Origin of the sequence: Variovorax sp. WS11 (assembly GCF_010499245.1) — a bacterium.
Classification (GTDB): domain Bacteria; phylum Pseudomonadota; class Gammaproteobacteria; order Burkholderiales; family Burkholderiaceae_C; genus Variovorax.
In genome coordinates this window covers 1-109,185 of sequence record NZ_JAAGOW010000001.1, presented here as the reverse complement: position 1 = coordinate 109,185, position 109,185 = coordinate 1, and the positions used below count along the sequence as shown (strand labels likewise).

Sequence of the window (109,185 nt, the reverse complement as noted above, 5' to 3'; positions counted from 1 at the left end):
CTATGGCAGCAAGCCTTACCCGATCTTCAAGAACTTCTACGCCGGCGGCCTGGGTTCGGTGCGCGGCTTCGAGCAGAACTCGCTCGGCCCGCGCGACGTGCCGCTGTTCGGGCAGACCGAGGGCGCTGCGCTCGGCGGCACCAAGAAGGCGATCTTCAACATGGAGCTCAGCACACCCTTCCCGGGTGCCGGCAACGACCGCACGCTGCGCCTCTACGGCTTCTTCGACGTCGGCAACGTATTCGCGAACTCCCGCGCCCCGACCCTGACGGACGCGCAATGGAAGGCGCAGAAGAAGCTGCGCGCCTCGGTCGGCCTGGGCATCAGCTGGATCTCGCCGCTGGGCCCCCTGCGCCTGGCGTACGCCATCCCGGTGAAGCAGCAGAAGGAAGACCTGAGCGACCCGTTGAATCCGATCCCGAAGGATAGAATCCAACGCCTGCAATTCCAGATCGGAACCTCCTTCTAATGACTCCTTTGCTTCGTGCCGCCGGTGCGCTGCTCATCCCCGTTTTCGCGCTCGTGGGTACGCCCGCGCAGGCGCAGGAAACCTTCCGCATCGGTTTCGTCAATCCCGATCGCGTGCTGCGCGAGGCGCAGCCTGCCAAGGCCGCACAAGCAAAACTCGAGTCGGAATTCCTGAAGCGCGAGAAAGACCTGCAGGGGCAGGGCGAAGCGCTCAAGGCCGCCTCCGAGAAGTTCGAGCGCGAGGCGCCGACCCTGTCCGAGAGCCAGCGCACCACGCGCCAGCGCTCCCTGGTCGACCAGGACCGCGACTTCCAGCGCCGCCGCCGCGAGTTCCAGGAAGACCTCAACGCCCGCAAGAACGAAGAGCTGCAGCAGGTCTACGAGCGCGCCAACCGCGTGGTCAAGCAGGTGGCCGAGGCCGAGAAGTACGACGCGATCCTGCAGGAAGCGATCTACATCAATCCCAAGCACGACATCACCGAGAAGGTGATCAAGGCGCTGAACGCGTCCGTTGCCGGCGGCAAGTGACGCCAGTGAACTCGTGTGGCACTGCGGCTAGGCGCGATCGTTGAAGCCCTCGGGGGCGAACTGCAGGGCGATCCTGCGCTGTCGATCGAGCGCCTCGCGCCGCTGGCGACCGCGCAGGCCGATGCGCTCAGCTTCCTGAGCCACCCCAAGTACCAGAAAGAGCTCGCGGTCTCGAAGGCCGGCTGCGTCATCGTGTCGCCGGCAATGCGCGCTGCGGCGGCGGGGCGCGGCGCGTTCATCGCGACGCCCGATCCCTACCTGTACTTTGCCCGGCTGACCCAGCTCTGGAAGCAATCCCATGCGAAGCCGGAAGGCGCGCGCATCCATCCGAGCGCGGTGATCGACCCCGACGCGCAGATCGACCCGACGGCCCGCATCGGCGCACTGTGCGTGATCGAGCGCGGCGCGCGCATCGGCGCGCAGACCGTGCTCAAGTCCAGGGTGACCGTGAGCGAGGACTGCATCATCGGCGCGCGCTGCCTGCTGCATCCCGGCGTGGTGATCGGGGCCGACGGCTTCGGGCTCGCACCGCACCAGGGCGCCTGGGTGAAGATCGAGCAACTCGGCGCGGTGCGTATCGGCGACGACGTGGAGATCGGCGCCAACACCTGCATCGACCGCGGCGCGCTCGAAGACACGGTGATCGAGGACGGCGTCAAGCTCGACAACCTGATCCAGATCGGCCACAACGTGCGCGTGGGCAAGAACACCGCCATGGCCGGCTGCGTCGGCGTGGCGGGCAGCGCCGACATCGGCGCGAACTGCACCATCGGCGGCGGTGCGATCGTGTTGGGCCACCTGAAGATGGCGGACGGGGTGCACATCTCGGCCGCGACGGTGGTCACGCGCTCCATCCTCAAGCCGGGCCAGTACACCGGCATGTTTCCCATCGACGACAATGCCGCCTGGGAGAGAAACGCCGCGACCCTCAAACAACTGCACGCCCTGCGGGAGCGCCTCAAGGCGCTGGAAAAATCGGCGATGCAGGACAAGCCATCATGAAGCTCGACATCCATCAGATCCTCAAACTACTGCCCCACCGCTACCCCTTCCTTCTGGTGGACCGCGTGCTCGAGATGGAAAAGGGCAAGCGCATCAAGGCGCTCAAGAACGTGACCATGAACGAGCCGTTCTTCAACGGCCACTTCCCGCACCGCCCGGTGATGCCTGGCGTGCTGATGCTGGAGGCGATGGCGCAGGCCGCGGCGCTGCTGTCCTTCCATTCGCTGGACATCGTCCCGGACGACAACACCGTGTACTACTTCGCGGCCATCGACGGCGCGCGTTTCAAGCGCCCGGTGGAGCCGGGCGACCAGCTCACGCTGGAGGTCGAGATCGAGCGCATGAAGGCCGGCATTTCCAAGTTCAAGGGGCGGGCGCTGGTCGGCAGCGAGCTGGCCTGCGAGGCCACCCTGATGTGCGCGATGCGCCAGATCAGCTGATGCTGCTCGAAAAGGCATGACCCAGGTTCATTCGACGGCCATCGTCGACCCCCAGGCCCAGCTCGACCCGACGGTCAGCGTCGGTCCGTATTCCGTGATCGGCCCGCACGTGCGGGTCGGCGCCGGCACCACGATCGGATCGCATTGCGTGATCGAGGGCCGCACCACCATCGGCCGCGACAACCGGATCTTCCAGTTCGCCTCGCTGGGGGCGATCCCGCAGGACAAGAAGTACGCGGGCGAGCCCACCGAGCTGGTCATCGGCGACCGCAACACCATCCGCGAGTTCTGCACCTTCAACATCGGCGTGCCGGGAGCGGGCGGCGTCACGCGCGTGGGCAGCGACAACTGGGTCATGGCCTACACGCATATCGCGCACGATTGCCGGGTCGACAACCACACCACGCTGGCCAACAACACGACGCTGGCCGGCCACGTGCACTTGGCCGACTGGGTGACGGTGGGGGGGCTGACCGGCATCCACCAGTTCGTCTCGGTCGGCGCCCACGCCATGATCGGTTTCGCCAGCGCGGTGGCGCAGGACGTGCCGCCCTTCATGCTGGTCGACGGGAATCCGCTCGCAGTGCGCGGCTTCAACGTCGTCGGCCTGCGCAGGCGCGATTTCTCGGCTGCGCGCATCGCGGCCGTCAAGCAGATGCACCGGCTGCTCTACCGCCAGGGCAAGACCCTGGAGGAAGCCCGCGCCGCCATCGAGGCCCTGGCCGCGGAGGTGCCCGAAGCGGCGGCCGACGTTGACCTGATGAAAGCCTTCCTGGCCAGCGCCACGCGCGGCATCGCGCGCTGAGGTCTGCATGGCACAGGAGACACAGCGGCGCTTTGCGCTGGTCGCAGGCGAGGCCTCGGGCGACCTGCTCGCCGGGCTGCTGCTGGATGGCCTGAAAACCCGCTGGCCGCAGATGCAGGCCGTCGGCATCGGCGGTCCGCAGATGCTGAGGCGCGGCTTCGAGACCTGGTGGCCGCAGGAGAAGCTGGCCGTGCGCGGCTATGTCGAGGTGCTGCGCCACTACGCCGAGATCGCCGGCATCCGGCGCCAGCTCAAAGCGCGGCTGCTGCGCGAAGGGGCTGGCCTCTTCATCGGCGTCGATGCGCCGGACTTCAACCTCGATCTCGAAGCGGGCTTGCGCGAACGCGGCATGAAGACCGCCCATTTCGTCTGCCCCTCGATCTGGGCCTGGCGGCCGGAGCGCGTGCAAAAGCTGCGCGCAGCCGTCGACCACGTGCTGTGCATCTTCCCCTTCGAGCCCGCCCTGCTGGCGAAGCAGGGCATCGCCGCCAGCTACGTCGGCCATCCGCTCGCCAATGTGATCCCGATGGCGCCGGACCGGGCCGCCGCGCGCGCCGCGCTCGGCCTGGACGCCGAGGCGCCGGTGGTGGCCCTGCTGCCGGGTAGCCGGCGATCCGAGCTGCGCTACCTGGCCGATCGCTTCTTCGCGGCAGCGGCGCTGATGCAGCAGGCACGGCCCGAGCTGCGCTTCGTCCTGCCCGCGCTGCCGAGCCTGCGCGGGGAGATCGAGCAACTGCTCGTGGCGAGCGCGATGAAGGGCCGGGTGCAGTTGATCGACGGCCGCTCGCACGCCGCGCTCACCGCCTGCGACGTCACGCTGATCGCCAGCGGCACCGCCACCCTCGAGGCTGCGCTTCTTAAGCGGCCGATGGTGATCGCCTACAACATGAACGCGATGTCCTGGGCTCTGATGCGCCGCAAGCAGCTGCAGCCCTGGGTCGGCCTGCCCAACATCCTGTGCGGCGAATTCGTCGTGCCGGAGCTGATCCAGGAGGCGGCCACGCCCCAGGGCCTGGCCGAAGCGACGCTGGCCTGGTTCGCCTCGCCGGACAAGGTTCACGCCTTGCAACAACGTTTTTGCGCGCTGCACGCCGAATTGCAGCGAGATACGCCGACACTGTGCGCCGATGCGATCCAGAAAGTTCTTGAAGGCTGAACAGGCCAAGCTCGCATGGGATGCGCCGGGCCTGGTGGCCGGCGTCGACGAGGCCGGGCGCGGCCCGCTGGCCGGGCCGGTGGTGGCCGCGGCCGTGATCCTGGACGACCAGCGGCCGATCCGCGGCCTGGCCGATTCGAAAGTGCTCACGCCCCTGCAACGCGAGCGGCTCAACGACCAGATCCTGGCCAAGGCCCTGTGCTGCTCGGTGGCCCAGGCCAGCGTCGAGGAGATCGACGAGCACAACATCCTCGGCGCCACCATGCTGGCGATGAAGCGGGCGGTCGAGGGCCTGCGGCTGAAGCCGGCCAAGGTGCTGGTCGACGGCAACCGGCTGCCCCGGCTGGACGTGCTGGCCGAGGCCGTCGTCGGCGGCGACGCCATCGTCAAATCGATCTCGGCCGCCTCGATCCTGGCCAAGGTGCATCGCGACCGGCTGTGCGAGCAGTTGCACGCCGAGTTTCCGCACTACGGCTTCGCCGCGCACAAGGGCTACAGCACGCCCGAGCATCTGGAGGCGCTGCTGCGCCATGGCGCCTGCGTGCACCACCGCCGCTCTTTCAGCCCGGTGGCCGCGGCGCTGGCGCGTGCGGCCGGCGAGGAGATCCCGCTCGCTCTCGTCGCGGGCGAGCTGCTCGTCGAGACGCTGCACGTCGAGACGGTGCAGGTCGAGCTGCGCCCCGCGCCATGACTGCGGCCGAGCCGAGCCACATCAGCTCGCGGGACAACCCGCTCCTCAAGGAACTGCGCAAGCTGGCGCACGACCCGGGCGCCTACCGCAGGGCGGGCCGCGTCTGGCTTGAAGGCGACCACCTGTGCCGGGCGGCGCGCGAGCGCGGGGTGCGCGCGGCGATCGCCGTCTTCTCCGAGTCCGCCTGGCCGACGGCACGCCACGAATGGGCCGGCGCGGCGGACAAGACCGTGGTGGTCGACGACGCGCTGCTGGCGGGCGTGAGCGGCCTGGAATCGCCCCCGGCGATGGGCTTCGTTCTCGACCTGTCTGCACCGCCGCCGATCGCCGCCGATGCGGCCACGGTGGTGCTCGACCGGCTGCAGGACGCCGGCAACGTCGGCTCCATCCTGCGCAGCGCGGCGGCCTTCGGCTTCGCCCAGGTGATCGCGCTCAAGGGCACGGCGGCGCTGTGGTCGCCCAAGGTGCTGCGCGCCGGCATGGGCGCGCACTTCGGGTTGCGGCTGGTCGAAGGCGCCGAGCCCGAGGCGCTCGAGGCGCTGGCCGTCCCCTGCATCGCGACCAGCTCGCACCACGGCGAATGGCTGCACCGGGCCCGGCTGCCCCATCCCTGCGCCTGGCTGATGGGCCACGAAGGGCAGGGCCTTTCGGCCGCTCTGGGAGCCCGCGCGAGCCTGCAGGTGCGCATCGCGCAGCCGGGCGGCGAGGAGTCGCTCAACGTCGCCGCCGCGGCCGCGATCTGCCTGCACGCAAGCGCCGCCGCGGCCGAGGGATAAGGCGGCCCGGGCTATAATCAAGGGCTTTCCCGCTCACACCTCGCCCATAGCGCACGCAAGCCAACTCCTCGACGAAAGTCGCGACCAAGAGCCGCATCTTGGGTCCGCCGTGGGCGTCATCCATTCGGAGATCCCAGTGCTTTTGTCTCTCAAGGGAAATTTCCCGCCCGCCATCCTGGCGCTTGCAGACGGCACGGTCTTTCTCGGCAACTCGATCGGCGCCCAAGGCGCCACCACCGGCGAAGTGGTGTTCAACACCGCCATGACCGGCTACCAGGAAATCCTGACCGACCCCAGCTATTGCCAGCAGATCGTGACGCTCACGTATCCGCACATCGGCAACTACGGCGTCAACGAGGAAGACATCGAGGCCGACAAGATCCATGCCGCTGGCCTGATCATCAAGGACCTGCCGCTCCTGGCATCCAACTTCCGCAAGACCGCCACGCTGACCGAGTACCTGGTGCGCGGCAAGACGGTCGCCATCGCGAACATCGACACCCGCAAGCTCACGCGCCACCTGCGCACGCATGGCGCGCAGAACGGCAGCATCCTGGGCCTGGCGCCGGGCGAGAGCGTCACGCAGGCGCTGATCGACAAGGCGATCGCCGCCGCCAAGGCAGCACCCAGCATGTCCGGCCTCGACCTCGCCAAGGTGGTGTCGGTCAAGGAAACCTACGAGTGGACGCAGACCGAGTGGAAGCTCGTCCACGTCGATGGCAAGCCTGGCTACGGCGTGCAGATCACGCCGAAGTTCCACGTCGTGGCCTACGACTACGGCGTCAAGAAGAACATCCTGCGCATGATCGCGCAGCGCGGCGCGCGCATCACCGTCGTGCCGGCGCAGACGCCCGCGGCCGACGTGCTCAAGCTGCGCCCCGACGGCATCTTCCTGGCCAACGGCCCCGGCGACCCCGAGCCCTGCGACTACGCGATCGCGGCCACGCGCGAGCTGATCGAGACCGGCATCCCGGTCTTCGGCATCTGCCTGGGCCACCAGATCATGGCGCTGGCCTCCGGCGCGAAGACCTTCAAGATGAAGTTCGGCCACCACGGCGCCAACCATCCGGTGAAGGACCTGGACAACAACCGCGTGAGCATTACCAGCCAGAACCACGGCTTCGCGGTCGACGAAAAGACGCTGCCCGCCAATCTGCGGCCCACCCACGTCAGCCTGTTCGACGGCACGCTGCAAGGCCTGGCGCGCACCGACAAGCCCGCCTTCTGCTTCCAGGGCCACCCGGAAGCCTCGCCGGGCCCGCACGACATCGGCTACCTGTTCGACCGCTTCACCGCGCTCATGCAAAGTCACAAAGAAGGGCAGAAGAATGCCTAAGCGCAACGACCTCAAGAGCATCCTCATCATCGGCGCCGGCCCGATCATCATCGGCCAGGCCTGCGAGTTCGATTATTCCGGCGTGCAGGCCTGCAAGGCGCTGCGCGAGGAGGGCTACAAGGTCATCCTGATCAACAGCAATCCCGCGACGATCATGACCGACCCGGCCACGGCCGACGTGACCTACATCGAGCCCATCACCTGGCCCACGGTCGAGAAAATCATCGCCAAGGAGCGGCCCGACGCCATCCTGCCGACCATGGGCGGCCAGACCGCGCTGAACTGCGCGCTGGACCTCTGGCGCAACGGCGTGCTCGACAAGTACAAGGTCGAGCTGATCGGCGCCACCCCCGAGGCCATCGACAAGGCCGAGGACCGCCTGAAGTTCAAGGACGCGATGACCAAGATCGGCCTGGGCTCGGCGCGCTCGGGCATCGCCCACTCGCTCGACGAAGCCTGGGCGGTGCAGAAGACCGTGGGCTTCCCGGTCGTGATCCGCCCCAGCTTCACGCTCGGCGGCACCGGCGGCGGCATCGCCTACAACCCGGAAGAGTTCGAGACCATCTGCAAGCGCGGCCTGGAAGCCTCGCCGACCAACGAGCTGCTGATCGAGGAATCATTGCTCGGCTGGAAGGAATACGAGATGGAAGTGGTGCGCGACAAGGCGGACAACTGCATCATCGTCTGCTCGATCGAGAACCTCGACCCGATGGGCGTGCACACCGGCGACTCGATCACCGTCGCCCCGGCGCAAACGCTTTCGGACAAGGAATACCAGATCCTGCGCAACGCCTCGCTGGCCGTGCTGCGCGAGATCGGCGTCGACACCGGCGGCTCCAACGTGCAGTTCTCGATCAACCCGAAGGACGGGCGCATGGTCGTGATCGAGATGAACCCGCGCGTCTCGCGTTCCTCGGCGCTGGCCTCCAAGGCCACCGGCTTCCCGATCGCCAAGGTCGCGGCCAAGCTGGCCGTCGGCTACACGCTCGACGAGCTGCGCAACGAGATCACCGGCGGCGCCACGCCGGCGAGCTTCGAGCCCAGCATCGACTACGTGGTCACCAAGATCCCGCGCTTCGCCTTCGAGAAATTCCCGCAGGCCGACTCGCGCCTGACCACCCAGATGAAGTCGGTGGGCGAGGTGATGGCCATGGGCCGCACCTTCCAGGAATCGTTCCAGAAGGCGCTGCGCGGGCTCGAGGTCGGCGTGGATGGCCTCAACGAGAAGACGCAGGACCGCGAAGTGCTCGAGAAGGAGCTGGGCGAGCCCGGCCCCGACCGCATCTGGTACGTGGGCGATGCCTTCGCCATGGGCCTGACGGTCGACGAAGTGCATGCGCTGACCAAGATCGACCCCTGGTTCCTCGTGCAGATCGAGGAGATCGTGAAGATCGAGCTCGAGCTGGAAACCAAGTCGCTCGACGACATCGACCGCGACACGCTGCTCGCGCTCAAGAAGAAGGGCTTCTCCGACCGCCGCCTGGCGCGCCAGCTGAAGACCACCGACACCGCGATCCGCGAGAAGCGCCGCGCGCTCGGCGTACGCCCGGTCTACAAGCGGGTCGATACCTGCGCGGCCGAGTTCGCGACCAACACCGCCTACATGTACTCGACCTACGAGGACGAGTGCGAGGCCGACCCGAGCAGCAAGAAAAAGATCATGGTGCTCGGCGGCGGCCCGAACCGCATCGGCCAGGGCATCGAGTTCGACTACTGTTGCGTGCATGCCGCGCTCGCGATGCGCGAGGACGGCTACGAGACCATCATGGTCAACTGCAACCCCGAGACGGTCTCGACCGACTACGACACCAGCGACCGCCTCTACTTCGAGCCGCTCACGCTGGAGGACGTGCTCGAGATCGTCGACAAGGAAAAGCCCACCGGCGTGATCGTGCAGTACGGCGGCCAGACGCCGCTGAAGCTCGCGCTCGACCTGGAGGCCAACGGCGTGCCGATCATCGGCACCAGCCCCGACATGATCGATGCGGCCGAGGACCGCGAGCGCTTCCAGAAGCTGCTCAACGAGCTGAAGCTGCGCCAGCCGCCGAACGCCACCGCACGCACCGAGCCCGAGGCGCTGGAGAAGGCCGCGCAACTGGGCTATCCGCTGGTGGTGCGCCCGAGCTACGTGCTGGGCGGGCGCGCGATGGAGATCGTGCACGAGCAGCGCGACCTCGAGCGCTACATGCGCGAGGCGGTCAAGGTCAGCAACGATTCGCCGGTGCTGCTCGACCGCTTCCTCAACGACGCCGTCGAATGCGACGTCGACTGCCTGCGCGATGCCGACGGCGCCACCCTGATCGGCGGCGTGATGGAACACATCGAGCAGGCCGGCGTGCACTCGGGCGACTCCGCCTGCTCGCTGCCGCCCTATAGCCTCAAGGCCGAGACGATCGCCGAGCTCAAGCGGCAGAGCGCGGCCATGGCGAAGGCGCTCAACGTGGTCGGCCTGATGAACGTGCAGTTCGCGATCCAGGAGAAGGACGGCCAGGACGTGATCTACGTGCTGGAAGTGAATCCGCGCGCCTCGCGCACCGTGCCCTACGTGAGCAAGGCCACCGGCATCCAGCTGGCCAAGGTGGCGGCGCGCTGCATGGCCGGCCAGACGCTGGCGGCGCAGGGCGTGACGAAGGAAGTCACGCCGCCTTACTTCAGCGTGAAGGAAGCGGTGTTCCCCTTCGTCAAGTTCCCGGGCGTGGACACCATCCTCGGCCCCGAGATGAAGTCCACCGGCGAGGTGATGGGCGTGGGCAAGACCTTCGGCGAGGCCTTCGTGAAGTCGCAGCTGGGCGCCGGCACGCACCTGCCCAAGTCGGGCCGCGTCTTCGTCTCGGTCAAGAACAACGACAAGCCGCGTGCGGTCGAGGTCGCGCGCGGGCTGGCCGCGCTGGGCTTCGAGCTGATCGCGACCAAGGGCACGGCCGCCGCCATCAACGCGGCGGGCATCGCCTGCGCCGTGGTCAACAAGGTGACCGAAGGCCGCCCGCACATCGTGGACATGATCAAGAACAACGAGATCGCCCTCGTCATCAACACGGTGGAAGAGCGCCGCAACGCGATCACCGATTCGCGCCAGATCCGCACCTCGGCCCTGCTGGCGCGCGTGACCACCTTCACCACCATCTTCGGTGCCGAGGCGGCGGTGGAAGGCATGCGCTACATGAAGGACCTCGACGTGATCTCGGTCCAGGAGATGCACGCGCAGCTCGCGTCGGCCTGAAGAGCCTGAGGGCCATGGACACGCAGCTCGTCGAACTCGACCTGGCCGACTGGGCCGGCGCCGCGCCCAACGAGGCGTGGATCGCCGCGCTCGAGGCCGGCAAGGTGCTGTACTTCCCGCGGCTGAGCTTCGAGCTGCGGCCGCAGGAGCGCGAGCTGCTGACGCCCTCGGTGCTGTCGCCCGACGTGCGCAACATCAGCCTGGACTCCAACGGCCGCATCAAGGGCGTGGCCGGCGATGAGGCCCGGCAGCAGGCCGTGAGCGCGATGGTGGGGCGATTCCGCGCCCAGGCAACGCAGCTGATCCACGGCCTGCTGCCGCACTACACGTCCGCGCTGCGCCTGGCGCCGACCAGCTACCGGCCGGCGCAGGTGGAGACGCGCGTGCAGTCCTGGCGCGCCGACGACCGCCGGCTGCACATCGACTCCTTCCCCTCGCGACCCAACTACGGCGAACGCATCCTGCGCGTCTTCACCAACGTCAACCCGGAGGGCGCGCCGCGCGTCTGGCGGGTGGGCGAGCCCTTCGAGACCGTGGCGAAGCGCTTCCTGCCCCGCGCGAAGCCCTATTCGCGCTGGCAAGCCCGGCTGTTGCAGACCCTGCACGTGACCAAGTCTTTCCGCAGCGAATACGACCACCTGATGCTGCAGCTGCACGACGGCATGAAGTCGGACCTCGACTACCAGAAGAACGCACAGCAGCAAACCGTGCCCTTCCCGGCTGGATCGGTATGGGTGTGCTTCTCGGACCAGACCTCGCACGCCGTCATGTCCGGCCAGTACATGCTGGAGCAGACCCTGCACCTGCCCGCCGCAAGGCAATACAATCCCGATTCGAGCCCGCTCGCCATCCTGAGCCGGCTGACCGGACGCACGCTCGTCTGATCATTTTTTCTTCCATGAACCGCCGAACGGCAGCGTTCGGCGGTTTCGCTTTCTGGAGACGCAAAACATGGCCAACACCACGATTCCGATCACCAAGCGCGGCGCCGAGAAGCTGCGCGACGAACTGCAGCGGCTGAAGACCGTCGACCGGCCCGCGATCATCACCGCGATCGCCGATGCGCGCGCCCAGGGCGACCTCAGCGAGAACGCCGACTACGACGCTGCCAAGGAGCGCCAGGGCTGGATCGAAGGCCGCATCAAGCAGATCGAGGGCATGCTGTCGAACGCGCAGGTCATCGATCCGTCCGAGCTCGACGCGGAGGGCAAGGTCGTCTTCGGCTCGACGGTGGAACTCGAGGACGAGCACACCGGCGAGGCGCTCAAGTACCAGATCGTGGGCGAGGACGAGGCCGACCTGAAGCTGGGCCTGATCAACGTCTCCAGCCCGATCGCCCGCGCGCTGATCGGCAAGGAGGAGGGCGACACCGCCGAGGTGCAGGCCCCGGGTGGCGTGAAGCGCTACGAGATCGTGGGCGTCAGCTACCTCTGAAGCCGCCCGAGTGCTGAAGGACCGCGTCGCGCTGCTGGTGGCCGCCCTCTGGTGGGGCAGCCTGACGACCATCGGGTTCCTGATCGTGCCGATGCTCTTCGCCCACCTCGGCAACCCCGCCATGGCCGGCAACTTCGCCGGTCGGCTGTTCTCGGCCCAGAGCTGGGTGGCCCTGGCCTGCGGGCTGGTGCTGCTGACCTATTTCAGGTCGAAGGTCCTGGATCGCGTGGACGCACGGACCCGCATGTCGATCGCATGGATCCTCGCGGCCCTGCTGCTGGCCCTGCTGCAGGAATACGCCGTCGCGCCGCGCATCCTGGCGCGCGAGAACCTTCGGCTCTGGCACTCGCTAGGCAGCGCCATGTACCTGGGCCAATGGCTGTGCACCGGCGTGCTGCTGTGGCGTATGGGGCGCCGCGAAGGCTGATCAGGCGTTCCAGAACTGCGTGATCCAGCGCGCCGGCCGGATGAAGCGAAAGCGCCGGTTGCGCCGGCCGGCCAGTGCATCGGGCGGATTGCATTCCCCGTGGAAGACCATGATGCGCGCCCCCTCCGGCACGAAGGGCTCGCGCCAGTAGTTGGTCGGCCAGGCCGGGATGCCGTGGTACTTGAAGCTCGGGCACCACTCGGCCGGCCAGTAGGCCAGCGTGCCCTTGCGGTGCATGAAGGCCGACAGGTAGGTCTGCTCGTTGCGGTACTTGGCCTGCACCGCGTCCATGTTCTGGCGGAAATGCGCCAGCACGTCCGGATGGGCGCCGATCTCGAAACGGTAGACCGAGGAGTTGCCCGTGATGCGCCGGCGCCGCCAGGGGCGGGCGTAGTCGTGGATGATGAGGAATTCGCCCGGGTACTCGAAGAAGGCATCGAGGCTGCCGACGATGACCACGTCGAGGTCGATGAACAACGCCCGGCCGTGCAGGCCGTAGAGCTTCTCCTCGAAGGTGGTCAGCTTCTTCCAGGCCCGGTCCACCTGGCCCGGCGCCAGCTCCAGGGCCAGCGGGGGGATCGGAAAGCACTGCACCTCGCTGCGGATGCCCTTCGGGTCGTCGGTCAGACAGACGAAGTTGAAGTCGCCCGACAAGTGCCGGCGCGCCATTGCATAGAGGCGGTTGACGTACTCGGGGCCATATTTCGTGCCCCATTTCATGCAGAGAATGTGGCGCTGTGGGAGGGCCGCCTGTTCTTGGCTCGGCATCCTTCAATCCGCCTGGCGGCGCTTCTTGACCGACAGGCTCTTCTTCGCCTTGGCGCGCTTGATGTTGCCGCCCGGGGTGAGCCGCTGGTTGCCGAGCACGCGCAGGGTCTTGATCTCCGGCCGCTGGCCGCCGCGCTTGCTGTACTTGATGACCTTGACGTCGCGCGGGCCGGGCATGCGGTCCTCGTCGATCGCGCGCTCCTTCTCGGGGATGGGGCGCCAGAGCACCAGCAGCTTGCCGATGTGCTGGATCGGCGCGGCGCTCAGCTCCTCGGCCAGCGACTGGAGCATGGCCTCACGTGCGGGGCGATCGTCGGAGAAGACGCGGATCTTGATCAGGCCGTGGGCCTTGAGGGCGGCGTCGGCCTCCTTCTTGACGGCCGGTGTCAGCCCGTCGCCGCCGACCATGACGATCGGGTCCAGATGGTGCGCTTCTGCGCGATGTACTTTGCGCTGGGCAGGGGTCAGTTGAATGGCGGGCATCCCCGTATTATCGAGTGTCGATGAACCCCAAACCCAAGAGCAGCAAGGTCAATCGTGCATGGCTGCACGACCATGTGAACGACCCCTACGTCAAACTGGCCACCAAGGAGGGCTACCGGGCGCGCGCGGCCTACAAGCTCAAGGAGATCGACGAGGCGCTGGGCCTGATCCGTCCGGGCCAGCTGGTGGTCGACCTGGGCTCGACGCCCGGCGCCTGGAGCCAGTACGTGCGCCGCAAGCTGTCGCCGGGCGGCGCCGCGGCCGGGCAGCTGGAGGGCAGCATCATCGCGCTCGACATCCTGCCGATGGAGCCGATCGAAGGCGTGACCTTTCTGCAGGGCGATTTCCGCGAGGACGAGATGCTGGCGCGGCTGGAGGAGGCCATGGCAGGCCGGCTGGCCGACGTGGTCGTATCAGACATGGCGCCCAACCTGTCGGGCATCGCCTCGGCCGACGCGGCGCGCATCAGCCACCTGATCGAGCTTGCGATCGAGTTCGCCCGCCACCACATGAAGCCGGAAGGTGCGCTGGTCGCCAAGCTTTTCCATGGCAGCGGCTATGCCGAACTGACCCAGCTTTTCAGGACGAATTTTCGAGTCGTGAAACCGATCAAGCCCAAGGCTTCGCGCGACAAATCCGCGGAGACTTTCATGGTCGGCATCGGCCTCAAGCCGGTCGATACGAATTGATACCGCACGCCGGCCCGGCATTAGGGCCCAAAACCGTGCGCGTCCTATGGCTGCTATAGGGAAATTCCGGCATTTCGCAGGTTGAAAAGCCTAAAATGGGCGCCAATTGCGTGCCCTAGCGCGTTTTTTGTTTTTGTCCCCACGCGCTTTCGACTGGAGCTTCGTTTGAACAATCAGTGGTTTTCCAAGGTCGCCGTCTGGCTGGTCATCGCGATGGTGTTGTTCACTGTGTTCAAGCAGTTCGACACCCGCGGCGTCGCCGGCGCCGGCAGTGTGGGTTACTCCGACTTCCTCGAGGAAGTCCGCAGCAACCGCATCAAGAGCGCCACCATCCAGGAAGGTCAGGGCGGCAGCGAGATCGTCGCGATCACCAACGACGACCGCAAGATCCGCACAACCGCCACCTACCTCGACCGCGGCCTGGTCGGCGACCTGATCGCCAACAACGTCAAGTTCGACGTCAAGCCCCGCGAAGAAGGCTCGCTCCTCATGACGCTGCTCGTGAGCTGGGGCCCGATGCTTCTGCTGATCGGTGTCTGGGTCTATTTCATGCGGCAGATGCAGGGCGGCGGCAAAGGCGGTGCCTTCAGCTTCGGCAAGAGCAAGGCCCGCATGCTCGACGAGAACAACAACCAGGTCACCTTCGCCGACGTCGCGGGCTGCGACGAGGCCAAGGAGGAAGTCAAGGAGGTCGTCGACTTCCTGAAGGATCCGGCCAAGTTCCAGAAGCTCGGCGGCCGCATCCCGCGCGGCCTGCTGCTGGTGGGGCCCCCTGGCACCGGCAAGACCTTGCTCGCCAAGGGCATCGCCGGCGAAGCCAAGGTCCCCTTCTTCTCGATCTCCGGCTCCGACTTCGTCGAGATGTTCGTCGGCGTGGGCGCGGCCCGTGTGCGCGACATGTTCGAGAACGCCAAGAAAAACGCCCCCTGCATCATCTTCATCGACGAAATCGATGCGGTCGGCCGCCAGCGCGGTGCCGGCCTGGGCGGCGGCAACGACGAGCGCGAGCAGACCTTGAACCAGATGCTGGTCGAGATGGACGGCTTCGAGACCAACCTCGGCGTGATCGTGGTCGCGGCCACCAACCGCCCCGACATCCTGGACGCCGCGCTGCTGCGCCCGGGCCGTTTCGACCGTCAGGTCTACGTGACGCTGCCCGACATCCGCGGCCGCGAGCAGATCCTCAACGTGCACATGCGCAAGGTCCCGCTGGGCCAGGACGTGAACCCGAGTATCATCGCGCGCGGCACGCCGGGCATGTCGGGCGCCGACCTGGCCAACCTGTGCAACGAGGCCGCGCTGATGGCCGCGCGCCGGAACGCGCGTGTCGTCGAGATGCAGGACTTCGAGAAGGCCAAGGACAAGATCTTCATGGGCCCCGAGCGCAAGAGCATGGTCATGCCCGAGGAAGAGCGCCGCAACACGGCCTACCACGAGTCCGGCCATGCGCTGATCGGCAAGCTGCTGCCCAAGTGCGACCCGGTGCACAAGGTCACCATCATCCCGCGCGGCCGTGCGCTGGGCGTGACCATGAGCCTGCCGGCGCAGGACCGCTACAGCTACGACCGCGAGTACATGCTGAATCAGATCAGCATGCTGTTCGGCGGCCGCATCGCCGAAGAGGTGTTCATGCACCAGATGACCACCGGCGCCAGCAACGACTTCGAGCGCGCCACCCAGATCGCGCGCGACATGGTGATGCGCTACGGCATGACCGAGTCGCTGGGCCCGATGGTTTACGCCGAAAACGAGGGCGAGGTCTTCCTGGGCCGCTCGGTCACCAAGACCACCAACATGAGCGAGTCGACCATGCAGAAGGTCGACGCCGAGGTGCGCCGCATCATCGACGAGCAGTACGCCCTGGCGCGTCGCCTGATCGAGGAAAACAGCGACAAGATGCACGCGATGGCCAAGGCTCTGCTCGAATGGGAAACCATCGACACCGAGCAGCTCGACGACATCATGGCCGGCCGCGAGCCGCGTCCGCCCAAGGACTGGACGCCGCGCACCCCGCCTTCGGGCAGCGGCGGCAGCGGCGGCACGCCGGCGGTGAATCCCGACCCGGCGCCCACTGCGGCCTGAGCAAGATGCTCGGGCGATCGACGGGGCCTCTGGCCCCGTTTTCTATTTCCGGAAGGCTCGCATGACGAGGACCTGGCGCACCACGCGCTTCGAGATCGATCTCGCACAGCCGCGGGTGATGGGCATCGTCAACGTCACGCCCGATTCCTTTTCCGACGGCGGCGCGCATGCCTCGACCGAAGCCGCGCTGCGCCATTGCGCCCAACTGGTGGAAGAGGGGGCCGACATCCTCGACATCGGCGGCGAGTCCACCCGGCCCGGCAGCCCGGCCGTGCCACTGGACCAGGAGCTGGCGCGCGTGGTGCCGGTGGTGCGCGAGGCGATCAAGCTGCAGGTGCCGGTCTCGGTCGACACCTACAAGCCCGAGGTCATGCGCGCGGTGCTCGAGCTCGGCGCCGACATCGTCAATGACATCTGGGCGCTGCGCCGGCCAGGCGCGCGCGAGGCGGTGGCGGCACACCCGGCTTGCGGCATCTGCCTGATGCACATGCACCGCGATCCGCAGACCATGCAGGCGGCGCCCATGGAAGGCGATGTCGTTCCCGCCGTGCGCGCATTCCTCGAACAACAGGCGCAGGCGTTACTGGCGCTGAAGGTCGCGCCCGAGCGAATCACGCTCGACCCGGGCATCGGCTTCGGCAAGACGGTGGCGCAGAATTTCGCCCTGCTGGCTCGCCAGCAGGAACTGCTCGCCGCCGGCTGGCCGTTGCTGGTCGGCTGGTCGCGCAAGTCCTCGCTCGGCGCGGTCACCGGCATCGAGGCGGCGGCTGGGCGCCTGGCGCCCAGCGTTGCGGCCGCAGTGCTGGCGGTGGAGCGCGGGGCAGCGATCGTGCGCGTGCATGATGTGCGCGAAACCGTCGCGGCGCTGGCCGTCTGGCGGACCATGCGCTCCGAACAACGGGGACAGGAGAAGCAAGCATGACAAGACAGTATTTCGGCACCGACGGCATTCGCGGCACCGTCGGCCAGGCACCGATCACGCCCGACTTCGTGCTGCGCCTCGCGCATGCGGTCGGCCGCGTGCTCAAGAAGACCGAGGCGCGCCCCTCCGTCCTGATCGGCAAGGACACCCGCATTTCGGGCTACATGCTCGAATCCGCGCTCGAATCGGGCTTTAATTCCGCCGGCGTGGACGTGGTGCTGCTGGGGCCGCTGCCGACGCCCGGCGTGGCCTACCTCACGCGCGCCCAGCGCGCCAGCCTCGGTGTGGTGATCAGCGCCAGCCACAACGCCTACCCGGACAACGGCATCAAGTTCTTCAGTGCCCACGGCACCAAGCTCAGCGACGAATGGGAGCTGGCGGTCGAGGCGGCACTCGAAGAGGCGCCGGTGTGGGCCGATTCGGCACAGCTCGGCAAGGCGCGCCGCCTCAACGACGCGCCGGGCCGCTACATCGAGTTCTGCAAGAGCACATTTGCCAACGACCTCACGCTGCGCGGCCTGAAGCTGGTGGTCGACGGCGCGCACGGCGCGGCCTACCAGGTGGCGCCGAACGTCTTCCATGAGCTCGGTGCGGACGTGATCAGCATCGGCTGTGCGCCCGACGGACTCAACATCAACAAGGGCGTGGGCGCCACGCATCCCCAGGCGCTGATCGACGCGGTGCGTGCCCACGGCGCGCACTACGGCATAGCACTCGATGGTGATGCCGACCGGCTGCAACTGATCGATGCGAGCGGCCGCCTGTTCAACGGCGACGAGCTGCTCTACCTGATGGCGATGGAGCGCATCGCGCGCGGCGAGAAGCTGGCCGGCGTGGTCGGCACGCTGATGACCAACAAGGCGGTCGAGATGGCGCTGCGCGCCCAAGGCATCGAGTTGGTGCGCGCGCGCGTGGGCGACCGCTATGTGCTGGAAGAGCTCGAGAAGCGGCATTGGCTGCTCGGCGGCGAAGGCTCGGGCCATCTGCTGGCGCTCGACCGTCACACCACCGGCGACGGCATCGTGAGCGCGCTGCAGGTGTTGCAGGCCTGCCAGCGCAGCGGCAAGAAGGTCGGCGAGCTGCTGGCCGATCTCACGCTGTTCCCGCAGACGCTCATCAATGTGCGCCTCCGCGGCGACCAGGACTGGAAGGCCAACAAGGCGCTCGCCGCCGAGATCAAGCGCAGCGAAGCGGAGCTGGGTGACGCGGGCCGCGTACTGATCCGCCCCAGTGGCACCGAGCCGCTGCTGCGCGTGATGGTGGAGGCGCGCGACGCAGCGCAGGCCGAGGCCTGCGCGCGGCGCCTGGTGGCGGCGGTGGAAACGGGTTCGGCTGCATGATCGAGGTCCTGCTCGCGGACTACCGCAATCCGGTGCACGCGCGTGCACTGGTCGATCTGCTGGACAGCTACGCGCGCGACCCAGCCGGCGGCGGCACGGCGCTGGCGCCGGAGGTGCTGGCCGAGTTGCCCGACGCGCTGGCCGCGCGACCGCAGGCCTTCAGCGTGCTGGCCTACGATGGCGCGCAGGCCGTCGGCCTCGTCAACTGCATCGAGGGCTTCTCGACCTTTGCCTGCAAGCCGCTGGTGAACGTACATGACGTGGTCGTGCTGCCGAGTCATCGCGGGCACCGCATCACGCAGCACATGTTCGCGTGCGTGGAGCAGGAGGCCCGCGCACGGGGCGCGTGCAAGCTCACGCTGGAGGTTTTGTCGGCCAACCACAGCGCGCTGCGCGCCTATGTGCGCGAAGGCTTCGCCAACTTCCAGCTCGACCCGGCCTTCGGCCAGGCGATGTTCCTGCAAAAGAAGCTCTAGCCAAGAAAAAACCGCCGGCGCATGAGGCGCACGGCGGTTTGGCACATCCGGCGCTCGATCAGAAGCGCGTCACCGGCATCTCGCCATCGCCCTTGTCGGCAGCGTACTTGCCCAGCTCCCACTTGGCGATCGCGTTGCGGTGCACCTCGTCCGGGCCGTCGGCGAAACGCAGCGTGCGCGCGCCGGCGTAGGCGTAGGCCAGCGGGAAGTCGTCGCTCATGCCGCCGCCGCCATGCACCTGCATGGCCCAGTCGATCACTTGGCAGGCCATGTTGGGCGCCACCACCTTGATCATCGCGATCTCGGTCTTGGCCACCTTGTTGCCCGCCACGTCCATCAGCCAGGCCGCCTTGAGGGTGAGCAGGCGCGCCATGTCGATCTTGCAGCGCGCCTCGGCGATGCGCTCCTGCGTCACCGTCTGCGAAGCCACGGACTTGCCGAAGGCCACGCGCGAGGAGGCGCGCTTGCACATCAGCTCGAGCGCGCGCTCGGCCAGGCCGATCAGGCGCATGCAGTGGTGGATGCGTCCCGGGCCGAGGCGGCCCTGGGCGATCTCGAAGCCGCGGCCTTCCCCCAACAGGATGTTGTTCACCGGCACGCGCACGTTCTCGAAGTACATCTCGACGTGGCCGTGCGGCGCGTCGTCGTAGCCCATCACGTTGAGCGGGCGCACGATGCGGATGCCCTTGGCATCGGCCGGCACCACCACCATGCTCTGCTGCGAGTGGCGCGGCGCATCCGGATCGGTCTTGCCCATCGTGATGTAAACCTTGCAGCGCGGATCGGCCGCACCGGAGATCCACCACTTGTGGCCGTTGATCACGTACTCGTCGCCCTGGCGATCGATGCGGGTGGCGATGTTGGTGGCGTCGCTCGAGGCCACCTCGGGCTCGGTCATCGCGAAGGCCGAGCGGATCTCGCCTTCCAGCAGCGGCTTCAGCCAGCGCGCCTTGATCTCGTCGGAGCCGTAGCGCGCGATGGTCTCCATGTTGCCGGTGTCCGGCGCTGAGCAATTGAAGGCCTCGCTGGCCCATGGCACGCGGCCCATGATCTCGGCCAGCGGCGCGTACTCCTGGTTGGTGAGGCCCGCGCCCTTGTAGCCGGAGACTTCGGCGCTGTCGACCGGCAGGAACAGGTTCCACAGGCCCTTCGCCTTGGCCTTCTGCTTGAGTTTCTCGACCGTCTGGAGCGCGGTCCAGCGCTTGCCTGCCGCGGTGTTGGCGGCCAGCTCGGCCGTGTACTCGGCCTCGGCGGGGTAGATGTGGTCTTCCATGAAGGCGGTGACGCGCTTCTGCAAGTCTTTGGTCTTGGCCGAGTATTCGAAATCCATGGAGTCTCCTGTGGGGTAAGGGGAGTGCGCTTCAGGCGCGCTGCGCGAACTGCCAGGCCATTTCGGCCATCGGCCGCGCACCGCGGCCCGAGGCGACGGCCTGCTCGCTCGATGCAGTGCCGGCCTCGACCCGCTTGGCGATGCCTTGCAGGATCGCCGCCATGCGAAACAGGTTGTAGGCCTGGTAGAAGTTCCAGTCGGGCGCCAGCGCCTCGGGCGTGGTGAGGCCGGTCCGCTCGCAGTACTTGCGGATGTATTCGCTTTCGGTCGGGATGCCCAGGCTCTTCAAATCCAGTCCGCCGATGCCGCGGAAGGCGCCCGGCGCGATGTGCCAGGACATGCAGTGGTAGCTGAAGTCGGCCAGCGGGTGGCCCAGCGTGGAGAGCTCCCAGTCGAGCACGGCGATGGCGCGCGGCTCGGTGGCGTGGAACATCAGGTTGTCCAGGCGGTAGTCGCCGTGCACGATGGACGTCATCTTCTCGTCGCGCGCGCTTTGGGGCATGTGGGCCGGCAGCCATTCCATCAACCGGTCCATCTCGGGAATGGGCTGGGTGATCGAGGCCACGTACTGCTTGCTCCAGCGCCCGATCTGGCGCTCGAAGTAGTTGCCGGGCTTGCCGTAGTCAGCCAGGCCGCGCTCGGCGAACTTCACGGTGTGCAGCGCGGCGATGACGCGGTTCATCTCGTCGTAGATCGCCGAGCGCTCCGCGTTGCTCATGGCGGGCAGGGACTGGTCCCACAGCACCCGGCCTTGCATGAACTCCATGACGTAGAAGGCGCGGCCGATGACGCTCTCGTCCTCGCACAGGCAATGCATGCGCGGCACCGGCACATCGGTGCCGGCCAGCCCGCTCATGACCTTGAACTCGCGCTCGATCGCGTGCGCCGAGGGCAGCAGCTTGGCGACCGGACCCGGCTTGGCGCGCATCACGTAGCTCTGCGTGGGCGTGAGCAGCTTGTAGGTCGGATTGGATTGGCCGCCCTTGAACATCTCGACCGTGAGCGGGCCCTTGAAGCCTCCCAGGTTCTTCTCGAGCCAGGCGGTCAGCGCGTCGACGTCGAAGAGGTGCTGCTTGGAAACGGCGCGGGTGCCGACGAAGTTGTCGAAGTCCTGGGTCATGTCTCTGGGGTCTGCTGTTATTGGTCGTCGGCTTCCGAGATGCGCATCAGCGCGGCGCGATCCAGCACCACCAGGCCGCCCGGCTCGATGCGGATCACCTCCTCGCGTTCCATGGCCTTGAGTTCCTGGTTCACGCGCTGGCGCGAGGCCCCCAGCAGCTGCGCCAGTTCTTCCTGCGCCAGGTGCAGGCCGATGCGCATCTGGCTGCCGTCCGCGAGGTTGGGCACGCCGTAGCTGCGCACCAGGTGAATCAGCTGCTTGGCGAGCCGGGCCCGCAGGGGCAGGGTGTTGAGGTCCTCGACCAGGCCGAACAGTTGCCGGATGCGCCGCGCCTGCAGCCGCATCAGCGCCTCGTAGAGCTCGACGTGGCTGGCGAGGATCTTCTGGAAATCGGCGCGCGCCACGCAGACGATCGTGGTGTCGCCATGCGCATAGGCATCGTGCGTGCGCCGGTCCCCGTCGAACATCGCGACGTCGCCGAACCAGATGCCCGGCTCCACGTAGGTCAGCGTCACCTGCTTGCCCGACACCGCAGTCGAGCTCACGCGCACCGCACCCTTGGCGCAGGCGATCCACTGCTCGGGCGGATCGCCGCGCGCGCAGATCAGGTCGCCGTCCTTGTAGCGCTTGACGAAGGTGCATCGAAGAATGTCGTGACGCAGGGATGGGGAAAGAGAAGAGAACCAGCGACCACCATTGATCGCCTCTCGTTCTTCGATGGTAAGAATGGGCTCGTCCATGAACTGTCCTGTGTGTGACTGAATTGCCCGGGCTTGTCGCCCGAGCGACGCGCTGCTATTCGTAGCGCGGCGTCTCCTTGGCGAGAAAGGCGGCGATGCCGATGCCGGCGTTGGGGTGGTGCAGATTGCGCACGAAGTGGTCGCGCTCCTGCGACAGCTGCGAGGCGAGCGTAGCGCCGCGCGCCTCGCTGAGCAGTTCCTTGATGCTGGCCAGCGAGTTCGGCGCACGCGCATTGAGGCGGTTGGCGAGCGCGAGCGCCGCCGACAGGGCCTGGCCGCTCTCGCTCAGCTCGTTGACCATGCCGAGTGCATGCAGGCGAGCTGCGTCGATGCGGCCGCCCAGCATCAGCCACTCGCTGGCGATCTGGCGCGGCAGGGACCGTCCAAGGTGCCAGCTCAGCCCGCCGTCCGGCGAGAGCGCGACACTGCTGTAGGAGGCCGCGAACACCGCATCGCGCGCCGCGACGATGAAGTCGCAGGCCGCTGCGAGCGAGAATCCGGCACCGGCCGCCGCGCCCTCGACGGCGGCGATCACCGGCTTGGGAAAGGTGCGGATCGAGTCGATCCAGTTGTGCAGCGCCTCGATGCTCTCGGCCTGCACCGCGGGCTCGCGCTCGCGGTTGGCCGACAGGCGCTGCAGCGAGCCGCCGGCGCAGAACCATGCGCCTTCGCCTACGAACACCACGCTGCGCACCTCGTCGCTGTTCTCGGCGCCGTTGAGCGCCTCGATGCCCGCGGCGTACATCTCGGGGCCCAGCGCATTGCGCTGCGAGGGGTTGGAGAGTGTGAGCACCATGGTGCCGCCCTCGGTCGTGCTTTTCAGTTCTGCTGTCATTCGAATGCCTGTCTCTTACGCTTCGGGATGGGTGAGGCTCAGGCCCAGCGCGCCACGGCGGCGCAGCCAGGGGCTCGGGCGATAGCGCGGATCGCCGTACACGGTCTGCAGATTGAACAGCACTTCCAGCACATTGGTGGGGCCGTAGAGGTCGCCCATCGCGAGCGGGCCCTGCGGATAGCCCAGGCCCAGCTTCACGGCCAGATCGAGGTCGGCAGGCGAGCAGACCTGCTGCTGGCACATGTCCGTCGCGATGTTCACGATGGTGCCGATCACGCGCTGCGTGACGAAGCCGCCGCTGTCGCGGATCACGCTCACCGCCTTGCCGTCGCGCGCGAACAGGGCATGGGCGGTGTCGCGCACGTCATTGCGCGTCGCGGGATTGGTGGCGAGCACGCGGCGTTTGGTAGCGGCGTCGTCCACCATCAGGTCGATGCCGACCGTGCGCGTGGCATCGAGCCGCTCGACTGCGGCCACGGTGGTGACGTCGAAGCCCAGCGGCGCGACCAGGATCAGCGCTGCGGAGGAGGGCGTCGCTCCGCTTTCGAGCTGAGCGCCGAGCGCGTGCACCAGCTTCAGCAGCTCCGGCCGCCGCGCCGCGCGCGGCGAGACCCAGACCGCCGGATTGCCCTCGAACGCCGGTGTGGGCGGCTCCGGCGCCTGCTGCGCGACGCCGTCGACGTAGCGGTAGAAGCCTTCGCCGGTCTTGCGCCCGAGCGCGCCGGCCGCCAGACGCTGCGCCGTGATCACGCTGGGCCGGTAACGCGGCTCCTCGTAGTACTGGCGGTAGATCGACTCCATCACCGGATGGGAGACATCGAGCGCCGTCAGGTCCAGCAGCTCGAAGGGGCCGAGGCGGAAGCCCGCCTGGTCCTTGAGGATGCGGTCGATGGTGGCGAAGTCCGCCACGCCCTCGCCGGCGATGCGCAGCGCCTCGGTGCCATAGCCCCGCCCCGCGTGGTTGACGATGAAGCCAGGGGTGTCCTTGGCCTGCACGGCGGCGTGGCCCATCTGCGTGGCGTAGGCAGCGAGTTGGCGGCACACCTCGGCATCGGTCTTGAAGCCCGCCACGACCTCGACCACCTTCATCAGGGGCACCGGGTTGAAGAAGTGGAAGCCTGCCATGCGCTGAGGCTGCGCCATGGCGGCGGCGATGGCCGTGACCGAGAGCGAGGAGGTGTTGGTCGCCAGCGTGGCCGAGGGCGCGACCACCGCTTCGAGCTCTTGAAACAGCTTGCGCTTGATCTCCAGATCCTCGACCACAGCCTCGATTACAAGATCGCAGCCGGCCAGCGCTTGCGTCGAGTCGACCGCGTGGATGCGTGCGGACAAGGCATCGTGCTGCGCTTCGTCGATCTTGCCTTTCTCTCGCAATTTCTGCCACTGGGCCACGATGGCGTCACGGCCGCGAACAGCGGCGCCCTCGAAGCTGTCGAACAGCAGCACCTGGCTGCCGGCCTGGGCCGCAATCTGGGCAATGCCGCGGCCCATCGCGCCAGCCCCGATGATCCCTACATTGGAAAACTGCACAGTCATTTGATAATTGTCTCTCGCTAAATCTGGTGTCGCCAATGAGCGTGCCAGAATGTGTCTACTTTCGATTACTTCTTAAGCTCTACCCATTTTGCAACCACCACGTTTGGCTGCGGCCCTGTTTCTACTCGGGTTCGCACTTGAATCGTCTGCCTTGACGATCGGGCGGCCTCAGGGCGCTGTCTGGATCGGCAAGCCTCTGGACTTGGTGGTTCCGCTTTCGCTGGACGAGGCCGAGACCAGCGGCGCACTGTGCCTGGAAGCCGAGGTGGTGCAGGGCGACTTGCGCATCCCGGACCGGAACGTGTCGATATCGCTCGAGCCTGGGTCCAGCCCCGCCAGCTCGCGCATGCGCATCCGCTCCAGCGCCATCATCGACGAGCCGGTGGTCAACGTGAACGTGCGCGCCGGTTGCGAAACGCGCTCCACGCGCAGCTATGTGCTGCTCGCCGACGTTCCGACGGAAGCCTCCTTGCCGAGCGTGGCCATGCCGCGCCCGGCCGCCGAGCCGCCGCGCGCGTCCTCGCGCGTGGCTGGGGCGGGCTCCTCTTCCGGCTTCGAGGGCGGGGCATCCTCACGCCGCAACGGTGCTGCTGCGTCCGGTGCAGGCACGCAAGACGCCGAGGCGCCGCCGCCGCGCCGAAGCGCGCCGGCGCCACGGCCTGCGGCGGTGCGGCCGCCGGCTGCAGCCCCGCGTGCTGCTGCGCCGCGCGCACCTGCTGCCCCTGCAGCCGCACCGGCGCCAGCGCCGGCGCCGGCACGTGCGGCCGCGCCGAGCGGATCGCGCCTGCAACTCGAGGCGATGGAACCGGTCCCGGTCGCGCAGCCGGGCCTCAAGGCCACGCCCCAGCTGACGCTGCCCGCTGCCGAGGACCCGGCCCGCCGCAGCGCTGCCGCCGCAGAATGGCGAGCCCTCAACGCCGAGCCCGAAGCAGCGCAGCGCGAAGCTCAGCGCATGCAGGCGCTGGAGGCCACGTTGAACGCGCTGCGCGAGCAGACGGCGCAGAACCAGCGCGCCCTGCTCGAACTGCGCACCGAGCTCGTGCAGGCGCGTGAGGAGCGCTACCGCAACCCGCTGGTCTACGCCTTGGTCGGCCTGCTGCTGCTCGCGCTGATCGCCATCCTGCTTCTTTGGCGCCTCGCCGCGCGCCGGGCCGAGGGGGCTTGGTGGCGCGAGCCGGCGCCCAAGGGCGACGAGGGGCCCACGCGGCCGGACAAATTGGGCGAATTGCTCGGCGATGACGAGGAAGAGATCGAGCCTCCCGCCCGACGGCGCAGCGCGAACGCCACCAGCTTCGGTGCGGCCACCTTCGCGGGCCTGGAGCCCGAGGAGGACAGCGGCTTCGGCGAGTCCCATCCGCCGCATCCCGCGCGCGCCCCCGACGGTCATCCCTTGCGGCCGGTCAATACCGAAGAGCTGTTCGACGTCCAGCAGCAGTCCGACTTCTTCCTCTCGCTGGGCCAGCACGACCAGGCGATCGCGGTGCTGCGCGAGCACATCGCCACCAATCCCGGCACCAGCGCGCTGGCTTACCTGGACCTGCTGCGCATCTACCACGGGCTCGACCGCAAGGAAGACTATGCGCGCCTGGCCGACGAATTCGAGCGGGCCTTCAATGCCTACGTGCCCGAGTTCGAGCAGTTCGATCAGACGGGCAAGGGCCTGGAGCACTACCGCAGCGCGCTCGCGCGCATCGAATCGCAATGGCCGGCGCCCGGCACCCTGGCGCTGATCGAGGAACTGATCTTCCGCAAGCCCGGGGTGAATGAAGGTGAAGACGAGGCCTTCGACCTCGCTGCCTACCAGGAACTGCTGCTTCTCTATTCGGTTGCCAAGGAGGTGATCGATCCAGACAGCGCGCCCCCTGCGCCTGTCACGCCGCATTCCTTCGTCGACACCTTCGGCCACGAGCAACTGGCCACGACGCCCGCGCCGCTCGAAGCCGAGCGTCCGCCCGAGCCGGTCGAGGACGGGCCGACGCTGCCGGCCTCGATCTACGGCGGGATCGACGACTCGCTGGAGCACGAGACCGTGCTGGTTCCGGACAGCCCCACGCCGGCGCCGGATGCCCCAAGCCGCGAGTCGGCGCGCGTCCAGCCCGGCGCCAGCCTGGACCTGGCCGACTTCGACAGGACGGCCTTCGAGACCATGCGCGCGCCGATCGACACGCCCAAGCCACCGCCGGCGCCTTCGACCGATCCGAATGTGATCGATTTCGAGCTCTTCGATCCGGACACCGAAGCCGAGATCGCGCCCAAGCCGATCAAGCGCTGAAGGCGGCGCTGCGGGCCTGGGCCCGGTCGACGGCCAGGCTCAGCAGCAGCGCGCACACCAGCATCGCGAAGCCGGCCCAGCTCATCCAGACGATCGCGTCATGGGCCAGCAGCCAGCCGCCGGCCGCGGCGCCCACGGCCTGCCCCACGTAGATGCCGGAGCTGTTGAGCGCGACCGAACCCGGCGCGAGCGCCGGCGCCATCGACACCAGGCGCGCCTGCTGCGCCGAGTTGGTGGCGAAGCAGCCCAGGCCCCAGGGCACCAGGATCAGCGCCAGCCCGGCGAGCGTGACGCCCAGCGGCCACAGCAACAGACTCAGTGCGATCAAGGAGGTGGTGACGAGCACCATGCGTGGTGCGCCGACGCGGTCGATGCTCCGGCTCACGAGCATGTTGCCCAGCAGGCCGCAGACGCCGAACCAGCCCCACACGAGGCCGAGAGAGGTGGCATCGGCGCCGACGGTCTCGCGCAACACCGGGGCGAAGTAGCTGAACAGCACGAACTGGCCCGAGCCCTGCAGCGCGGTGACGGCCACCACGCCCATCAGCAGCGGACTCCTGAGCACCTGCGCCCAGCCGGCGCGCGTCAGGGCCGGCGGGCGAATGCCGGTCGGCAACTGGCGCCAGATCCAGACGGCGCTCAGCACCGACAGCACGGCGATCGCGACGAAGGCCGTGCGCCAGCCGAAATGGCCCCCGATCAAGGTGCCCAGCGGCAGGCCGAGCACCGAAGCCATGGACCAGCCGAGGAAGACGAAGGTCACGGCGCGGCCGCGCTGCTCCAGCGGCACCAGCAGGCCGACGCAGGCCGCGGCCTGGGGCGTGAAGATGGCGGGCGAAATGACGGTCAGCATGCGCACCGCCAGCAGTCCGCCGAAGCTCGGCATCAGCGTCGCGACCAAGTGGCCGGCCGCATACCAGAGCATGGTGCAGGCCAGCAACACCCGCCGGTCCCAGCCCGCGACCACGGCGGCCAGCAGCGGTGCGCCGAAGCACACCACCGCCGCCGCGGCAGTGATCAGCTGGCCGGCCGTGGCCGCGCTGACCTGCAGCGAAGTGCTGAGCTCGTTGAGCGTGCCGGGCACCACCATGACCCCGGTGCCGATCACGAAGTTGCCTGCCAGCAGCGCCCAGAGGGACGCCGGCAGGCCGGGGCGCTTCAACGTCGCACCTGCAGCGCGCCCGGATTGACGATGTTGGTCGGATTGCCCTTGATGAAGCTGACGACGTTGTCGAAGGCCTGGCCGAAGTACATCTCGTAGCTGTCCTGCTCGACGTACCCGATGTGCGGCGTGCAGATGCAGTTCTCCAGCCGCAGCAGGGCGTGGCCCTGCAGGGGCGGCTCGCTCTCGAAGACGTCGATGGCCGCCAGGCCGGGCCGGCCGCGGTTGAGCGCGGCGAGCAGGGCGTCCTGCTCCATGAGCTCGGCGCGCGAGGTGTTGACGAAGAGCGCGGTGGGCTTCATGCGCGAGAGGTCCTCGAGCGTGACCAAGCCGCGGGTCTCCTCGGTGAGCCGCAGGTGGATCGACAGCACGTCGGCCGCGGCGAAGAAGGCTTCGCGGTTGGGCGCCACCTGGAAGCCGTCGGAGCGCGCGCGCGCGCAGCTTTCCTCGCGGCCCCAGATCACGACCTGCATGCCGAAGGCCTGTCCGTAGCGCGCCACCAGCTGCCCGATGCGGCCATAGCCCCAGATGCAGAGCGTCTTGCCCTTGAGGACGGAACCCAGCCCGAAGTTGGCCGGCATGGAAGCGGATTTGAGGCCCGACTGCTGCCAGGCGCCGTGCTTGAGGTTGCTGATGTACTGCGGCAGCCGGCGCATCGCCGCCATGATCAGCGCCCAGGTGAGTTCGGCCGGTGCAAGCGGCGAACCCGAGCCCTCGGCGACCGCCACGCCGTGCTCCGTGCAGGCATTGACGTCGATGTGCTGGCCGGCGCGCCCGGTCTGCGAGATGAGCTTGAGCTTGGGAAGCTTTTCGATCAGCTGGCGCGAGATCTGGGTGCGTTCGCGGATCAGCACGATCACGTCCGCATCCTTGAGCCGCACCGAGAGCTGCCCGATGCCCTTGACGGTGTTGGTGTAGACCTTGGCGGCATACGCGTCGAGCTTGGAGGCGCAGCGCAGCTTGCGCACTGCGTCCTGATAGTCGTCGAGGATCACGATGTTCATGGCGTGCCATTGTGCCTCGCACTATCCGCAGGGTTGCATGCCGTGCGCCAGAAGCGCAGGGCGCTTCTGGGATATGCCCGCTCAATGCCCGCGGATGCGCCCGCGGATGTGCCCGTGCCTCGGGCGCTCAGCGCGCCTGGCGGCGGGGCGCGGTGCTCAATGCAGGCGGCCGGACGACGGCATTGCGCCAGCGGCTTCCAATGCGGCCAGCCGGTCGAGCTCGGCGCAGACATCGGCCATGCGGCCGGAGATCACGACCCGGCCCGTGCCCGGGCCGTTGGGCTGCGCATCGACCATGCGCACCACGCGCAACGGACGGGCCGGCGCCGACAAGTGGGACGTTGGCGCAGCAGGACGCGCGGCGCAACTGGGCTGGATGCCGACATAGCGCAGGCCGGAGGCGCTGCGGCGGCGCGACGGCATCCAGCGGCTGGCCAGCGATTGAAGGGGCGTGAACAGGTCGACGAGGCTGAGCAGAGCGATTCCCATGTGAACTCCATGAAGGTCAGAGATTGAACACAGGCAGGATTGCTGTCATCGGCCGCGACAGGGTGATGACCCTCGGCCATACGCCCGCCACCTGTCGCAGCCGGTGGGGCACGGGCCGATTTCGCCCATGCCGCCTTGTGCGGGGCTACATCAGCATCGTGTTGCGGATCAGGCCGACAGCGAGGCCTTCGATCTCGAAAGGCTCGCCGGGCTGCACGATGATGGTGGGGTAGTCGGGGTTCTCGGCATGCAGCTCGATGACCTGCTTGTTGCGCTTGAGGCGCTTGACCGTGACCTCGTCGCCCAGCCGGGCCACGACGATCTGGCCGTTGCGGGCCTCCTTGGTGGCCTGCACGGCCAGCAGGTCGCCGTCCATGATGCCGGCGTCGCGCATGGACATGCCGCGCACCTTGAGCAGGTAGTCGGGCTGGCGCTGGAACAGCGTGTTCTCCACGTAGTAGGTCTGGTCCACGTGCTCCTGCGCCAGGATGGGCGAGCCCGCTGCCACGCGGCCGATCAGCGGCAGGGCGAGCTGTGCCATGCCGGGCAGCGACAACGAGAACTGGTTGTTGCGCGATTCGTTCAGCGAGCGCAGCGCGTCGCCCTTGAGGCGGATGCCGCGCGATGTGCCGCTCACGAGTTCGATGACGCCCTTGCGTGCCAGGGCCTGGAGGTGTTCCTCGGCCGCATTGGCGGACTTGAAGCCCAGTTCGGCGGCGATCTCGGCGCGCGTAGGCGGCGCACCGGTGCGCGCGATGGCGCTTTGGATCAGGTCCAGAATCTGTTGCTGGCGGGCGGTAAGCTTGACGGCGAACTGCATTGACGACTCCTTGCGGCACTGGCTGCATATCCAGTACCTGTATTTTTAACCAGTTTCCGGAGCTTTGGCAAGCCATGGCCGACAACAACAGCGAAATCAGGCGTCGCGTGATCGTCCTGGGCACGGGCGGCACGATCGCGGGCCGCGCCGCCAGCGCGGGCGACAACGTGGGCTACACCGCCGGTCAGGTGGGCGTGACCGAACTGCTGGAGGGCATCGCCGCGCCCCCGGGCATCGTGCTGCAGACCGAGCAGGTGGCGCAGGTCGACAGCAAGGACATGAGCTTTTCGATCTGGCGCCGGCTGGCCGAACGCTGCGCCCATTGGCTGGCCGAGCCCGATGTCGCGGGCCTGGTCGTCACCCACGGCACCGACACGCTGGAGGAGACCGCCTTCTTCCTTCAATCGGTGCTGGCGCCTTCCAAGCCGGTCGTGCTGACCTGCGCCATGCGGCCGGCCACGGCGCTGACGCCCGATGGCCCACAGAACGTTCGCGATGCCGTTGCTGTCGCGGCGAGTCCCGGTGCGCGGGGCGTCGTGGCGGCCTGCGCGGGCGCGGTACACAGTGCCTTCGATGTGCAGAAGGTGCACACCTACCGGGTCGACGCCTTCGATTCCGGCGATGCGGGACCGGTGGCCTATGTGGAGGAGGGCGCCTTGCGCGAACTCAGGAGCTGGCCCACCTCCCCGTCCGAGCCGGCTCGCCGTTGCTTCGAGCTGATGCAGCAGGCCGAGCGCTGGCCCCGCGTCGAGATCGTGCTGAGCCACGCGGAGGCGCGCGGCAGCATCGTCGATGTCTTGATCCAGGAGCGACAGCCAGGCGCTGCCGAGCCGGTCCAGGGCCTGGTGCTCGCGGCCACCGGCAACGGCACCCTGCACGAATCGCTGGAAGCAGCCGCGCTGCGGGCGCAGGCGGCGGGCATTGCGGTGGTGCGTGCTACCCGCTGCCTGCAGGGCCGCATTCTTCCGACCCCTGGCGCTGTGCTGCGCGATGCCGGGGCGCTGACGCCGGTGAAGGCGCGCATCGCGCTGGCGCTGGAACTGATGGCGACCCAGCCCGGCGGCTGAAGGCATGTTCGAGGCCCTGCGCTCGCATGCCTGGGTTTACCCGGCGCTGGAGGTGGTGCATATCGTCGGCATCGCGCTGTTGCTCGGCAACCTGGTGGCGCTCGAGATGCGGGTGTTCGGGCGCGCTGCCGCCTTGCCGATGCAGGCCATGGCCAGGCTGTCGCTTACGCTCGCCATCGGCGGCTTCGGGCTCGCGGCCGCCAGCGGTTCGCTGATGTTCGCCACCCAGCCGGCGGAACTGCTGGCCAACCGGGCCTTCCTGGTCAAGATGGGTCTGCTGCTGGCCGCCGGCTTCAACGCCGGGTGGTTCCATGCGCGCGGGTCGCTGCGCAAACTCGATGCGCTGGCGCGGGTACAGATGCTGTTGTCTACTGCGATCTGGCTGGCCGTCGTGTTCTGCGGCCGATGGATCGCGTACTGAAGAAGGAGCTTGTCCGATGAAACGTCGCCACATCGTCATCGCCGCCGCATCCTTGCCGCTGGCCACCCCGCTCGCCCTTGCGCACCATGGCTGGAGCAGCTTCGATCAGGACCGTCCGATCTACCTCGAGGGGACGGTGGCGAGCGCCCGCTGGCAGAACCCGCATGTGGAACTGTTGGTCGATATCCCGTCCGGGCTGAAGGTGCCGGCCGACCTGGCGAAGCGGACGCTGCCGGCACAGAGCGCACCGGTCGACGGGCCGGCCCTGCTCGCACGGACCACGGTGCCTCGGCGCATCGATCGCCAGTGGGAGCTCGAGCTCGCGCCACTGACGCGCATGGAGGCCTGGAAGGTCGCGGAGATCAAGCCCGGCACCACCGTCTCGGCGGTGGGGTTCACCTTCAAGGAGGAAAAGGGCGAGGCCGTGATGCGCGTCGAGTACCTGTTCGTCGACGGCAAGGTCTACGGGCTGCGCTCCAGCCCGGCCTGAGGATCGATCAGCTCGTGAGGGCGGCCAACGCGCGCTGGGTAATTTCTTCGACCGTGCCGACGCCGCTGATCGCGCGGTACTTCGGCGCGGCGGCGGGCTCGGCCTTGGCCCAGGCCGCGTAGTAGTCGACCAGCGGCCGGGTCTGCTGGCTGTAGACATCGAGCCGGTGGCGCACGGTCTCTTCCTTGTCGTCGTCGCGCTGGATCAGGTCTTCGCCCGTCACGTCGTCCTTGCCCTCGGCCTTCGGCGGGTTGAACTTGACGTGGTAGATGCGCCCGGACGCCGGGTGCGAGCGGCGGCCGCTCATGCGCTCGATGATGTCGGCGAAGGGCACATCGATCTCGAGCACGTAGTCGAGCTTGACGTTGGCCGCGCGCATGGCGTCGGCCTGCGGAATGGTGCGTGGGAAGCCGTCGAAGAGGAAGCCGTTGGCGCAGTCCGGCAGCGCGAGGCGCTCCTTGACCAGGTTGATGATCAGGTCGTCGCTCACCAGCGCACCGGAGGCCATCACCGCCTTGGCCTGCAGGCCAAGCGGCGTGCCGGCCTTGACGGCGGCGCGCAGCATGTCGCCGGTCGAGATTTGAGGAATGCCGTATTTCTGGCAGATGAAGGCAGCCTGCGTGCCCTTGCCCGCCCCGGGGGCGCCCAACAAAATCAGTCTCATGGTGTCCTCGGACGGTTCTTCGATCTTCTGTCGCGCCCCCGCATGCCGGCAAAGGCGTTGCATGGGCGGAGTTGCTTCGAGGATAGCACGCGCTCTCGGGCGAACCCGCACGATTGCGGGCGATCAGGCAGTGCCGAACAGGGCGCGGACCCGCGTGAGATCTTCGGGCGTATCGATGCCCGGGCCGGGTGCATGCGCGCTCACGTGCACGGCGATGCGGTGTCCGTGCCACTGCGCGCGCAACTGCTCCAGCGCCTCGGTGGCCTCGACCGGTGCCGGCGGGAGACTCGGGAACTGCCGCACGAAGGCCGCACGATACCCATAGATGCCGATGTGGCGCAGCGGCGCCGGGGAGGTCGGCAAGGCCGTCGGCCCGTTCTTCGCGAAGCCGTCGCGCCACCACGGGATCGGTGCCCGACTGAAGTAGAGCGCATTGCCCCGGGCGTCGAGCACGGTCTTGACGACGTTGGGATTGAGGAAGTCCTCGAGCGAGTCGATCGCATGCGCCGCCGTGCTCATCGCGGCATCGGGGTGGGAGGTGAGGGTCTCGGCCACTGCATCGATGAGCGCCGGATCGATCAGCGGCTCGTCGCCCTGGACATTGACCACGATCTCGTCGTCCGCCAGGCCGAGCTGCACGCAGGCCTCGGCGAGCCGGTCGCTGCCGCTCGGGTGGTCGGTGCGGGTCAGCAGGACCTCGACGCCGTGCGCCTCGCAGGCGCTGACGATGCGGGCGTCGTCGGCGGCCACCACGACACGCTCGGCGCCGGACTGCCGCGCACGCTGCGCGACGCGCACCACCATCGGCACGCCGGCGATGTCCGCCAGGGGCTTGTCGGGCAGCCGCGTGGAGGCGAGCCGCGCCGGGATGAGAACGGAGAAGCGCAAGCTCAGAGCCCCAGTTCTTCGTCGGACAGCGTGCGGGCCTCGGTCTCGAGCAGGACCGGGATGCCGTCGCGCACCGGGTAGGCGAGGCGGGCGCTGCGCGAGCACAGCTCCTGCTTCTCGGGGTGCCAGGTGAGCGGTCCCTTGGTCACGGGGCAGACGAGCAGTTCAAGCAGCTTGGTGTCCATCGAGCGATGATAGCTTTGCGTCGAGTGCGCGGAAGAAGGCCGGCTCGGGTTCGAACACCAGCGGCAGCGCCAGCGCATCGGGCGCGCGGCGCCACAGCTTGAGCGCGTCCTTCTCGGTGCACAGCAGCGTGTAGCCTGTGTCCGGCGGAGGCTGCCAGTCGGTGAAATCGTGGTGGTCGGGCAAGCCGATGCACTGCTGCGGCTGCAGTCCGCGCTCGCGCAGCATCTGGAAGAAGGCCTCGGGCTTCGCGATGGCGGCGACCGCCACCAGCGGCCGCTCGGCGAGCGATGCGAGCGGGACCGGCGTGCCGTCCAGCCGTAAGGCCTGCTCGGCCAGCGAGCGCCGCGCGGTGAAGCCGGCGAAGGCGGGCCGCATGCCGGTGTGGAGCACCAAGTCGCAGCGGCGCGGCCAGCGTTCGCGCAGCGGACCGGCGGGCAGCAGCCAGCCGTTGCCCGTGCCGCGGTCGTCGAAGACGCAGATCTCGACGTCGCGCGCCAGTGCCAAGTGCTGCAGGCCGTCGTCGCTCACGATGCACTGCGTGCCCGGATGGCGCGCCAGCAGCGCGCGCGCAGCCTCGATGCGGCGGCGCGCGACGAAGACGGGTGCCCCGGTCGAACGGCGGATCAGGGCCGGCTCGTCGCCGACCTCGCGCGGGTCGCTGTCCTCATGCACTTCGCGGCAGTCGTCGGTGGCCCGGCCGTAGCCCCGCGACACCACGCCCACCTTCAGCCCACGAGCCCGGAGATGGCGCACGACCGCCATCACGACCGGCGTCTTGCCCGAGCCGCCGGTGATCACGTTGCCGACCACGATCACCGGAACGCCGACGCGCTCGGTCGCCAGGATGCCGAGGCCGTAGAGCGCGCGGCGGGCAGCCGCCAGCGCGCCGTAGAGAAGGGAGAAGGGCCACAACAGCCCCGCGAGCACGCCGCGTTGCAGCCAGGCCCGCTGCAGATCCAAGACTAGCGTCCCGCCCGGGCGGCCGACTGGGTGGCGAAGGTGATTTGCATGAGGCCGGCGCGGCGCGCGGCTTCCATCACCGTGATGACCGACTGATGGGCGGTGCTGGCATCGGCGCTGATGATCACGATGCTGTCCTTGCCGCCGTTGGCCGCGGCACCCAGGGCCTCTGCCACCGCTTCCACGCTGCGCTCGGGCAGCACGGTCTTGTTGATGGAGTAGCGCCCGTCGGCCGAGACGCCGACGATCACCTCCTTGGGATAGTCGCGCTGGGCCTCCACATCGGCCACCGGCAGGCGCAGCTGCATCTCGGTGAACTTGCTGTAGGTGGTCGACAGCATCAGGAAGATGAGGACGACCAGCAGCACGTCGATGAAGGGGATCAGGTTGATCTCGGGCTCTTCCTTCGAGCCATGGGTGAAGTGCATCCGCCTCATACCCAGCCTCCGCCGGGCCGCCCCAAGGAGGCTGGAGCCTCCCTGAGGGGCAGCGCAGCACACGAAGTGGCAAGCGTGGGGGCGTTCATGACCGGAGCGTGTTCAGGTGGCGGGCGAAGCGTTCGCCGGCGAGCTCGAGATTGAGCAGGTATTCGTCGACCCGGGTGCGGAAGTAGCGCCAGAAGATCAGGGCCGGAATCGCGACCATCAAGCCGAAGGCCGTGTTGTAGAGCGCAATGGAAATGCCGTGCGCCATTTGCGCGGGATTGCCGGACCCGACCGCGCCGGTGCTGGGCGACTGCGAGCCGAAGATCTCGATCATGCCGATCACCGTGCCCAGCAGGCCGAGCAGCGGCGCCGCCGATGCGATGGTCGCCAACGCCGGCAGGTAGCGTTCGAGGCGGTGGGCGACGATGCGTCCGGCTGCTTCCATCGAGGCGCGCAGGTCGTCTTCGGTCGACTGAGGGTTGGTATTCAGGTGGCGGAAGCCGGCCGCCAGCACCTCGCCCAGCCCCGAATTCTTTTCCAGCTTGGTCACCACGTCGGGCCCCGGAATGGCGTTGCGCGAAACCGTGATGGCCTCGTCGAGCAGCTTGGGAGGCAGGATCTTGGAGGTCTTCAGGCTGGTGAATCGTTCGATGACCAGTGCGAGCCCCACCACTGAACAGGCGAGCAGCGGCCAGATCGGCCAGCCCGCAGCAACTATGATCGAAAACAAGAAGAAATCCTCCGGCCCGTGGACTGCAAATGCGCGGCGATTATCCACCGTCGGCGGCAGATGTTCCGATTTGTTTCGCCTGTCGGCCACGGCCCACAACTTCTGTGGATAACTTTGTGGCTAACCCACCGCGCAACCTGCCACCAGCCTCATTTCACCGGCCTCGCGCTGGATCGACCGAATTTTGAGCAGCACTTTTTCCAATCAAATCAACGGCTTGTACGGGAACTCGTGCATGCCGGGCCAATGCCCCGCAGGTACTGGGGGCCATCTCCCTGCTTGTGGACGACTGTCAGCTTGTGATGCTTTCGCCCTATGAGCGAATTTGACGCGCCGCAGGCCCCCGGTCCCCGTGTGTGGGCCGTGGGCGCCCTGTGCCGCGCCGTCGCGGATGCGCTCGAAGCGCGCTTCAATCCGGTCGCGGTGCGCGGCGAGATCAGCGGCTTCTCGCGCGCAGCCAGCGGCCACTGCTACTTCGCGCTGAAGGACGAAAGCGGCCAGCTGCGCTGCGCCATGTTCCGGCGCGCCGCGGGCCTGCTCGATTTCTCGCCGCGCGATGGCGACCAGGTCGAGGTTCGCGGTCGCCTGGCGGTGTACGAGCCGCGCGGCGATCTGCAGCTGGTGGTCGAGAGCCTGCGCCGGGCCGGGCAGGGCGCGCTGTTCGAGCAGTTCCTGCAGCGCAAGGCGCGCCTCGAGGCCGAAGGCCTGTTCGACTCCGCCCGCAAGCGGGCCCTGCCCGCCATGCCGAGGGCGATCGGCATCGTGACCTCGCTGGGCGCTGCCGCGCTGCATGACGTGGTCACAGCCCTGCGGCGGCGCGTGCCGCACATTCCCGTCGTGCTGGCGCCGGCCGCCGTGCAGGGCGCCGGCGCGCCGGGGGAACTGGTGCGCTCGCTGCAATCGCTCTACGCGCTGCGGCCGCAGGTGGACGTGATCCTGCTGGTGCGCGGCGGCGGCTCGATCGAGGATCTCTGGGCCTTCAACGACGAGGCGCTGGCGCGCACGATCGTGCAGAGCCCGGTGCCGGTCGTCAGCGGCATCGGCCATGAAACCGACTTCACCATCGCCGACTTCTGCGCCGATCTCCGTGCGCCGACGCCCACCGCCGCGGCCGAGCTCGTTGCCGCGCCGCGCGAGCTGTGGCTGGCCGCGCTGGCCCTGCTCGATGAGCGGCTGCGTCGAGCGCTTTCGGGGCGCCTGGATGCCATGGACCAACGCGTCGACGATGCGGCTTCCCGGCTCGCCCGCCCCTCCACGCTGGTGCTGCGCCAGCAACTGCGGCTGGCGCAGCATGCGCAGCGCCTGCGCCATGCAGCGCTGTCGCGGACCCAGCGGCTCACCCAGACGCAGCAAGCCTTGCAGGCCGAGCTGCCGCTCAAGTTCGCCCGCGCGCTGGCGCAGCGCAGGGAGCGGCTCGAACGGGCGGCGCTGCGATTGCAGCTGCTCGATCCGGCGCTGGTGCTCGAGCGTGGCTATGCATGGCTCACCGGCGCGGACGGCAAAGCGATCACCCGTGCGCAGCACCTGGCGCCCGGCGATGCCGTCCAGGCGAGGCTGGCCGACGGCACGGCCGACATGACGGTCGTCGGAACGGGCACGTCGAGACCACGTCCGACGCGAGTGCCTTGATTCCTTTCTAGAATGCCTTGTCCCACAACCAACCTGCGAGAAAAGACATGGAACACGTCCTTCCACCCCTGCCATATCCGCTGGACGCGCTGGCGCCCGAGTACTCCAAGGAGACGCTGGAGTACCACTACGGCAAGCATCACAACGCCTATGTGGTGAACCTGAACAACCTGCAGAAGGGCACCGAGTTCGAGAACATGGAACTCGAGGAGATCGTCAAGAAGTCCAGCGGCGGCATCTACAACAACGCCGCGCAGATCTGGAACCACACCTTCTTCTGGAACTGCATGAAGCCCGCCGGCGGCGGCGAGCCCACCGGGGCGCTGGCCAAGGCGATCGACGCCAAGTGGGGCAACTACGCAGCCTTCAAGGAAGCCTTCGTGAAGTCGGCGGTGGGCAACTTCGGTTCGGGCTGGACCTGGCTGGTGAAGAAGGCCGACGGCACGGTGGACATCGTCAACATGGGCGCCGCAGGCACGCCGCTGACCACGGGCGACAAGCCGCTGCTGACGGTGGACGTCTGGGAGCACGCGTACTACATCGACTACCGCAACCTGCGTCCCAAGTACGTGGAGGCCTTCCTGGCCAAGCTCGTGAACTGGGACTTCGCCGCGAAGAACTTCGGCTGAGCCGACCTGCTGCCGCAAAGAAAAAAGCCGACCCGCGGGTCGGCTTTTTTCTTGAGGCTCGCCGATGTGCCTCAGCGTCTGTTCGCGAACAACTCGCCGCCGAGCTTCGCGCCCTTCTTGATGTTCTTGCGGGCGAACCAGCCCTGGTTCATCTCGAGCACGAAGCGAACCGGCTCCTCGGAGCAGTGGGATTCGTCGGTCTGCGGTTTCATGTCCGCCAGGTTGACGATGCGCCCGTCGTCGGCGACGAAGGCGGCGGTCAGCGGCAGCAGGGTGTTGCGCATCCAGAAGCACTGGGTGGCGGGCTGCTCGAACACGAAGATCATGCCCTCGGTCTGGGGCATCTCCTTGCGGAACATGAGGCCGATCTGCCGCTGCTCCGGGGTCTGGGCGACCTGGGCATCGATCTGGTACATGCCCGCGGACAGCTTGACGCGCTGGAGATCGGTTTGGGCTTGCTGGGCGAGCGCTGATGCCATCAACGAGGCGAACAGTGCGAGCAGGACGATAGGACGCTTGAACATGGGACGGCTCTGATGCAAGGGACGGCGCAAACAAAAATGCCCGCGCAGGCGGGCATGGGTGATGGGTAGGGGAGCTTACACCTTCTTCGCGGCGTGCGGCTTGTGAGCGACGTGGCGGACCTTCTTCTTCGCCGCCTTCTGGGTGGTCTTCACCGCATGGACGGAGGCGCTGGGGACGGCCACGGGCGCCGAAGCGTCCTGGGCGGCAAAAGCGCCGACGGCAAAGAAACCGGCGACCAACGCGGCGAGCAGCTTATTCATGAAAAATCCTTTGAAATCGTAAATATGGATTGCGTTCCTCGTCGAGGGCGCCCGCGTTCAACGACTTTGGAGATGGTCAGTTGACACGGCCTGCTGCGTGCGGGCAAAAAAAAGCGTTCCGAAGAACGCTTTTTTTGATTGACTCAGTGCCGGACGGCTTACTGAGGCGTGCCGCCTTGCACGGGAACCGCCTTCTTGCCGCCGCCCTTGGCCGGACGGCGAGCATCGCGCGAATCGCGGCGGGCCTGGGCGGCCTTGTCGGCGCCGGTGGCGGTCACGCCGCCGCTGCCTTCTGCCACCTTGGACTGATCTCCACCGGGAGCCTTGACCTGGCCGGCAGGCTTGGCGGCCTTCCTGGCTTCGGCCCGGTCAGCGGCCTTACCCTGACCCTGGGGGTTGATCTCGGCGGGTTGGGTCTGCGCGAATGCGGCGGTGGCGAACAAGCCGGCCATCATGACTGCGAGAACTTTGCTCATTACAGGATCCTCTGTGGAAATGGTTTGAAAATGCCTCCCGGCCAGCAGAAGGTCCGTCAACAACGAGGGCTATATGACCGCGGTTGACAGAGCCTTCCGCTCCTCCGGTTGCGTCTAAAATTCTACGGCTATTCAGCCGGCTGGAAACATAGTGTCTTCCTGCCTTCAATTCATCCCCGGAGCCCGCTGTCATGTCCAGCTATCAGCACATCAAAGTCCCGGCCGACGGCCAGAAGATCACGGTCAATGCCGACAATTCGCTCAATGTGCCTGACCAACCCATCATTCCTTTCATCGAGGGTGACGGTACCGGGCTCGACATCACGCCGGTGATGATCAAGGTGGTCGACGCGGCGGTCGCCAAGACCTACGGCGGCAAGAAGAAGATCCAGTGGATGGAGGTCTATGCCGGTGAGAAGTCGACCAAGGTCTACGGCCCCGACGTCTGGCTCCCCGAGGAAACCCTGCACGCGGTGCGCGACTACGTGGTGTCGATCAAGGGCCCGCTGACCACCCCGGTCGGCGGCGGCATCCGCTCGCTGAATGTTGCGCTGCGCCAGGAACTCGACCTGTACGTCTGCCTGCGCCCCATTCAGTATTTCGAGGGCGTGCCCAGCCCGGTCAAGGAGCCGCACAAGACCAACATGGTGATCTTCCGCGAGAACTCGGAGGACATCTACGCCGGCATCGAATTCGAGGCCGAGAGCGAAAAAGCCAAAAAGCTCATCAAGATCCTGCAGGACGACTTCGGCGTCAAGAAGATCCGCTTCCCCAACACCTCGGGCCTGGGCATCAAGCCTGTGTCGCGCGAGGGCACCGAGCGCCTGGTGCGCAAGGCGATCCAGTACGCGATCGACAACGACAAGCCCAGCGTGACGATCGTGCACAAGGGCAACATCATGAAGTTCACCGAGGGCGGCTTCCGCGACTGGGCCTATGGCCTGGCGGCCAAGGAGTTCGGCGCCGAGCTGATCGACGGCGGCCCCTGGATGAAGTTCAAGAACCCCAAGTCCGGCAAGGAAATCACCGTCAAGGACTCGATCGCCGACGCCTTCCTGCAACAGATCCTGCTGCGTCCGGCCGAGTACAGCGTGATCGCCACCCTGAACCTGAACGGCGACTATGTGTCCGACGCGCTGGCCGCCCAGGTCGGCGGCATCGGCATCGCCCCGGGCGCCAACCTGAGCGACACGGTCGCCATGTTCGAAGCCACGCATGGCACGGCGCCGAAGTACGCCGGCAAGGACTACGTGAACCCCGGCTCCGAGATCCTTTCGGCGGAGATGATGCTGCGCCACATGGGCTGGACCGAGGCTGCCGACCTGATCATCCGCTCGATGGAAAAGTCCATTGCCAGCAAGAAGGTGACCTACGACTTCGCCCGCCTGATGGAGGGCGCGACCCAGGTGAGCTGCTCGGGCTTCGGCCAGGTCATGATTGACAACATGTAAAAGCGGCCCGCGAAGCGTCGACGGATGCCTTCCGCGCCAAGCCCCGGTTCCGCAAGGCGCCGGGGCTTTTTTCCTTGCGCCGCAGCGTGCCGGATTCGCCGGGGGAAGGCACGCCGCTTGCATACGCTTTCCGGGGCAATCCGGCCGCCCGCGTCTTGAATGTCACAAAGCTGCCACCAGTTGTGCCATCACGGGCGCTGCAAGCGCCGGTCGGCTCGATAAAATGATTTTCATGGCTACCAAAATCCCCTCGACTCCCCCAACGCCGCCGGCCGTGAAGCCGGGGCGGGACGACGGCGATGCGGTCGTGATCGAGCGGCGTCCGCAGAAGACCGCGCCGCCGCAGATGTATCAGGTAGTGATGCTCAACGACGACTACACGCCGATGGAGTTCGTGATCGTCGTGATCCAGGAGTTCTTCAACAAGGACCGGGAAACCGCCACCCAGATCATGCTCAAGATCCATCTCGACGGCCGCGGCATCTGCGGCGTCTATTCCCGCGACATGGCAGCCACCAAGGTCAATCAGGTGATGGAAGCGGCTCACCAGGCCGGGCATCCGCTGCAGTGCGTCAGTGAACCGGTTGAATAAATCGCGCTCCAACCCATCTGAGAATTCATTTACAGCAAAGCCAAAGGAAATAACATGATTGCCCAGGAACTGGAAGTCAGCTTGCACATGGCTTTTGTGGAAGCCAGGCAGCAACGCCATGAGTTCATCACGGTGGAGCATTTGCTGCTCGCTTTGCTGGACAACCCGAGCGCCGCCGAAGTTCTGCGCGCCTGCTCGGCCAACGTGGACGACCTTCGCGCGTCGCTTACCAATTTCATCAAGGACAACACCCCGCAGGTGGCAGGCACCGACGATGTGGACACCCAGCCCACGCTCGGGTTCCAGCGCGTGATCCAGCGCGCCATCATGCATGTGCAGTCCACCGGCAACGGCAAGAAGGAAGTCACCGGCGCCAACGTGCTGGTCGCGATCTTCGGCGAGAAGGACTCGCACGCCGTCTACTACCTGCACCAGCAGGGCGTGACGCGCCTGGACGTGGTGAACTTCATCGCTCACGGCATCAAGAAGAGCGACCCGCCGGAGGCCACCAAGAGCAGCGGCGAATCGTCCTCCGAGGGCGAGGAGGGCGGCGGCGAGAAGAACGAGAAGTCGTCCCCGCTCGAGCAGTTCACGCAGAACCTCAACCAGATGGCCAAGGACGGCAAGATCGATCCGCTGATCGGCCGCGAGTACGAGGTCGAGCGCGTGATCCAGATCCTGTGCCGCCGCCGCAAGAACAACCCGCTGCTGGTGGGCGAGGCCGGCGTCGGCAAGACCGCCATCGCCGAGGGTCTGGCCTGGCGCATCACGCAGGGCGACGTGCCGGAGATCCTGGGCGAGTCCCACGTGTACTCGCTCGACATGGGCGCGCTGCTGGCCGGCACCAAGTACCGCGGTGACTTCGAGCAGCGCCTGAAGGGCGTGCTCAAGTCCCTCAAGGACAAGCCCAACGCGATCCTCTTCATCGACGAGATCCACACGCTGATCGGCGCCGGCGCCGCCTCGGGCGGAACGCTGGATGCGTCGAACCTGCTGAAGCCCGCGCTGTCCAGCGGCGCGCTCAAGTGCATCGGCGCCACCACCTTCACCGAGTACCGCGGCATCTTCGAGAAGGATGCGGCCCTGTCGCGCCGCTTCCAGAAGGTCGACGTGGTCGAGCCGACCGTGCAGGAAACGGTCGACATCCTGAAGGGCCTGAAGTCCCGCTTCGAGGAGCACCATGGCGTGAAGTACGGCGTGGCCGCGCTGCAGGCCGCGGCGGAGCTGAGCGCCAAGTACATCAACGACCGCCACCTGCCCGACAAGGCCATCGACGTGATCGACGAGGCCGGCGCTTCGCAGCGCATCCTGCCGGCGAACAAGCGCAAGAAGACCATCGGCAAGACCGAGGTCGAGGAAATCGTCGCCAAGATCGCGCGCATTCCCCCGGCCAACGTCTCGAACGACGACCGCGGCAAGCTGCAGAACATCGAGCGCGACCTCAAGAGCGTGGTGTTCGGCCAGGACAAGGCGCTCGAGGTGCTCGCCTCGTCCGTCAAGATGGCACGTTCCGGCCTCGGTCGCGACGACAAGCCGATCGGCTCCTTCCTGTTCAGCGGCCCCACCGGCGTCGGCAAGACCGAGGCGGCGAAGCAGCTGGCCTACATCATGGGCATCGAGCTGATCCGCTTCGACATGTCCGAATACATGGAGCGCCATGCGGTGAGCCGGCTGATCGGCGCGCCTCCCGGCTACGTCGGTTTCGACCAGGGCGGTCTCTTGACTGAGGCGATCACGAAGAAGCCACACGCGGTGCTGCTGCTCGACGAGATCGAGAAGGCGCACCCGGACATCTTCAACGTGCTGCTGCAGGTGATGGACCATGGCACGCTGACGGACAACAACGGGCGCAAGGCCGACTTCCGCAACGTGATCATCGTGATGACCACCAACGCGGGCGCCGAGACCATGAACAAGGCGACCATCGGCTTCACCAACCCGCGCCAGGCGGGCGACGAGATGGGCGACATCAAGCGCCTGTTCACGCCGGAATTCCGTAACCGCCTGGATGCGATCGTGAGCTTCAAGTCGCTGGACGAGCAGATCATCCTGCGCGTGGTCGACAAGTTCCTGCTGCAGCTCGAAACCCAGCTGGCCGAGAAGAAGGTCGACGTCACCTTCACCGACACGCTGCGCAAGCACCTGGCGAAGAAGGGCTTCGACCCGCTGATGGGCGCGCGCCCGATGCAGCGCCTGATCCAGGACACGATCCGCCGCGCCCTGGCCGACGAGCTGCTGTTCGGACGCCTGCAGGAAGGCGGGCGTCTCACGGTGGACCTCGACGACAAGGAAGAGGTGCAGTTGGACATCCAGCCCCTGCCGAAGAAGGAAGGCCGCGCCAAGCCCGAAGCCGAAGAGGCCGCCACGGGCTGATCCGCGATCCTGGGCGACGCCAGTCCCAAGGCCGGTAGCATTCGCGCTACCGGCCTTTTTTCTTGCACGAACCTCTCTTCGCCCTTTGATCCTCCCCGAGCTCAGCCAGGAATGGAAGACCGGCCTCTCCCTCGCGTGGAGCGGCTACATCGCGGTGCTTTCCGTCTGGATCGTGATGCAGAAGCGCGCGCCGGTCTCGACGATGAGCTGGATCCTCTCGCTGGCGCTGCTGCCGTTCGCGGGATTCCTCATCTACTACTTCCTTGGGCCGCAGCGGTTGAAGAAGCAGCGCCTCAAGCGGCTGCGCAGCCGCGCCATCGCCCAGGCGCCGGCCGACGTGGCCAGCCTGCGCGCGGCGGCCGAGCGCGCGCCGCCGGCGCTGCGCCAGATGGCTGCGCTCGGCACGGCGGCCTGCGGGCTGCCGGTCTCGAGCGCCACGGCCACCGAGCTGCTGTCCGGCGGTGCCAGCACCTTCGACGCCATCTTCGAGGCGATCCGCGAGGCGCGCGACCACGTCCACCTCGAGTACTACATCTTCGAGCCCGACAGGACCGGTACGGCGCTGCGCGACCTGCTGATCGAACGCGCGCGCGAGGGCGTCACCGTGCGCCTGCTGCTCGACGCCCTGGGCTCCAAGCGCATCGGGCGCCGCTTCATGGCGCCCATGCTCGAGGCGGGCATCGAAGTCGCGCTGTTTCACGACACCCGCATCGGCCGGCGGCTGCGGCCCGTGATCAACTACCGCACCCACCGCAAGATCGTGGTGTGCGACGGGCGCGTCGGCTTCACCGGCGGCGTCAACATCACCGACGCGGAAGACCGCCGCATCCGACCCGACGCCTACCACGACGCCCACCTGCGCATCGAGGGCAGCGCGGTGCGCTGGCTGCAGACCACCTTCCTCGAGGACTGGACCTACGCGACCGGCGAGGACCCGCGCCGCATCAACAAGACGCTCGATGCCCTGCTGCCGCGGCTGCCCGGCAACGATGGCGCGGGCGATATCCCGGTGCAGATCGTCACCAGCGGGCCCGACAGCGCCCTCGAAGCCATCCACCGCATCCACGTCGCTGCCATCCACTCGGCTTCGCATCGCGCATGGCTCACCACGCCGTACTTCGTGCCCGGCGAGCCGGCGTTGATGGCACTGACCAGCGCGGCACTGCGCGGCGTGGACGTGCGCCTGCTGGTGCCGCGGCGCAGCGATTCGCTGGTCGTGAGCGCCGCCGCGCGCTCCTACTACGACGAGCTGATCGCCGCCGGCGTCAAGATCTGGGAGTACAAGGCGCGCATGCTGCACTCCAAGACGCTGGTGGTGGACGACCATTGCGCGATGATCGGCACCGCCAACTTCGACAATCGCAGCTTCCGGCTCAATTTCGAGGTGTGCGCCGTGATCTACGGCCCGGCGCTCGCCAAACCGCTCGCGGCGCAGTTCGAGACCGATCTGCACAGCGCCTCGCCGGTCCGTGCGCTGCGGCGCCAGGCTTTCGCGCGCCGGCTCGGGGATGCGACCGCGCGGCTGTTTTCACCGCTTCTCTGAAACGAGATCGGGATCGAATTGCCGGACGCGAGGCTTTCGCGAAGGGCGCAAAAGTAATAAGAGGGAGAAATCACTTTTGATGACGAAGCAGACTTTTCTTTGGCACGACTACGAGACCTTCGGCGTCGTGCCGCGGCGCGACCGGCCCGCGCAGTTCGCGGGCGTTCGCACCGACGCCGAGCTCAACGAGATCGGCGAGCCCTTGATGATCTACTGCAAGCCCGCGCCCGACTACCTGCCGAGCCCGGAGTCCTGCCTGATCACCGGCATCACGCCCCAGCTGTGCCTCGAACGCGGCCTGCCCGAGCATGAGTTCGCCGCGCAGATCGAGGCCGCGTTCTCGCAGCCCGGCACCATCGGCGTCGGCTACAACACCATCCGCTTCGACGACGAGGTGACGCGTTTCCTGTTCTGGCGCAACCTCATCGACCCCTACGCGCGCGAGTGGCAGAACGACTGCGGCCGATGGGACCTGCTCGATGTCGTGCGCCTGTGTTTTGCGCTCCGCCCCGAGGGCATCGAGTGGCCGAAGAAGGAAGACGGCTCGCAGAGCTTCAAGCTGGAAGACCTGGCGCGCGCCAACGGGCTGCTGCACGAGGCGGCCCACGATGCGCTCTCGGACGTGCGCGCCACCATCGCGCTGGCGCGCCTCATCCGCACGCGCCAGCCCAAGCTCTTCGACTTCGCGCTGGGGTTGCACAAGAAAGACCGCGTCGCCGGCGAGCTGGGCTTGCCGGCCACGCGCGAGACGGCGCGGCCCTTCCTGCACGTCTCGGGCATGTTCCCGGCCGAGCGCGGATGCCTCGCCGTGATGTGGCCGCTGGCGAGCCATCCGAGCAACAAGAACGAGCTGCTCGCCTGGGACCTCGCGCACGACCCCAGCGAGCTGCGCGACCTGGACGTCGCGACCCTGCGCCTGCGCCTCTTCACCCGCAGCGCCGATCTGCCGGAAGGCGTGCTGCGCCTGCCGCTGAAGGGCGTGCACCTCAACAAGTCGCCGATGGTGGTCGGCAACCTCAAGACCCTGGCGCCGGCCATGGCCACGCGCTGGGGCATCGACCTCGATGCGGCGATGCGCCACGCGGCACTGGCGGCGGCGCTGCCCGACATGAGCGCCATCTGGCCGCAGGTCTACGAGCGGCCGCGCGCAGAGACGCTCGATGTCGACGAGGACCTCTACGGCGGCTTCGTCGGCAACGGCGACCGCCGGCGGCTCACGCAACTGCGCGGCCTGTCGCCCGCCGAGCTGGCGCGTTCGCGCACCGGCTTCGACGACCCTCGGCTGGAGGAGCTGGTGTTCCGCTACCGCGCGCGCAACTTTCCCGATACGCTCGATGCCGAGCAGGTCGAGCGCTGGGAGGCGCATCGCGTGGCGCGCCTGCTCGAAGGCGAGGGCGGGGCGCGCAATGTCGACCAGCTCTTCGCCGCGATCGACGTGCTGGCCGAGACGGCCGACGAGCGCGGCGAGGAGATCCTCGGCGCGCTTTACGAATATGCCGAGGCCATCGCTCCCTCGGCTTGAAGAACAGGAGACGCCATGATTCTCGTGACCGGCGACATCGTCGCCAAACCCGACACCCTGGACGAAGTCCTGGCCCTCAGCCTCGAGCATGTCCGGCGCTCGCGCGCCGAGCCCGGCTGCAGCTCCCATGCGGTGCATCGCGACGAAGAGAACCCGCTGCGCCTGGTCTTCGTCGAGCAATGGGCCGATCGCGAGTCCTTGCTCGCACATTTCGCGGTGCCGGCGTCGCGCAGCTTCGCCAAGGCGGTGGGCGGCCTGGCCGCGCAGCCGCCGACGCTGCAGATCTACGAGGCCCGGCCCCTGCCGCTCTGAGAGCCTGTGAACGGATGCAGATCCGCCGCCTTGTTCCCGATGACGCGCAGGCCTACCGGGCCCTGATGCTGGAGGCCTACGAGCGTCATCCCGAGGCCTTCACCTCCACCGCCACGGAGCGTGCGGCGCTGCCGCTGTCCTGGTGGGAGACGCGGCTCGATGCATCGCCCCAGGCCGCTCAGGTCGTGCTGGGCGGCTTCGACGGCGATCGGCTCGCCGGCACCGCCGGCCTCCTGTTCGAGACGCGCGAGAAGTCGCGGCACAAGGCAAGCCTGTTCGGCATGTATGTCGCGCCGTCGTCGCGGCACGCCGGCTTCGGCCGGCAACTGGTGCTGGCTGCCCTGGCGCAGGCGGCGGCGCGTGACGGCGTCAAGCTGGTCCAACTGACCGTGACGCAAGGGAACGCGGCGGCGCAGGCGCTCTATGTGCAGTGCGGCTTCGCGTCCTTCGGTGTCGAGCCCTTTGCCGTCGCGGTCGGCGGCGTCTTCCTCGGCAAGATCCACATGTGGCGCTCGCTGGATCCGCCCGCTTGAAGCTCCGAAGCTGATAGCAACGTCATCCGGCCGAGGTGAGCTTCTCCAATCCCGGCGCCGTGTTCGCGCGTTCCGACGGCGGCGTGACCACGGTGGGCTTCAGCGTGGCGCTGGAGGGCTGATCAGGGCCTGGGAATCATCCAGCCGGTCGTGGGCGGGCGGCCGGAGAGATGCAGGGCGGCCGTGGCCGGCGGCGTCTGCGCCAGCAGGAGGCCCTTGCGATACACCTTGAGCCGCGACGCGCGCAGCCGGATCGCCTCGATGGGATCGCGCGCCTGCAGCAGCACGAAGCTCGCATCGCAACCCGCCTCCAGGCCGTAGCCTTCGAGCCCGAAGACCTTCGCGGCATTCGTCGTCACCGCGTCGAAGCACTGCCGGATGCCCTGCTGGCTGGTCATCTGCGCCACATGCAGGCCCATGTGCGCCACTTCCAGCATGTCGCCCGAGCCCATGCCGTACCACGGGTCCATCACGCAGTCGTGGCCGAAGGCGACGTTCACGCCCTGGGCCATCAGCTCGGGTACGCGCGTCATGCCGCGGCGCTTGGGGTAGCTGTCGTGCCGGCCCTGCAGCGTGATGTTGATCAGTGGATTGGCCACCACGCCGACACCGGCTTCGGCGATGAGCGGCAGCAGCTTGCTCACGTAGTAGTTGTCCATCGAATGCATGGAGGTGCAGTGCGAGCCGGTCACGCGCCCCTGCAGCCCGAGCCGCTGCGCCTCGAAGGCCAGGGTCTCGATGTGGCGCGAGAGCGGGTCGTCCGATTCGTCGCAGTGCATGTCCACCGGCAGGCCGCGCTCGGCGGCCAGCTCGCACAGCAGCTTCACGCTGGCGGCGCCGTCGGCCATGGTGCGCTCGAAGTGCGGAATGCCGCCGACCACGTCCACGCCCTTGTCGAGCGCGCGCTTCAGGTTGTCGACGCCGCCCGGCGTGCGCAAGACGCCGTCCTGCGGGAAGGCGACGAGCTGCAGGGTGAGGTAGGGCGCGACCCGCTTCTTGACCTCGAGCAGCGCATCGACGGCGAGCAGGCTCGGATCGCTGGTGTCGACATGGCTGCGGATCGCCAGCAGCCCTTTGGCCACCGCCCAGTCGCAGTAGGCCATCGCACGCTCGATCAGCGCCTCGGCGGTGAGCAGTGGCTTGAGCTCGCCCCATAGCGCGATGCCTTCGAGCAGCGTGCCGCTCTGGTTGACCCGCGGCAGGCCGTAGCTCAGCGTGGCGTCCATGTGGAAATGCGGATCGACGAAATGCGGGGCGACCAGCAGGCCTTGGGCATCGAGCTTCTCGTGCGCCGGTGCATCGAGGCCCGCCGTCACTTCGGCGATGCGGCCGTCCTGCACGGCGATGGACATGTCGGTGCGGCCGTCGGGCAGCGTGGCGTTGTGAACCAGTAGGTCGAGCATGGCGTCAGCGTTCTCCCTTGCGATAGGGCTTCATGAGGGCCTGCGGATAGCCGGCCTTGCGCGCCACCAGCACCAGCGCCACGATCGACAGCACATAGGGCAGCATCAGGTACAGCTGGTAGGGCAGCAGCGCGTCGCCCGATTGTTGCAGCCGCAGCTGCAGTGCGTCGAAGAAGGCGAACAGCAAGGCACCCAGCAGGGCCTTGCCCGGCCGCCAGGAGGCGAACACGACCAGTGCCACGCAGATCCAGCCGCGCCCGTTGACCATGTTGAAGAAGAAGGCGTTGAAGGCCGAGAGCGTGAGGAAGGAGCCCGCCACGCCCATCAGCGCCGAGCCGGCCACGATGGCGCCGGTGCGTGTGGCCGCGACCGACACGCCCTGGCCCTCGGCCGCCTGCGGGTTCTCGCCCACCATGCGCAGTGCCAGGCCCAGCGGCGTGCGGTAGAGCAAGTACGCCAGCAGCGGCACCAGCAGCAGCGCCAGCAGCGTGAGCGGCGTCTGCGCGTCGAGCACGGGGATGGGCAGCCACTCCATCGGCGCGAAGGGCGTGACCGTCGGCGGCGCGTTGACCTTCGGGAAGCTCACGCGGTAACCGTAATAGCTGAGCGCCGTCGCCAGCAGCGTGATGCCGAGGCCCGACACGTGCTGCGACAGTGCGAGGCCTACGGTGAGCAGGGCATGCAGCAAGCCGAAGACCGCACCCGTGAGCGCGGCCACCGCCACGCCCGCCCACAAGGGCGCGCCGGCATACACCGTGAGCCATCCGGTGAAAGCGCCCGCGACCATGATGCCCTCGATGCCGAGGTTCAACACGCCCGCGCGCTCGCACAGCAGCACGCCCAGCGTGCCGAAGATCAGCGGCGTGGCGATGCGCAGCACCGCCACCCAGAAGGCCTGGTTGGAGAGGATGTCGGCTATTTCCATCGCAGGCGATATTGCGTGAGCAGCGTGGCCACCAGCACTGCGATCAGCGAGGCGGCCACGATCACATCGGCGATATAGGTCGGCACGCCGATCGCCCGGCTCATCGTGTCTGCCCCCACCTGCACGCCGGCCACGAACACGCCCGCGGCCAGCACGCCCAGCGGATGCAGCCCGGCCAGCATCGCGATCACAATGCCGCTGTAGCCGTAGCCGGGCGACATGTCGAGCGTGACGTAGCTGGTGCGGCCCGCCACCTCGATGGCGCCGGCCAGCCCCGCCAGCGCGCCCGAGATCAAGGCCACCAGCACCACGGTGCGCGTGACCGGCACGCCGGCGAAGGCCGCCGCCCGCGCATTGGCGCCCAGCGCGCGGATGTCGAAGCCGATCACCGTGTACTTGAAGAGCACCCAGGCCAGCAGGGCCAGCGCGCCGGCCCACATCAGGCCGGTGTGGACGCGGGTCTGGGCAATCAACCGGCCCAGTTCCAGCTCGGACTGCAGCGACACGCTCTGCGGCCAGCCCATCGCCGTCGGGTCCTTCATCGGCCCGTCGAGCAGCGCCGAGACGCCGAGCAGCACGATGAAGTTGATCAGCAGCGTGGTCACCACCTCGTCCACGCCCAGCTTGTTCTTCATCAGCGCGGGGCCCAGCAGCAGCAGGGCGCCGACGCAGGCGGCGGCCGCCATCATCAGCGGGAAGAGCAGCCAGATCGGCAGCGCGAAGCCGGTGCCGCCATGCATGCCGCCCACCGCCACGGCAGCGAGCGCGCCGCCGTAGAACTGCCCCTCGGCGCCGATGTTGAAGAGCCGGGCCTTGAATGCGACGGTGGCGGCCAGGCCGGTGAGGATCAGCGGCGTGGCGCGCGTGAGCGTCTCGCTCCAGGCGAAGACCGAGCCGAAGCCGCCCTGCAGCAGCAGCGCATAGGTACGGCCCACCGGCGCGCCGGCCCACAGCACCAGCAGCGCGCTGACCAGCAGGGTGAAGCCGATCGCGCCGACGGGCGCCAGCAGCAGCGCGGCGCGCGAAGCTTCGTGTCGACGCTCCAGTCTCATCCTGGAGAGCCTGCCATCGCCAGCCCGATGGCTTCGCGCGTCCAAGCCGAAGCGGGGCGTGGCTCGCCCAGCCGGCCGCCGTGCATCACGGCGACCCGGTCCCCCAGCGCCAGCACCTCGTCGAGGTCATCGGAAATCAGCAGCACCGCGGCGCCGGCATCGCGTGCCGCGATCAGCTGCTGCTGCACGTAGGCGACCGCGCCGATGTCCAGGCCCCATGTGGGCTGGTGCGCGACGATCAGGCGCGCTGTCTTGTTCTTTGCCGCATCCGGCGCCAGCAGCGCACGGCCGAGGATGAGCTTTTGCATGTTGCCGCCCGAGAGCGCGCGCGCCGGCGCGTCCAGCCCGGCGCCGCGCACGTCGAAGGCCTGCTCGACGCGGCGTGCATGGGCACGCGCCGCCGCGCGCCGCACCCAGAGCCAGCGCGAGAAGCCGGCGTTGCGAAGCCGCTCGGAGACCGCGTTCTCCCACACCGGCAGGTCGCCCACCACGCCGACTGCGTGCCGGTCCTCCGGAATGCGGGCCACGCCGCGCCGGACCAGGCGAGCGGGCGAGGCGGGCAGGGCGCGTCCCATCAGCTGCACGCTGCCGCCGGTCGCGCGGCGCGTGCCGCAAAGCAGCTCCGCCAGCGCGACCTGCCCGTTGCCGGAGACGCCCGCCACGGCCGTGATCTCGCCGGCGCGCAGGGCGAGCGAGACATCGAGCAGCCGGTCGTGCCCCTCGCCGGCGGTGCGCACGTGGTCGAGCACGCACACCGCATCGCCCACCTGCCGCGCCGGCGTCCGCATCACGCCCTCCACCGCATGGCCGACCATCCACAGCGCCAGCTGCGCCTGCGTGGTCTCGCGCGTGGGCGCCTCGGCCACCAGCCTGCCGCCGCGCAGCACCGCGATGCGGTGCGAGACGCGCAGCACCTCGTCCAGCTTGTGGCTGATGAAGATGATCGAGAGCCCGCCGGCCACCATCTGCGCGAGCGTGTGGAACAGCGCCTCGCTTTCCTGCGGGGTGAGAACGGCGGTGGGCTCGTCGAGGATCAGGATGCGCGCGCCCCGGTACAACGCCTTGAGGATCTCCACCCGCTGCCGCTCGCCCACCGACAGGCTGCCGACCCGGGCCTCCGGCTGCACCGGCAGGCCGAAGCGCTGCGAGACCTCGAGCAGCCTGGCGCGCGCGGCGGCACGCCGCGAGAAGGGCTGCCACCAGGGCTCGGTGCCCATCATCACGTTGTCTAGCACGCTCAGGTTGTCGGCCAGCGTGAAGTGCTGGTGCACCATGCCGATGCCTGCGGCCAGCGCCGCCTTGGGCAGGCCGGGCGCCAGCGGCCGGCCGAAGACCTCGATCTCGCCTTCGTCGGCGGTGTAGTGGCCGAAGAGGATCGACATCAGCGTGGACTTGCCGGCGCCGTTCTCGCCCAGGAGAGCCAGCACCTCGCCGGCCTTCAGTTCGAGCGAGATCGCGTCGTTGGCGACCAAGGTGCCGAAGCGCTTGCTGATGCCGCGCAGCGAGAGGACGCTCTCTTGCTCCCTCTCCCGCTTGCGGGAGAGGGCGGGGGTGAGGGCAGCGGGCGGTTGTTGAGGCTGAGCGCTATCCACGGCCCGGTGCCCTCACCCCAACCCTCTCCCGCAAGCGGGAGAGGGAGCAGGAACCATCCATCGCGCTTACTTGGCGGTGGATTTCGGTTGGCTATCGTTGACCTTGACGGTGAATTTTCCGGAGAGGATCTCGGCCTCTCTCGCCTTGACCTTGGCCAAGATCTCCGGCGGCACCTTCTTCTCGAAAGTGCCGAGCGGCGCCAGCTCGGAGCCCTTGTGCTTCATCATCGAATAGGGGCCGTAGTCCTCGGCGGCGAACTTGCCTTCCTTCACCAGCTTGATCGCGCGGTCGGCCGAGGGCTCGAAGTTCCACAGTGCCGAGGCCACCACGGTGTCGGGGTACTTGTCCTGCGTGTCGATCACGTTGCCGATGGCGAGCTTGCCCTTTTCCTTGGCTGCGTCGCTGACGCCGAAGCGCTCGGCATACATCAGGTCGGCGCCCTTGTCGATCATCGCGAAGGCGGCCTCCTTGGCCTTGGGCGGGTCGAACCAGCTGTTGATGAAGCTCACGCTGAACTCCACCTTGGGGTTGGTTTCCTTTGCGCCGGCCATGAAGGCGTTCATCAGCCGGTTGACCTCGGGAATGGGGAAGCCGCCGACCATGCCGATCTTGTTGGTCTTGGTCATGCCGCCGGCCACCATGCCGGAGAGATAGGCCGGCTCCTGGATGTAGTTGTCGAAGACCGAGAAGTTGGGCGCCTGCGGCTTCAGCGAGGAGCCCATCAGGAAGGCCGTTTTCGGGAAGTCCTTCGCGACCTTGCGCGCCGCGGCCTCGACGCCGAAGACCTCGCCGAGGATCAGCTGGTTGCCGGCCTGCGCGTACTCGCGCATCACGCGCTCGTAGTCTGCGTTGGAGACGTTCTCGGTGGCCTTGTACTCGATCTCGCCACGCGCTTCGGCCGCCTTCAATGCCTTGTGGATACGGCCCACCCATTGCTGCTCGAAGGGCACGGTGTAGACCGCCGCCACCTTGAGCTTGGCTTGCGCGAGCGCAAGGCAGGGCGCGCCGGCCGCGAGCGCTGCGGCGATGGCGACGGAACGGACGATCAGGTGACGGCGTAGGGGCACGAACTCTCTCCTCGTTGATGGAAGCTTGTTTGTTTACTTGGTGCCGAAGATGCGGTCGCCTGCATCTCCTAGGCCAGGCAGGATGTAGCCGTGGCTGTTGAGCTCGCGGTCAATCGCGGCTGTGTAGATCGGCACATCGGGGTGCGCCGCCTGCATGTTGCGGATCCCTTCGGGACAGGTCAGCAGGCACACGAACTTGATCGACTTCGGGTTCAGCTCCTTGAGCCGCTCCACCGCCGCGACCGCCGAGTTGCCTGTGGCCAGCATCGGGTCGACCACGATGCAGTCGCGCTCGCCCATCTCGCCGGGCATCTTGAAGTAGTACTCGACCGCGGTCAGCGTCTTCGGGTCGCGGTACAGGCCGATGTGGCCCACGCGCGCGCCGGGCACCACGCTGAGCATGCCGTCGAGGATGCCGGTGCCGGCGCGCAGGATGGACACCAGCACCACCTTCTTGCCGTCGATCACCTTGGCGTTCATGGTCTCGAGCGGTGTCTCGATCTCGATGTCCTGCATCGCCATGTCGCGCGTGACCTCGTAGGCCATCAGCATGCTGATCTCGTTGAGGAGGCGCCGGAAGCTGTTGGTGCTGGCCTCCTTGCGGCGCATCAGCGTGAGCTTGTGCTGGACGAGGGGATGATCGACGAGGTGGACGTTGCTCATGAGAAAGGGCTTCCTGGCGTTTTTCGAAAGGAGGGAGTCTAGAAGACCGTGCCGTCGCTTTCGATGCGCAGAGGCGGTGTGCCGCCACGCAAGCGCTGTGCCAGCACGCGGCCCGCGGCCCAGGTGCCGCCCTCCAGCACGCGAGCCAGCGGCAGCTCTTCCTCGCTGCGGCCGAGCGCCTTGCGCACGCGCGGCGCCAGCTCGTCGAGCAGTGCGATGGTCAGCGCGCGCCATTCGACGATGAACTCGTCGCCGGTCTTCCAGGTGCGCTCCAGCAGGGCTGGGTCCCGCGGCACTATCACGCCGCTGTCGAGCAGCAGCCCGCCGTTGCGGTACTCCGGCAGGGCGGTGAGCGCCTCCAGGTGGCGCACCCTGACGCCTGCCCATTCGAAGGGCTCGATCAGCGAGTAGGTGAGCCACTGTGAGAGCTTGTGGAAGGGCATCCAGCCGTTGGTCAGCCCGGGCCCGCGCACGGCGCGGTGGCGCCAGCAGTCGCCTAGCGCCAGCGCGGGATCGCCCGAGGGGATGCCGCCCGCTGCGTCGCTGCCGTCGGCCGCGAGGCTGTCGATGAAGTTGGCGGCGGGCCAGATGCCCGACAGCGATTCGAGCAGCAGCGAAAGGATGTCGTGTGCGGTGACTTCGGCCGTCGGCGGCGCGGTGGGGCCGAGGGGGCTGACCAGCGCGTTGAAGATGCCGCCCGGGCGGCCGTCGTCGCCGAAGGTCTCGGGCTGCTCGCTCATGGCCTCGCCCAGGCGGCGCAGCAGGGTGGCGCGGCCGGAGAGCCCCACCAGCTGGTTCATGTCGCTGACCTGGAAGGCATCGCCCAGCCGGTCGGTCACCAGGCCGCGCAGCCCTGCGGCATCGGCCTGCAGCGGGCGATCGGGGTCGGAGGAGAACAGGCCGCCGGTGAAGGCATGGAAGCTCGCGACACCCAGCCCTTCGGAGCGCGTGAAGCGCTTGCCGGTGGCAGGCTCGGTGTAGTGCCAGTAGGGGCCGGCGCCGGCATCGAGCAGCACGCTCACCAGCACCAGGTCGATATGGGCGCGGGCGCGCTCCGTCGGGTTCAGATGGCCTAGCAGGCGGTCGAGCTCTTCCATCCGGTTCACGTCGCCAGCCTCGAAGTGGCGCCAGCGGCTGTGAAAGGGGATGGGGCCGGAGGGATAGCGTTCGTGCGTCACCCCCGCCACGGCGCGCGCGGTCTCCTCGAGCGCCGCCTCGTCGCCGATGGTGAACCACTCCGATTCGCCGCGCCGCGCATGCGCCAGCAGCGCGGCGGCGCGGATGCGGATCGCGCGCGTGGTGCGCAGAAAGGCCACGGCGCCGGCGGGGTGGGCGGTGTCTTCGACGAACTCGAGTGCGGGGTCGACATGGCCGTCGGCGTCGGCATGGCGAACAGCCGCATTCGAAGTGGGCCGGTCGGGGTCGAGCCCGTAGTTGTCTTTGCTCATGGATCGAGTGTCCTTCCCTTGGCCTTCTTGAGTTCCTCGGCGTCGGGCACGACGCCGGGCGTGAAGTAGCCGGCCGCCATCTTGGCGTCCATCTCGACCCGCGCGTCGGCGGGGATCAGCTCGTCGGGGATGTTCACCCGCTCGCCGATCTCGATGCCCGAGCCGGCGATGGCGTCGAACTTCATGTTGCTCATCGACACCAGGCGGTGGATCTTGCGGATGCCGAGCCAGTGGAAGACGTCGGGCATCAGCTCCTGGAAGCGCATGTCCTGCACGCCGGCCACGCACTCGGTGCGGGCGAAGTACTGGTCGGCCGTGTCGCCGCCCACCTGGCGCTTGCGCGCGTTGTAGACCAGGAACTTGGTCACCTCGCCGAGCGCACGGCCTTCCTTGCGCGAGTAGGCGATGAGGCCCACCCCGCCGCGCTGCGCGCCGCGGATGCACTCCTCGATCGCATGCGTGAGATAGGGGCGGCAGGTGCAGATGTCGGAGCCGAAGACGTCGGAGCCGTTGCACTCGTCGTGGATGCGCGCCGTGAGCTCGACCTCCGGGTTGGCCAGGTCGCGAGGGTTGCCGAAGATGTAGAGCGTCTGGCCGCCGATGGGCGGCAGGAAGACCTCGAGGTCGGAGCGGGTCACGAGCTCGGGGTACATGCCGCCGGTTTCTTCGAAGAGCACACGGCGCAGGTCGGTCTCGGAGCAGCCAAAGCGGCGGGCCACCTCAGGCAGATACCAGACCGGTTCGATCGCCGCCTTGGTGACGACGGCCGCGCCGCCGGGCGTGAGGAACTTGCCGTCGGCCACCAGCCGGCCCTTCTGCAGCCCCTCGATGACCTCGGGCAGGATCACATGCGCCTTGGTGATCGCGATGGTCGGGCGGATGTCGTAGCCGGCCGCCAGCTCGGCCGCGAAGGCATCGGCCACCACCGCGCCCCAGGGGTCGAGCGAGACGATGCGGCCCGGCTCGCCCCATTGCGGGTAAGGCCCGACCACGTCGGTGGGCGCGGTGTTGGTCAGGTCGGCCTTGTGCTCGCGCTTGAGCGCGCCGGCCGCCACGGCCAGCGCGCGATAGACGCTGTAGGAGCCGCTGTGCGTGCCGATCACGTTGCGATGCGCGCGCTTGGTGGTGGTGCCCACCACCGGCCCGCGCTCGGCGGCGTTGGCGGCGCCCCACTGGATGGGCAGCGCGCCCATGCCGCCGGCATGCGAAGTCAGGCGGATGTGCGGCCGTTGCGGGGATGCAGAGGCCGGCGTGGTGGAGGCCGGCGCGGAGGGGGAGCTCGGAAGGATTCCGGGAAAGCGTCGGCGTGGAAGGAGTCGGAACGGCGTCAACGGACATTGCAGGCCCTCAAAAACACAATGTAGCGAGGGCTTCTGCGGCTGGCAAGCCGCGCACCGTGGGCGATTAGGCGATGCGCAACACCCGGTCGAGCGAAAGCGTGCCCCCGCCGCGTCCGACGAGATAGAGCAGCAGCGCCGCCCACGACAGGTGCGAGGGCCATGCGTCGGGGTAGACGAAGAGCTGGATCACCAGCGTCATGCCCAGCAGCGCCAGGGCCGACAGGCGTGTGAAGAGGCCCAGCACCAGCAGCACCGGGAACAGGTGCTCGGCGTAGGCCGCGAGATGGGCCGCGAGCTCCGGTGGCAGCAGCGGCAGCTTGTACTCGGTGCGGAACAGCTCGTAGGCGCTCGGCGTCAGCGTGAGGAAACCTTCGACCTTGGTGCGCCCCGAGAGAAAGAAGATCGCGGCGACGCCCACGCGCGTGGCCAGCGCCAGCAGGTCGTGCGAGACGAGGCGCGTGAGCAGCCCGGCCAGCCGGTTCCAACGTGCGCGAAGGCCATGCGCGCCATCGGCTGCGAGGGGAGCGGAGGTGGCGGTGTTCGAGCTCATGGGGTGCTTTCGGTGGAAGGAGCGGTGGGGTGGGCGAAGGCGCCGGCGCGCAGCAGGGCTTCGAGCAGCGCTGCGAGGTCGCAATCGGCATCGAGGGCCAAGGCCTGCTCGGCGGCGTCGCCCAGCGGCAAGCCGTTGGCGCAGGCATCCAGGAAGGCGCAGGCCGCGCGGCTGATGGGACGCCAGGTCACGGCGTCGTCAGGGCGCGTGAGAAGTGCGCCTTCGCCGTGCCAGTCAAGCTCTTCTTCGTCGCTGCGATCGCCACGGTTGCGCGCCCAGATGCTATAGATCGGCTGCGCGTCGAACCAGGCCCAGCGCGTCGCCGGATGCGGAGGCAGCACCAGCGCCGCGAGCCGCTCGGGCGCCTGGCGCGACAGCCATGCCGTGTCGAGCAGCGGCGCGTTTTCGGCCGCATGGGCCTCGCGCCACAACGCATCGAGCCGTGCGACATCGGGCAGGTAGGGCAGCTCGGCGGCCGGCTCGAAGCCTTGCAGGAGATCGGCAAAGCCTTCGCCGTAGTGGAGCAGCCGCCCATCGCGCGGCGGGCTGGCCGCCACATGCAGCGCAGCGGCGGCGCGGAACCATTCGCTGCCCACCAGCCGCGCAACGGCCGGGAAGTTGGCTTCGAGCGCGTCGATGCAGCCCTTCATCACCGTGTTGCGATAGACCTCGAAGGCGGGCTGCGCCGCGAGCTGCCGCACGGCCGGGTCCGTCGCCGCATCGGGCGCGAAGAGGGCCTGGGCGAAGGCGTCCTGAAAGCTCATGCCAGGGTCTCCGGTGCGCCGGTCAAAACCGGCGAGGTGTTGTGAATGAAAGAGTCATACGTTGAAGGCTTAGCCAGCTACGGCGGCCCCGAGTCATGCGTACACATTCGTGAGGGTGTGGGCGAAGCGTTGACAGGGGTACGCGCGGGCCGGGTATCGAGCCGCGTAATACATGCCCCGCGGCGAGAGTTGCGGGTGGTCCGGGGTGCCGAGGTTGTCGGAGAAAGCCGAAGGCCACACCGATGCTGCCGCTTTGGCGAGGCGGCATCGGACCCCGCGCGGTCAGAGACCCGCGCACGCGCGGAAACACCTCGCACGGGAACGGAGATCCCGCGTCCTTCTGCGCAGCGCTGGGAAGCGCTGGCTGCAGAAGCGCATCGTGAAGCCAGGGCGTACGACGATGAGCCACGGGCGCGGGAAGTCGGACTGCTGCGTAGTACCGAAGAAGCTGCCGAACAAGGCTGCGGGGAGCTCCTGCGGCGGCGGAGGCGGTGGAGGGAAGGCGGCAGGCCAAGGGCAATGCCATCGCGGCGCACATGTCCCGCAGATCGGTGCGGGTCTATGACATGGGAACCGCGCTCGATGGCGATACGACAGACGGCAAAGGGCCGTCGTGGTGCAGGTTCACTGGACTGCTGCATCACATCTACGCGGTCGAGCGCCTGCGGGCGGCCTACCTTGCGCTCAAGCGCGATGCGGCCGCCGGGGTGGACGGCCAGACCTGGCGACGAACGTACGGGCAGGACCTGGGGGCAACCTCCTGGAACTGTCCGAGCGGCTGGCCCGAGGGGCTACCGGCCCCAGCCTGTCAAGAAGGGTGTACATCGACAAGGCCGACGGCAGCGAAGCGCCCGCTGGGCGTGCCGGCGCTGGAGGACAAGCTCGTCCAGCGCGCCACGGTCGAAGTGTTGAACGCCATCTACGAGCAGGACTTCCTCGGGTTCAGCTACGGCTTCAGGCCCGGCAAGAGCGCGCACAACGCGCTGGATGCCGTGGCGGTGGAATGTGGCAGCAGACGAGTGAACTGGATACTCGATGCGGACATAGCCAAGTTCTTCGACACGATCGAAAGGGACTGGCTGGTGAAGTTCATCGAACACCGCGTGGCTGACGCGCGCGTGGTGCGGCTGATCAAGAAATGGCTGCACGCGGGCGTGCTGGAAGACGGCAGGCTGACGCAAAGTGAGTTGGGTACGGTTCAGGGTGGGAGCATCAGCCCGCTGCTGGCCAACATCTACCTGCACTATGCGTTCGACCTGTGGGTCAAGCAGTGGAGGGGCGCCATGCCGAGGCGACGTGATCGTCGTGCGCTACGCCGACGATTGGGTTGCCGGGTTCCAGTTCCGCGACGATGCCGAGCGCTTCCAGCGCGCGGTGGCCGAGCAGCTGGAGCCAGTTCGGGCTGAAGCTGCACCCCGAGAAGACGCGGCTGATCGAGTTCGGCGGCTTCGCCCGCGAGAACCGACGCCGCAAGGGACAAGGCAAGCCGCAGACCTTCGACTTCCTGGGGTTCACGCATTGCTGCGGGACGACGAGGAAGGGCAAGTTCATGGTCCTGCGACTCACCAGTGCCAAACGCCTGCGCGCCAAACTGCAGGTGATCAAGCTCGAACTCAGAAGGCGCATGCACCAACCCATCCCGGAGCAGGGCCAGTACCTGCGGGCGGTGGTGACTGGGCATGCGCGCTACTTCGGCGTGCCGTGCAACGGCGCGCGGCTGAGGACATTCCGCCATCAGGTCGTCGGGCTGTGGCATCGCACGCTGTGCCGCCGCAGCCAGAGCCGCGACCTGCCCTGGCGACGCATGTATCGCTTGATGGCGCATTGGCTGCCTGTTCCGAACATCTGCCACCCGTACCCGAACCAGCGTCTGATCGTCATGACCCAAGGCAGGAGCCGTATGCGGTAGCTCCGCACGTACGGATCTGTGGAGGGGGTGCTGGGTGACTGGCATTCCTACTCTGACGTGTTGGCGTGCCCTCGCGCAGCGTGGCTTCGGCCATGCTGCGCTCATGCATCAGCGCGTCGAAGGCCGGCACGTTGCCATCGCGCTCGATCAGCGTGGGCCGCGCGCCGGCGCGCTCGATGAAGCGGCGATAGAGCGCCCAGACCTCCGGCGCGACCGGTGCATCGTGCGAGTCGATCAGCAGGGACTCGCCCAGCGCCGGGTCCTGCGAATGGCCGGCGAGATGGATCTCGCTCACCAGCGCCTGCGGAAAGCGATCGAGCCAGGCCTCGGCCGAGTAGCCCAGGTTGCGCGCCGACACATGGACGTTGTTGATGTCCAGCAGCAGCGTGCAGCCGGTGCGGCGCGCCAGCTCGGCGAGGAAATCGATCTCGTCCCAGGCGTGGCCGTCGAAGCGCAGGTAGTGGGAGGGGTTCTCGATCGCGATCGCCGTGCCCAGCGCGTCCTGCGCGCGGCCGATGTTCGCCGCGATGCGGTGCAGGGCCTCGGTGGTGCGGGCAAAGGGCAGCAGGTCGGGAAAGTAGTGGCCGTTCCAGGCCGACCACGCCAGATGTTCGGAAATCAGCGCGGGCCGGATGCGCACGGCGAGCGCTGCCAGCCGCCGCAGGTGCGCGGCATCGGGCTCGCTCTCTCCCGCAAGCGAGAGCGACACGCATATGCAGCGAGACGGGATGCTGCTCGCGCACCGCCTCGAGCCAGCCGAGCGCAGCCGCCCGCCACCATGAGTTCTCCGGTCGCACTTCGAACCACAGGCCGCAGGCCCGCGCCGACACGGCAGCGTCGTAGTGCTCGGCCTTGAGGCCGAGGCCGGCGGTGAGGCGGGGAGGGCATGGTGGCGCAGGGGCCTGTGGGATCGATCAGGACTTGATCGGCGTCAGCGAGCCCATGCCCTTGGGTGTCTTGATCGCGGCGCAGGTGCCGGCCGGCACGTTCTTCCAGGCGTTGCCCTGGTAGTCCACCTTCGAGGTGCCGGCGCAGGTGGTGCCGGGGCCGGCGGCGCAGTCGTTCTTGCCGGCCATGGAGACGCCATAGCATTTCTCCATCGTGGCCATCTTGTCGGCCATCGGCTTCGTGTCTTGGGCCATGGCGGAACCGGCGGCGAGGGCGCCGAGGGCGAGGGCGGTAATGGCGAGAGGACGAGTGATCATGGATAGTGCTCCAGTGGTTGAGTGAAGTTTGCAACCGCGCATTTGGCACGGTCGCTTCTACTTCGCGGTCCGCGGCGGCGGGGTTACAACGCACGGCACAATCCGCCGGATTTCTTTTTTTGCCCGTCGCCGTAACCGGAGCGGGCCGGCGCACGAATGATCCATGGGAGCCCGATGGCAAAGAGCGATGCGGAGACGGTGCTGCACGAGTTGTTCGTGCGCGGCCTGGACGGCGATGCCGCGGCCTACCGGGCTTTCCTGCAGAAGCTCAGCGCACACCTGCGCGCCTTTCTGGCCAGGCGCCTGTTCGGCTGGCCCGATGAAGTGGAAGACCTTGTCCAGGAATGCCTGCTCGCCATGCACAACCAGCGCCACACCTACCAGAGCGACCAGCCGTTGACGGCCTGGGTGCATGCGATCGCGCGCTACAAGATGATCGATCTGCTGCGGTCCAAGGCCGGGCGCGAGGCGCTGCACGATCCGCTCGATGACGAGCTCGCCGTGTTCGCCGATTCGGCCACCGAGGCCAGCGATGCGCGCCGCGATCTGGCCGGACTGCTCGACACCTTGCCGGACCGGCATCGATTGCCGATCGTGCACGTCAAGCTCGAGGGCCTGTCGGTGGCCGAGACGGCACGCCTGACCGGCATGTCGGAGTCGGCGGTGAAGGTGGGCATCCATCGGGGGCTCAAGGCGCTGGCACTGAAGATCGGAAAGTCCTCATCATGAAAACACACGAACTCGTGGCCTTGCTTGCGGCCCGCGCGGAGCCGGCGCCGCGGCATGCTGCCGTGCGGCGCTTTGCGTTCGCGCTTGCAGTCGGCCTTCCGCTGTCGATTGCCGTGATGGCCCTCGAGTACGGTGTGCGGCGCGACTTGGTGCAGACCCTGTTCTGGCCGATGTTCTGGGTCAAGCTGCTGTTCCCGGCCTGCATCGCCGTCGCCGGCTTCGTGATCGTGCAGCGCCTGGCGCGGCCCGGGGTGCGCGTGCGAGCAGCATGGCTCGGCCTGGCCGTGCCGGTGCTGCTGGTGTGGGCGCTGGGGTTCGTGACTTGGCTGATGGCACCGGTCGACGAGCGCGCGGCGATGGTGTGGGGGCAGACCTGGCGGACCTGCGTCTTCAACATCGCGCTGATCGCGGTGCCGGTGTTCGTGGCTTCGCTGGTGGCGCTCAAGAGTCTCGCGCCGACCCAGCCTGCGCTGGCCGGGGCTGCGGCGGGCGCAATGTCAGCGGGGGCGGGGGCCGCCGTTTATGCCTTGCACTGCCAGGAACTGGCGGCGCCGTTCCTGGCGATCTGGTATGTGATCGGGATGACGCTGCCGGTGGTGGCGGGGGCGCTCATTGGGCACCGGTTGCTGCGGTGGTGAGACAGCTGGCAGGCAGTGCGATCATGCCCAATATGGGCACGGTCATGCCCAAATTGGGTATAGTCATGCCCAATATGGGCACAAGGCATTTGGGTTCCCCTCAGCACAGCAGCCTCGCGGACGCGCTTTTTTCCGGCACGAAGCAACGGGTTCTCGGACTGCTGTTCGGCCAACCTTCGCGCAGCTTCTATGCCAACGAGTTGATCGGGTTGACCGGGAGCGGATCGGGCGCAATTCAGCGTGAACTGGCCAGTCTGGCACAGAGCGGGTTGGTCAACGTGACAGCGGTCGGCAATCAGAAGCACTATCAGGCCAACGCCGACTCGCCCCTCTTCGAGGAGCTGTGCGGGATCGTGCAGAAGACCGTCGGGCTGGCTGAGCCGCTGCGGGAAGCATTGGCGCCTTTGGTAGGGCGGATCGTCGCCGCATTCGTCTATGGTTCAGTCGCCAAGAAAGCCGACACGGCCCGCAGCGACATCGACCTCATGCTGATCAGTGATGAAGTGAGCTACGGGGACATTTTCACCGCGTTGGAAGCGGCGAGCGACAAGCTCGGCCGTGTCGTGAACCCGACGATCCTCACGCGCAGGGAACTCGCGAAACGCATGAACGCGAAAGACTCGTTCCTGACCCGGGTGCTCGAACAGCCCAAGATCTGGATCATCGGGGGCGACAGTGACCTCGCCGTTTGAGAACCTGAGTGGCCCGGGCAAGCCTTTGAAGGCAGAGCCGCCCGACGCCAAGGAATTTGCCGGCCTCAAGCGCTCGGGACGCGCCAGATTGCAGGACGCGCTCAATGTCTCTCTCTCATTGGAGAGCCGCTTCGATCTGGCCTATAACGCCGCGCGTGCGTTGTGCCTGGCGGCGCTCCGGTGGAGCGGCTATCGCTCCACCAATCGATACATCGTGTTCCAGCTGCTGCCGCACACCCTCGGACTCGGCCCCGAAGTCTGGCGCGTCCTGTCGAAGTGTCACGACATTCGCAATCTCGGCGAGTACGAGGGCGATCTGAACGTCGACGAGCGCATCGTCACTGACTTGGTTGCTGCGTGCCGGCTTGTTGCGACGCGGGTCGACACCCTGGGGCCGGTTTCACGAAAAGCGCAAGGAGAGAAGGAATAGGACATGTCGCGTGGCAACTGGCCATGTTGTCTGGGTCCTTGGGCCTTGGAACTGCTTCGCGGGCTTCTCGTAGCGTGTTGGCTTTCAGGGGCCGGTCGCGAGTCTTGTGAATTTCGCTCTTGGTAGCAGACGCTTGAAGTCGCCGTCGAAGCTGACTACATGCTCGCCTTGATGGATAGCCGCAGCAGCCAGCCAGGCGTCCGGCACATCGTTGGCGGCGAGAGTCAGGTCGGAGCACAGCTTGCGCATCTGCGGCCACTCGGGTCCGAGCGCGGGCTGCTCCACGCCTGGGGCTTCCAGCAGCGCGTCGACAAAACGCAGCGCATTGGCCATGGGTGTGGGATGGATGAAGATCTTGGGATGCGTCACCAGTCGCAGAAAGCTCGCAAGCACCATGGGCTGCAGCTTCAGGGGTGTTCCTCGATTCGCGTCGATCAGGGCCTGTTCGAGCCACGCACTGGCGGTCGCATGATGCGGATGGTCGCTTCGCGAGGCGGCGACCAGGATGTTGACATCAGGTGTCACGAATCGGCGGCGTCCAGCATGGCCTTGTTGCTGAGTCCATCCAGTCCCGAAGCCAGCCCTCCTTTGCCCCGGTAGACGGGCAAGCGCACGGCTTTGGCGGGCGCCCTCTGCGCACGCAAGCGCATCTGGAGCCCTTCCTCGATCAAGCGCGTCAGGCTCGTGTGCTGCTGGACGGCCAAAGTTTTGGCTTCCATCAAGAGCGAGTCATTCAAATCGAGGGTGGTCTTCATGATTTTTTGAGGCAATCGTACAGATTTCTGTATTCTAGGGCGCACTCACCGCCGCGACTTGGCCCCAAAGATCCCCCCAGCACCCCCCGCAGGATCTCCTTCCCACTTGCGTCCCCATCGTCCGCATCGCCGACTTCGCCATGGTCTGCGCCAGCCCATCGCGCTTGCCGCCGCGCGCCGGTCGAGCCGAACAGGATTTCGTTCAGGCTGCCCATGACGCCGCCCGATTCGGCCGGCGCTGCGCCACCCGGTTTCCCAGCAGACGCAGGCGCATCCGGCGCCGTCTCGGCCCGCCCCTTGAGCTTCTCGTAGGCCGACTCCCGGTCCACGGCCTTCTCGTACACGCCAGCCACCAGCGAATTCGCGATCAAGGCCTGCCTTTGCGCCGGCGTGATCGGCCCGATCTGGCTGCCCGGCGGCAGCACATAGACGCGCTCGGTGATGCTGGGCCGCCCCTTGGCATCGAGGAAGCTCACCAGCGCCTCACCCACCGCCAGCTCGGTGATGGCGGTCTCGATGTCCAGGCCCGGCTTCTGTCGCATGGTGGTGGCCGTGGCTTTCACTGCCTTCTGGTCGCGCGGCGTGAAGGCGCGCAGCGCGTGCTGCACACGGTTGCCGAGCTGGGCCAGCACCGTGTCGGGAATGTCCAGCGGGTTCTGCGTCACGAAGAACACGCCGACGCCCTTGGAGCGCACCAGCCGCACCACCAGCTCGATGCGCTCGACCAGCGCCTTGGGCGCCTCGTTGAAGAGCAAATGCGCCTCGTCGAAGAAGAACACCAGCTTGGGCTGCTCCGGGTCGCCGATCTCGGGCAGCTGCTCGAACAGCTCCGACAGCAGCCACAGCAGGAAAGTGGCGTAGAGCCGGGGCGAGTTCATCAGCTTGTCGGCCGCCAGGATGTTGACCACGCCCTTGCCGCCCTCGGTCTGCATGAAGTCCGAGATGTTGAGCATGGGCTCGCCGAAGAACTTGTCGCCGCCCTGGCTCTCGATCTGGAGCAGCCCGCGCTGGATCGCGCCCACGCTGGCGGCGCTGATGTTGCCGTACTCGGTGGTGAACTGGCTCGCGTTCTCGCCCACATGCTGCAGCATCGCGCGCAGGTCCTTGAGGTCGAGCAGCAGCAGGCCGTTGTCGTCGGCGATCTTGAACACGAGGTTGAGCACGCCGGCCTGGGTCTCGTTGAGGTTCAACATGCGGCCCAGCAGCAGCGGCCCCATGTCGGAGATGGTGGCGCGCACCGGGTGGCCCTGCTCGCCGAACACATCCCACAGGGTGACGGGGCAGGCCAGGGGCGGGGGCTGCTCGAGGCCGCGCTCCTTCAGGATGCCGGCCATCTTCTCGCCGATGCTGCCCGGCTGGCTGGCGCCGGTCAGGTCGCCCTTGACGTCGGCCATGAACACCGGCACGCCGATGGCCGAGAGCTTCTCGGCGATGGTCTGCAGGGTAACGGTCTTGCCGGTGCCGGTGGCACCGGTGATCAGGCCGTGGCGGTTCGCAAGCCCCGGCAGGAGGCTGCATTCGATGCCGTCGTGGCGGGCGATCAGGAGAGGGTCGGCCATGGGTGCTCCGGGTGTTTCAGTACTGAGCGCAGTCTATCCAAGCCGCCCAGGGCCGCCTCCTATAATTCCGACCCCGTGCGATAGTTCATTCAAAAGTTCTCGGAGCCCTCATTTGTCATCGACCCAGCCCCCCATTTCCGCCCTTGGCGATGCGCCCGAACAGACCGCTCTGGAGACCGAGCTGGCCGTGCTTCTGGTGGAGTCGCTGAATCTGGAGATCGCACCCTCCGAGATCGTGCCGTCGGCGCCGCTGTACGGCGAAGGGCTGGGGCTCGATTCGATCGACATCCTCGAAGTCGCGCTGGAGGTCTCGCGCAAGTACGGTTTCCAGCTGCGCTCGGACGACGAGCGCAACCAGCAGATCTTCCAGTCGCTGCGCAGCCTCGCAGCCCACGTCGCCCAGAATCGCGGCGACTCCTGACCCATGTCTCGATGGCGCATGGCGCTCCTGCTGCTCGCGGGGGTGGCCTATGCCGGCGTTTCCCATTGGATGATGCTCTTCCACGCCGCCGAGCCCTGGGCGGTGGGGGTGCTGCTCGGCCCGCTGTGGCTGACGGCGCTGGGGCTCGCGGGTAGCCGCTTCGGCAGATGGGGCCTGGCGATCGCAGGGGTGGCCGGCGTGCTGGGCTTCGCATTGGTGCTGCGCGGCGAAGCGGGCGACCCCAACCGGCTCTACATGCTGCAGCACGTGGGCATCAACGCGCTGCTTTGCGGCTGGTTCGGCGGCACGCTGCGGCGCGAGCGGCTCTCGCTGATCGGCCAGTTCGCGCAGCGCATCCACCCGCTGTCGCCCGCGATGCGCGACTACACATGGCGCGTAACCCGCGTCTGGACCGTGTACTTCGCGCTGCTGGTGCTGGCCTCGATCGTGGTCTATGCCACGATGTCCTTCGCCGCCTGGTCGGTGTTGGCCAACCTGCTGACGCCCCTGATGGTGGGCGTCCTCTTCGTGGGCGAGTATCTGCTGCGCTACCGGCTGCATCCCGAATTCGAACGCACCCGCCTGATCGACACGGTGCGTGCCTTCTACAGTGCGCCGGCCGATCCGGCGGCACGGCAATGAATGTGATCCCAGCTTGAGCCCTGAACTTCTTCCGCTCCTGGCCGACCGCGATCCGGACGCGCCGCTCGCCTGGCGCGCGGGCGTGCCGGTGAGCGCGCGCGCGTTCCTGGCCGACGTGGCGCGCCTGGCCCCGCAGTTGCCGGATGGCGGCCCCGTGGTCAACCTCTGCACCGACCGCTACGCCTTCGCACTGGGCCTGGCGGCGGCGCTGGTGCGCGGCCAGACCAGCCTGCTGCCGCCCGACGCGCGGCCCGACACCTTGGCGCGCCTCGTCGAACCGGGCTCCCGCACCTATGCGGTGCTGGACGACACCGGCATCGAGACGCCCGGCATGCCACGCGTCCAGATCGAGCATCGGCTGCCTCCCGCCGGCGCTGCCCCGCAGGCCGTGCCTGCGATCGCCGGCAGCCTGCACGCGGTGAGCCTGCTGACCTCCGGCTCCACCGGCACGCCGCAGCCGCACGCCAAGTCCTGGAAGACGCTGGTGGGTGACGTGGCCGCCGCCGTGGGCCGGCTGTCCGAGCTGCTCGGGCGCCGCTCGCTGGCAGGGCTGACGCTGGTGGCGACGGTGCCGGTGCAGCACAGCTACGGCCTCGAATCCTCGGCGCTGCTCGCGATGCTGGGCGGCGCTGCCTTCGACAGCGGCCGGCCCTTCTTCCCGGCCGACGTCGCCCAGGCCCTGGCCTCGGTGCCGCAGCCGCGCGCGCTGGTGACCACGCCTTTTCACCTTAAGACGCTGCTGCTCTCGGGCATCGCGCTGCCGCCGGTGGACCTCATCCTCTCGGCCACCGCGCCGCTCTCGCCGCAACTCGCGGCCCAGGCCGAGCAGGCCATGGGCGGCCAGATGATCGAGATCTACGGCAGTACGGAGTCAGGCCAGGTCGCGACCCGGCGCCCGACCCGCAGCGAGGTCTGGGAGACCTTCGGCGAGATCCGCGTGCATGCCGAGCACGATGCCGAGGGCGCCGAGCGCTTCGTCTTCGCGGGCGACTTCGTGCCCGAGCCGACGCCGATGGCCGATGTGCTGGAGCTGGTCGACGACCGGCGCTTCCGCCTGCTCGGGCGCGCCAACGACTTGATCCACGTCGCCGGCCGGCGCAGCTCGCTGGGCTACCTCAACCACCACCTCAACAGCATTCCCGCTGTGGAGGACGGCGCCTTCTGGCTGCCCGACGACGTGACCGACGGCGTGGTGCGCCCGGTCGCCTTCGTGGTGGCGCCCGCGCTCGACGCCCACGCCATCATCGCCGCGCTGCGCGAGCGGCTCGAAGCGGTTTTCGTGCCGCGCCGCGTGGTGCATGTGCACGCCTTCCCGCGCGAGGGCACCGGCAAGCTGACGGCGCGCGCCCTGCGCGAGTTCGCGCTGGCGCAGCTCGCGTCCGACGGTACGCCGGTGCAGCTCACACACGAGGTGCCGGTGGACCATCCCGCCTTCGCAGGCCATTTCCCGGGCCAGCCGCTGCTTCCCGGCGCCTTGCTGCTGGCCGAGGTGCTGGAGGCCGCACAGGGCGTCCCCGCGCTGGCGGCCCGGCTGGGCCCGCGGCCCACGCTTGCGGCCGCCAAGTTCCTGGCGCCGGTGCGCCCAGGCAGCACGCTGCGCATCGATCTCAACCCCGAGAGCGGCGCCTCGCGCGGGCTGCGCTTCGAGGTGCGGGTGGCGGAGGTGGTCGCAGCCAGCGGCCGCTGGACGCCGGGCAGCACACCATGAGCCTCGCGCAGCCCCCCGAAGCCGGCAGCGCGAAATCGCGCCAGGCTGACTGGTCGCGCACGCCGGAGCGCAGCAACATGCTGGCGCTGCGCGTCATCTGCTGGATCGCGATCCGCTGCGGGCGTCCGCTGGCGCGGCTGGTGCTGCATCCGATCAGCCTGTACTTCCTGCTGTTCTCGCCCACGCCGCGCCGCCAGATCAAGCGCTACCTGTTCCGCGCCATCGGCCCGCACGCCGGGTGGGCCGATGGCTACCGGCTGCTGCATGCCTTTGCGTCCACGGTGCTCGACCGAATCTACTTCCTGCGCGGGCGCATGGACCTGTTCGACGTGCGCGTGCATGGCAACGTGCCGGTCGAGGCCGAGGTGATCGCGGGGCGGGGCGCCTTCCTGCTCGGTGCGCACATCGGCAGCTTCGAGGCCATGGGCGCCTGCAAGCACCAGAGCGGCCGACCGAAGGAGCTGCGGCTCGCGATGCTGATGTACCAGGACAACGCGCAGCAGATCACCGCAGTGCTCGAGGCCATCGCCAAGCCCGGGCTGCGGCCGCACATCATCGCGCTGGGCCGGCCGCATTCCATGCTGGACCTGCGCGACTGGCTGGACGGCGGCGGCCTCGCGGGCCTCTTGGCCGACCGCACGCTGCCGGGGCCTGAAGAAGCAGGCCAGCAGCGCGGCAACAGCATCAGGCTGCCCTTTCTCGGTCATCCGGCCGTGATCAACGACGGCCCGTTCCGCCTGGCCGCGCTGCTGCGTCGCAAGGTGTTCTTCATGGCCGGCCTCTATGTGGGGGGTGCGCGCTACGATGTCCATTTCGAGCCGCTGGCCGACTTCAGCGAACGCGTGTCCGATCCGGCCGAGCGTGAACGCCGCATCCGCGGCGCGCTCGAACGCTATGTCGAGCGGCTCGAGGCCCTGTGCCGCGCCTACCCCTACAACTGGTTCAACTTCCATGACTTCTGGCTCGAAGATTCGGATTGAGCGCTGGTGCCGCTGGCTGGTGGCCGCCCTCTGCCTCACTGCATCGTCCGCCTGGGCCTTCGACCTGCCCGAGCTGATGGGCCTGCTCGCCCGGCAGAAGAACGGCGAGGCGCGCTTCACCGAGCAGCGCTTCGTGCGCGGCATCGAAGGCCCGCTGGACGCGAGCGGCACGCTGAGCTTCCAGGCGCCCGACCGGCTGACGCGGCGCACGCTCGCGCCGCGGCCCGAGACCATGACGGTCGACGGCAACACCCTGACCCTGTCGCGCGGCGGCCGCACCCGCACGCTGACGCTGGACAGCATGCCCGAGCTGCTGGGCATGGTCGAAGCCATGCGCAGCACCTTGAACGGCAACGCGCAGACCCTGCAGCGCTACTTCCGCAGCACGCTCACCGGTACGCCAGACAAGTGGACGCTGGATCTGGCGCCCATCGACGAGAAGCTCGCCGCTCAGGTGCGCTCGCTGCGGTTGACGGGCAAGGCAGGCGAAGTGCTCGGCATCGAGATGGAATTCATCGGCGGCGACCGCTCGGTCATGGTCATCACGCCGGTGCGCGGCGCATCGTGAGCCGGCCCGAGGCAGCAGCGCCAGGCCGGGGGCGCCACGCGCTGGCCATCGTCGTCTGGCTGCTCGCGCTGGCCGCCGGCATGGCGCTCATTGCGCGCACGCATTTCAGCGCCGACCTCTCGGCCTTTCTGCCCGCGAGCCCGGACGAGCGGCAGCGCGTGCTGATCGAGCAGCTGCAAAGCGGCATCGCCTCGCGCACGCTCTTCATCGGGATCGAGGGCGGCAAGGATGCCGAGCAGCGCGCGGCGGTGTCGCGCGGCGTGGCGGCATCGATGCGCGAGAGCAAGCTCTTCGACCAGGTGCAGAACGGCGAGACCGGCGACTGGAAGGAGGCCGGCACCTGGCTCTTCGAGCACCGCTACCAGCTGGCGCCCGATGTCAGGCCGGAGCGCTTCACCGCCGCGGGGCTGCGCGACGCCCTCGTCGACACGCTCTCGCAATTGGGCACGCCGGCCGGCAACATCACCAAGCCGCTGCTGGAGCGCGATCCCACCGGCGAGACCCAGCGCATCGCCGAGGGCCTGATCCCCGCGAGCTCGCCGCGCAGCGAGCAGGGCGTGTGGGTCTCGCGCAGCGCGCCGCGGGCGCTGATCCTGGCCACCACCCATGCGGCCGGCAGCGACCTCGATGCGCAGGCGCAGGCGATCGCGCGCATCCACCAGGCCTTCGACGCCGCCACGCGCGAGATGAAGGACGCCGGCCCGCGGCTGCAACTGACCGGCGCGCCGGTGTTCTCGGTCGAGAGCCGCGATCGCATCAAGCACGAGGCCATCCAGCTCGCCACCATCGGCGGCATCGTGATGGGCGCCTTGCTGCTGCTGGCCTTCGCCTCGCCGCGCGCACTGGTGGTGGCGCTGCTGCCGGTCGCGACCGGCGTGGTCGGCGGCACCGCGGCCGTGAGCCTGGCGTTCGGCGAGGTGCATGGCCTCACGATGGGCTTCGGCAGCACGCTGATCGGCGAGACCGTGGACTACGCGATCTACTACCTGATCCAGGCGCGCGGCGCCGCAGTGCCCGGCACGGGCTGGATGCGTTGGCGCGAGATCCATTGGCCGACGGTGCGGCTGGGCCTGCTGACCTCGGTCTGCGGCTTTGCGGCGCTGGTGTTCTCGGGCTTCCCGGGGCTGGCGCAGCTGGGCGTGTTCTCGCTGGCCGGGCTGATCGCCGCCGCGCTGGTTGCGCGCTTCGTGCTGCCGGTGCTGGCGCCCGACGGCGCGACCGGCATGGGCATGCGGCGCCAGATGGCGCACATCGCGGGCCTGGTCGTGCGGGCGCTGCCGCGGCTGCGCCTGGTCTTCGTCGGCCTCGGCATTGCCGCGCTGGCTCTGGTGCTCTGGCAGGGCGGCCATCTGTGGCGCGCCGACCTGAGCGCGATGAGCCCGGTGCCCAAGTCCGCACAGCAGCTCGACGAGGAACTGCGCGCCGACATCGGCGCCAGCGACGGCGGCACCCTCGTGGTGGTGCGCGGCGCCGACGAGCAGGCGGCCCTGCGCAATACCGAAGCCGCCGGGGCGAAGCTCGAGGCGCTGGTAGATCAGGGCGATCTCGCCGGCTTCGAGAGCGTGACCCGCGTGCTGCCCAGCGAGGCCGCGCAGGCGGCGCGCATCGCCAGCCTGCCCCATGCCGCGACCCTGAAGACGCGGCTGGCCGAGGCCACCCAGGGCCTGCCCTTGCCGGCCAGCCGGCTCGGGCCCTTCCTGGCCGATGTGGAGACGGCGCGCGGCCAGCCCATGATCCGCCGCTCCGACCTGACCGGCGGGCCGCTGGGCGCGGTGGTCAGCGCGCTGATGTTCGAGCGCCCGGGCGGCGGCTGGTCGACGCTGATCGCGCTGCATCCGGGCGAGCGCTTCGATGCGAAGCGGCTCGAGGCCGCGCTCGCCGAGGTGCCCGAGGTGCAGGTGGTCAATGTGGGCGACGAGCTGCGCAGCCTCTACCGGCGCTACCTGCACGAGGCCTTCGTGCAGGTGATGCTGGGGGCGCTCGCGGTGGTCCTGCTGCTGGGCGCGTGGCTGCGCTCGGGGCGCCGGCTGCTGGCGGTATGCGAGCCGCTCCTGGTGGCCGTGCTGTTGACGCTGGGCGGGCTGGCGCTGCTGCAGGTGCCGCTGGGCATCCTGCACCTGGTGGGGCTGCTGCTGGTGGTGGCGGTGGGCTCGAACTACGCGCTCTTCTTCGACCAGCTGCGCGAGACCGGCCGCGCCGACGAGGACACGCTGGCCTCGCTGATGCTGGCCAACCTGACGACGGTGGTGTCCTTCACGCTGATCGCGATCTCCGACATTCCGGCGCTGTCGGCCATCGGCCGCGTGGTCGCGCCCGGTGCGCTGCTCGCGCTGCTGCTGTCGGCCGCCTTCGCGCGCGGGCCCGCACGCGCCTCCGCCCCGCGCGGCTGATGGGAGAATCGGCGGCGATGTCCCAAGCCTTTCCTGCCTCCGGATCGTGGCCCTGGCCGCCCGTCGTGCGCGCCAGCGTCGGCTGGCATCTGCTGGCGCTGGCGGCGGCGCTCTTCGTGCCGGGGGCGCTGCCCTGGGCCATCGGGGCGGTGGTGCTGAACCATGTGCTGATCACCGCCGCCGGCCTGACGCCGCGCAGCAGCCTGCTGGGGCCGAATATCACGCGGCTGCCGGCGGCCTCGGCGGCGCGCGGCGAGATCGCGATCACCATCGACGACGGGCCCGACCCCGAGGTCACGCCGCAGGTGCTGGACCTGCTCGACGCCCATGGCCAGCGGGCCACCTTCTTCTGCATCGCCGAGCGCGTGCTGGTGCACCCGGCGCTCGCACGCGAGATCGTCGCGCGCGGCCACAGCATCCAGAACCACACGGCACGGCATCGCCACAACTTCTCCTTCCTCGGGCCGCGCGGCTTCCATGCCGAGATCCAGCGGGCGCAGCAGCTGCTGCAGGAAGTGACGGGCCAGCGCCCCATCTGCTTTCGCGCGCCGGCCGGGCTGCGCAATCCTTTTCTCGCGCCGGTGCTGCATCGCCTGGGCCTGGTGCTGGTGAGCTGGACGCGCCGTGGCTTCGACACGCGCGAGCGCGATGCGGCCGTCGTGCTGGCGCGCCTCACCAAGGACCTGAAGGCCGGCGACATCCTGCTGCTGCACGATGGCCATGCTGCGCGCTCGGCAGCGGGCAGGCCGGTGGTGCTCGAGGTCCTGCCGCCTTTGCTCGAACGCCTTCGCACCGACGGCCTGCACGCAGTCACGCTGCCGCAAGCCCTGACTACTCCTGCATGAACGACCGCCCCTCGACCGACGCCGCCTGGCGTCAATTGCATGAAGCCACCACCCAGCCCTACAAGAAGGCAGGCAACTTCGCCTGGCGTTTCGCGCGCGGCAAGCTGGGGCGCGACCCGGTATTCCGCGGCCTGATCGAGCGCAGCCTGATCGGCGAGCGCCGCCGCCGCGTGGTGGACATCGGCTGCGGCCAGGGCCTGTTCGCCAGCCTGCTTGCGGCGATGGCCGACATGCAGGCGCAGCCCGGGCGCTGGCCCGCTGCCTGGGCCGCCACGCCGGCCGCGGCCGAGTACACCGGCATCGAGCTGATGCCCAAGGACGTGGCGCGCGCCGAGGCCTCCATCGGCCATTTGAAGCCGACGCCGCGCTTCGTCTGCGAGGACATGTGCGAGGCCGCGATGCCGGCCTGCGACCTGGTCGTGATCCTCGACGTGCTGCACTACGTGGACCATGCCGCGCAGGAAGGCGTGCTGCGCCGCGTGCACGGCGCGCTGCAGCCGGGCGGCCGGCTGCTGCTGCGCGTGGGCGACGCGGGCAGCCGGCGCGGCTTCGCGATCAGCCAGTGGGTGGACCGCACCGTCACCCGCATCCGCGGGCACCGCGTCTCGCCGACCTGGGGGCGCCCGCTGTCGGAATGGACCTCGCTGCTGCAGCGCCTGGGCTTTTCCAAGGTGCAGAGCATCCCGATGAGCGCGGGCACGCCCTTCGCCAACGTGCTGCTGGTGGCCGATCGCGGCAAGGAGTCTTCGTCGTCATGAGTGCAACGCAGCAGCTCGATCAGACCGGCATCGCGCGCCTGATCCCCCACAGCGGCAGCATGTGCCTGCTGGAGCGGCTGGAGTCCTGGGATGCGCACACCATCCATTGCACGACCGGCACGCACCGTCGCGCGGACAACCCGCTGCGCACGGCCGGCGGCCTGCTGTCCCCCAATGCGATCGAATACGCGGCGCAGGCGATGGCTCTGCACGGCGGCCTGATCGCACCGGAGGGCAGCGAGCCCTCGGCCGGCTTCCTGGCCAGTGCGCGCAATGTGCGGCTGGCCGTCCCGCGGCTCGACGAGGTCGAGGGCGTGCTGCATGTGCATGCGCAGCGCGTTTCGGGCGATGCGAGCCAGATCCTCTACGAATTCGCGGTGAAGGACGAAGCAGGGCGCGCGCTGGCCGAAGGCCGCGCGGTGGTCGTGCTCAACACGCCGCTTGCCATGGAAGCCTGATCCTCATGAGCCTCAACGGAAAACGCGCATTGATCACCGGCGCCAGCGGCGCCCTCGGCGCGGCTGTCGCCCAGCGCCTGGCACGCGACGGCGCCACGGTGCTGCTGCACGCCAACTCCAGGCCGCAGGCCGTCGAAGAGCTCGCGGCCGCCATCACGGCTGCCGGCGGCCAGACCGAGTGCCATGTCTTCGACCTCGGCAGCGACGAGGCCTCGCGCGCCGCCTGCGAGCGCATGCTGGCGGGCGGGCCGGTGCAGATCCTCGTCAACAACGCCGGCGTGCACGACGACGCGGTGCTGCCCGGCATGCGCGCGGCGCAGTGGCACAGGGTGATCGACGTCTCGCTCAACGGCTTCTTCCGCGTCACGCAGCCCTTGCTGCTGCCCATGCTGCGCACGCGCTGGGGGCGGATCATCAACATGTCTTCGGTGGCCTCCCTCACCGGCAACCGCGGCCAGGTCAACTACGCGGCGGCGAAGGGCGCGCTCAACAGCGCGACCAAGGCGCTGTCGCTCGAAGTCGCGGCGCGCGGGGTGACAGTCAATGCGATCGCCCCAGGCATCATCGCCTCGCCCATGGCCGACGGCGCCTTCGACAAGGCGATGATCGACCAACTGGTGCCGGTGAAGCGGGCCGGCAGGCCGGAGGAGGTGGCGGCGCTGGCGAGCTTCCTGGCGAGCGAGGAGGCGGCTTACATCACGGGGCAGATCATCTCGATCAACGGTGGGATGATCTGAAGGCGGACTCCGCCTTCTTCAGCGCTGAAAGGGCGGCGCCCGCCGCACCCGGCGCAGCAGCAGACTCGGCAAGCGCAGCACGAACTCGATCATCAGCCGCGTGTGCATCCACGTCAGCAAGGCGTTGTCGCGCAAGTAGTTGAAGTGCGAGACCCCGCCTTCCTCGGCCGTGAGGTACTTGACCGGCGCGTCGATGTTGACCGGCTTGACGCCGCGCCAGGCCAGGCGCACCACGGCCTCGGTGTCGAAGTCGAAGCGGCGCATCCAGGGCTGGCGTTCCATGATCGCGATCAGTGCCGGCACCGGGTAGACGCGAAAGCCGTAGAGCGAGTCGCCGATGCCGGCGAACAGCGTTTCGAGCTGGGTCCAGCTGTTGGAGACCTTGCGGCCGCGCACCCGCAACAGCGGCGCCGAGGCATCGAAAACAGGCCGCCCCAGCACCATGGTCTCGGGCCGGGCCTGCGAGGCCTGCATGAAGGCGGGGATCAGGTCGGCCGGATGCTGGCCGTCCGAATCCATGGTGAGCGCATGCGTGTAGCCGGCCTCCTGCGCCGCGCGCAGGCCGTGCAGCACGGCCGCGCCCTTGCCCTGGTTGTGCGGCAGCAGCCAGACGCGCAGGCCGGGATCGGCGGCGGCCATCTGCTGCAGCCGCTCGCCGGTGCCGTCGGTGCTGCCGTCGACCACGACCCACACCGGATTCCATTGCGCGCGGGCCGCGCTGACGGTGGAGAACAGGCGCTCGCCCGTGTTGTAGCTGGGGATCAGGACAAGGTGGGTGCGCGAGACTGCTGGCATGCGGGCTGCGCGTCGGTGGCGCGCTGTTCCATGGGGTGTCGGAAATACTGTTCGATCTCGTGCAGCAACATGTTGCTGTCCGGCTGGGGCGCGAAGCGCCGGCCCAGCCGCAGCGTGAAGACGATGGGCAGCGGCGGCACGCGCCACAGCGGCCAGCCCTTGGCGAGGTACGGCGACTCGGTGTCGATGAACACGGTCTGGATCGGCGCCTGTGCCAGCTTGGCGATCAGCGTGACGCCTGGTCGGAAGGCGTTGAGCGGCGGCGTCACGGTGCGCGTGCCCTCGGGGAAGATCACCAGCTGGCCGCCGGCCTTGAGGTCCTCGACCGCGAGCTTCACCATGGTGCGCGCCGAGTCGTTGCGGATGTAGCGCGCCATCCGCGCGCCCGCGCCGAGGAAGATGTTGCGCATCAGGTCGGCCTTCATGATGCAGGCGCTGCGCGGCAGGCGTGCCACCAGCAGCAGGGCGTCGAGCATGGTGGGGTGGTTGGCGACGAAGATCACCCCGCGCTCGTCGCGCAGCGCGTCGAGGCAGCTGGCATCGATGCGCATCATCCCCACGGCCGAGGCGGTGGCCCAGAAGGCGCGGTAGGCCAGCGCGATCACGCGGCGGCCCAGGGCGCGGCCGGTGCGCGCGGGCAGCACCGGGTAGAGCAGCATCGCGACCAGGTTCCAGGCCAGCGAGATGCCGCCCAGCAGCGCTAGCAGGGCGTAGAGCAGCAGGGCGAGCGGGATGGAGACGATCCAGCGCAAGAGGCGCTTCATGGCGAGCCCGTACCGTCAGGCGCCCAGCGAGCCGGCGGCGACGGCATGGGCTTCGATCTCCACCAGCAGGTCCTGGCGGCAGATGTCCGCCTCCAGGTAGACCGCGTGGCGCAGCATGTGGGAGTGAGCGCCGAGCCTCCGTTCGAGCACCTGGCGCACGATGGGCGTGTCGGCAACATGGCGCACGTAGACCACGGCATCGATCGAATCCAGGCCGAAGCGTGCGGACGTGCACTCGTTGGCCGCGGCGATCACGGCCTCGAGGTTGCGCAGCGTCTCCTCGGTCTGGGCCCGCACATCGCCCGGGTGCACCGTCTCGTGCCCGACGATGCTGGCCGTGCCCGAGATGAACAGCGCCACGTCGCCGCCGCCGAGCTCGGCCAGCGCCGCGCGCGAGAAGGTGGGCGAACGCGGGCCGTAGGCCGGCGGGTAGTGGTAGGCCGAGACCTGCCGCGGGTTCTCCACCGGCAGCGGCGCGACGCGCCCGGCCAGGAAGCGGATGCTCAGGGCGCCCTGGTGAATGCCCAGGGCGCAGGCGGCCGGCGCGCCTTCGAAGGCGGCCTGGCCGGCCTCGACGAAAGCCTGCTGGCGGCCGAGGTTGAACTGGCGGTAGCGCTCGAGGCCGCCGCCGTCGGCGTTGATGCGCGGCAGGTAGTTCCAGACGCGCAGCAGGTGGGTGCAGCCGGTCTGCGCGAGCGACTGGAAGAGGTCGCGGTAGGCGCGGTGGGCCGGCTCGGCGAGGTCGGCCCCTTCGCTCGTCTCGTCGAGGTCGATGGCCCCGAGCATCCAGTGGCCGTCGCAGCGCCAGCGCACCGCGCCGGTGATGCCGGATTCGACGTGCTCGCTGGCATGCCACACGTCGGCCATGGCGCCGGCCTCGGACAGCACGCGCGCGTTGACGGTGGGCATCCAGGACAGGTGTGCGGGTGTGCCGTAGCCCAGCGCGCCGAAAGGCGCCTGCCCGCTCAGGGGCAGCGCCAGGCTCTGGGACAGCGACAGTCGCTCGACGCGCAAGGGCGGCACCCCGTTGAAGTCGCGTGCGCTCACTGGAGAACCTCCCCCAGGCTTGTCACTTCGTGGACTTCGCGCACCCCCTCCTGAAGGAGGGGGCGAGCGCCTTCGGGCGGCCGGGCGGCGCTCAATAGTGCCCCCACGCTTGTCACTTCGTGTACTGCGCTGCCCCCCGAGGGGGCCTTCGCGCCTTCGGGCGGCCGGGCGGCGCTCACCTGGCCTCGCCCACGTTTTCGCCGGCGAGCGGCCCGAGGTCGCGGATGTTCCGGCGCCGCCGCTGCCAGGACAGCCAGGTGCGGCGCGGATGGCCGGCCGACACCAGGTAGTACAGGGCCTTGAGCAGCCGCAGCGAGCGCCAGATCGGCGTCTTGCCGTAGATGTCGCCGGCCAGGAGCGAGAGCAGTGCTTCCTTCACGCGGAACGGGTTTTGCGGGTACATGAAGAATTCGCGGATGGTGGGATTGGTCACGCGGAAGATGAACCAGGAGAACTCGCGCGGGCCCCTGCGCATGTCGCGCTCGAAGCGCTGCCGCGCCGCAGCGGCAGCGGCGGGCCGGTCGAGCGTGGCGGCCACCACCTCGGCGCCTTCGAAGGCGCTGTACATGGCGAGGTAGACGCCCGAGGAGAACACCGGGTCGATGAAGGTGTAGGCGTCGCCCAGCATCAGGTAGCGCTCGCCGCTGCAATGCGTGCTGGTGTACGAATAGTTGCCGGTGGCGTAGACCGCATCGTCCACCAGCGTGGCCTGGGACAGGCGCGCGGACAGTTGCGGGCAGAGCGCGATGGTGTCGGCAAAGAAATCCTTGAGGGGCTTGCTGCGCGACTTGAGGTAGTAGGGCCAGCAGACGGCGCCGATGCTGGTGGTGCCGTCGGCCAGCGGGATGTACCAGAACCAGCCGTGCGCGAACCAGAAGATGGTGATGTTGCCCTCGAGCTTGCCCGGTAGCCGGTCGGCGTTGCGGAAATGGCCGAAGAGGGCCGAGCTGTTGTGCTTCGGGTTCTTCTTCTTGGCCTTGAGCTTGTTCGACAGGAAGGTGTCGCGGCCGGAAGCGTCGAGCACGAAGCGGGCGCGCCAGCTGCGCGCGGCGCCGTCGTCGAGGCGGGCGCTGACCGTGGCGCCCTCGGCGTCGAACTGGACATCGCGCACGCGGCAGCCTTCGATCGTCTGCGCGCCGCGGGCGCCGGCGTTGCGGAACAGGATCTCGTCCATCTCGGAGCGCCGGACCTGCCAGGCGTAGGGCATGGTCTTGTCCCAGGCGTCGGCGAACTCGACCATGGCGACGTGGTCGTGGTCGGGGGAGACGAATTCCACGCCGAACTTGGGCATGCCGATGCGCTCGATGTCCTCGCGCAGGCCCAGGCGGTCGAACAGCTGCACGTTGGCGGGCAGCAGCGACTCGCCGATGTGGAAGCGCGGATGGTGCTCCTTCTCGAGCAGCACCACCTTGCGGCCCTGCTGTGCCAGCAGCGCCGCGGCGGTGGAGCCGGCCGGGCCGCCGCCGATCACGAGCACGTCGCAGTGCTCCGGTGCAGGTGCTGCGGCTTCGGCATTCGTTGTTGGAGGAATATTCATGCGCTGTGAGGGATGGAAACCGGAGATGCCCGAGCTGGCCTGGCGCATCAGCGGCGGATTATCCCAAAAAGGATCTGTGCTCCCGCTGTAGGACGCGGGGCCGTTGTACGCGGCGGACAAGTAAACTCCCTACCTGCTTTGAAAACACGAGATAGCGAGAACGACTGCCATGGCCGGACACAGCAAATGGGCAAATATTCAGCACAGGAAGGGCCGGCAGGACGAGAAGCGCGGCAAGCTCTGGACCCGTGCGATACGTGAAATCATGGTCGCGGCCAAGGCCGGCGGCGGCGACCTGAGCGCCAACCCCCGCCTGCGGCTGGCGGTCGACAAGGCCAAGGCGGTCAACCTGCCGGCCGACACCATCAAGCGCAACATCGACAAGGCCACCGGCAACCTCGAAGGCGTCAGCTACGAGGAAATCCGCTACGAGGGCTACGGCATCGGCGGTGCCGCCATCATCGTCGACACCATGACCGACAACCGCGTGCGCACCGTGGCCGAGGTGCGCCACGCCTTCGGCAAGCACGGCGGCAACATGGGCACCGAAGGCTCGGTCGCCTTCCAGTTCAAGCATTGCGGGCAGCTCGTGTTCGCGCCCGGCACCAGCGAGGACAAGGTGATGGAGGTCGCGCTGGAGGCCGGCGCCGAAGACGTGGTGACAGACGAGGACGGTGCGATCGAAGTGCTGACCGCGCCCGGCGACTTCGAGGCGGTGCGCGATGCGCTGGAAGCCGCCGGCCTCAAGCCCGAGGTGGCAGAGGTCACGATGCGGGCCGAGAACACCATCGAGCTGGCCGGCGAGGACGCCGCCAAGATGCAGAAGCTGCTCGACGCGCTCGAGGACCTCGACGACGTGCAGGATGTCTATCACAACGCTGCGCTCTCCGAATGAGGGTGCCCATGAAAGCCTGCGAATGAAGGTACTGGTGATCGGGGGAGGGGGCCGCGAGCACGCACTGGCGTGGCGCCTGGCCCAGGCCGCGCGCGTGAGCCGCGTCTACGTGGCGCCGGGCAACGGCGGCACGCGTGCGGATTCGCGCTACGAATGCATCGACATCGCCGAGCCCGCCGCGCTGCGGGCCTGGGCCCTGAAGGAAAAGATCGCGCTCACCGTGGTCGGCCCCGAGGCGCCGCTGGCGGCCGGCGTGGTGGACGAATTCCGCGCGCACGGGCTGCGCATCTTCGGCCCGACCAAGGCCGCAGCGCAGCTGGAGAGCTCCAAGGCCTTCTCCAAGGCCTTCATGAAGCGCCACAACATCCCCTCGGCCGAATACGAGGCCTTCACCCACCCCGGGGCAGCCCATGCCTACGTGGACGCCAAGGGCGTGCCCATCGTCATCAAGGCCGACGGCCTGGCGGCGGGCAAGGGCGTGGTGGTGGCAACGACGCTGCAGGAAGCGCACGAGGCCATCGACTTCATGCTGGTGGACAACAAGCTGGGCATCTCGCACAACGAGGGCGGCGCGCGCGTCGTGATCGAGGAGTTCCTGCAGGGCGAGGAAGCCAGCTTCATCGTGCTGTGCGACGGCGTGAACGTGACCGCGCTTGCCACCAGCCAGGACCACAAGCGCCTGCAGGACGACGACCAGGGCCCCAACACCGGCGGCATGGGGGCCTATTCGCCGGCACCGGTGGTCACGGCCGAGGTGCATGCGCGCGCCATGCGCGAAATCATCCTGCCCACCATCCGCGGCATGGAGAAGGACGGCATCCCCTACACCGGCTTCCTCTACGCCGGCCTGATGATCGACGCCGCCGGCCACCCCAAGACGCTGGAATTCAACTGCCGCATGGGCGACCCCGAGACCCAGCCGATCATGATGCGGCTCAAGTCCGACCTGTTCGAGGTGTTCTGGCACGCCACCGACGGCACACTGGACCAGATCGAGCTCGACTGGGACCGCCGCGTCGCGCTCGGCGTGGTGATGGCCGCGCAGGGCTACCCCTTGTCGCCGCGCAAGGGCGATGCCATCCACGGCATCTCGCCCGAGGCGCCCGATGCCGTCGTCTTCCACGCCGGCACCACGCTCGAGAACGGCGAGCTGAAGACCAGCGGCGGGCGCGTGCTGTGCGTCACCGTGCTGGCCGACAGCGTCAAGCAGGCGCAGCAGCGCGCCTACGCGGTGGCGGCGCGCATCCATTTCGATGGGGCGCAGTACCGCAAGGACATCGGGTATCGCGCCGTCCAGGCGCGCACGCCCCACGGTTGATGCCCGACGATCCCCAAGCCGTCGGCGATTACCTGCGGGGCCTGCAGCAGCGCATCGTGGCCGCGGTCGAGGCAGCCGACGGCCAGGCCTGCGTGCGCGACGCGTGGCAGAAGGCGCCCGAGGAGCCGCTGCAGGGCAGCGGCCTGACCTGCATCCTGGAGGACGGCGCCCTGTTCGAGCGCGCGGGCTGCGGCTTCTCGCAGGTGCGCGGCCCGAAGCTGCCACCCTCGGCCACCCAGCACCGGCCCGAACTGGCCGGCGCGCCTTTCGAGGCGATGGGCGTCTCGCTGGTGTTCCATCCGCGCAACCCCTACGTGCCCACGGTACACATGAATGTGCGCATGCTGGCCGCGCTGCCGGCGCAAGGCGAGCCGGTGTGCTGGTTCGGCGGCGGCATGGACCTGACGCCGTACTACGGCTTCGAGGAGGACGCGGTGCATTTCCACCGCGCCTGCCGCGACGCGCTGGCGCCCTTCGGCGAGGACAAGTACCCGCGCTTCAAGACCTGGTGCGACGAGTATTTCTTCCTCAAGCACCGCAACGAGCAGCGCGGCATCGGCGGCATCTTCTTCGACGACTTCGCGGAGCTGGGCTTCGAGCGCAGCTTCGAGATGCTGCGTTCGGTCGGCGACGCCTTCCTGCCGGCCTACCTGCCGATCGTCGAGCGCCGCCGCGCCATGCCTTGGGGCGAGCGCGAGCGCGCCTTCCAGCTCTACCGGCGCGGGCGCTACGTGGAGTTCAATCTGGTCTGGGACCGCGGCACGCATTTCGGGCTGCAGTCGGGCGGGCGCACCGAATCCATCCTGCTGTCGATGCCGCCGCAGGCCAGCTGGGCCTACCGCCGCGAGCCGGAGCCAGGCACGCCCGAAGCGGCGCTCTACAGCGATTTCATCGTGCGCCGCGAATGGCTCTGAACAGGCCTCGAGTCGGCGTTTTCGGCGGTGCCTTCGATCCGCCGCACAACGCGCATGTCGCTTTGGTGCAGGCCGCGCTGGCGCAGCTGGGCTTGGCCGAGCTGCGCATCTTCCCGACCGGCGACGCCTGGCACAAGGAGCGCGCGCTGAGCGCCGGCGGGCATCGCCTCGCGATGGCGCAGCTGGCCTTCGAGGGCCTGCCGGGCGCCGTCGTCGACGCCCGGGAGCTGCGGCGCGCCGGACCCACCTACACTCTGGACACGCTGCGCGAGCTGCAACAGGAGCGGCCGGAGGCTGAACGGGTGCTGATCATGGGCGCCGACCAGGCCGCGTCGCTGCCCCGGTGGCACGGCTGGCGCGAGATCCTCGGCCTTGCCGTCGTCGCGGTCGCGCACCGTCCCGGTGCCACCGGCGCCGGGCCCTTCGATCCCCAGGCGCTGCCGGGCCTCCCGCCCGGCGCGCGCTTCGAGACGCTCGCGCTCGCGCCCATGGACACCAGCGCCACCGAGATCCGCAAGCGCGCCGCGCAGGCACAGGACCTCTTTGAACTGGTTCCGCCGGCGGTTGCACGCTATATTGACCAACACCACCTTTACCGTTCCACCTGATGAGTACTGAAGCCGCCGCCAAGAAAGACACCCAGAAACTCCAGAGAGCCATCATCGATGGCCTCGAGGACGTCAAGGCGCAGAACATCCAGGTCTTCGACACCGAGCACCTCTCGCCGCTGTTCGAGCGCGTGATCGTCGCCTCGGGCACCTCCAACCGCCAGACCAAGGCATTGGCCGCCAGCGTGCGCGACGCCGTGCGCGATGCCGGCTTCAACAAGCCGCGCGTGGAGGGCGAGGAGAACGGCGAGTGGATCATCGTCGACTGCGGCGCCGCGGTGGCGCACATCATGCAGCCGGCCATCCGCCAGTACTACCACCTGGAAGAGATCTGGGGCGACAAGCCGGTGCGCGCCAAGCTGGGCGCCCCCAAGCCGATCTCGGCCCGATCGGCCGAGGAGAAGGCGCCGGCCGCGAAGAGTCCCAGCCCCTCGCTGAGGCGCTCCAGCGCGGCCAAGACCGCACAGCGCGCGGCGGACGCCGCCGCCAAGCCGAAGCCGGCGCCCAGGAAAACGGCAGCCGGGAAGGCGCCGGCGAAGAAGACGCCGGTCAAGACCGTGGTCGTGAACAAGGCGCCTGCCAAGAAGGCCGCTGTCAAGAAGGCGGCTCCGGCGAAGAAGGCCGCCCCGGCGAAGAAGGCGCCGCGCAAGACCGCCACGGCGCGCGCATGAAGCTGCTGGTGGTCGCGGTCGGGCAGCGTATGCCCGACTGGGCACAGACCGCCTGGGACGACTACGCCAAGCGCTTCCCGCCCGAGCTCAAGCTCGAGTTGCGCGCCGTCAAGACCGAGCCGCGCGGCTCCAAGACCCTGGAGACGCTCTACGCCGCCGAGCGCGAGCGCATCGAGGCGGCCATCGCCAAAGGCATGCGCATCGTGGTGCTGGACGAGCGCGGGACGGCGCTCACCACCAAGGCGCTCGCAGCGCGGCTGCAGGCCTGGCAGGGCGAGGGCGACGACGTCGCCCTGGTGATCGGCGGCCCCGACGGGCTGGACCCCGCCTTCAAGGCCGCCGCGCACGAACGCATCCGGCTCTCGGACCTCACCTTGCCCCACGCGATGGCCCGCGTGCTGCTCGTCGAGCAGCTCTACCGCGCCTGGTCGGTCAACGCAGGCCATCCCTACCACCGCGAATGAAGGACGCTTTCATCTACCTCGCGTCGCAGAGCCCGCGCCGCGCGCAGCTGCTGGGCCTGCTCGGCGTTCGCCACGAGCTGCTGTTGGCCGGCCCCGAGGAGGACGCCGAGGCGCTGGAACACGTGCAGCCCGGCGAATCGCCCACCGCCTACGTGCAGCGCGTCACCGCGCTCAAGCTGGATGCGGCGGTGGCGCGCCATCGCCGCCTGGGCCTGCCGCCGGCCCCGGTGCTGTGCGCCGACACCACGGTCGCCTTCGGCCGCGCCATCCTGGGCAAGCCCGCGGATGCGCAGGACGCGCAGCGCATGCTGGCCATGCTCTCCGGCCGCACGCACCGGGTGCTGACGGCCGTGGCGCTGCAGCACGGCAGGCGCCGGCACGCGGCGCTGAGCGTGTCGCGCGTGCGCTTCGCCGCCGTCGAGAAGCGGCGCATCGCTGCCTACGTCGCCAGCGGCGAACCCGAGGGCAAGGCCGGGGCCTATGCCATCCAGGGGCGGGCGGCGGCCTTCGTCGAGCACATCAGCGGCTCGCATTCGGGCATCATGGGGCTCCCGATGTTCGAGACTGCCCAGCTGCTGCGCCAGGCCGGCTTCGCGCTGTAGAAAAAACATGCAAGACATCCTGATCAACTGGTCTCCCCAGGAGACCCGCGTTGCGGTCGTCGAGCACGGCGCCGTGCAGGAGCTCCACGTGGAGCGCACGCTGGAGCGCGGGCTGGTCGGCAACGTCTACCTGGGCAAGGTCTCGCGCGTGCTGCCCGGCATGCAGTCGGCCTTCATCGACATCGGGCTGGACCGCACGGCCTTCCTGCACGTGGCCGACATCGTGGCGCCTTTCACCCCCGGCTCGCGGCCGAGCGCCGCGGCGGCCGATCGCGACGCGCGCAACGGCGGCGGCGTGGTGCCGATCGAGAAGCAGGTGTTCGAGGGCCAGTCGCTGCTCGTGCAGGTGATCAAGGACCCGATCGGCACCAAGGGCGCGCGCCTGTCGACGCAGATCAGCATCGCGGGCCGGCTGCTGGTCTTCCTGCCGCAGGACAACCATGTGGGCGTGTCGCAGAAGATCCCTTCCGACCTGCGCGATGCGCTGCGCGCGCGCATGCAGGTGCTGATCGAGGCAGCCGCCGCGGCCGGCAGCGGCGGCGTGGTGCCCGAGGCCACCGGCGGCTTCATCCTGCGCACCAACGGCGAGGATTCGAGCGATGCCGAGCTGGCGGAAGACATCGCCTACCTGCGCAAGACCTGGTCGCGCATCCGCGAGCTGTCGTCGCGCATGCCGCCGATGTCGCTGCTGCACCAGGACCTGAGCCTGCTGCAGCGCGTGCTGCGCGACATGACCATCGAGGACACGCAGACCATCCGCATCGACTCGCGCGAGCAGTTCGATGCGCTGCTCAAGTTCGGCCTCGAATTCATGCCGCAGGCGGCGGGCAAGCTGCAGCTCTACAAGGGCGAGCGGCCGATCTTCGACCTCTATTCGATCGACGAGGAGATCGCCAAGGCCCTGGGCCGGCGCGTGGACCTCAAGTCGGGCGGCTATCTGGTGGTGGACCAGACCGAGGCCCTCACCACCATCGACGTCAACACCGGCGGCTACGTCGGCGCGCGCAACTTCGACGACACCATCTTCAAGACCAACCTGGAGGCCGCGCAGGCCATCGCGCGGCAACTGCGCCTGCGCAACCTGGGCGGGATCATCATCGTCGACTTCATCGACATGGTGCGCGACGACCACCGCGAGCAGGTGCTGGGCGAGTTCCGAAAGCAGCTGGCACGCGACCGGGTCAAGACCACCGCGGGCGGGTTTTCGCAGCTGGGCCTGGTCGAGATGACGCGCAAGCGCACCCGCGAGTCGCTTGCGCACATGCTGTGCGAGCCCTGCCTGGCGTGCAGCGGGCAGGGCATCGTGAAGACCGCGCGCAGCGTGGCTTACGACGTGCTGCGCGAGATCCTGCGCGAGGCGCGCCAGTTCACGCCGCGCGAGTTCCGCATCGTGTCCTCGCCGCAGGTGATCGAGCTGCTCCTGGACGAGGAAAGCCAGCACCTGGCGGGGCTGAGCGACTTCATCGGCAAGCCGATCTCGCTGCAGGCGGAGCCGGCGATGGGGCAGGGGCAGTACGACATCGTCCTGCTCTGATCAGAGCTTCGCGAGCGCCGGCCCTTCCCGCGGACCGAACCAGGCACGCTGAAAGGCCTGCCGCGCCGCGCGCTCGGCTTTGGCATCGCCCCGCTTGCGCTCGACCTCGGCCAGCCCCGCAAGCGCCCATCCGTTGTTGCGCACGCGGACCAGCGAGTCTCTGAAGGCCTGTTGCGCCTCGTCGAGCTTGCCCTGGCGCAGCCGGACCGAACCAAGCGATTGGCGCACCGGGTAGTACCAGTAGGGCGGTTCGGTGTAGCTGAGACTGTCCTGCATCACGATGGCTTCCTCGTAGGCCTTGGCGGCGGCATCGAGGTCGCCGCTCGCATCGGCGAGCCGTCCGGTCGCCACCAGGCCCGCGGTGCGAACGATCTCCTTGGCGGGCAATTGCCAAGCCTCGAAGGGCTTGAAGTCGGCGCTTTGCTCTATCTTCGCGATGGCGTCGATCTCCTGCTGCGCGCCGGCCTTGTCCTTGCGGGCCGCGAAGGCGACGGCGCGCGCGTAGTGGTACATGGTGGTCACGATCACCGCGTCGTCGGGCGGCGCAGCGAGCTTGAGGATGGTGTCGGCATCGCTGAACTGCGCATGCGTGGTGAAGTGCGAAGCCTTGATGGGCTGGAGGATCGGGAAGGCCTTGACCAGCTCGGCCGGCACCGAAGCGTCGAGCTTCGCGGCGGCTCCGATGGCCGTCTTCGCATCGCCGCCCATCTGCGCCGACACCATCACGAAATGGATGTTGTGCGGGTAGTAGGCAGTCTTGTACAGCGGGTCGGAGGGCGAGGTCTTGAAGTACTTCTCGTCGGCCTGGATCGCCTTGCGATTGGCCTCGAGCGACTCGCGGTACATGCCCACCCGGTAGTAGATGTGAGCCGGCATGTGCACGACATGCCCGGCGCCGGGCATCTGCGCCGCGAGGCGGTTGGCATAGGGCAGGGCCTTCTCGGGCTGCGTGGACGCTTCCACCGCATGGATGTAGAGGTGGATCGCGCCGGGGTGCGTGGGGTTGCGCCTGAGCACGGTCTCCAGCGCGCCGACGATGTCCGCGCCGCGCCCCTTCGGCCTGGCGCCTCCGGCCTCCCAGTAGTCCCAGGGCTGCGTGTCCATGGCGGCTTCGGCGAACAGCGCCTGGATCGTGTCCTCGGCCGGGTAGCGCTCGGCCACCGCCTTCATCGCGTCGGCATAGGCGGCGTCCAGCCCGGAGCGGTCGGCCTGCGGCTGCGCGGCGTAGCGCTTCTCGAGCGCGGTGATCAGCGCCTGCTCGCGCTCGGTCGCACCGGCCTTGCGCTCGACCGCCTTGGCCAGCGCGGCAAATGCCGGCGCGTTGGCCTCCGGCATCATCGGCACGTTGATGTTGGGGCCGAGCACGAGCGCCTCGCCCCAGAAGCACATGGCGCAAGCAGGGTCCAGCTTCTGCGCGGTCTGGAAGGCGCGCTGGGCTTCGGCATGGTTGAAGCCGAAGGACAGGCGCAACCCCTGGTTGAAATAGGCCTGGGCCTTGGGCGAGCGCGTGCTGATCCTTAAGGCCAGCGAGCCGAGGTCCTTGTAGAGCGGCACCTCCCCGGCCGCGGCCTTCATCGGCTGCGGCTGGAAGGGCGCGGTCTCGGTCTTGACGCGCACCAGCGCCTTCAGCAGCGCGGGCTGGCCGGCCACGACCGGCCCGCAGGCGCGGCCCGGTTCAGACAGCAGGGGGTCGAAATCCGATGTTCGGTCGCGGCCGGCACCGACCTCGTCGGCAACGAGCAGGCCACACGAAGCGAGGGCGCAGGCGGCCAGTGCGGGCAGCCGGTGCCGGAAGGGGACTCGATACGACATGGCGTTTCCTTCTTCTCCGAGGTCGGGCAGGCGCCGCGTTGTCCGCGCCGCCCGACGAGTTGCAGGGCCGGGTCGAAGGAAAAATTCTGCTCGCCTGATGAGGCGGGCGCAATATGCCGAAGGCTTGTCAGAGACTGGGCTCGCCGCCTTCCGGTGCCGTGCGCACTGCATGCGCCTGCAGCCGCGCGTAGAGCCCTTCCAGCACCATGAGCTGCGCATGGCTGCCCTGCTCGGCGATGCGGCCGTGCTCCATGACCACGATGCGATCGGCGTGCTGGATGGTCGAGAGGCGGTGCGCGACGATCAGGGTGGTGCGGTTGCGCATCAGCCGCTGCAGCGCCTCCTGCACCAGGCGCTCCGATTCCGTGTCGAGCGCGGAGGTGGCTTCGTCGAGCAGCAGCACCGGTGCATCCTTGTAGAGAGCGCGCGCGATGGCGAGGCGCTGGCGCTGGCCCCCGGAGAGCTGGGTCGCGTTATGCCCCAGAACCGTGTCGATGCCTTGCGGCAGGCCCTCGACGTGTGCCGCCAGGTTCGCGGCTTCTATGCAGCTGAGCACGCGCTCGCGGTCGAGCTCGGCACCGAGCGCCACGTTGGCGGCCAGCGTGTCGTTGAGCATGACCACGTCCTGGCTGACCATCGCGAACTGCGATCGCAGGTTCTTGAGCTGCCAGTCGCCGACTTCATGCCCGTCCAGCAAGACCTGGCCCGCGCTGGGCAGCACGAAGCGCGGCAACAGGTTGACCAGCGTGGTCTTGCCGGAGCCGGAGGGGCCGACGAAGGCCACCACCTCGCCGGGCGCGATCGTCAGGCTGACGCCGTCGAGCGCGCGGGCCTCCTCCGCGCCGCGGTAGTTCACACGCACCGCGCGCAGCTCGATGCGGCCGGCCACGCGCGGCGACTCGAAGCTGCCCTGCGATTCAGGCGCCACCTCGTCGATCAGCGCGAGGCCGCGCTCCAGCGCCGCCAGGCCGCGCGTGATCGGGCTGGTCATGTCGGCCAGGCGGCGGATCGGCGCGATCAGCATCAGCATGGCCGTGATGTAGGCCACGAAGCCGCCCACCGTGAAGCCTTGCTTGCCGCTTTGCCAGAGGGCGATCATGACCACCGCGGAGAGCGCGACCGCCGCGACGATCTGCGTCAGCGGCGTGGTCGCGGCCGAGGCGATGGTGGACTTCACGGCCAGGCGGTTGAGGTCGTGGCTCAGCCGGTCGAAGCGCCGGGTCTGGCTGGCCTCGGCGTTGTGCAGCCGGACCATGCGGTGGGCGAGCACGTTCTCCTCGACCACGTAGGCCAACTCGTCGGTCGCCTGCTGGCCGAGCAGGGTGAGCCGGTAGAGACGCTTGGAAAAGGCCTTGATGATCCAGGCCACGCCCGGCACCAGCACGCCGACGATCAGGGTCAGCTTCCAGTTGAGATAGACCAGGTAGAGCAGCAGCGCAATCAGCGTGAAGCCGTCCCGCGACAGGCCCAGCAAGGCCTGCACCAGCAGCATGGCGCCGGTCTGCACCTCGTATACCACGGTGTTCGACAGCGAGCTGGCCGACTGGCGCGAGAAGAGGGCGAGCTCGGCCGCCAGCAGGCGCTCGAAGAGCACGCGCCGCAGCCGCTGCATGCCTTCGTTGGCGATGCGCGCGAGCGCGTACTGCGAGATGAACTGCGCCAGGCCGCGCACCGCGAACAGCAGGATGACGGCGGCCGGTATGGCCCACAGCGGGAGCTGGCCACGCGTGAAGCCGCGGTCGAGCAGCGGCTTCAGCATGGCAGCCATCAGCGGTTCGGTCACGGCGGCGATGAGGGCGCAGACGAGGCCCAGCGCCCACCAGTGGCGCGAGCCTCCGAACCAGGTCATGAGTCGCGCGAGTCGGCGCGTGAGAGGGGGGCGCGCGGACTCGGCGGCGGGGGAAGGCTGCATGGCGGCGCATTCTAAGATGGCGCCTTGCTGTAGGACCGCGCCGGCACATACACGTTTTGTGACGGCCGGCGCATCGCAGTGTGTACCATGTGGCCTCGTTTCATCCGGGCAGGAAACTAAATTCCCGGAAAGCTCTCCGAACCGCATGAAAAAGCAGTTGCAAGAAATCTCCCCAACCCCTTCTTCATCGTTCTCCGTTCGCCGCACCTTGATCGCGGCTCTGGCTGCCTCCCCCCTCGCTCCCGCTTTTGCCCAGTTCCGGGTCGAAGTGTCGGGTGTGGGTCTGACGCAGCTGCCGATCGCGCTCGTCCCATTCAAGGGCGAGGACGCCTCGCCGCAGAAGATCTCGGCCATCGTGCAGGCCGACCTCGAACGCAGCGGCCAGTTCCGCGGCGTCGATGCCAGCGGGCAGTCGCTCGACGAGGGCTCGCGGCCCGACCTGAGCCTGTGGCGCCAGCGCACGGCCGATTCGCTGGTGGCGGGCAGCGTGACCCGGCTGGCCGACGGCCGCTTCGATGTGAAGTTCCGCCTCTGGGACGTGGTGCGCGGGCAGGATCTGGGTGGCCAGAGCTACACCGTGCCGCAGGGCGACCTTCGCCTCGCGGCGCACCGCATCGCCGACTACGTCTACGAAAAACTCACCGGCGAGAAAGGCATCTTCTCGACCCGCATCGCCTACGTGACCAAGGGCGGCACTCGCTACACCCTGTGGGTGGCCGATGCCGACGGCGAGAACGCTCAGGCCGCGCTCGCGAGCCCGGAGCCGATCATCTCGCCGGTCTGGTCCGCCAACGGCGGGCAACTGGCGTACGTGTCCTTCGAGTCCCGCAAGCCGGTGGTCTACGTGCACACGGTGGCCAGCGGGCAGCGCCGGCTGGTGGCCAACTTCAAGGGCAACAACAGCGCGCCGGCCTGGGCGCCCGACGGCAACACCCTGGCCGTTACGCTGAGCCGCGACGGTGGCTCGCAGCTTTTCACTATCCCCTCGGGCGGCGGCGAGCCGCGCCGGCTCACGCAGAGCAACAGCATCGACACGGAGCCGGTGTACTCTGCCGACGGCGGCACCATCTACTTCGTGAGCGACCGCGGCGGCGCGCCCCAGATCTACAAGATGAGCGCGGGCGGCGGCAACCCCGCGCGCGTAACCTTCAGCGGCGCCTACAACATTTCTCCATCCGTCAGCGCCGATGGCCGGTGGTTGGCCTACATCTCGCGGGTGGGCGGTGCCTTCAAACTCCATGTGATGGAACTGGCGACTGGCAACGTGGCCGCGCTCACCGACACCACCGCCGACGAGAATCCCAGTTTCGCCCCCAACAGCAAGCTGATCGTCTACGCCACCCGGCTGGGAGGCCGCGAGGCGCTGATGACGACCACGCTCGACGGAAAAATAAAAGCGCGACTTGCCGGGCAGGCAGGAGACATCCGCGAACCGGACTGGGGTCCGTTTCAAAAGCAATGAATGATCAACCTGAGGAGTTCGAAATGTTAAGACGTACGATTTATTCGCTGGCCATCGTGGCGCTCATCGCCGGGTGCTCGTCCGGCACCAAGCTCAACGATGCGCCGGTGGTGGATCGCTCAGGCGGCACGGGCTCCGGCGGTGCAGCCAGCGGCGTGGCGCCGGTCACCATCGACCCGAACGCGCAGACCGCGCAGGGACCGGTGGGCGTGGCGCGCATCGTCTATTTCGACTTCGACAGCTACACCATCAAGCCCGAGTTCCAGTCGCTGATCGACGGCCACGCCCGCTTCCTGAAGGCGAACACGCAGCGCCGCATCTCGATCGAAGGCCACACTGACGAGCGCGGCGGCCGCGAGTACAACCTGGCGCTGGGCCAGAAGCGTTCCGAGGCCGTGCGCCGTGCGCTGGCCCTGCTCGGCGTGTCGGACAACCAGATCGAAGCCGTGAGCTTCGGCAAGGAAAAGCCGGCCGCGCAGGGGAGCGGTGAAGACGCGTGGGCGCAGAACCGCCGCGCCGAGATCACCTACCGTCGATGATGCGAATCGCTTCCCCGCTGCGTGGCGCGGCGCTTGCCGTTGCCCTGCTCTGCGCCTCGCTCGGCGCGCAGGCTGCGCTGTTCGAGGACGACGAGGCGCGGCGCGCCATCCTCGATCTGCGCCAGCGGGTCGAGGCGATGCGCCAGCAGGCCGAGCAGCGCCAGAACGAGGAGAACGCGCAGCTGCGGCGCAGCCTGCTCGAACTGCAGACGCAGATCGAGCAGATGCGAGGCGACCTGCAGCGCATGACCGGTCAGAACGAGCAGCTCACGCGCACGGTCACCGAGATGCAGCAGCGCCAGGGCGAGATCGACGACCGGCTCAAGAAGAGCGAGCCCTCGAAGGTTTCGGTCGACGGGCGCGAGTTCTCGGCCGATCCGCGCGAGAAGGCCGACTTTGAAGCTGCGCTGGGTGTCTTCCGCGGCGGCCAGTTCGCGCAGGCGCAAACGGCCTTCGCCGAATTCGTGAAGCGCTATCCGCAGAGCGGCTACAACGCCTCGGCGCTGTTCTGGCTCGGCAATGCGCAGTACGCCACGCGCAACTACAACGAGGCCATCGCGAACTTCCGTTCGATGCTGTCGCTGGCGCCTGACCATGCGAAGGCCCCCGAGGCCGTGCTGTCGATCGCGAACTGCCAGATCGAGTTGAAGGACACGCGTGCGGCGCGCCGCACGCTGGAAGACCTGACCAAGGCCTATCCGCAGTCCGAGGCCGCGCAGGCCGGGCGCGAGCGCCTCTCGCGCCTGCGCTGAAGCAGGGGCTCGCGAACGTGAGCGCTGTCGCCCCCGTCGTCGAGCCGGATGACACCGACCTGGCCCGCCGTTTCGGCGGCCTGGAGCGGCTCTATGGCGTGCCGGGCGCGGCCTGCATCCGCGGCGCCCATGTGCTCGTCGTCGGCATCGGCGGCGTCGGCTCCTGGGCCGTGGAAGCGCTGGCGCGCAGCGGAGTGGGGCGGCTGACGCTGATCGACCTCGACCACATCGCCGAATCGAACATCAACCGCCAGATCCACGCGCTCGACAACACGGTGGGCCAAGCCAAGGTCGAGGCGATGCGCGAGCGCATCGCGCACATTCATCCGGGCTGCCAGGTGCTGGCCATCGATGACTTCGTCGAGCCCGGCAACTGGTTGGCGCAGCTCGCGAGCGCCGAGGCTGCGAACGGCCCGGTTGCAGCCGTAATCGACGCCTGCGACCAAGTACGGGCCAAGCTGACCATGGCCGCATGGGCGCGCGAGACCGGCGCCGGCTTCATTACCGTGGGCGCGGCGGGCGGCAAGCGGCTCGCGCACAAGGTCGACATCGACGACCTCGCCGCGGTCACGCACGACCCCCTGCTGGCGCAGCTGCGCCAGCGGCTGCGCAAGGAACACGGCGCGCCGCGCGAAGGCCGCAAGATCGGCGTGACCTGCGTCTTCAGCCGCGAAAGCGTCGCGCCGCCCGATGCCTCTTGCGCCATCGAGGCGGGCGACGGCTCGCTCAATTGCCATGGCTACGGCTCCGTGGTCAGCGTGACGGCCACCTTCGGGCAATGCGCGGCGGGCTGGGTGCTCGATCGGATCGCGCGCGGCGGGACGCTATAATTTCGGGCTTTGCCGGATTCGACGCCGGCAGAGCAAAAGAAGAAGCGTGGGACGTTAGCTCAGTTGGTAGAGCAGCGGACTTTTAATCCGTTGGTCACAAGTTCGAATCTTGTACGTCCTACCATCGCGCACTTCTTGCAGGCCCGCATCTCCAGCGGCACTGCATTGCGATCCCCGGCATCTGAATGTATGGTGCCGCCTGGATGAACCTTACATACCTCGAGCGCGCTTTCGCGCTGGCCGCTGCGGTCCTCCTGGCCGGCTGCAGCGCTTCCAGACCACTCGCCCCTATCGTCGACCTGCCGCAGCCCTCGGCAGCTCAGAAGCCGCGCCACGATTGCAGCGTCACCCTCTACGGAGACAGCATCTTGCATGGGGTCGCGGATTCGGCTGGCAAAGTGCGACTGGAGGAGCACCCGGCGGAGGTGATCGAGCGCCTGCGCCCCGCCTACTTCGTGGTCGACAAGACGGTGCCGGGCGACTTCGTCGTCTACCGCTCCAGCGAGTTCCTGCGCGATCGCATCATGACCCGCCTTGTGGTGATCGAGCACGGCATGAACGACGCCAGCCAGCGCTTCGACTACGCGGAGCCGCTGCGCAAGATGATCCGGCGCATCAAGACCTTGGGCAAGACGCCCATCGTCACGGGGCTGTCGCGTTCGCAGGTCGGCGCCCGCGACGCCTACGACGCCATGGCGCGGCGCATCGCGACCGAGGAGGGCGCGATCTTCGCGGACTGGGGTGCCGTCGGCATGACGCCTGCCGATCTGCAGGACGGACTGCACCCCGCCCAAGCCTATAGCAGGCGCCTCGCCGAGCAGCTGGTGAAGGCGCTCGATCGCGCAACGCCGGAGTGCGTCACGGCTCAGCGGTAGGCCAGCCAGCGAGTCTTCCGGATTTGCTCTTCGGTGTAGGGGACGAGGATGGTCAACGCGGCTGCCGGTCTCGCTTCATCGAGGCTGAAACGAGGCACAGCAGGTAGCGCTCCAAGGCTTGTTGCTCCGCTCGCTCCAGAGACGCCAGGGTCTGGAGCTGGTCGGGCGTGGGGCCCTCGCCGCTCCCGCACAGGCGATCCCCCAGGGATTCGATCAGCAATTCGCGCCAGGCCACGGTGGCGGCCCTGCTGCTCGCCATCTTCGAGCGCAGCCTTTCCAACTCTGCATGGTCGGGTGCTTCCATGACCTCGCCTTGAATTGAGTGCTTAAGTTTTAATTCCAGGATCGAGGATGCGTCAAGCCTCGTCTGTAGGCGAACAGCCGAAAAATGAGGGTGAGGCGAGGGGGCTTCGGATGCCGATCCAGCCCGACGCGGAGCTCAACGCTTCTTGGGCCGGACGTAGGCCAGCGCCTTGAAGTCCTCGAAGCTCGGGAGCTCCCACTCCACATCGCTCGAGAAGCGGTAGCTGTCCAACCAGGCCGACCAGCAGGCAAACTGGGGCGGCGAAGGTGCGACGACAGGGCGCTGCTTCTTCATCAGGGCGAGCGCGTCGAGCGGGGCGTGGCCGCGATGCACGAGCACGCACAGCGCCAGCGTCGCGGAGCGGCCGATGCCGTACTCGCAATGGATCAGCACGCGCTGTCCCTGATCCAGGAACTCGTTGGCGAAGCGGATGCCGTGCTCCAGGTCCGGCGTCTCCACCGGATGCATGTCCGAGGTGGGCAGGTGCAGGAGGGTAATGCCGTGCCGCCGGAACAGCTGCACGTCGGGCATGGCCTCGCCGCGCAGGTCGATCACGGCCTGGATGCGATGCTCGCGCGCGAGCAGCTCCGCGCATTCGGAGGGGTAGCTGCCGCCAACGGCCAGCAGCTCGGTGATCCAGTTGAAGTTGGGTTGCCAGGCGTCCACGGAAAAAACTCTAGCGCGATTGCTCCTGCGTAAGTGCAACTGGATATCACAGCCCTCCTCACCCTGATGTAGGTCGAATCTGTAAACCAAAGCGTGCATTTCTACCTAGGTCGCGCTGCCTGAAGTAAGCACAATGGTCTACATGAAGACCGACACCCAAGCAACAACCCATGAGTGGTGGAAGGACGAGGCGAATCCTGCCGAGCAGCGCGCCTTCCTGGCTTCCTACCGCTCCGCCCAACGCACCGAGAACGCTGTGGCCTGGCGCCGCAATGTGATGCTCGGCTTTCTTTTCGTCTCCATTCCGATCCTGGTCCGCCTGATCAGCACCTTGTGATGACGCAGGAATGGGAGGAAGACCTCCATTTCGCGCGTCTGAGCATCGACGACCTGGACGAACTCGCGCGGTCGTGGCGGCAGCGCGCACAGGAGGGAGATGCCACGAGCTCGGCGGTTGCCAAAGCCCTCGAGTCGGTGGTGCGTCAGCGCCGCGCCGCAGCGGCTGCGCGTGACCGGGTCCTGGCGGCGCGACGCGCCTGGGCGCCGCTGCGACAGGCCGCCCGATTGTTGCGCCGCTGAGCTGCTCGACGGGGGTACGGATCCGGAATGCGAAATTCCCGGCGGCCCTGGAACGCGGCCGGGTCTGGGCGAAATCAGTGAGAAAACGCTCAGTCGGGGTCGTTGCCGCCCGTCACCGGCTGGCCACCTGCGATCGCGGAGACGAGGCCGACGGCGCTCGCGCGAAGCAGTTCCTGTCGAAGGGCCGCTTCCAGCTGACGGCGCGCGGTGTCGGGCCGGTCGTGGTCGTACTCTTCGTCCAACTCGCAATGCAGGTAGTAGTCGACCCGAGCCATGAGCCGTTCCAACGATGCTGCGAGATCTGTCTCATTCATCTGTTAACTCCTCACCTCGATCCCTGACTTGACACTAGGCCGCCATTTTTCTCGGTCTCTTGCCAGGCATTATGAGCTTGACAGTCGGCCAGACCAGATTTCGTAAGATGGTATGCCATCAGCGCGTGGGGGCAAACCGACGCTTGACGGCCGCGTCGGCTCAATTGGGCCGCAGGCGTGCCCACCCGAAGCGGCGGCGGGAGGCACCTGGCGCGCCAATTTGGTGCGCTTTTTCTTCGGCCTCGGGCGACGGGAGCAAGTGGCGTACCGATTGCGCCACCTTGACGCAATCGCGGATATGGAGCTCGCCCAGCGCCCGCAGGGCGGCGTAGCCGATCGCCGCGGAGACGACTTGGCCCGCAATGGGCACGTACTTGGTGGCCTGCTTCGCCGTCATGCGGATGCCGGCATGGCGGGCCAGCGTGATCAGCAGCTCGCGCGTCACCAGCTTGCCCACCAGCAGGGCGCCGGCCGCGGTGGCCGCGTGCTGGATGCGTTCGCGCTGGTGGGGCGCCAGCCCTTCGATCTGAGTCACGGAGAGCCCGAATTCGGCGCTGATGCGCGGGATCAGCCGTGACAGCAGGGCGGCGTCGGCGGCCCAGTCGAGCCCCGGAATGGGCATCGCGCTGGCGGCGGCCGCAATCAGCGCCTTGCGGCCGAGCATGCGCCGGCTGCGCTGGATGGCCGCGATCAGCTGCGGATCGCCGCGGGCAAGTTCGAGGGCCGAATGCATGGTTCGGCGCAGGCTACCACGTCCGATCAGGTGGCGGCCAGTGTTTCGATCTCGTCCGACAGCGCCAGCCAGCGCTCCTCGAGCCGCCCGATTTCATCGTTCAAGGCCTTGAGGCGCCGGCCCGTCTCGGCGATCTCGGGGGCCGGCAGCGGGGTCGATAGCCGCGCCTCGAGCGAGGTCTTTTCTGCGCCGGCGGCGGCCAGCTGCTCGTCGATCTGCGCCAGCTCGCGCTTCAGCGGCTTGGCCTGGTTGCTGCGCTGCTGGCGCTCCTGCGCCACTGCCTGCGGCGAGGGGGCGGCGGCCGGGATGGCCGCCGCGGTCTCGGCCGCCTCGCGCGTGGCCAGCCTGGCCTCTTCCCGCAGGCGCTTCGCCTCGTCCAGCAGATAGCGCTGGTAGTCGTCGAGGTCGCCGTCGAAGTCGGCGACGCGGCCGCGGCCGACCAGCCAGAACTCGTCGCAGACCGAGCGCAGAAGGGCCCGGTCGTGGCTCACCAGCATCAGCGTGCCCTCGAACTCGTTGAGCGCCACGGCCAGAGCCTCCCGCGTGGCCAGGTCCAGGTGGTTGGTCGGCTCGTCCAGCAGCAGCAGGTTGGGGCGCTGCCAGACCATCATGGCCAGCACGAGGCGCGCCTTCTCGCCGCCGCTCATGGTGCCGACGGGTTGCTTCACCATGTCGCCGCTGAAGTTGAAGCTGCCGAGGAAGCCGCGCAGGTCCTGCTCGCCGGTGCGCTCGCGGGCATTGGGGCCGAGCTCTCGTGCCATGCGGACCATGTGCTCCAGCGGCGTGTCCTGCGGGCGCAGCACGTCGAGCTCCTGCTGCGCGAAGTAGCCGATGTTGAGGCCCTTGCCCTCGGTCACGGTGCCGGCGAGCGCGCCCATCTCGCGGGCGATGGTCTTCACCAGCGTGGACTTGCCCTGGCCGTTGGCGCCCAGGATGCCGATGCGCTGGCCGGCCAGCACCGAACGGTTGACGCCCGTCAGGATGGTCTTGGGCGGCTCGCCGTCCTGCAGATAGCCGAAGCTCGCCGTGCTGATCGTGAGCATCGGGTTCGGGATGTTGCCCGGCTCCTTGAACTCGAAGCTGAAGTCGGCCTCGGCCAGCAGCGGCGCCACCTTCTCCATGCGCTCCAGTGCCTTGACGCGGCTCTGGGCCTGCTTGGCCTTGCTCGCCTTCGCCTTGAAGCGGTCGATGAACTTCTGCAGGTGGGCGATCTTGTCCTGCTGCTTGGCGAAGGCCGACTGCTGCAGTTCGAGCTGCTGGGCGCGCAGCGTCTCGAAGGCGCTGTAGTTGCCGCCGTAGCGGGTGAGCTGCTCGTGTACGATGTGCAGGGTGACGTCGGTCACGGCGTCGAGGAACTCGCGGTCGTGGCTGATGACGATCATGGTGCCCGCGTACTTCTGCAGCCAGGACTCGAGCCAGACCAGGGCGTCCAGGTCCAGGTGGTTGGTCGGTTCGTCGAGCAGCAGCAGATCGCTCGGGCACATCAGGGCGCGCGCCAGCTGCAGGCGCATGCGCCAGCCGCCGGAGAAGCTGTTGACCGGCTGGTCCAGCTCGTGGACCTTGAAGCCCAGGCCGAGGATCAGCGCCTGCGCGCGCGGCACGGCGTCGTGCTCGCCGGCGTCGTGCAGGTCGGTGTAGGCGTGGGCCAGGGCCATGCCGATTTCGGCATCGTCGGGATCGGCGGCGTGGCCGGCCTCGGCAAGCGCGAGCGCCTCGCGAAGCTCCACCAGCCGCGTGTCGCCGCCGACCACGAAGTCGGTGGCCGACTCCGCGGTCTCGGGCATGTTCTGGGCGACCTGGGCCAGGCGCCAGGACGACGGCACCGAGAAATCTCCGCCGTCTTCGTGCAGGGTGCCATTGAAGAGAGCGAACAAGGTGGACTTGCCGGCGCCGTTGCGCCCCACCAGCCCGACCTTTTCGCCGGGATTGATGGTGACGCTGGCGCCGTTCAGCAGGACTTTGGCGCTGCGGCGCAGGATGACGTTCTTGAGGGTGATCATGAAAGAAGGGATTCGCGGGTCGCCAGGAGCACCTGGTCGTCGCCAGCGCTGGTGGCGAGCCACACCACCTCGAGTTTCGGGAACGCCGCCTCGAAATGCGCGCGCTCGTTGCCGATCTCCAGCACTAGCACGGCGTGCTCGCTCATGCGGGACGGCGCGTCGGCGAACAGCCGGCGCACGAAGTCCATGCCGTCGGCGCCGCCGGCCAGCGCAAGCTCGGGCTCGGCGCGGTATTCGGCGGGCAGGGCGGCCATGCTCTGCGCATTGACGTAAGGCGGGTTGCAGAGGATCAGGTCGTAGGGGCCGCGCAGGGCAGCGAGCCCGTCGGATTCAACGAGCGTGACGCGATCGTCGAGCTGGTGGCGCGTGACGTTGATGGCCGCGACCTCGAGGGCCTCGGTCGAAAGATCGGCCGCATCGACGCGGATGTCCGGATAGGTCAGCGCCGCCAGCACGGCGAGGCTGCCGTTGCCGGTGCACAGGTCCAGCACCCGTTGCGTGTGCTCGCCGAGCCAGGGATCGATGGTTCCGTCGGCCAGCAGCTCGGCGATGAAGCTGCGCGGCACGATGGCGCGCTCGTCCACGTAGAAGGACACGCCCTGCAGCCAGGCCTCCCGGGTGAGGTAGGCGGCGGGTTTGCGCGTCGCGATGCGGGCCGCCAGCAGCTCGGCCACGCGTGCGGCGTCCGCCGGCGAGACCGGGCGCTCGGCCGCCTCGTCCAGGCCGTCGAGCGGCAGGCCCAGGCGCCACAGCACCAGCCAGGCGGCTTCATCGAAGGCGTTGGTGGTTCCGTGGCCGAAAGCGACGCCAGCCTCGGCCAGCTGCCTTTCGCCGGCCTCGATCAATTCGATCACGGTGCTCATTGGAAAACCTTCGCCTTCGGCTGCGGTGCGAGCGCCTTCGGGCGGCCGGGCGGCGCTCATACCGAAACCAGCGCTTCGAGCCGATCCAGCGTGCGTTGGTAGATGTTCTTGAGCTGCTCGATCTCGGCGACGGCGATGTGCTCGTCGATCTTGTGGATGCTGGCGTTGACCGGGCCCAGTTCCACCACCTGCTTGCAGATCTTCGCGATGAAGCGCGCGTCGCTGGTGCCGCCGCTGGTCGACAGCTCGGTCTCGATGCCGGTTTCGTCGCGGACGGCCTGCTGCACCGCGGCCACCAGCTCGCCGGGCGGGGTGAGGAAGGGGAGGCCGCCCACGGTCCACGACAGGGTGTAGTCGAGCCCGTGCGCATCGAGCACCGCCTTCACCCGCGCCTGCAGGGACTCGGGGGTGGCCTCGGTCGAGAAGCGGAAGTTGAAATCGATCACCGCGCTGCCGGGGATCACATTGCTGGCGCCGGTGCCCGCGTGGATGTTGCTGATCTGCCAACTGGTCGGCTGGAAATACGCATTGGGCGCTGCGTCCCAGGCGCCTGCGTCGTTGATCGCGACCAGCTCGGCCAGCGTCGGCGCGAAGGCGTGGACCGGGTTCTTCGCGAGATGCGGGTAGGCGATGTGGCCCTGCACGCCCTGGATGGTGAGCCGCCCGCTCATGGTGCCGCGGCGGCCGTTCTTGATCATGTCGCCGCAGCGTTCGACCGAGGTCGGCTCGCCGACGATGCAGTAATCGAGGCGTTCCCCGCGCGCGGCCAGCGCCTTGCACACCACCACCGTGCCGTCGACGGCGGGGCCTTCCTCGTCGCTGGTGAGCAGCAAGGCCAGCGTGAGCCGCGGGTCGGGCCGAACGGCCAGGAAGTCCTCGATCGCGACCACGAAGGCGGCGAGCGAGGTCTTCATGTCGCAGGCGCCGCGGCCGTAGAGCCGGCCGTCGCGGTGAGTGGGCGTGAAGGGGTGGCTTTTCCACTGCTCCAGCGGGCCGGTGGGCACCACGTCGGTGTGGCCGGCGAAGACCAGCGTGCGTGCGGCCTCGGCGCCCGCACTGCCCGGACGCACGGCCCACAGGTTGGTCACGCGGAAGTCGGCGGGGCCGCTTTCGAGAGTCTCGAGCCTGAAGCCCAGCCGCGCCAGCCGCTCGCCGAGGATCTGCTGGCAGCCCGCATCGTCGGGAGTGACCGAGGGGCGCGAGATCAGTTGTTCGGCGAGTTGCAGCGTGCGGGACATGAAAAAAAGCTAGTGGCGGACGTCGAGCGTGATGTCCGTGAAGGAAGGTTCGTCGACCTGGTCGAGCAAGGCCTGCTCTTCCTTGCGCGCCGGCGAGGCGTTGCGGTTCTGCAGGCGCCACATCAGGTTGGTCGGGGAGTCGGCCTGCGACAGGCCTTCCTCGCGGGTGATGCGGTTCTCGGTGATGAGGCGGGCGATGTCTTCCTCGAAGGTCTGCGAGCCTTCGGCCATAGACTGCTCCATGGCCTCCTTGACGCCGGAGAAGTCGCCCTTGCCGATCAGCTCGGCGACCAGCGCCGTGTTGAGCATCACCTCCAGCGCCGGCACGCGGCTGCTGTTGGGCGTGCGCAGCAGGCGCTGCGCAACGATCGCGCGCAGCGCGCCGCCCAGGTCGTTCAGCAGGGTGGAGCGCACCTCCACCGGGTAGAAGCTCAGGATGCGGTTGAGCGCGCGGTAGCTGTTGTTGGCGTGCAGCGTGGCCACGCACAGGTGGCCCGACTGGGCGTAGGCGATCGCGGCCGTCATGGTCTCGCGGTCGCGGATCTCGCCGATCTGGATCACGTCGGGCGCCTGGCGCAGCGCGTTCTTCAGGGCGATCTGCAGCGACTGCGTGTCGCTGCCGACGTCGCGCTGGTTCACCATCGACTTCTTGTTGGTGAAGGTGAACTCGATCGGCTCCTCGACCGTGAGGATGTGGCCGCTGGCGTGCTCGTTGCGGTAGTCCAGCATGGAGGCCAGGGTGGTGCTCTTGCCGGCGCCGGTGGAGCCCACCATCAGGATCAGGCCGCGCTTCTCCATCACGAGGGTCTTGAGGATCTCGGGCAGGTTCAGCTCGTCGAAGGAGGGGATCACCGAGGCGATGTGCCGCACCACCACCGCATAGCTGCCACGCTGGCGCATGCCGCTGACGCGGAAGTTGCCGGCGCCTTCGAGGGCGATCGCCATGTTGAGCTCGCCGGTGCGTTCGAGCTCGGCGATGCGCTGCTCGGGTACCACCTCGGCCAGCAGGGCCAGCGGCGCCTCGGGCGGCAGCACCTGCCCGTTGATGGGCACGCAGTTGCCGTTGATGCGGATCAGTGCCGGGGCGTTGGCCGACAGGTAGATGTCGGATGCCTTGCGCTCGGCCATCAGGCGCAGAATTCGCTCCATCGTCTTCATCGGCTCTCTCCTCCAGCGTGGTTGTGAAAAAGGTGGCGGCTCGCCGGCTCAGTCGCGCAGCAGGTCGTTCAGCGAGGTCTTCGCGCGCGTCTGCGCGTCCACGCGCTTGACGATGATCGCGGCATAGAGGCTGTACTTGCCGTTGTCCTTGGGCAGGCTGCCGCTGATGACCACCGAGCCCGCGGGCACGCGGCCGTAGGTGACTTCGCCGGTCGTGCGGTCGTAGATGGGGGTGCTCTGGCCGATGTACACGCCCATCGAGAGCACCGAGTTCTCTTCGATGACCACGCCTTCGACCACTTCGGAGCGCGCGCCGATGAAGCAGTTGTCCTCGATGATGGTCGGGCCGGCCTGCAGCGGCTCCAGCACGCCGCCGATGCCCACGCCGCCCGAGAGATGCACGTTGGCGCCGATCTGGGCGCAGGAGCCGACGGTGGCCCAGGTGTCGACCATGGTGCCTTCGCCGACGTAGGCGCCGATGTTCACGTAGGAGGGCATCAGGATCGCGCCCTTGGCGATGTAGCTGCCGCGGCGTGCCACGGCCGGCGGCACGATGCGCACGCCGGCTTCCTTGAGCTCGTTGGCCGAGAGGTGCGAGAACTTGGTCGGCACCTTGTCGTAGAAGCCGAGCGAGCCGGCCTGCATCTGCTCGTTGTCCTTGATGCGGAAGGACAGCAGCACGGCCTTCTTGATCCACTGGTGCACGGTCCACTGGCCCACGGCCTCGCGGGTGGCGACGCGCAACTGGCCGTTGTTGAGCTCGGCGATCACGTGCTCGACCGCATCGCGAACTTCCTTCGGGGCGCTGGTGGCGGAGAGATTGGCGCGGTCTTCCCACGCGGCGTCGATGGTCTGCTGGAGTTGCTGGGTCATGGATGGGCTCGGTTCTGGATGAAGTTCACGATGCGCTGCGCGGCCTCGGTGCATTCGGCGGTGTCGGCCACCAGTGCCATGCGGATGCGGCCGTGGCCCGGGTTGGCACCGTTGACCTCGCGCGCGAGGTAGCTGCCGGGCAGCACCGTGACATTGTATTGAGCGTGGAGCGCCCGGGCGAAGGCGGCGTCGTCGCCCTGCCACGCCGCGGGGATGCCGGCCCACAAATAGAAGCTCGCGTCGGGCAGCCGGACGTCCAGCACTTTTTCGAGCAGGGGCGTCACGGCCGCGAACTTGGCGCGGTACTGGGCGCGGTTGTCCACCACGTGCGCCTCGTCGCCCCAGGCCGCGATGCTGGCCGCTGCCACCGCCCCGCTCATGGCGCTGCCGTGGTAGGTGCGGTAGAGCAGGAAGGACTTGATGATCGCGGCATCGCCCGCCACGAAGCCGCTGCGCAGGCCCGGCACGTTGCTGCGCTTGGACAGCGAGGTGAGGGCGATGAGGTTGCGGAAGTCGCCGCGGCCCAGCCTTGCCGCGGCCTCCAGGCCGCCGAGCGGCGGCTCGTCGCGGAAGTAGATCTCGCTGTAGCACTCGTCGGACGCGATCACGAAGCCGTAGCGGTCGGACAGGGCGAAGAGCTTCTGCCACTCCTCCATCGGCATCACCGCGCCGGTTGGATTGCCGGGCGAGCACACGAAGACCAGCTGGGTGCGTTCCCAGACCGCGGCCGGCACGCTGTCCCAATCTACGGCGAAGTTGCGCGCCGGCACGCTGGGCACGTAGTAGGGCTCGGCGCCCGCCAGCAGGGCCGCGCCTTCGTAGATCTGATAGAAGGGATTGGGCGAGAGCACCACCGGGGCCGGCGTCTTCGATGCATCGACCACCGTCTGCGCGAGCGCGAACAGCGCCTCGCGCGATCCGTTGACCGGCAGCACCTGCGTCGCCGGATCCAGTTCGAGCGCATAGCGGCGCTGCAGCCAGGCGGTGAAGGACTGGCGCAGCTTCAGGTCGCCGGCGGTCGCCGGATAGACCGCCAGCGCGCCCAGACCAGCCGACAGTGCCTGCTTGATGAATTCCGGCGTCGGGTGCTTGGGCTCGCCGATGCCCAGGCTGATGGGCGCGAATTCCGGATTCGGCGTGACGTCGGCGAAGAGCCGGCGCAGCCGCTCGAAGGGGTAGGGTTGCAGCTTGGAAAGCAGGGGATTCATGGCGTCGTCGTTCAGAGCTTCTTGACCAGCACCTGGCTCTTGCGGTCCCAGTTGTACTTGCGCTTGCGTGCCTCGGGCAGCCAGTCGGGGTTGACCTGCTGGAAGCCGCGTTTCAGGAACCAGTGCATGGTGCGGGTGGTCAGCACGAATATGCTCTCGATCCCGCTGGCCTTGGCGCGCTGCTCGACGCGCTTGAGGATGCGCTCGCCGTCGCCCTGCGACTGCGATTGGGGCGACACGGTGAGCGCCGCCATCTCGGCGGTCTTCGCTTCCGGGTAGGGGTAGAGGGCGGCGCAGCCGAAGATCACGCCGTCGTGCTCGATCACCGTGTACTGGCCGATGTCGCGCTCGATCTCGGTGCGGCTGCGCTTGACCAGGGTGCCGTCGCGCTCGAAGGGCTCGATCAGCTGCAGGATGCCGCCGATGTCGTCCGCCGTCGCCTCGCGCAGCGATTCGAGCTTTTCGTCGATCACCATGGTGCCGATGCCGTCGTGCACGTAGACCTCGAGCAGCAGCGAGCCGTCGACCGCGAAGGGAATGATGTGGTTGCGCTCCACGCCCGCTTCGCAGGCCTTGACGCAGTGCTGCAGGTAGAAGGCCGTGTCGGTCGGCTTCTGCGGCGACGAGAGCGAGGCCAGCAGCTTCCTTGCGCTGTCCAGGGGCAGCTCGGTGTCGATGGGGTTGTCCTCGCTGATGGGCTGGGTGGGATCCTGCGGGATGCCGGGCACTTCGGTCAGGAAGATCAGCTTGTCGGCCTGGATCGACATGGCCACGCTGGTCGCGACCTCCTCCATCGTCAGGTTGAAGGCCTCGCCGGTGGGCGAGAAACCGAAGGGTGACATCAGCACCATGGCGCCGAAGTCCAGCCCGCGGCGGATCCCCGCGGCATCGACCTTGCGCACCAGGCCCGAGTGCTGGAAGTCGACGCCGTCGACCACGCCGACCGGCCGGGCGGTGATGAAGTTGCCCGAGATCATGCGCACCGTCGAGCCGGCCATGGGCGTGTTCGGCAGGCCCTGGCTGAAGGCCGCCTCGATCTCGTAGCGCAGCTGGCCGGCGGCCTCCTGTGCGCAGTCGAGTGCCACCTCGTCGGTGATGCGGATGCCGTGCGAGTACTTCGCCTCGTGGCCCTTGGCGCGCAGCTGTTCGTTGACCTGCGGCCGGAAGCCGTGCACCAGCACCACCTTGACGCCCATGCTCTGGATCAGCGCGAGGTCCTGCGCGATGTTCGGCAGCTTGCCGGCCGCGATCGCCTCGCCTGCCATGGCGACCACGAAGGTCTTGCCACGATGCATGTGGATATAGGGCGCCACCGAGCGGAACCAGGGGACGAAGGTGAAGTTGAAGACGGTGGACATGGAGGAAGCCGTGAGGAGGGCCGGCGTCAGCCGGGATGGAATGGATTCTCGACGACGAGCTTGCCGAAGCGCTGGCCATGCTGGCCATCCTGCGAGACCAGGACGTCGGCGTTGGCGCGCAGCGCGGCTTCGAGGATCAGCGCGTCCCACCATTGCAGGCGGTGCTTTTGCGCCAGCTCGGCCGCGGCCAGGACGCTGTCGGCCGTGGCGCCGACCACGTCAAAGGCGCACAGCTGGCTGATCTGGCTTGTGGCCTCGCGCGCGCTGAGCGGCGGCTTCAGCTTGCGCGTCGTGATGTTGTAGAACTCCTGCAGCACCTGGGTGCTGAGGGCGATCGAGTCGTCCTTGATGGCCCGGGCAAAGCGGTCGATCGCGATTTCCTTGCGCACCGGATCGCCCGCGTCGACCGCGTAGACCAGCACGTTGGTGTCGAAGAAGGTGGTCATTCGGAAGGGTAGGGGCGGTCGTGTGCGTCGTCGCGCGACCACTTCGCGCCCTCGCTGTTCGCCTTGCTGCGGCGAGCCGCGGCGATGAAGGCCTGGCCGGCGATCTGCTGGCGGTCGTTGCCCTGGGCGTAGTCGGCGAGGAACTCGCGGATGCGGGCGCTGACGGACGTGCCCTCGTTGATGGCACGTACCCGCGCCTTGCGCACGATGGCTTCGTCGATGGCGATGGTCAGGTTGGTCATTCGAATGGCCTCTGCAGCGATACGTGAACAAGTGTAGCACGTGAACTCGTGAAGTGAGATAATGCGGCGCTTCATGAGTTCCCTTCCATCCGATCCGGTCCGCGCGGGCGCGCCGCTTGTCATCGAGTTCCCCGAGTCGCTCCCCGTTTCGGCGCGGCGCGACGAAATCGCGGAAGCCATCGCCGGCCATCAGGTGGTCATCGTCTGCGGCGAAACCGGCTCGGGCAAGACCACGCAGCTGCCCAAGATCGCGCTGGCGATGGGCCGGGGCAAGCTCAACGCGCCGCCGGGGCGGGGCCGGTTGATCGGGCACACGCAGCCGCGGCGCATCGCCGCGTCGTCCGTCGCCAAGCGGATTGCGGAAGAGCTCAAGACGCCGCTGGGCGAGGTGGTGGGCTACAAGGTGCGCTTCCAGGATCGGCTGTCGCGCGATGCCTCCGTGAAGCTGATGACCGACGGCATCCTGCTGGCCGAGACGCAGACCGACCCGCTGCTCAAGGCCTACGACACGCTGATCATCGACGAGGCGCACGAACGCTCGCTCAACATCGACTTCCTGCTGGGCTACCTGCGCGAGATCCTGCCGCGGCGGCCCGACCTGAAGGTGATCGTGACCTCGGCAACCATCGATGCCGAGCGCTTTGCGCAGCATTTCGCGTCTGCCAAAGGTCCGGCTCCGACCATCATGGTGTCGGGGCGGATGTACCCGGTCGAGCAGCGCTACCGTCCCTTCGAGGAGTCGCGCGACTTCGACCTCAACGACGCCATCGCCGACGGCGTCGACGAGCTCTGGCGCGACCCGCGCGATGGCGGCGACATCCTGGTCTTCCTGCCCGGCGAACGCGAGATCCGCGAGGCGGCCGACCACCTGCGCAAGCACCTGAGCCACCAACCGCTCTTGCGCAACGCCGAGGTGCTGCCGCTGTTCGCGCGGCTGTCGCAGGCCGAGCAGGACCGCATCTTCGACAGCCACAGCGGCCGGCGCATCGTGCTGGCCACCAACGTGGCCGAGACCTCGCTGACGGTGCCGGGCATCCGCTACGTGATCGACGCCGGCACGGCGCGCGTCAAGCGCTACAGCTTCCGCAGCAAGGTGGAGCAGTTGCTGGTCGAGCCGATCAGCCAGGCCGCGGCCAACCAGCGCGCGGGGCGCTGCGGGCGGGTCGCCAACGGCATCTGCATCCGGCTCTACGACGAGAAGGATTTCGAGGGGCGGCCGCGCTTCACCGACCCGGAAATCCTGCGTTCCTCGCTGGCCGGCGTGATCCTGCGGATGAAGTCGCTGCACCTGGGCGATGTGGAGCGCTTTCCCTTTCTCGAGGCGCCGCAGCGGCGTGCGATTGCCGACGGCTACCAGCTCCTCAACGAGCTCGGCGCGGTCGACGATGCGAACGAGCTCACGCCGATGGGCGCGGAGCTGGCGAAGCTGCCGTTGGATCCGCGCGTGGGGAGGATGATCCTGGAGGCGCGCAGCCGCGGCGCACTCGAGGAGGTGCTGGTGATCGCCAGCGCGCTGTCGGTACAGGACGTGCGAGACCGGCCGCTCGATGCGCAGCAGCAGGCCGACCAGGCGCATGCCAAGTTCGACGACGAGAAGAGCGAGTTCAGCGGGTACT

116 protein-coding genes, 1 tRNA gene and 1 pseudogene (1 of these 118 only partly in view) are annotated in these 109,185 nt (G+C 68.3%); 64 read left to right on the top strand and 54 right to left on the bottom strand.

Going from position 1 to position 109,185, the window contains the following annotated elements:
* The 13 genes from bamA to GXN78_RS00525 all read left to right on the top strand — a co-directional run.
* Positions 1–469, top strand: the 3' end of a protein-coding gene (bamA, locus tag GXN78_RS00585) for an outer membrane protein assembly factor BamA (RefSeq protein WP_164255331.1). Its footprint begins 1,949 nt before the window's first position; only the last 469 of its 2,418 coding nucleotides appear in the window; the start codon falls outside the window, past its left edge; the stop codon is at positions 467–469.
* Positions 469–996 carry an OmpH family outer membrane protein gene (locus GXN78_RS00580; RefSeq protein ID WP_106559505.1) on the top strand — a complete coding sequence of 176 codons (528 nt, stop codon included), beginning with the start codon at positions 469–471 and terminating at the stop codon, positions 994–996. Before bamA ends, GXN78_RS00580 begins: the two co-directional genes overlap by 1 nt.
* A 15-nt stretch (positions 997–1,011) precedes the next feature.
* Positions 1,012–1,998: a UDP-3-O-(3-hydroxymyristoyl)glucosamine N-acyltransferase gene (gene lpxD, locus GXN78_RS00575; protein WP_106559506.1), complete on the top strand. Its 987-nt coding sequence runs from the start codon at positions 1,012–1,014 to the stop codon at positions 1,996–1,998.
* A complete protein-coding gene (gene fabZ / locus GXN78_RS00570) occupies positions 1,995–2,438 on the top strand; it encodes a 3-hydroxyacyl-ACP dehydratase FabZ (protein WP_106559507.1) in 444 nt (147 codons plus the stop codon). Before lpxD ends, fabZ begins: the two co-directional genes overlap by 4 nt.
* Positions 2,439–2,454: 16 nt before the next feature.
* On the top strand, positions 2,455–3,243 hold the full coding sequence (gene lpxA, locus GXN78_RS00565; protein ID WP_106559508.1) for an acyl-ACP--UDP-N-acetylglucosamine O-acyltransferase: 789 nt from the start codon (positions 2,455–2,457) through the stop codon (positions 3,241–3,243).
* A 7-nt stretch (positions 3,244–3,250) separates the two neighbouring features.
* Entirely contained in the window at positions 3,251–4,399 is a 1,149-nt protein-coding gene (lpxB, locus tag GXN78_RS00560) for a lipid-A-disaccharide synthase (protein ID WP_106559509.1), read from the top strand.
* Positions 4,371–5,090 (top strand): ribonuclease HII, encoded by a 720-nt coding sequence (gene rnhB, locus GXN78_RS00555; protein WP_106559560.1) that lies wholly within the window; start codon positions 4,371–4,373, stop codon positions 5,088–5,090. Before lpxB ends, rnhB begins: the two co-directional genes overlap by 29 nt.
* Positions 5,087–5,866 (top strand): RNA methyltransferase, encoded by a 780-nt coding sequence (locus GXN78_RS00550; protein ID WP_106559510.1) that lies wholly within the window; start codon positions 5,087–5,089, stop codon positions 5,864–5,866. The genes rnhB and GXN78_RS00550 overlap by 4 nt, the downstream gene beginning before the upstream one ends.
* Before the next feature lie 136 nt (positions 5,867–6,002).
* A complete protein-coding gene (carA, locus tag GXN78_RS00545) occupies positions 6,003–7,202 on the top strand; it encodes a glutamine-hydrolyzing carbamoyl-phosphate synthase small subunit (RefSeq protein ID WP_106559561.1) in 1,200 nt (399 codons plus the stop codon).
* Positions 7,195–10,422 (top strand): carbamoyl-phosphate synthase large subunit, encoded by a 3,228-nt coding sequence (gene carB, locus GXN78_RS00540; RefSeq protein WP_106559511.1) that lies wholly within the window; start codon positions 7,195–7,197, stop codon positions 10,420–10,422. Before carA ends, carB begins: the two co-directional genes overlap by 8 nt.
* 14 nt (positions 10,423–10,436) lie before the next feature.
* Positions 10,437–11,306, top strand: a complete 870-nt coding sequence (locus GXN78_RS00535; protein ID WP_106559512.1) for a Kdo hydroxylase family protein — start codon at positions 10,437–10,439, stop codon at positions 11,304–11,306.
* 67 nt (positions 11,307–11,373) lie between these two features.
* Entirely contained in the window at positions 11,374–11,856 is a 483-nt protein-coding gene (gene greA / locus GXN78_RS00530) for a transcription elongation factor GreA (protein WP_106559513.1), read from the top strand.
* 13 nt (positions 11,857–11,869) lie between these two features.
* Positions 11,870–12,283 (top strand): DUF4149 domain-containing protein, encoded by a 414-nt coding sequence (locus GXN78_RS00525; RefSeq protein ID WP_106559562.1) that lies wholly within the window; start codon positions 11,870–11,872, stop codon positions 12,281–12,283.
* Here GXN78_RS00525 and GXN78_RS00520 read toward each other — a convergent pair whose 3' ends face one another.
* Positions 12,284–13,051, bottom strand: a complete 768-nt coding sequence (locus GXN78_RS00520) for a glycosyltransferase (RefSeq protein WP_106559514.1) — start codon at positions 13,049–13,051, stop codon at positions 12,284–12,286.
* A gap of 3 nt (positions 13,052–13,054) precedes the next feature.
* Positions 13,055–13,534, bottom strand: a complete 480-nt coding sequence (locus GXN78_RS00515; protein ID WP_106559515.1) for a YhbY family RNA-binding protein — start codon at positions 13,532–13,534, stop codon at positions 13,055–13,057.
* A 20-nt stretch (positions 13,535–13,554) separates the two neighbouring features.
* On the opposite strand from GXN78_RS00515, the gene GXN78_RS00510 reads away from it, so the two are divergent.
* The 5 genes from GXN78_RS00510 to GXN78_RS00490 all read left to right on the top strand — a co-directional run bounded on the left by GXN78_RS00510 (position 13,555) and on the right by GXN78_RS00490 (position 19,043).
* Positions 13,555–14,223, top strand: coding sequence for an RlmE family RNA methyltransferase (locus GXN78_RS00510; protein WP_106559516.1), 669 nt, complete (start codon positions 13,555–13,557; stop codon positions 14,221–14,223).
* A gap of 165 nt (positions 14,224–14,388) precedes the next feature.
* Entirely contained in the window at positions 14,389–16,305 is a 1,917-nt protein-coding gene (ftsH, locus tag GXN78_RS00505) for an ATP-dependent zinc metalloprotease FtsH (RefSeq protein WP_106559517.1), read from the top strand.
* Positions 16,306–16,366: 61 nt separating this feature from the next.
* Positions 16,367–17,227: a dihydropteroate synthase gene (folP, locus tag GXN78_RS00500; protein WP_106559518.1), complete on the top strand. Its 861-nt coding sequence runs from the start codon at positions 16,367–16,369 to the stop codon at positions 17,225–17,227.
* Positions 17,224–18,567 carry a phosphoglucosamine mutase gene (gene glmM / locus GXN78_RS00495; protein ID WP_106559519.1) on the top strand — a complete coding sequence of 448 codons (1,344 nt, stop codon included), beginning with the start codon at positions 17,224–17,226 and terminating at the stop codon, positions 18,565–18,567. Before folP ends, glmM begins: the two co-directional genes overlap by 4 nt.
* Positions 18,564–19,043, top strand: coding sequence for a GNAT family N-acetyltransferase (locus GXN78_RS00490; RefSeq protein WP_106559520.1), 480 nt, complete (start codon positions 18,564–18,566; stop codon positions 19,041–19,043). The genes glmM and GXN78_RS00490 overlap by 4 nt, the downstream gene beginning before the upstream one ends.
* Before the next feature lie 58 nt (positions 19,044–19,101).
* Here the strand turns inward: GXN78_RS00490 and GXN78_RS00485 are convergent, their stop codons facing one another.
* The 5 genes from GXN78_RS00485 to GXN78_RS00465 are packed head-to-tail and all read right to left on the bottom strand — an operon-like array spanning position 19,102 to position 24,604.
* Positions 19,102–20,373 carry an acyl-CoA dehydrogenase family protein gene (locus GXN78_RS00485; protein ID WP_106559521.1) on the bottom strand — a complete coding sequence of 424 codons (1,272 nt, stop codon included), beginning with the start codon at positions 20,371–20,373 and terminating at the stop codon, positions 19,102–19,104.
* A 31-nt stretch (positions 20,374–20,404) separates the two neighbouring features.
* Positions 20,405–21,493 (bottom strand): phosphotransferase, encoded by a 1,089-nt coding sequence (locus tag GXN78_RS00480; RefSeq protein ID WP_106559522.1) that lies wholly within the window; start codon positions 21,491–21,493, stop codon positions 20,405–20,407.
* 17 nt (positions 21,494–21,510) lie between these two features.
* Positions 21,511–22,233 (bottom strand): Crp/Fnr family transcriptional regulator, encoded by a 723-nt coding sequence (locus GXN78_RS00475; RefSeq protein ID WP_106559523.1) that lies wholly within the window; start codon positions 22,231–22,233, stop codon positions 21,511–21,513.
* 55 nt (positions 22,234–22,288) lie between these two features.
* Positions 22,289–23,068 carry an enoyl-CoA hydratase gene (locus GXN78_RS00470; protein WP_106559524.1) on the bottom strand — a complete coding sequence of 260 codons (780 nt, stop codon included), beginning with the start codon at positions 23,066–23,068 and terminating at the stop codon, positions 22,289–22,291.
* A gap of 15 nt (positions 23,069–23,083) precedes the next feature.
* Entirely contained in the window at positions 23,084–24,604 is a 1,521-nt protein-coding gene (locus GXN78_RS00465) for a 3-hydroxyacyl-CoA dehydrogenase (protein ID WP_106559525.1), read from the bottom strand.
* A 151-nt stretch (positions 24,605–24,755) separates the two neighbouring features.
* Here GXN78_RS00465 and GXN78_RS00460 point away from each other — a divergent pair, with 151 nt between their 5' ends.
* Positions 24,756–26,876 (top strand): hypothetical protein, encoded by a 2,121-nt coding sequence (locus tag GXN78_RS00460; RefSeq protein WP_106559526.1) that lies wholly within the window; start codon positions 24,756–24,758, stop codon positions 26,874–26,876.
* Here the strand turns inward: GXN78_RS00460 and GXN78_RS00455 are convergent.
* The 4 genes from GXN78_RS00455 to lexA all read right to left on the bottom strand — a co-directional run bounded on the left by GXN78_RS00455 (position 26,866) and on the right by lexA (position 30,351).
* Positions 26,866–28,038, bottom strand: coding sequence for an MFS transporter (locus GXN78_RS00455; protein ID WP_239142557.1), 1,173 nt, complete (start codon positions 28,036–28,038; stop codon positions 26,866–26,868). The two genes, GXN78_RS00460 and GXN78_RS00455, sit on opposite strands and share 11 nt — an antisense overlap.
* Positions 28,035–29,042 carry a D-2-hydroxyacid dehydrogenase family protein gene (locus GXN78_RS00450; protein ID WP_106559527.1) on the bottom strand — a complete coding sequence of 336 codons (1,008 nt, stop codon included), beginning with the start codon at positions 29,040–29,042 and terminating at the stop codon, positions 28,035–28,037. The genes GXN78_RS00455 and GXN78_RS00450 overlap by 4 nt, the downstream gene beginning before the upstream one ends.
* A gap of 156 nt (positions 29,043–29,198) precedes the next feature.
* Positions 29,199–29,531 (bottom strand): hypothetical protein, encoded by a 333-nt coding sequence (locus tag GXN78_RS00445; protein ID WP_106559528.1) that lies wholly within the window; start codon positions 29,529–29,531, stop codon positions 29,199–29,201.
* Between the two features lie 145 nt (positions 29,532–29,676).
* Positions 29,677–30,351, bottom strand: a complete 675-nt coding sequence (gene lexA / locus GXN78_RS00440; RefSeq protein ID WP_028260076.1) for a transcriptional repressor LexA — start codon at positions 30,349–30,351, stop codon at positions 29,677–29,679.
* Between the two features lie 74 nt (positions 30,352–30,425).
* Between lexA and GXN78_RS00435 the strand changes: the two genes are divergently transcribed.
* Genes GXN78_RS00435 through GXN78_RS00425 form a run of 3 tightly spaced genes read left to right on the top strand, consistent with a single transcriptional unit; the run spans position 30,426 to position 32,329 of the window.
* Positions 30,426–31,418 carry an asparaginase gene (locus GXN78_RS00435; RefSeq protein WP_106559529.1) on the top strand — a complete coding sequence of 331 codons (993 nt, stop codon included), beginning with the start codon at positions 30,426–30,428 and terminating at the stop codon, positions 31,416–31,418.
* Between the two features lie 4 nt (positions 31,419–31,422).
* Positions 31,423–31,839, top strand: a complete 417-nt coding sequence (locus GXN78_RS00430; RefSeq protein WP_106559530.1) for a hypothetical protein — start codon at positions 31,423–31,425, stop codon at positions 31,837–31,839.
* Positions 31,840–31,855: 16 nt separating this feature from the next.
* Complete coding sequence (locus GXN78_RS00425; RefSeq protein ID WP_106559531.1) at positions 31,856–32,329, top strand: DUF6152 family protein; 474 nt, start codon at positions 31,856–31,858, stop codon at positions 32,327–32,329.
* 7 nt (positions 32,330–32,336) lie between these two features.
* Here the strand turns inward: GXN78_RS00425 and adk are convergent, their stop codons facing one another.
* The 6 genes from adk to GXN78_RS00395 all read right to left on the bottom strand — a co-directional run bounded on the left by adk (position 32,337) and on the right by GXN78_RS00395 (position 36,182).
* Positions 32,337–32,993 carry an adenylate kinase gene (gene adk / locus GXN78_RS00420; protein WP_106559532.1) on the bottom strand — a complete coding sequence of 219 codons (657 nt, stop codon included), beginning with the start codon at positions 32,991–32,993 and terminating at the stop codon, positions 32,337–32,339.
* Positions 32,994–33,116: 123 nt separating this feature from the next.
* On the bottom strand, positions 33,117–33,881 hold the full coding sequence (kdsB, locus tag GXN78_RS00415) for a 3-deoxy-manno-octulosonate cytidylyltransferase (RefSeq protein ID WP_106559533.1): 765 nt from the start codon (positions 33,879–33,881) through the stop codon (positions 33,117–33,119).
* Between the two features lie 2 nt (positions 33,882–33,883).
* A complete protein-coding gene (locus GXN78_RS00410; RefSeq protein WP_106559534.1) occupies positions 33,884–34,066 on the bottom strand; it encodes a Trm112 family protein in 183 nt (60 codons plus the stop codon).
* Positions 34,047–35,027 (bottom strand): tetraacyldisaccharide 4'-kinase, encoded by a 981-nt coding sequence (gene lpxK / locus GXN78_RS00405; protein WP_106559535.1) that lies wholly within the window; start codon positions 35,025–35,027, stop codon positions 34,047–34,049. The genes GXN78_RS00410 and lpxK overlap by 20 nt, the downstream gene beginning before the upstream one ends.
* A 2-nt stretch (positions 35,028–35,029) precedes the next feature.
* The gene (locus GXN78_RS00400; RefSeq protein WP_106559536.1) at positions 35,030–35,455 is read right to left on the bottom strand and encodes a biopolymer transporter ExbD; all 426 of its coding nucleotides are present in this window, start codon (positions 35,453–35,455) and stop codon (positions 35,030–35,032) included.
* Between the two features lie 94 nt (positions 35,456–35,549).
* Entirely contained in the window at positions 35,550–36,182 is a 633-nt protein-coding gene (locus GXN78_RS00395; protein WP_106559537.1) for a MotA/TolQ/ExbB proton channel family protein, read from the bottom strand.
* Between the two features lie 315 nt (positions 36,183–36,497).
* Between GXN78_RS00395 and xseA the strand changes: the two genes are divergently transcribed.
* Positions 36,498–37,811, top strand: a complete 1,314-nt coding sequence (gene xseA, locus GXN78_RS00390) for an exodeoxyribonuclease VII large subunit (protein ID WP_106559538.1) — start codon at positions 36,498–36,500, stop codon at positions 37,809–37,811.
* A gap of 47 nt (positions 37,812–37,858) precedes the next feature.
* Complete coding sequence (locus GXN78_RS00385; RefSeq protein ID WP_106559539.1) at positions 37,859–38,440, top strand: Fe-Mn family superoxide dismutase; 582 nt, start codon at positions 37,859–37,861, stop codon at positions 38,438–38,440.
* A gap of 71 nt (positions 38,441–38,511) precedes the next feature.
* On the opposite strand, the gene GXN78_RS00380 is transcribed toward GXN78_RS00385, so the two are convergent.
* The 3 genes from GXN78_RS00380 to GXN78_RS00370 all read right to left on the bottom strand — a co-directional run bounded on the left by GXN78_RS00380 (position 38,512) and on the right by GXN78_RS00370 (position 39,701).
* Positions 38,512–38,964 carry a DUF192 domain-containing protein gene (locus GXN78_RS00380; protein WP_106559540.1) on the bottom strand — a complete coding sequence of 151 codons (453 nt, stop codon included), beginning with the start codon at positions 38,962–38,964 and terminating at the stop codon, positions 38,512–38,514.
* Between the two features lie 75 nt (positions 38,965–39,039).
* A complete protein-coding gene (locus GXN78_RS00375; protein ID WP_106559541.1) occupies positions 39,040–39,225 on the bottom strand; it encodes a hypothetical protein in 186 nt (61 codons plus the stop codon).
* Between the two features lie 158 nt (positions 39,226–39,383).
* Positions 39,384–39,701, bottom strand: coding sequence for a cell envelope biogenesis protein TolA (locus tag GXN78_RS00370; RefSeq protein ID WP_106559542.1), 318 nt, complete (start codon positions 39,699–39,701; stop codon positions 39,384–39,386).
* 191 nt (positions 39,702–39,892) lie between these two features.
* Here GXN78_RS00370 and icd point away from each other — a divergent pair, with 191 nt between their 5' ends.
* The 7 genes from icd (at position 39,893) to GXN78_RS00335 (ending at position 48,027) form a co-directional block, all read left to right on the top strand.
* Positions 39,893–41,152: an NADP-dependent isocitrate dehydrogenase gene (gene icd, locus GXN78_RS00365; RefSeq protein ID WP_106559543.1), complete on the top strand. Its 1,260-nt coding sequence runs from the start codon at positions 39,893–39,895 to the stop codon at positions 41,150–41,152.
* Positions 41,153–41,384: 232 nt separating this feature from the next.
* A complete protein-coding gene (gene clpS, locus GXN78_RS00360; RefSeq protein WP_106559544.1) occupies positions 41,385–41,744 on the top strand; it encodes an ATP-dependent Clp protease adapter ClpS in 360 nt (119 codons plus the stop codon).
* 54 nt (positions 41,745–41,798) lie between these two features.
* Positions 41,799–44,117, top strand: a complete 2,319-nt coding sequence (gene clpA / locus GXN78_RS00355; protein WP_106559545.1) for an ATP-dependent Clp protease ATP-binding subunit ClpA — start codon at positions 41,799–41,801, stop codon at positions 44,115–44,117.
* Positions 44,118–44,202: 85 nt separating this feature from the next.
* A complete protein-coding gene (cls, locus tag GXN78_RS00350) occupies positions 44,203–45,660 on the top strand; it encodes a cardiolipin synthase (protein ID WP_106559546.1) in 1,458 nt (485 codons plus the stop codon).
* A 79-nt stretch (positions 45,661–45,739) separates the two neighbouring features.
* A complete protein-coding gene (gene sbcB, locus GXN78_RS00345; RefSeq protein ID WP_106559547.1) occupies positions 45,740–47,182 on the top strand; it encodes an exodeoxyribonuclease I in 1,443 nt (480 codons plus the stop codon).
* A 15-nt stretch (positions 47,183–47,197) separates the two neighbouring features.
* The gene (locus GXN78_RS00340; protein WP_106559548.1) at positions 47,198–47,494 is read left to right on the top strand and encodes a putative quinol monooxygenase; all 297 of its coding nucleotides are present in this window, start codon (positions 47,198–47,200) and stop codon (positions 47,492–47,494) included.
* 14 nt (positions 47,495–47,508) lie between these two features.
* On the top strand, positions 47,509–48,027 hold the full coding sequence (locus tag GXN78_RS00335) for a GNAT family N-acetyltransferase (RefSeq protein ID WP_106559549.1): 519 nt from the start codon (positions 47,509–47,511) through the stop codon (positions 48,025–48,027).
* Positions 48,028–48,149: 122 nt separating this feature from the next.
* Here the strand turns inward: GXN78_RS00335 and GXN78_RS00330 are convergent, their stop codons facing one another.
* The 10 genes from GXN78_RS00330 to GXN78_RS00285 form a co-directional block, all read right to left on the bottom strand.
* A complete protein-coding gene (locus GXN78_RS00330) occupies positions 48,150–49,430 on the bottom strand; it encodes an amidohydrolase family protein (RefSeq protein ID WP_106559550.1) in 1,281 nt (426 codons plus the stop codon).
* A gap of 4 nt (positions 49,431–49,434) precedes the next feature.
* Positions 49,435–50,355, bottom strand: coding sequence for an ABC transporter permease (locus tag GXN78_RS00325; protein ID WP_106559551.1), 921 nt, complete (start codon positions 50,353–50,355; stop codon positions 49,435–49,437).
* Positions 50,346–51,407, bottom strand: coding sequence for an ABC transporter permease (locus GXN78_RS00320; protein WP_106559552.1), 1,062 nt, complete (start codon positions 51,405–51,407; stop codon positions 50,346–50,348). Before GXN78_RS00320 ends, GXN78_RS00325 begins: the two co-directional genes overlap by 10 nt.
* Entirely contained in the window at positions 51,404–52,909 is a 1,506-nt protein-coding gene (locus GXN78_RS00315; RefSeq protein WP_239142783.1) for an ABC transporter ATP-binding protein, read from the bottom strand. Before GXN78_RS00315 ends, GXN78_RS00320 begins: the two co-directional genes overlap by 4 nt.
* A gap of 156 nt (positions 52,910–53,065) precedes the next feature.
* Entirely contained in the window at positions 53,066–54,067 is a 1,002-nt protein-coding gene (locus GXN78_RS00310) for a BMP family protein (protein ID WP_106559554.1), read from the bottom strand.
* A gap of 33 nt (positions 54,068–54,100) precedes the next feature.
* The gene (upp, locus tag GXN78_RS00305; protein ID WP_106559555.1) at positions 54,101–54,730 is read right to left on the bottom strand and encodes a uracil phosphoribosyltransferase; all 630 of its coding nucleotides are present in this window, start codon (positions 54,728–54,730) and stop codon (positions 54,101–54,103) included.
* A 38-nt stretch (positions 54,731–54,768) separates the two neighbouring features.
* Complete coding sequence (locus tag GXN78_RS00300) at positions 54,769–56,178, bottom strand: URC4/urg3 family protein (RefSeq protein WP_106559556.1); 1,410 nt, start codon at positions 56,176–56,178, stop codon at positions 54,769–54,771.
* Positions 56,175–57,371: a GTP cyclohydrolase II gene (locus GXN78_RS00295; protein WP_239142556.1), complete on the bottom strand. Its 1,197-nt coding sequence runs from the start codon at positions 57,369–57,371 to the stop codon at positions 56,175–56,177. Before GXN78_RS00295 ends, GXN78_RS00300 begins: the two co-directional genes overlap by 4 nt.
* A gap of 211 nt (positions 57,372–57,582) precedes the next feature.
* Entirely contained in the window at positions 57,583–58,068 is a 486-nt protein-coding gene (locus GXN78_RS00290; protein ID WP_106559558.1) for a DoxX family protein, read from the bottom strand.
* A complete protein-coding gene (locus GXN78_RS00285; RefSeq protein WP_106559559.1) occupies positions 58,065–58,832 on the bottom strand; it encodes a DNA-binding domain-containing protein in 768 nt (255 codons plus the stop codon). The genes GXN78_RS00290 and GXN78_RS00285 overlap by 4 nt, the downstream gene beginning before the upstream one ends.
* Positions 58,833–59,398: 566 nt before the next feature.
* On the opposite strand from GXN78_RS00285, the gene GXN78_RS42135 reads away from it, so the two are divergent.
* Together GXN78_RS42135 and GXN78_RS42130 are read left to right on the top strand one after the other, a co-directional pair.
* Entirely contained in the window at positions 59,399–60,238 is an 840-nt protein-coding gene (locus GXN78_RS42135) for a reverse transcriptase domain-containing protein (RefSeq protein ID WP_343231006.1), read from the top strand.
* Positions 60,184–60,741: a hypothetical protein gene (locus GXN78_RS42130; RefSeq protein WP_343231005.1), complete on the top strand. Its 558-nt coding sequence runs from the start codon at positions 60,184–60,186 to the stop codon at positions 60,739–60,741. Before GXN78_RS42135 ends, GXN78_RS42130 begins: the two co-directional genes overlap by 55 nt.
* Here the strand turns inward: GXN78_RS42130 and GXN78_RS00275 are convergent.
* Both GXN78_RS00275 and GXN78_RS00270 read right to left on the bottom strand, forming a co-directional pair.
* Positions 60,710–61,652, bottom strand: a pseudogene (locus tag GXN78_RS00275) (DUF692 domain-containing protein). The gene GXN78_RS42130 and the pseudogene GXN78_RS00275 sit on opposite strands and share 32 nt — an antisense overlap.
* Positions 61,653–61,655: 3 nt before the next feature.
* Positions 61,656–61,946 (bottom strand): DUF2282 domain-containing protein, encoded by a 291-nt coding sequence (locus GXN78_RS00270; RefSeq protein WP_106556607.1) that lies wholly within the window; start codon positions 61,944–61,946, stop codon positions 61,656–61,658.
* A gap of 174 nt (positions 61,947–62,120) precedes the next feature.
* On the opposite strand from GXN78_RS00270, the gene GXN78_RS00265 reads away from it, so the two are divergent.
* From GXN78_RS00265 to GXN78_RS00250, 4 genes are read left to right on the top strand one after another with little or no spacing between them, the layout of a single operon-like run.
* Complete coding sequence (locus GXN78_RS00265) at positions 62,121–62,675, top strand: sigma-70 family RNA polymerase sigma factor (protein ID WP_106556608.1); 555 nt, start codon at positions 62,121–62,123, stop codon at positions 62,673–62,675.
* Positions 62,672–63,313, top strand: a complete 642-nt coding sequence (locus tag GXN78_RS00260; RefSeq protein ID WP_106556609.1) for a DUF1109 domain-containing protein — start codon at positions 62,672–62,674, stop codon at positions 63,311–63,313. Before GXN78_RS00265 ends, GXN78_RS00260 begins: the two co-directional genes overlap by 4 nt.
* Positions 63,314–63,336: 23 nt before the next feature.
* Positions 63,337–64,005 (top strand): nucleotidyltransferase domain-containing protein, encoded by a 669-nt coding sequence (locus GXN78_RS00255; protein WP_239142555.1) that lies wholly within the window; start codon positions 63,337–63,339, stop codon positions 64,003–64,005.
* On the top strand, positions 63,989–64,435 hold the full coding sequence (locus tag GXN78_RS00250) for a hypothetical protein (protein ID WP_106556610.1): 447 nt from the start codon (positions 63,989–63,991) through the stop codon (positions 64,433–64,435). Before GXN78_RS00255 ends, GXN78_RS00250 begins: the two co-directional genes overlap by 17 nt.
* Before the next feature lie 84 nt (positions 64,436–64,519).
* Here the strand turns inward: GXN78_RS00250 and GXN78_RS00245 are convergent, their stop codons facing one another.
* From GXN78_RS00245 to GXN78_RS00235, 3 genes are read right to left on the bottom strand one after another with little or no spacing between them, the layout of a single operon-like run.
* Positions 64,520–64,960 (bottom strand): TA system VapC family ribonuclease toxin, encoded by a 441-nt coding sequence (locus GXN78_RS00245; RefSeq protein ID WP_106556611.1) that lies wholly within the window; start codon positions 64,958–64,960, stop codon positions 64,520–64,522.
* Positions 64,957–65,190, bottom strand: a complete 234-nt coding sequence (locus tag GXN78_RS00240) for a DUF6364 family protein (RefSeq protein WP_106556612.1) — start codon at positions 65,188–65,190, stop codon at positions 64,957–64,959. Before GXN78_RS00240 ends, GXN78_RS00245 begins: the two co-directional genes overlap by 4 nt.
* Positions 65,187–66,749 carry a helicase HerA-like domain-containing protein gene (locus GXN78_RS00235; RefSeq protein WP_239142554.1) on the bottom strand — a complete coding sequence of 521 codons (1,563 nt, stop codon included), beginning with the start codon at positions 66,747–66,749 and terminating at the stop codon, positions 65,187–65,189. Before GXN78_RS00235 ends, GXN78_RS00240 begins: the two co-directional genes overlap by 4 nt.
* Positions 66,750–66,861: 112 nt before the next feature.
* Here GXN78_RS00235 and GXN78_RS00230 point away from each other — a divergent pair, with 112 nt between their 5' ends.
* The 10 genes from GXN78_RS00230 to fabG are packed head-to-tail and all read left to right on the top strand — an operon-like array spanning position 66,862 to position 76,256.
* Positions 66,862–67,170 (top strand): phosphopantetheine-binding protein, encoded by a 309-nt coding sequence (locus GXN78_RS00230; protein ID WP_106556614.1) that lies wholly within the window; start codon positions 66,862–66,864, stop codon positions 67,168–67,170.
* A gap of 18 nt (positions 67,171–67,188) precedes the next feature.
* Positions 67,189–67,812 carry a hypothetical protein gene (locus tag GXN78_RS00225; protein ID WP_239142553.1) on the top strand — a complete coding sequence of 208 codons (624 nt, stop codon included), beginning with the start codon at positions 67,189–67,191 and terminating at the stop codon, positions 67,810–67,812.
* Positions 67,813–67,825: 13 nt separating this feature from the next.
* Positions 67,826–69,520, top strand: coding sequence for an AMP-binding protein (locus GXN78_RS00220; protein ID WP_106556616.1), 1,695 nt, complete (start codon positions 67,826–67,828; stop codon positions 69,518–69,520).
* Positions 69,517–70,500, top strand: a complete 984-nt coding sequence (locus tag GXN78_RS00215) for an acyl-CoA synthetase (protein ID WP_106556617.1) — start codon at positions 69,517–69,519, stop codon at positions 70,498–70,500. Before GXN78_RS00220 ends, GXN78_RS00215 begins: the two co-directional genes overlap by 4 nt.
* Entirely contained in the window at positions 70,472–71,068 is a 597-nt protein-coding gene (locus GXN78_RS00210; protein ID WP_106556618.1) for a LolA-related protein, read from the top strand. Before GXN78_RS00215 ends, GXN78_RS00210 begins: the two co-directional genes overlap by 29 nt.
* On the top strand, positions 71,065–73,458 hold the full coding sequence (locus GXN78_RS00205; RefSeq protein ID WP_239142552.1) for an MMPL family transporter: 2,394 nt from the start codon (positions 71,065–71,067) through the stop codon (positions 73,456–73,458). The genes GXN78_RS00210 and GXN78_RS00205 overlap by 4 nt, the downstream gene beginning before the upstream one ends.
* Complete coding sequence (locus GXN78_RS00200) at positions 73,458–74,303, top strand: polysaccharide deacetylase family protein (protein ID WP_106556619.1); 846 nt, start codon at positions 73,458–73,460, stop codon at positions 74,301–74,303. The genes GXN78_RS00205 and GXN78_RS00200 overlap by 1 nt, the downstream gene beginning before the upstream one ends.
* Complete coding sequence (locus GXN78_RS00195; protein ID WP_106556620.1) at positions 74,300–75,061, top strand: class I SAM-dependent methyltransferase; 762 nt, start codon at positions 74,300–74,302, stop codon at positions 75,059–75,061. Before GXN78_RS00200 ends, GXN78_RS00195 begins: the two co-directional genes overlap by 4 nt.
* Entirely contained in the window at positions 75,058–75,519 is a 462-nt protein-coding gene (locus GXN78_RS00190) for a hydroxymyristoyl-ACP dehydratase (RefSeq protein ID WP_106556621.1), read from the top strand. The genes GXN78_RS00195 and GXN78_RS00190 overlap by 4 nt, the downstream gene beginning before the upstream one ends.
* 5 nt (positions 75,520–75,524) lie before the next feature.
* Positions 75,525–76,256 (top strand): 3-oxoacyl-ACP reductase FabG, encoded by a 732-nt coding sequence (fabG, locus tag GXN78_RS00185; RefSeq protein ID WP_106556622.1) that lies wholly within the window; start codon positions 75,525–75,527, stop codon positions 76,254–76,256.
* 18 nt (positions 76,257–76,274) lie between these two features.
* Here fabG and GXN78_RS00180 read toward each other — a convergent pair whose 3' ends face one another.
* The 4 genes from GXN78_RS00180 to GXN78_RS00165 form a co-directional block, all read right to left on the bottom strand.
* Positions 76,275–77,051: a glycosyltransferase family 2 protein gene (locus tag GXN78_RS00180; protein WP_106556623.1), complete on the bottom strand. Its 777-nt coding sequence runs from the start codon at positions 77,049–77,051 to the stop codon at positions 76,275–76,277.
* Positions 77,018–77,815, bottom strand: a complete 798-nt coding sequence (locus GXN78_RS00175; RefSeq protein ID WP_106556624.1) for a lysophospholipid acyltransferase family protein — start codon at positions 77,813–77,815, stop codon at positions 77,018–77,020. The genes GXN78_RS00180 and GXN78_RS00175 overlap by 34 nt, the downstream gene beginning before the upstream one ends.
* 15 nt (positions 77,816–77,830) lie before the next feature.
* The gene (locus GXN78_RS00170; RefSeq protein WP_181360539.1) at positions 77,831–78,862 is read right to left on the bottom strand and encodes a Rid family hydrolase; all 1,032 of its coding nucleotides are present in this window, start codon (positions 78,860–78,862) and stop codon (positions 77,831–77,833) included.
* Positions 78,863–79,037: 175 nt separating this feature from the next.
* Positions 79,038–80,399 carry an NAD(P)/FAD-dependent oxidoreductase gene (locus tag GXN78_RS00165; RefSeq protein ID WP_106556720.1) on the bottom strand — a complete coding sequence of 454 codons (1,362 nt, stop codon included), beginning with the start codon at positions 80,397–80,399 and terminating at the stop codon, positions 79,038–79,040.
* 169 nt (positions 80,400–80,568) lie between these two features.
* On the opposite strand from GXN78_RS00165, the gene GXN78_RS00160 reads away from it, so the two are divergent.
* Genes GXN78_RS00160 through rng form a run of 8 tightly spaced genes read left to right on the top strand, consistent with a single transcriptional unit; the run spans position 80,569 to position 87,405 of the window.
* Positions 80,569–81,294, top strand: a complete 726-nt coding sequence (locus GXN78_RS00160; protein ID WP_068685400.1) for a YebC/PmpR family DNA-binding transcriptional regulator — start codon at positions 80,569–80,571, stop codon at positions 81,292–81,294.
* A 22-nt stretch (positions 81,295–81,316) separates the two neighbouring features.
* A complete protein-coding gene (gene purD, locus GXN78_RS00155; protein WP_106556625.1) occupies positions 81,317–82,612 on the top strand; it encodes a phosphoribosylamine--glycine ligase in 1,296 nt (431 codons plus the stop codon).
* Positions 82,612–83,526 carry an oxygen-dependent coproporphyrinogen oxidase gene (gene hemF, locus GXN78_RS00150; RefSeq protein WP_181360540.1) on the top strand — a complete coding sequence of 305 codons (915 nt, stop codon included), beginning with the start codon at positions 82,612–82,614 and terminating at the stop codon, positions 83,524–83,526. The genes purD and hemF overlap by 1 nt, the downstream gene beginning before the upstream one ends.
* Positions 83,517–84,134, top strand: a complete 618-nt coding sequence (gene nadD, locus GXN78_RS00145) for a nicotinate (nicotinamide) nucleotide adenylyltransferase (RefSeq protein ID WP_106556627.1) — start codon at positions 83,517–83,519, stop codon at positions 84,132–84,134. Before hemF ends, nadD begins: the two co-directional genes overlap by 10 nt.
* Positions 84,134–84,805, top strand: a complete 672-nt coding sequence (gene rsfS, locus GXN78_RS00140) for a ribosome silencing factor (RefSeq protein ID WP_106556628.1) — start codon at positions 84,134–84,136, stop codon at positions 84,803–84,805. Before nadD ends, rsfS begins: the two co-directional genes overlap by 1 nt.
* Positions 84,802–85,269: a 23S rRNA (pseudouridine(1915)-N(3))-methyltransferase RlmH gene (gene rlmH / locus GXN78_RS00135; RefSeq protein ID WP_093107651.1), complete on the top strand. Its 468-nt coding sequence runs from the start codon at positions 84,802–84,804 to the stop codon at positions 85,267–85,269. Before rsfS ends, rlmH begins: the two co-directional genes overlap by 4 nt.
* Positions 85,266–85,871, top strand: a complete 606-nt coding sequence (locus GXN78_RS00130; protein ID WP_106556629.1) for a Maf family protein — start codon at positions 85,266–85,268, stop codon at positions 85,869–85,871. Before rlmH ends, GXN78_RS00130 begins: the two co-directional genes overlap by 4 nt.
* Before the next feature lie 7 nt (positions 85,872–85,878).
* Positions 85,879–87,405 (top strand): ribonuclease G, encoded by a 1,527-nt coding sequence (gene rng / locus GXN78_RS00125; RefSeq protein ID WP_106556630.1) that lies wholly within the window; start codon positions 85,879–85,881, stop codon positions 87,403–87,405.
* On the opposite strand, the gene GXN78_RS00120 is transcribed toward rng, so the two are convergent.
* Together GXN78_RS00120 and msbA are read right to left on the bottom strand one after the other, a co-directional pair.
* Positions 87,406–89,217, bottom strand: coding sequence for a hypothetical protein (locus tag GXN78_RS00120; RefSeq protein ID WP_239142551.1), 1,812 nt, complete (start codon positions 89,215–89,217; stop codon positions 87,406–87,408).
* Between the two features lie 127 nt (positions 89,218–89,344).
* Complete coding sequence (gene msbA / locus GXN78_RS00115) at positions 89,345–91,129, bottom strand: lipid A export permease/ATP-binding protein MsbA (RefSeq protein ID WP_106556631.1); 1,785 nt, start codon at positions 91,127–91,129, stop codon at positions 89,345–89,347.
* 145 nt (positions 91,130–91,274) lie between these two features.
* Between msbA and tolB the strand changes: the two genes are divergently transcribed.
* The 6 genes from tolB (at position 91,275) to GXN78_RS00085 (ending at position 95,587) form a co-directional block, all read left to right on the top strand.
* On the top strand, positions 91,275–92,591 hold the full coding sequence (tolB, locus tag GXN78_RS00110) for a Tol-Pal system beta propeller repeat protein TolB (protein WP_181360541.1): 1,317 nt from the start codon (positions 91,275–91,277) through the stop codon (positions 92,589–92,591).
* 23 nt (positions 92,592–92,614) lie between these two features.
* Positions 92,615–93,130, top strand: a complete 516-nt coding sequence (gene pal / locus GXN78_RS00105; protein WP_106556632.1) for a peptidoglycan-associated lipoprotein Pal — start codon at positions 92,615–92,617, stop codon at positions 93,128–93,130.
* Positions 93,127–93,882, top strand: coding sequence for a tol-pal system protein YbgF (gene ybgF / locus GXN78_RS00100; RefSeq protein WP_106556633.1), 756 nt, complete (start codon positions 93,127–93,129; stop codon positions 93,880–93,882). The genes pal and ybgF overlap by 4 nt, the downstream gene beginning before the upstream one ends.
* A 17-nt stretch (positions 93,883–93,899) precedes the next feature.
* Positions 93,900–94,712 carry a tRNA threonylcarbamoyladenosine dehydratase gene (locus GXN78_RS00095; RefSeq protein ID WP_239142550.1) on the top strand — a complete coding sequence of 271 codons (813 nt, stop codon included), beginning with the start codon at positions 93,900–93,902 and terminating at the stop codon, positions 94,710–94,712.
* Positions 94,713–94,760: 48 nt separating this feature from the next.
* Positions 94,761–94,836 (top strand) — tRNA-Lys (locus GXN78_RS00090).
* A 79-nt stretch (positions 94,837–94,915) separates the two neighbouring features.
* Positions 94,916–95,587: an SGNH/GDSL hydrolase family protein gene (locus tag GXN78_RS00085; RefSeq protein ID WP_164255330.1), complete on the top strand. Its 672-nt coding sequence runs from the start codon at positions 94,916–94,918 to the stop codon at positions 95,585–95,587.
* A 52-nt stretch (positions 95,588–95,639) separates the two neighbouring features.
* Here the strand turns inward: GXN78_RS00085 and GXN78_RS00080 are convergent, their stop codons facing one another.
* Positions 95,640–95,891: a hypothetical protein gene (locus GXN78_RS00080; protein WP_106556636.1), complete on the bottom strand. Its 252-nt coding sequence runs from the start codon at positions 95,889–95,891 to the stop codon at positions 95,640–95,642.
* Between the two features lie 135 nt (positions 95,892–96,026).
* Entirely contained in the window at positions 96,027–96,557 is a 531-nt protein-coding gene (locus GXN78_RS00075; RefSeq protein ID WP_106556637.1) for a dual specificity protein phosphatase family protein, read from the bottom strand.
* A gap of 142 nt (positions 96,558–96,699) precedes the next feature.
* Here GXN78_RS00075 and GXN78_RS00070 point away from each other — a divergent pair, with 142 nt between their 5' ends.
* Entirely contained in the window at positions 96,700–96,894 is a 195-nt protein-coding gene (locus GXN78_RS00070) for a hypothetical protein (protein ID WP_146163034.1), read from the top strand.
* On the top strand, positions 96,894–97,136 hold the full coding sequence (locus GXN78_RS00065; RefSeq protein WP_106556639.1) for a hypothetical protein: 243 nt from the start codon (positions 96,894–96,896) through the stop codon (positions 97,134–97,136). The genes GXN78_RS00070 and GXN78_RS00065 overlap by 1 nt, the downstream gene beginning before the upstream one ends.
* Positions 97,137–97,225: 89 nt before the next feature.
* On the opposite strand, the gene GXN78_RS00060 is transcribed toward GXN78_RS00065, so the two are convergent.
* From GXN78_RS00060 to GXN78_RS00010, 11 genes are all read right to left on the bottom strand, one after another.
* The gene (locus GXN78_RS00060; RefSeq protein ID WP_146163035.1) at positions 97,226–97,450 is read right to left on the bottom strand and encodes a hypothetical protein; all 225 of its coding nucleotides are present in this window, start codon (positions 97,448–97,450) and stop codon (positions 97,226–97,228) included.
* Positions 97,451–97,610: 160 nt separating this feature from the next.
* The gene (locus tag GXN78_RS00055) at positions 97,611–98,183 is read right to left on the bottom strand and encodes a hypothetical protein (RefSeq protein ID WP_239142549.1); all 573 of its coding nucleotides are present in this window, start codon (positions 98,181–98,183) and stop codon (positions 97,611–97,613) included.
* Positions 98,184–98,209: 26 nt separating this feature from the next.
* Positions 98,210–100,183, bottom strand: a complete 1,974-nt coding sequence (locus GXN78_RS00050) for an ATP-binding cassette domain-containing protein (RefSeq protein ID WP_106556641.1) — start codon at positions 100,181–100,183, stop codon at positions 98,210–98,212.
* Positions 100,180–101,046: a 50S ribosomal protein L3 N(5)-glutamine methyltransferase gene (gene prmB, locus GXN78_RS00045; RefSeq protein WP_106556642.1), complete on the bottom strand. Its 867-nt coding sequence runs from the start codon at positions 101,044–101,046 to the stop codon at positions 100,180–100,182. The genes GXN78_RS00050 and prmB overlap by 4 nt, the downstream gene beginning before the upstream one ends.
* A gap of 56 nt (positions 101,047–101,102) precedes the next feature.
* A complete protein-coding gene (gene dapE / locus GXN78_RS00040; protein WP_106556643.1) occupies positions 101,103–102,284 on the bottom strand; it encodes a succinyl-diaminopimelate desuccinylase in 1,182 nt (393 codons plus the stop codon).
* A 9-nt stretch (positions 102,285–102,293) separates the two neighbouring features.
* Positions 102,294–103,442 carry a PilT/PilU family type 4a pilus ATPase gene (locus GXN78_RS00035; protein WP_106556644.1) on the bottom strand — a complete coding sequence of 383 codons (1,149 nt, stop codon included), beginning with the start codon at positions 103,440–103,442 and terminating at the stop codon, positions 102,294–102,296.
* Positions 103,443–103,490: 48 nt separating this feature from the next.
* On the bottom strand, positions 103,491–104,315 hold the full coding sequence (dapD, locus tag GXN78_RS00030; protein WP_106556645.1) for a 2,3,4,5-tetrahydropyridine-2,6-dicarboxylate N-succinyltransferase: 825 nt from the start codon (positions 104,313–104,315) through the stop codon (positions 103,491–103,493).
* Positions 104,312–105,523, bottom strand: a complete 1,212-nt coding sequence (dapC, locus tag GXN78_RS00025; protein WP_106556646.1) for a succinyldiaminopimelate transaminase — start codon at positions 105,521–105,523, stop codon at positions 104,312–104,314. Before dapC ends, dapD begins: the two co-directional genes overlap by 4 nt.
* 11 nt (positions 105,524–105,534) lie before the next feature.
* A complete protein-coding gene (gene argA / locus GXN78_RS00020; RefSeq protein ID WP_106556647.1) occupies positions 105,535–106,881 on the bottom strand; it encodes an amino-acid N-acetyltransferase in 1,347 nt (448 codons plus the stop codon).
* A gap of 26 nt (positions 106,882–106,907) precedes the next feature.
* Complete coding sequence (locus tag GXN78_RS00015; RefSeq protein ID WP_164255329.1) at positions 106,908–107,327, bottom strand: PIN domain-containing protein; 420 nt, start codon at positions 107,325–107,327, stop codon at positions 106,908–106,910.
* Complete coding sequence (locus tag GXN78_RS00010; RefSeq protein WP_164255328.1) at positions 107,324–107,569, bottom strand: hypothetical protein; 246 nt, start codon at positions 107,567–107,569, stop codon at positions 107,324–107,326. Before GXN78_RS00010 ends, GXN78_RS00015 begins: the two co-directional genes overlap by 4 nt.
* 73 nt (positions 107,570–107,642) lie before the next feature.
* Between GXN78_RS00010 and hrpA the strand changes: the two genes are divergently transcribed.
* The coding region (gene hrpA, locus GXN78_RS00005; RefSeq protein WP_164255327.1) for an ATP-dependent RNA helicase HrpA at positions 107,643–109,185 on the top strand (1,543 nt) is incomplete at its 3' end.

Excerpts from the sequence above, each read along its gene's own strand:
- GXN78_RS00580 (WP_106559505.1), top strand. The coding sequence starts at position 469 with ATGACTCCTTTGCTTCGTGCCGCCGGTGCGCTGCTCATCCCCGTTTTC.
- fabZ (WP_106559507.1), top strand. The coding sequence starts at position 1,995 with ATGAAGCTCGACATCCATCAGATCCTCAAACTACTGCCCCACCGCTAC.
- lpxA (WP_106559508.1), top strand. The coding sequence starts at position 2,455 with ATGACCCAGGTTCATTCGACGGCCATCGTCGACCCCCAGGCCCAGCTC.
- lpxB (WP_106559509.1), top strand. The coding sequence starts at position 3,251 with ATGGCACAGGAGACACAGCGGCGCTTTGCGCTGGTCGCAGGCGAGGCC.
- rnhB (WP_106559560.1), top strand. The coding sequence starts at position 4,371 with ATGCGATCCAGAAAGTTCTTGAAGGCTGAACAGGCCAAGCTCGCATGG.
- GXN78_RS00550 (WP_106559510.1), top strand. The coding sequence starts at position 5,087 with ATGACTGCGGCCGAGCCGAGCCACATCAGCTCGCGGGACAACCCGCTC.
- carB (WP_106559511.1), top strand. The coding sequence starts at position 7,195 with ATGCCTAAGCGCAACGACCTCAAGAGCATCCTCATCATCGGCGCCGGC.
- GXN78_RS00535 (WP_106559512.1), top strand. The coding sequence starts at position 10,437 with ATGGACACGCAGCTCGTCGAACTCGACCTGGCCGACTGGGCCGGCGCC.
- greA (WP_106559513.1), top strand. The coding sequence starts at position 11,374 with ATGGCCAACACCACGATTCCGATCACCAAGCGCGGCGCCGAGAAGCTG.
- GXN78_RS00520 (WP_106559514.1), bottom strand. The coding sequence starts at position 13,051 with ATGCCGAGCCAAGAACAGGCGGCCCTCCCACAGCGCCACATTCTCTGC.
- GXN78_RS00515 (WP_106559515.1), bottom strand. The coding sequence starts at position 13,534 with ATGCCCGCCATTCAACTGACCCCTGCCCAGCGCAAAGTACATCGCGCA.
- GXN78_RS00510 (WP_106559516.1), top strand. The coding sequence starts at position 13,555 with ATGAACCCCAAACCCAAGAGCAGCAAGGTCAATCGTGCATGGCTGCAC.
- folP (WP_106559518.1), top strand. The coding sequence starts at position 16,367 with ATGACGAGGACCTGGCGCACCACGCGCTTCGAGATCGATCTCGCACAG.
- glmM (WP_106559519.1), top strand. The coding sequence starts at position 17,224 with ATGACAAGACAGTATTTCGGCACCGACGGCATTCGCGGCACCGTCGGC.
- GXN78_RS00490 (WP_106559520.1), top strand. The coding sequence starts at position 18,564 with ATGATCGAGGTCCTGCTCGCGGACTACCGCAATCCGGTGCACGCGCGT.
- GXN78_RS00485 (WP_106559521.1), bottom strand. The coding sequence starts at position 20,373 with ATGGATTTCGAATACTCGGCCAAGACCAAAGACTTGCAGAAGCGCGTC.
- GXN78_RS00480 (WP_106559522.1), bottom strand. The coding sequence starts at position 21,493 with ATGACCCAGGACTTCGACAACTTCGTCGGCACCCGCGCCGTTTCCAAG.
- GXN78_RS00475 (WP_106559523.1), bottom strand. The coding sequence starts at position 22,233 with ATGGACGAGCCCATTCTTACCATCGAAGAACGAGAGGCGATCAATGGT.
- GXN78_RS00470 (WP_106559524.1), bottom strand. The coding sequence starts at position 23,068 with ATGACAGCAGAACTGAAAAGCACGACCGAGGGCGGCACCATGGTGCTC.
- GXN78_RS00465 (WP_106559525.1), bottom strand. The coding sequence starts at position 24,604 with ATGACTGTGCAGTTTTCCAATGTAGGGATCATCGGGGCTGGCGCGATG.
- GXN78_RS00450 (WP_106559527.1), bottom strand. The coding sequence starts at position 29,042 with ATGAACATCGTGATCCTCGACGACTATCAGGACGCAGTGCGCAAGCTG.
- GXN78_RS00445 (WP_106559528.1), bottom strand. The coding sequence starts at position 29,531 with ATGGGAATCGCTCTGCTCAGCCTCGTCGACCTGTTCACGCCCCTTCAA.
- lexA (WP_028260076.1), bottom strand. The coding sequence starts at position 30,351 with ATGCAGTTCGCCGTCAAGCTTACCGCCCGCCAGCAACAGATTCTGGAC.
- GXN78_RS00435 (WP_106559529.1), top strand. The coding sequence starts at position 30,426 with ATGGCCGACAACAACAGCGAAATCAGGCGTCGCGTGATCGTCCTGGGC.
- GXN78_RS00430 (WP_106559530.1), top strand. The coding sequence starts at position 31,423 with ATGTTCGAGGCCCTGCGCTCGCATGCCTGGGTTTACCCGGCGCTGGAG.
- GXN78_RS00425 (WP_106559531.1), top strand. The coding sequence starts at position 31,856 with ATGAAACGTCGCCACATCGTCATCGCCGCCGCATCCTTGCCGCTGGCC.
- adk (WP_106559532.1), bottom strand. The coding sequence starts at position 32,993 with ATGAGACTGATTTTGTTGGGCGCCCCCGGGGCGGGCAAGGGCACGCAG.
- GXN78_RS00410 (WP_106559534.1), bottom strand. The coding sequence starts at position 34,066 with ATGGACACCAAGCTGCTTGAACTGCTCGTCTGCCCCGTGACCAAGGGA.
- GXN78_RS00400 (WP_106559536.1), bottom strand. The coding sequence starts at position 35,455 with ATGCACTTCACCCATGGCTCGAAGGAAGAGCCCGAGATCAACCTGATC.
- xseA (WP_106559538.1), top strand. The coding sequence starts at position 36,498 with ATGAGCGAATTTGACGCGCCGCAGGCCCCCGGTCCCCGTGTGTGGGCC.
- GXN78_RS00385 (WP_106559539.1), top strand. The coding sequence starts at position 37,859 with ATGGAACACGTCCTTCCACCCCTGCCATATCCGCTGGACGCGCTGGCG.
- GXN78_RS00380 (WP_106559540.1), bottom strand. The coding sequence starts at position 38,964 with ATGTTCAAGCGTCCTATCGTCCTGCTCGCACTGTTCGCCTCGTTGATG.
- GXN78_RS00375 (WP_106559541.1), bottom strand. The coding sequence starts at position 39,225 with ATGAATAAGCTGCTCGCCGCGTTGGTCGCCGGTTTCTTTGCCGTCGGC.
- GXN78_RS00370 (WP_106559542.1), bottom strand. The coding sequence starts at position 39,701 with ATGAGCAAAGTTCTCGCAGTCATGATGGCCGGCTTGTTCGCCACCGCC.
- icd (WP_106559543.1), top strand. The coding sequence starts at position 39,893 with ATGTCCAGCTATCAGCACATCAAAGTCCCGGCCGACGGCCAGAAGATC.
- clpS (WP_106559544.1), top strand. The coding sequence starts at position 41,385 with ATGGCTACCAAAATCCCCTCGACTCCCCCAACGCCGCCGGCCGTGAAG.
- clpA (WP_106559545.1), top strand. The coding sequence starts at position 41,799 with ATGATTGCCCAGGAACTGGAAGTCAGCTTGCACATGGCTTTTGTGGAA.
- sbcB (WP_106559547.1), top strand. The coding sequence starts at position 45,740 with ATGACGAAGCAGACTTTTCTTTGGCACGACTACGAGACCTTCGGCGTC.
- GXN78_RS00340 (WP_106559548.1), top strand. The coding sequence starts at position 47,198 with ATGATTCTCGTGACCGGCGACATCGTCGCCAAACCCGACACCCTGGAC.
- GXN78_RS00335 (WP_106559549.1), top strand. The coding sequence starts at position 47,509 with ATGCAGATCCGCCGCCTTGTTCCCGATGACGCGCAGGCCTACCGGGCC.
- GXN78_RS00330 (WP_106559550.1), bottom strand. The coding sequence starts at position 49,430 with ATGCTCGACCTACTGGTTCACAACGCCACGCTGCCCGACGGCCGCACC.
- GXN78_RS00325 (WP_106559551.1), bottom strand. The coding sequence starts at position 50,355 with ATGGAAATAGCCGACATCCTCTCCAACCAGGCCTTCTGGGTGGCGGTG.
- GXN78_RS00320 (WP_106559552.1), bottom strand. The coding sequence starts at position 51,407 with ATGAGACTGGAGCGTCGACACGAAGCTTCGCGCGCCGCGCTGCTGCTG.
- upp (WP_106559555.1), bottom strand. The coding sequence starts at position 54,730 with ATGAGCAACGTCCACCTCGTCGATCATCCCCTCGTCCAGCACAAGCTC.
- GXN78_RS00300 (WP_106559556.1), bottom strand. The coding sequence starts at position 56,178 with ATGAGCAAAGACAACTACGGGCTCGACCCCGACCGGCCCACTTCGAAT.
- GXN78_RS00295 (WP_239142556.1), bottom strand. The coding sequence starts at position 57,371 with ATGGGCGCGCTGCCCATCCAGTGGGGCGCCGCCAACGCCGCCGAGCGC.
- GXN78_RS00290 (WP_106559558.1), bottom strand. The coding sequence starts at position 58,068 with ATGAGCTCGAACACCGCCACCTCCGCTCCCCTCGCAGCCGATGGCGCG.
- GXN78_RS00285 (WP_106559559.1), bottom strand. The coding sequence starts at position 58,832 with ATGAGCTTTCAGGACGCCTTCGCCCAGGCCCTCTTCGCGCCCGATGCG.
- GXN78_RS42135 (WP_343231006.1), top strand. The coding sequence starts at position 59,399 with ATGGGAACCGCGCTCGATGGCGATACGACAGACGGCAAAGGGCCGTCG.
- GXN78_RS42130 (WP_343231005.1), top strand. The coding sequence starts at position 60,184 with ATGCCGAGCGCTTCCAGCGCGCGGTGGCCGAGCAGCTGGAGCCAGTTC.
- GXN78_RS00270 (WP_106556607.1), bottom strand. The coding sequence starts at position 61,946 with ATGATCACTCGTCCTCTCGCCATTACCGCCCTCGCCCTCGGCGCCCTC.
- GXN78_RS00265 (WP_106556608.1), top strand. The coding sequence starts at position 62,121 with ATGGCAAAGAGCGATGCGGAGACGGTGCTGCACGAGTTGTTCGTGCGC.
- GXN78_RS00260 (WP_106556609.1), top strand. The coding sequence starts at position 62,672 with ATGAAAACACACGAACTCGTGGCCTTGCTTGCGGCCCGCGCGGAGCCG.
- GXN78_RS00255 (WP_239142555.1), top strand. The coding sequence starts at position 63,337 with ATGCCCAATATGGGCACGGTCATGCCCAAATTGGGTATAGTCATGCCC.
- GXN78_RS00240 (WP_106556612.1), bottom strand. The coding sequence starts at position 65,190 with ATGAAGACCACCCTCGATTTGAATGACTCGCTCTTGATGGAAGCCAAA.
- GXN78_RS00235 (WP_239142554.1), bottom strand. The coding sequence starts at position 66,749 with ATGGCCGACCCTCTCCTGATCGCCCGCCACGACGGCATCGAATGCAGC.
- GXN78_RS00225 (WP_239142553.1), top strand. The coding sequence starts at position 67,189 with ATGGCGCTCCTGCTGCTCGCGGGGGTGGCCTATGCCGGCGTTTCCCAT.
- GXN78_RS00215 (WP_106556617.1), top strand. The coding sequence starts at position 69,517 with ATGAGCCTCGCGCAGCCCCCCGAAGCCGGCAGCGCGAAATCGCGCCAG.
- GXN78_RS00210 (WP_106556618.1), top strand. The coding sequence starts at position 70,472 with ATGACTTCTGGCTCGAAGATTCGGATTGAGCGCTGGTGCCGCTGGCTG.
- GXN78_RS00200 (WP_106556619.1), top strand. The coding sequence starts at position 73,458 with ATGGGAGAATCGGCGGCGATGTCCCAAGCCTTTCCTGCCTCCGGATCG.
- GXN78_RS00195 (WP_106556620.1), top strand. The coding sequence starts at position 74,300 with ATGAACGACCGCCCCTCGACCGACGCCGCCTGGCGTCAATTGCATGAA.
- GXN78_RS00190 (WP_106556621.1), top strand. The coding sequence starts at position 75,058 with ATGAGTGCAACGCAGCAGCTCGATCAGACCGGCATCGCGCGCCTGATC.
- fabG (WP_106556622.1), top strand. The coding sequence starts at position 75,525 with ATGAGCCTCAACGGAAAACGCGCATTGATCACCGGCGCCAGCGGCGCC.
- GXN78_RS00180 (WP_106556623.1), bottom strand. The coding sequence starts at position 77,051 with ATGCCAGCAGTCTCGCGCACCCACCTTGTCCTGATCCCCAGCTACAAC.
- GXN78_RS00175 (WP_106556624.1), bottom strand. The coding sequence starts at position 77,815 with ATGAAGCGCCTCTTGCGCTGGATCGTCTCCATCCCGCTCGCCCTGCTG.
- GXN78_RS00165 (WP_106556720.1), bottom strand. The coding sequence starts at position 80,399 with ATGAATATTCCTCCAACAACGAATGCCGAAGCCGCAGCACCTGCACCG.
- GXN78_RS00160 (WP_068685400.1), top strand. The coding sequence starts at position 80,569 with ATGGCCGGACACAGCAAATGGGCAAATATTCAGCACAGGAAGGGCCGG.
- purD (WP_106556625.1), top strand. The coding sequence starts at position 81,317 with ATGAAGGTACTGGTGATCGGGGGAGGGGGCCGCGAGCACGCACTGGCG.
- hemF (WP_181360540.1), top strand. The coding sequence starts at position 82,612 with ATGCCCGACGATCCCCAAGCCGTCGGCGATTACCTGCGGGGCCTGCAG.
- nadD (WP_106556627.1), top strand. The coding sequence starts at position 83,517 with ATGGCTCTGAACAGGCCTCGAGTCGGCGTTTTCGGCGGTGCCTTCGAT.
- rsfS (WP_106556628.1), top strand. The coding sequence starts at position 84,134 with ATGAGTACTGAAGCCGCCGCCAAGAAAGACACCCAGAAACTCCAGAGA.
- rlmH (WP_093107651.1), top strand. The coding sequence starts at position 84,802 with ATGAAGCTGCTGGTGGTCGCGGTCGGGCAGCGTATGCCCGACTGGGCA.
- GXN78_RS00130 (WP_106556629.1), top strand. The coding sequence starts at position 85,266 with ATGAAGGACGCTTTCATCTACCTCGCGTCGCAGAGCCCGCGCCGCGCG.
- rng (WP_106556630.1), top strand. The coding sequence starts at position 85,879 with ATGCAAGACATCCTGATCAACTGGTCTCCCCAGGAGACCCGCGTTGCG.
- GXN78_RS00120 (WP_239142551.1), bottom strand. The coding sequence starts at position 89,217 with ATGTCGTATCGAGTCCCCTTCCGGCACCGGCTGCCCGCACTGGCCGCC.
- msbA (WP_106556631.1), bottom strand. The coding sequence starts at position 91,129 with ATGCAGCCTTCCCCCGCCGCCGAGTCCGCGCGCCCCCCTCTCACGCGC.
- tolB (WP_181360541.1), top strand. The coding sequence starts at position 91,275 with ATGAAAAAGCAGTTGCAAGAAATCTCCCCAACCCCTTCTTCATCGTTC.
- pal (WP_106556632.1), top strand. The coding sequence starts at position 92,615 with ATGTTAAGACGTACGATTTATTCGCTGGCCATCGTGGCGCTCATCGCC.
- ybgF (WP_106556633.1), top strand. The coding sequence starts at position 93,127 with ATGATGCGAATCGCTTCCCCGCTGCGTGGCGCGGCGCTTGCCGTTGCC.
- GXN78_RS00085 (WP_164255330.1), top strand. The coding sequence starts at position 94,916 with ATGAACCTTACATACCTCGAGCGCGCTTTCGCGCTGGCCGCTGCGGTC.
- GXN78_RS00080 (WP_106556636.1), bottom strand. The coding sequence starts at position 95,891 with ATGGAAGCACCCGACCATGCAGAGTTGGAAAGGCTGCGCTCGAAGATG.
- GXN78_RS00070 (WP_146163034.1), top strand. The coding sequence starts at position 96,700 with ATGAAGACCGACACCCAAGCAACAACCCATGAGTGGTGGAAGGACGAG.
- GXN78_RS00065 (WP_106556639.1), top strand. The coding sequence starts at position 96,894 with ATGACGCAGGAATGGGAGGAAGACCTCCATTTCGCGCGTCTGAGCATC.
- GXN78_RS00060 (WP_146163035.1), bottom strand. The coding sequence starts at position 97,450 with ATGAATGAGACAGATCTCGCAGCATCGTTGGAACGGCTCATGGCTCGG.
- GXN78_RS00055 (WP_239142549.1), bottom strand. The coding sequence starts at position 98,183 with ATGCATTCGGCCCTCGAACTTGCCCGCGGCGATCCGCAGCTGATCGCG.
- GXN78_RS00050 (WP_106556641.1), bottom strand. The coding sequence starts at position 100,183 with ATGATCACCCTCAAGAACGTCATCCTGCGCCGCAGCGCCAAAGTCCTG.
- prmB (WP_106556642.1), bottom strand. The coding sequence starts at position 101,046 with ATGAGCACCGTGATCGAATTGATCGAGGCCGGCGAAAGGCAGCTGGCC.
- dapE (WP_106556643.1), bottom strand. The coding sequence starts at position 102,284 with ATGTCCCGCACGCTGCAACTCGCCGAACAACTGATCTCGCGCCCCTCG.
- GXN78_RS00035 (WP_106556644.1), bottom strand. The coding sequence starts at position 103,442 with ATGAAGACGATGGAGCGAATTCTGCGCCTGATGGCCGAGCGCAAGGCA.
- dapD (WP_106556645.1), bottom strand. The coding sequence starts at position 104,315 with ATGACCCAGCAACTCCAGCAGACCATCGACGCCGCGTGGGAAGACCGC.
- dapC (WP_106556646.1), bottom strand. The coding sequence starts at position 105,523 with ATGAATCCCCTGCTTTCCAAGCTGCAACCCTACCCCTTCGAGCGGCTG.
- argA (WP_106556647.1), bottom strand. The coding sequence starts at position 106,881 with ATGTCCACCGTCTTCAACTTCACCTTCGTCCCCTGGTTCCGCTCGGTG.
- GXN78_RS00015 (WP_164255329.1), bottom strand. The coding sequence starts at position 107,327 with ATGACCACCTTCTTCGACACCAACGTGCTGGTCTACGCGGTCGACGCG.
- GXN78_RS00010 (WP_164255328.1), bottom strand. The coding sequence starts at position 107,569 with ATGACCAACCTGACCATCGCCATCGACGAAGCCATCGTGCGCAAGGCG.